Genomic DNA, 115,343 nt, shown 5'->3' on the forward strand with positions numbered 1-115,343 from the left:
AGCCATAAAAAAAGGAAAATACTCTCTTGAGTATGAAGTCTATTATTAGGAAAGAGGAGAAAAGCATAGTGTACGAGCATTCAATTCGGAAATGGAGGCTTGCACCTATGTTCTAAAACATTTTACACCAAAAAAATAACCTAGCTTGACTTTCTTTAGCCAAAAGAACTATCAATAATCCTTATCAAATCAAATACTGAAACAAATCGGGTTCGTCGTTTAAATAGGCACCGAAGAAGTTTTGGGCCTTCATACGTTGGATAAGGGGTTCTAAATCCTCGGGGCGTTTTAGCTCGATACCCACTACGGCTGGGGCATTCTCCTTAGAGTTCTTTTTAGAGTATTCAAAATGGGCGATATCGTCGTCCGGACCTAGGATATCGGTCAAAAATTCGCGTAAAGCCCCAGGTCGTTGCGGAAAACGAATCAAGAAATAATGCTTCAATTTTCCGTACAATAAGGCCCGCTCTTTGATCTCAGCCATACGGGCAATATCATTATTGCTCCCGCTAACGATACACACCACATGTTTACCCTTGATCTGTTCTTTATAATAATCCAAGGCCGCTATAGTAAGGGCCCCGGCGGGTTCCACTACAATGGCATCCCGGTTGTACAGATCCAAAATGGTCTGGCATACCTTACCCTCGGGCACGGTCAGCATTTCATGCAAATTCTGTTGGCAAATGGCATGGGTCAGTTCCCCTACCTTTTGCACGGCCGCCCCATCGATAAATTTATCGATAGATCCCAATTGTACCACTTCTCCCCTACGCAACGACATTTTCATAGAGGGCGCCCCGGCAGGTTCTACCCCAATGATCTTGGTTTCGGGCGAAAGGCTTTTAAATACCGAAGATAATCCGGCTGCCAATCCGCCACCACCTACAGGTACGAATACGAAATCTATGGGTGTCTCGGCCTGTTCCAACAACTCAAGGCCTATAGTCCCTTGCCCTTCGATAGTTTTAGGGTCGTTAAAGGGGTGCACAAAGGTCTTCCCTTCTTTTTCACAGGCCTCATGGGCCGCTTTTGCAGCATCGTCATAGGTATCGCCAATAAGGATGACCTCTACGAATTCGCCCCCGAATAATTGGGTCTGCTCTACCTTTTGCCTAGGTGTTGGGGTAGGCATATAAATCTGCCCTTGGATCTGTAAATGATTACAGGCAAAGGCAACCCCTTGGGCGTGGTTTCCGGCACTGGCGCAAACCACACCCTTAGAAAGTTGCTCCTCGTTTAAAGAGGATATTTTATTGAAGGCCCCTCGAATTTTATAACTACGTACCCGTTGCAAGTCTTCACGCTTTAACCAGACCTGGGCCTCGGTTTCCCGCGATAGTCGCCTACTGAGCCCCAAAGGGGTGGGGTCGGCCACTTCTGCAATGGTCTGGGCTGCTGCTTTTACGGCATCCAAACTGGGTATGTATATTTTCTGGGTATCCTTCATGGGTAATCTTAGACAATAGGTTTCATAGCAGTCATAGACTCGCGTAAACGGGTACCGACTACTTCAACATCATGCTCACGTAGCGCTTTGTTCACGGCGATCAACTTGGCATTATCTACCCCATTGTCGCTATCGGCACCATAGGCTTTCCCGATCACATCGGTATCGACCGTTTTCATAAAATCGGTCAATAAGGGCTTACAGGCATGATCGAACAAATAACAACCGTACTCGGCCGTATCGGAAATCACACGGTTCATTTCGAACAACTTCTTACGGGCAATGGTGTTGGCGATAAGTGGGGTTTCGTGTAAAGACTCATAATAAGCCGATTCCCCTATGATTCCGGATTCGGTCATGGTCTCGTAAGCCAACTCTACCCCGGCACGTACCATGGCTACCATAAGCACCCCGTTGTCGTAATACTCTTGCTCAGAGATTTCTACATCGCCAGCAGGGGTCTTTTCAAAATTGGTCTCCCCTGTCGCGGCACGCCAATCCAATAGGTTTTTATCGCCATTGGCCCAATCTTCCATCATGGTTTTGGAGAACTCCCCTACCATGATATCGTCCATATGTTTTTGGAACAACGGACGCATAATGGTCTTTAATTCTTCGGAAAGCTCAAAAGCCTTGATTTTGGCCGGATTGCTCAAACGGTCCATCATATTGGTGATACCACCATATTTAAGTCCTTCGGTAATGGTCTCCCAACCGTATTGGATCAATTTAGAGGCATAACCGGCATCGATACCTTTTTCTACCATTTTATCGAAACACAAGATAGATCCGGTCTGTAGTAAACCACAAAGAATGGTCTGCTCACCCATAAGGTCCGATTTTACCTCGGCCACGAACGAAGACTCCAATACCCCGGCACGGTGACCGCCCGTACCAGCAGCGTAAGCCTTGGCCTGGGCCAAACCTTTACCTTCGGGATCGTTCTCTGGGTGAACGGCAATTAAGGTAGGCACCCCGAAACCTCGCTTATACTCTTCGCGTACCTCGGAACCCGGACTCTTGGGAGCCACCATAATCACGGTAAGGTCTTTACGTACCTGAAGGCCTTCTTCCACAATATTGAAACCATGGGAATACGATAAGGTAGCCCCTTGCTTCATCAAGGGCATTACGGTACTCACCACATTGGTATGTTGTTTATCTGGGGTAAGGTTGATAACCAAATCGGCCGTTGGAATCAAGTTCTCGTAAGTATCAACGGTAAATCCGTTTTCCGAGGCATTGATAAACGACTGGCGTTTTTCGGTAATGGCACCTTCACGAAGGGCATAAGAGATGTCCAAGCCCGAATCGCGCATATTCAATCCTTGGTTAAGACCTTGGGCCCCACAACCAACGATTACGATTTTTTTACCCTTTAGGGCATCTACGCCATCGGCAAACTCGCTGGCGTCCATAAACCTACATTTTCCCAGCTGATCTAGTTGTTCGCGCAGTGCTAGCGTATTAAAATAATTCCCCATTTTTCTATGTTCTTGATTAATTTATTTCTAGTTATTGATTTCTTCCAGTAAGTGTGAGATTTCCATTTTGGAACGGGTTACCGCAATACGGCCCGATCGTACGAACTGCATAATACCCATGGGCAGCAATTCGCCATACATGGCATCGATCTCGGAGCGCCTTCCGGTTTTGGCGATCACGAAAAAGTCGCGGTTTACCGATACGATATGGCTGTTGTTCTCATAAACGATCCGTTCGATTTTATCTTGATCCAACAAAAGATCGGAATCCATTTTAAAGATGGCCGATTCTTGATAGATGATATCCGAATCCAAGTGATAAAAGGCACGTAATACCTCTACCTGCTTCTCTATTTGGGCCACAATCTTACGGGCCCAATCTTCGGTAGAGAAGATTACGATGGTGAATTTTGAAATGCCTTCCAATTCCGATTTGGATACGTTCAGGCTTTCGATATTGATATGTCTTTTCAGGAAAATTCCCGAAATCCTATTCAATAAGCCTACATTGTTCTCGGAATAAACCGATATGGTGAACCATTTTTTTTCCATGTCTCTATGTATGACGCTTAATCGCGTTAGCCTTTGTCTTAATTATCTTCTTATTTCAATCGTACGTCGGAAACGGATGCCCCGGTAGGTATCATCGGGAATACATTATCTTCTTTTTCCACTTTCACCTCTAGGAAGAAGGCTTCCTTGGAATCGATCATATCCTGTACCGCCTGGGCCAGATCTTCACGTTTTTCCACCAAACGGGTCTCTAAACCGTATCCCTTGGCAATAGTGATGAAATCGGGGTTCGACATGACCGTGGAAGCGTATCTGCGATCAAAGAAGAGTTCTTGCCACTGGCGTACCATACCTAAATGATCATTGTTCAAAACCACGATCTTTACCGGGGTCTTGGTCTGGAAAATGGTACCCAATTCCTGAATGGTCATTTGATAACCGCCATCGCCCATAATAGCGACCACTTCGCGATCCATGGCCCCCATTTTGGCCCCGATCGCGGCCGGAAGCGCAAAGCCCATGGTACCCAAACCACCCGAGGTGATATTACTTTTACTCTGCCTGAACTTACCATAGCGGGAAGCGATCATTTGGTGCTGCCCTACATCGGTAACGAATACGGCCTTTTGATCCGAGGCGATGTTTATCTGCTCGATAACCTCACCCATGGTAAGACCAGGTTTGGTCGGATGGATATCATTTTTGATAATGGTATCCCACTCAATTTGGTATTTCGCCTTAAACTCCTGCATCCAGGCCGAGTGGTCTTTGGCCTCAATCAATGGTAGAATCTGTTCCAAAGAATCTTTACAGTTCCCAAGAACCCCCACATCTGCCTTCACGTTCTTATCGATCTCGGCCGGATCGATTTCAAAATGAACCACCTTGGCCTGTTTGGCATAGGTAGCCAAATTACCGGTTACCCGATCATCGAAGCGCATACCGATAGCGATCAACACATCGCATTCATTCGTAAGCAGGTTTGGTCCATAATTACCGTGCATACCTACCATACCTACATTCATAGGGTGTTCGGTATCCATGGCCGAAAGGCCCAAGAGTGTCCATGCGGCCGGAATGTTGGCTTTTTCTACCAAAGCCTTCAACTGGGCCTCGGCCTGTCCGATAATAACCCCGTGACCAAAAACGATAAAAGGTTTTTTAGCGCTATTAATCAAGGCAGCGGCCTGCTCCAAAGCCGAAACTTCGGGGGTATGCACTGGCTGGTAACTACGGATCCGGGTACAAGGCTCATAAACGAAATCGAGCTCGTCGAACTGGGCGTTTTTGGTGATATCGATCAAAACCGGACCCGGTCTGCCCGAACGGGCAATATAAAAGGCCTTAGCCATGATTTCCGGAATCTCTTCGGCCCGGGTTATTTGGTAGTTCCATTTGGTAACCGGGGTAGAGATACCCACGATATCGGTTTCTTGAAAGGCATCGGAGCCTAATAGGTGTCGGGCTACCTGACCGGTAATACACACCATTGGGGTAGAATCGATCTGGGCATCGGCGATACCGGTAACCAGATTCGTGGCCCCTGGGCCCGATGTGGCCATGGCCACACCAACCTTACCCGTAACCCTGGCATAACCTTGGGCGGCGTGGGTAGCCCCCTGCTCGTGGCGGGTAAGCACATGATGTAATTTATCTTGAAACTTATATAACTCGTCATAAACCGGCATAATGGCCCCACCAGGGTAACCATACAAAACATCGACCCCTTCGGCCAATAGACAATGAATAATGGCCTCTGCCCCGCTTATACGTATCGTTTTCTTTTCTTGGGTCTGCTTCTTAGTGGCGTGTGCGGTCTCCATACTCCAACTATTTTTAATTACAGCTCGTCCGTTACACAACCTTTGGAGGCCGATGAAACGGTTTTTGCGTATTTGTATAAACTTCCTTTTTTCACTTTTAAGGCCGGGGCTTCCCACTGGGCCTTTCTGGCTTCCAATTCAGCTTCGCTCAACTCCACTGATATTTTATTGGAAACAGCATCAATTTCAATCATATCACCATCTTGCAGCAAGGCGATTACCCCGCCATCTTGGGCTTCGGGCGAAACATGGCCCACCACAAAACCGTGGCTACCCCCAGAAAAACGACCATCGGTAATCAAAGCGACATCTTTACCCAGACCAGCACCCATAATAGCTGCGGTTGGTTTTAGCATTTCTGGCATTCCCGGTCCGCCTTTTGGCCCTTCGTATCGAATGACAACGACGTTTCCTTTTTGAACCGCTCCGTTCTTGATACCGTCATTGGCCTCAAATTCGCTATCGAATACTTTGGCAGGTCCTTTAAAACTGAGTCCTTCTTTACCGGTAATCTTGGCAACGGCCCCGTCTTTGGCGAGGTTACCGTATAGAATACGTAAGTGTCCGGTCTTTTTGATCGGATTGCTTACAGGTCTTACCACCTCTTGTCCTTCAGGAAAACCAGGGACATCGGCCAAGTTTTCGGCCAAGGTTTTTCCGGTTACGGTCAAACAATCGCCATGCAACATACCTTCGTCCAACATAAACTTCAGCACGGCAGGTATACCCCCGATACGGTGTACATCTTCCATCAAGAAACGTCCACTAGGCTTAAGATCGGCCAAGAAAGGAGTGGTATCACTTATCTTTTGGAAGTCGTCCAAAGTAAATTCAACATCGGCAGCACGGGCAATGGCCAAGAAATGCAATACCGCATTGGTAGACCCGCCCATAACCGTTACCAAACGAATGGCATTCTCCAAAGATTTTCGGCTAATTATGTCAGAAGGCTTGATATCGTTCTCCAACAGGTAACGCAAGGCTTTACCGGCAGCGATACAACCTTCTTTTTTACCCCCGCCCACAGCAGGGTTAGATGAATTATAAGGTAAGGCCATACCCAAGGCTTCAATGGCAGAGGCCATAGTATTGGCGGTATACATACCACCACAGGCCCCAGCACCTGGGCATGCTTTCGAAATGACACTTTTGTATTCTTTCTCATCTATGGTACCGGCCACTTTTTCGCCCCAAGCTTCAAAGGCCGAAACGATATCAAGTTTCTTGTTGTTATGACAACCAGAGGCAATGGTACCCCCGTAGACCAAAACAGACGGACGATTCAGGCGGATCATGGCCATAAGGGCCCCGGGCATATTCTTATCGCAACCTACCACGGTTACCAAACCATCGTAATTCATGGCCTGCACCACGGTCTCCATAGAGTCGGCGATAATATCGCGTGAAGGCAGCGAATAACGCATACCATAAGTACCCATAGAAATACCGTCGCTAACCCCAATGGTATTAAAGACCAAGCCCACCAAGTCGGTAGCATTGACACCTTCCTTAACATGCTGCGCCAAATCGTTCAGGTGCATATTACAAGGGTTACCTTCATATCCGGTACTACCAATACCGATAAGCGGTTTGGCCAAATCTTCGTCGGTCAATCCTATAGCGTGTAACATGGCCTGTGCGGCCGGTTGGGTTGGGTCTTGGGTTACGTTCTTACTAAACTTATTAAGCTCCATTAGTATATTTCGAGTGTTCTTTACGTTTCGTTACAATTATTTCAAGATTCAAAGATATATGTTCCTATAAGTGCATCATTTTAACAAGGTTCACTTTAATAAGTCCAAAATCCGAATAACACATTCAACCTATTGTTTTTCAACACAATAACAGTTTATTTTATACCATATCCATATCATTTCCATAGAATCTCTTTAAAGAATGGGGCATGGCATTTTGGTCAATGAAAACCATAAAAAACCATGTTAGTTCCCAGTTCCAAAAGGGACCAATAAAAAAAGCCTGTATCATTTTTGAACGATACAGGCTTTTGAACAAGGCATAGCAGTCTGTATCATCCCCCGAGTGGGACAATAATGACTAGAATGACGATGTTCTGTAAAAATTTCATGGGTCAATGTTAGAAATTATATTCGATGTGACCAAAAGAACACACGAAAAATATGTAAATTTGGGAATGGACCAAAACATACCGAACATCCTGTTTACTCAACAGGCTTTTTTTAAAAGTCAGATTACCAAGGATGTAAACTACAGAAAGGAAGCGCTGAAGCGTTTGGAAAAAGAAATATTGGCACAAGAAGATGCGGTTTGCGAAGCCATTCATGCCGACTTTAAAAAACCCTTTTTCGAAACCTTGGCTACCGAGACCCAACTGGTTTTGGCCGAGCTAAGGGCCACCATTAAAAATATTAAAGGATGGGCCAGGCCTAAAAAGGTCAGGGCCACTATGGTTAATTTTCCCTCTAGCGATTTTATCCATTATGAGCCCTACGGAAATGTATTGGTGATGGCTCCTTGGAACTACCCCTTTCAATTGGCGCTTTTACCTTTGATCGGTGCGGTAGCCGCAGGGAATACGGTTGTATTGAAGCCCTCTGAGGTGACCCCGCATACCTCGGCCATAATCCGAAAGATTGTTGAAGCCGTTTTTGCCCCAGAATATGTGGCCGTCGTGGAAGGTGGCATACCTGAATCCCAGGCCCTTTTGGCCGAACGTTGGGATTATATCTTCTTTACCGGAAGCACCCAAGTTGGTAAGATCGTATACCAAGCGGCCGCTAAGCATTTAACCCCGGTAACCTTGGAATTAGGGGGTAAAAATCCTTGTGTGGTAGATGAGACCGCTCCTATGGATTTAACTGCCAAACGTCTGGTTTGGGGTAAATTCTTAAACGGCGGTCAAACCTGTATTGCCCCCGATTATATTTTGGCCCACCCCAGTGTTAAAAACGATTTGGTAAAGGGGATGGCCAAATACATTGAGAAATCCTATGGCTCCGAGGTACAATCTTCACCCGACTTTTGTCGTATGGCGGGCGAAAACCACTACCAACGCCTAAAAGCCATGCTCGAAGGGGAAACCATTTTGTTTGGTGGCCAAACCGATGATACTGAACGTTATATAGCCCCAACCCTTTTAGAGAGTCCGGCCCTTGACAGTAAAGTCATGGCCGGGGAAATATTTGGGCCCATTTTACCCATTTACACCTATTCGGACGAAACGGACATCGAAAAGTTTATTGAACGCTACGAAAAGCCTTTGGCAGCCTATGTCTTTACCAAACGTTCCGGTTTCGCCAAAAAATTCATTGCACGCCATAGTTTTGGGGGTGGTACCATTAACGATACCATAGCCCAAATCACCAACAAACGTATGCCTTTCGGGGGTGTGGGTGCCAGTGGTATTGGCAGCTACCATGGTAAAAAGACCTTTGAGGTCTTTTCGCACCACAAAGCCATGGTAAAACGTGCCAATTGGATGGATTTGCCCATGCGCTATGCCCCTTACGACAAATATTTTAAGCTCGCCAAGACCTTTAAAAAACTGTTTTAAGGCCTTTTATATACAGGATCAACGTAGTAATTTTAAACGGATGCTATCCCCCACCCTTTTCTGGGCCAAAACCGATATGGCCCTTTCTGATAGCTGTAGTACTCTTGGATAGCCTCCGGTAGTTTGGCCATCGCGCATAAGTACGATCAATTTTCCGGAAGGGGTGTATTGTACCGTACCTGGTAAAACCGCCGAGGTTAGTAGGGAATGGTCATGGGTAGTCAAGGGTTCTTGCAATTGGATTCCCATTCGGTCTTGTTCCTTGGCCAAATGAAAGGGTCTAAAAAACAGGCGCTCTAAATCTTTGGAGGCCAATAACTCGAATTCCGGTCCCCTGTACACCTCTAAAATCGATTCCTCCAAATGAGACAAGGAATAGGCCGTTTTCATCGGTATTTCCCTATCGAAGGTTTTGTAACCCACCGTCATGCGTTTACGCAAAAACCCTTTATCAGTAAGCGGAAAGTATTGTGAGCTGCTTTTTAGCACTTTTTTCACCTGAAAACCGCCTTTGACCAGCAAATAGGAGCGGCAGCCTTGTTGCACCGACCCAAAATGCAACTCTTCTCCCATTCGTACCCGGGTCAATTGGCCCATAGGCACGGGCCTACCCTCCAGTTCGGCCTGAATGGGCGCCCCACCGATAATAATTCGGGTGGTGGCCTGAAAACGAAGTTTTGGTCCGAGTAAGGTCATTTCCATAGCGGCCATTTTGGGCGTATTGCCAATAATCTTGTTCAACAAGCCCAAAGACAATTGATCCATGGCCCCAGATACAGGAACCCCAATTTCGCGAAAACCATAACGCCCCATATCTTGCAGACTGGTATACAGTCCAGGATGAATTACTTCCAACATACCAGCTCGCTTTTTAGTTTATAATAGCCTTTACGGTATCTTTTGTAAATGCTGCGGTATAGCTCTAGATCAACCGCCTCAAAAGTCACTTGATCCCCAGGTTTTATAGGCATGGGATCCCGTTTACGCACATTGAACAAGGGAATGGGGCAATTACCCAATATATGCCATCCGCCTGGCGAATCTTGCGGATAGATTCCTGTTTGCCTATCGGCTATGGCCACCGAACCTTCCACCACCTTTAAACGGGGTTGTTCGCGCCGTGGCAGCCAAAGGTTGCGCGATAATCCGCCCAAATAAAGAAATCCCGGTAAAAAACCTAGGCCATAGACGGTGTACTTTGCATGGGCATGCTTATAGATTACCTGATCTACCGATAATCTCAGGCTTTTGGCCACTGCTTCCAAATCTACCCCAAAGCGGGCATCGTAACATACCGGAAGCGACCAAAGCTTCCGTTCAAAAGGTTGGTTAAAATCCAAGGCAACATGCATCTCGAGAATACGTTGACGCATATTTTCAAAATCCAAGGTGTCGGAAAAAACCAAACAAAGCGAATTATAAGAACCGATCATCTCAGCATTTAGGAACTCTTCCTCCTGTTTTAAGGCATTTTTTAAAAGAATGATTTCCTTGAGGATAGACTCCGAGACCGTATCGGGCCAAGTGATCAGTATGGCCCTTTCTCCGTACGGGCTAATTTTCAGTAATTGATCGGACATTAAGCAAGGGTGATATTATGGTTAGCCAAGTGGTCTTTCAAATATTTTATAATAGCGACCGCCTCTGGAGTATCGCCATGTACACAAAAGGTATCGGCACTAAGGGCTTTTAGCTGCCCGTTCAGGGTACGTACCAGCCCCTCCTTGGCCATGGGAACGATATGCGCGAAAACTTTTTCCGGATCCCGGATCAAGGCATCGGGATGGGAACGTGGGCACAAGGTTAAATCATCGGTATAATTGCGATCGGCAAAAACCTCGGAAACCACCTTAAATCCTTTCTCTTTGGCCAATTTAGCAAAGGGAGAACCCGAAAGCACATAAAGCGCAACATCTTCTTTATACCGCGCCACCAATTTTAGAAAGGCATGCATCAATTCGGTATCGAAAGCCAAATCGTTGTATAGCGCCCCATGGGGTTTAATATGATGCCAATGGGCCCCTTCTTGCACAATGGCCTTCTGAAAGTCCCGTAATTGGCTCTCAATACTGGCCATAAGAGTGGAAACCGAACTATTTTCAGGACGTTTTCTACCAAAATTCACCCTATCCGGATAGCCCGGATGCGCCCCGATCTTAAGCTGATGTACGTGGGCTAAGCGGATAATTCGTGTCATCTCTTCCACGCTTCCGGCATGGGCACCACAACAAATATTACAGGAAGAAATATAGGGAAACAAGGCTTTTTCGTTCCCTATACCTTCGGCCACGTCGCCATTGATATCGATTCGTATTACATCCATCCCAGGGCTTTGGCTATACCTTTTATACCTAACAACAACACAATGACGATTATGAGTAACCCAAGGATATTATGCCAAGCTCTATTTTTGGCTTTCCCCATCACCGATTCTTTATTGGCTGCCCATAGCAGGAAAACAGCCACAAAAGGCAACAACACCCCATTGGTTATTTGGGCAAAGGTGATTATTTCCAAAGGTTTAATACCTAAAGTAAGTGAACTAATACCCAAGATCAATACCAAGAACCACACGGCCCTAAACCGTATATCCTTAAGGTGGGCCTGCCAACCAAAACAACTATTGGCCACATAGGCCGCGGCAAGGGGTGCCGTAATGGCCGAGGTAATACCCGCTGCGAACAAGCCAATGCCCATGAGGTATACCGCACTTTTACCATATAAGGGTTCCAAGGCCTTGGCCAAATCTAGTATGCCATTTACCCCATCGCTTTGTACTTTGGCCGCCGCAACCACTATAGCCATGGAAACCAAGCCCCCAAGTAGTACGGAAACAACCGTATCTTTTCTGGCCCATTTTAGGTCGGTTGGCGATTTCCACTTTTCCTTGACCAGTGAGGCATGTAAAAACAGATTGTAAGGTACCACGGTAGTCCCAACCAGTGCTACTACCGTAAAAATAGCTTTCGCATCCGGCAGACTTGGTACGAACATGCCTTTTAATAGCGGGAGGAGTTCGGGGCCCGTCATGATTGCAGTAATAATAAAGGAAAGGCTCATGAGCAACACCAGTGTCACCAGCGTACGTTCCAATACTTTATAATTGCCCAAAAACAGGAATACAAAGGCTATGGCCCCTATCAACCAGGGGTACAGCCCTTGGTAGGCAGTTCCGAACAAGGCCTGCATGCCCAAGGTAGCCCCACCGATATTACCCCCTTCATAAGCGGCATTCCCGATAACTATAGCTCCCAAGATAATAGCCAGGGCCAAAACCCGTAAACCTTTGGAGGGTATACTTCCCTTGATTACTTCGGCCAAGCCTTTTTGGGTTACTATTCCCAAACGGGCCGCCATTTCTTGCAAAACGATAGTAGCGATTACCGACAGCAGCAAGGCCCATAACAAGGCATAACCGAAGCCGACTCCGGCCATGGTACAGGTGGCCACAGTACCCGGCCCAATAAACGCGGCCGCTACCAAGACCCCAGGACCAATATTCTTAAACCAGCCCATTTTAATTTTGGGCGTTTAGAGCGTACAGGGCAAAGGTTCCCAACCAATGGGTACCGCCATAATTGCCATCTACGATTTTGGGGAGGGAATAATTGATATGTTCATGGGCCAAATCGTTTAAGTGTCCCATTTCGGGTAAGGTTTCCGAAATACCGTACAAACACCAGGCCCTACTAAAGTTCAGTCCATCTAAGTGTACCAGTTTGCCATCGGTACGGTCGGCCACTTTTCCAGGTTCCAGACTAAAATCAGCCTGTGTTAATTGGGGTAGGAATTTATGAAGCCACGCTTTGAATTCATCTTGCCCATAAACTTTCCGTACCAAATTGGCCTCCTCTAAACAAGGTGAAAGAAAATCGAAACCAGAGGGTTCCCAACCTAAGGGACAAGCGACATCGTTCTTATAAAAACGGTCCACGGTTTCTTTGATAGCCGTTAAAAGACCCTCATTACCGACCGTCTTAGCGTAGTCCACGGCCATAGAGAGTCCGAATGCCGTATTGGTATGCTCCCCTACCCGGATCGGATACCCCAAACGAGGCAGGAATTCGATATAGGCCTGCACCATATAATCGGTTAAGGGTTGTAGGTTGGCTTCGAGCTCCTTGGCCAAAGGATCGTTCCAAGTATGCAGTTCCTCTGCCAATTTAAGCACCCAGGCCCAGCCATAGGTACGTTCGTAAGAGGCATTGCCCTTCATTTTAAAATAGGCCACTTCGGCATTTATATGCTCTGCCGACATATTCTCGGCCAATTTTTGCCTAATCAGTGCCGCATTTTCCAATTCTGGGAATTTCTTTAATAAAAACACCAAAGACCAATGGCCATGTACCGACGAATGCCAGTCGAAACATCCATAAAAACTGGGATGTAATGTCTTTGGCGACGCCAGATGGGTAGAATCGTTTAAGACCTGGTTTAGTTTGTTCGGATACTCTTCTTGAAGACAATGCAAAGGTAAGCTTGCCAATCGTTGGGCCTGGGCCAAATCCAATTCGGGTTTGGTTGGTTGTTGTTCAGATACTACAGCATTTTGATCTTTGGGAGTATCGTTACAGGCTAAAAATAAAAGTACACAAAACAAAAAGCCAAATCTCTTTATCATATCTCGGAGTTATTGCGCCTAAAGATAAGCTTCCTTTTTTAAGTTCTTAGGATTATTTTTCTGGTAACCCACCTAAAAATTGAAGTCGATTTCTGACCGAGGAAAAACTACATGTAGGATAAAAACTACAGATTTCGACAAACGGTATGCAGTTCGTCTAAAACTTAGGAAAATCGAAGGCTTACACATAATAATCCTAAACAGGCGAGGTTATACTTATCCCAAATCTTATTAAGACTTAACGATACGAATGACGTGTATAGAATGTAAGAAGTCCCTTAGCCGGGAAGAACAAGAGGTATCGGTTCACAGCTATGGTGTCGCCCTATGCAATAGGCATCAAAATCGCTTGCAAAAGCTTAAAGAGCACAACAACACCCCTATGGAGGCCATACAATTGTATTATGGCCTAAAACGGGAAGGCTTGAACCCCATGCTAGAATGGTACGACGGAAAAAGGCATGTAGATATTGCCCTTTCCCGAGTAAAGCTGAATATTGAAATTGATACCGATTATAGGACCATAACCCACGAACAAGCCATGCGTGACTTGGAAGATGCTTCCAATTCCTTTAAAAATGGGTTTACCACCCTGCGTATACCCCATATTCTGGTGCGCTGTTATCTGGAGGATACCATTAAGAATATTATGGATATCGTGGCAGGACTTAAAAAGAACATTAAGGCCATAGGGCATTAAGCTACGTCCAAAGCTCCTATTAATCTACTTTGACGAGATTATTTGATCTTGGCATCTAACAATACGGTATCGCCATAGTAGAACTTAAGTTGACCTACTTGTTTTTTCACTACAAAGTACACATCGATTAAATTGGATTTTACCGGTTGTGTCTTAAAGTAAATGATAGATTTTTCGGGTTCGTCCAGGCTACCCACATTTACTTTATGCTCAACATCGGTATAACCCTCCATAAAATAATCCGAAAAAGTATCCTTAATAGAAGGGTCGTAACCCACCATAGGGTTTTCTACCTCGCTAGGGGCTAAAAAACCAAAGGACAGGTATTCGTGAAGAATATGGTTATAGCGGGCATCGGAAGGGCGAATACGTTTTTTGGCAACCTCATCAACGGCAAAAAACTTATTCGGATCAAAGGTTTCCGGTTTTTCGGTCAATGATTTTACCCGGAGCCTCACCATTACTTTTTTAAAACTGTCTGAGGCATGTAAGTTATAGCTTACAGCCTGCAAAGGTTTAGGATTCACCTTTACCTTTTTCAGTTCCATGATAAAACCATCGATTTTTTTCTCACGCTGGGCCTGCACTTGTGCGAGGCTGACCAACAGGCAAATAGCCAATATAAAATGCTTCATATACGATAGTGTTTAAAACGAAGGTAAGCCTAGGGTCATAAAAACCAATTTTTACACCCAAAATAAAGGTCAAATGAGACTAGCTATCGATAAAATGCAAAATTAGCCCTTGACCAAAACCTTTGGCAACCCGACTAAATATAAGGGAGATCCGACGAACTACCTAGCCAGTTGTGCAGCGATGGCCGTTTCTATGATTGGGGCCATAACCCGATAACCTGCTTGGTTCGGATGTACTTCATCAGGGGAATATTTGGCAGGCAAACCCAATCTATCGTCTACTAAGGCCGTGAAATAATCGACATAACCAATGCCTTTTTCTTCAGCATAGCCCCTAATCATGGTATTTAAATCTACGATCTGTTGGGCAGGCTTAATCTTAGGTCGCCATTTGTATTCATAAGCGGGTAAAACAGAACAAATCAAAACCTTGATATCATTGGCCAAGGCCATTTCGGTCATGGATTTTAAGTTATCCATAATCATGGTCAGGCTCATTGGCCCCGTATTCCCAGCGATATCGTTGGTACCCGCCAAAATCACCACAACAGCAGGTTTTAAGGCAACAACATCTTGCCGAAATCGCAGCAACATCTGTGGCGTGGTCTGCCCACTAATACCCCGGTTTACATAGGGCTTACCTTTAAAAAAATCGGGATCGAGATTACCCCAACCTTCTGTTATGGAGTTACCCATAAACACCACCCTATCCTTTGGTATGGGCATCAATAACAATTGATCATTGGCTTCTTTAAAGCGGTTTAGATTGGGCCAGTCTTGCCCCTGGACCATACTACCGAACAACAATGCTGAAAAGAAACCGAATATTTTCATGGATGATTTTTAAAAAGGAACATATTCTACGATTTCCAAACCATAACCAACCATACCCACCCTTTTTTTCTGGGTTGGGTTATTGGTTAAGATGCGGGCCTTGGAAATATTTAAATCGTGTAAGATCTGGGCCCCTACCCCAAAATCTTTATAATCTATATTGATTCTTGGTGCCTTAACCAAAGTATTTCCGTCTTGATCAATGCGCAGGTCTTGCAACCTATTCAACAAATCCATGCTTTGCATTTGCTGGTTAATGAAGATAATGGCCCCTTTCTCGCTTTCGTTCAACACTTTGAACATATCTTCCAGCTTCTTATCTACATTATTCGTAAGCGTGCCCAAAATATCGTTATTGATCAGGGTTGAGTTGATCCGTGTAAGTATATGCTCATCTTTGTTCCAGCTGCCTTTGGTAAGGGCGATATGAATCTGATTGTTATTGGTCTGGTTATAGGCATGCAACCTAAACGTTCCGAAACGGGTTACCAGTTCAAAGTTCTCCTTTTTTTCTATCAAGCTATCGTGATCCATGCGGTAGGCTACCAAATCTTCAATAGACACGATTTTGAGATCGAACTTTTTGGCTACTTCTTTCAATTGGGGCAAACGGGCCATGGTACCATCTTCGTTCATAATCTCTACGATGACCCCCGCTGGCTTTAATCCGGCCAAACGCGCCAAATCTATGGCCGCCTCGGTATGTCCGGTTCTACGTAATACCCCTCCGTCTTTCGCAATCAAAGGAAAAATATGTCCTGGCCTACCTAAATCTTGGGGTTTGGTATCGCGATCGGTAAGGGCTAAAACGGTTTTATAGCGGTCTTCCGCAGAAATACCGGTGGTTACCCCATTACCTCTCAGGTCTACGGAAACTGTAAAGGCGGTTTCCATAGGATCGGTATTGTTCTGAACCATTCGTGAAAGCCCTAATTCTTTACAACGTTTTTCGGTAAGTGGGGTACAAATCAGCCCCCTACCATGGGTAGCCATAAAATTGATCATTTCGGGCGTTACCAATTCGGCAGCCGCCAAAAAATCGCCTTCATTCTCACGGTTTTCATCGTCTACGACAATTATTACCTTTCCATTTCTGATATCCTCAATCGCTTCGGGAATCGTATTCAACATGCTACCACCAACTTTTAATTACGCTATACTACTGCCCTACTCAGGGCCGATTCTAATTTTCTATAAAAATAAGGCTTACCGTTAACAATCAGTCTTCCTCTTTATTTTTCTTTCTTTTAAACAAATCCCCGATCAACTCCTTAAAGCTAGGTAGTTTCACCATGCCTTTATCGGCCGTGGCCCTGCGGGTAAGGAAAATTCCTAGGGGCATCATTACCAAAGTAGAAAGCCAAGCCCCCATGATTGGGTGTATATTGCCCTCTTTGGAATAATTCTCGGCAAAAACCCCAAGGAAGTAATAAACCAAAAAGAGAATAATGGCAATAACCATGGGCAGGCCGATACCCCCTTTTCGTATTATGGCCCCCAAAGGTGCGCCTACAAAGAATAAAATGATGCAAGAAAAAGCCAAGGCATATTTTTTGTGCATGGCCGAAATATGGAGGTTGTATATTTTTTTGCGGTTTCTTATCTCTTGCCTTTTTCCCTTTACCGAACTCAGAATATTTGACGTAGAGTTTTTGGCCGAATTGATCAATTGCACCTGTTCCCACTCTTTAAACAGCCCTAAAAACCCTTTTCTAGAGGGTAAGCTATCGGCATAGGTAAGGGTATCGTGCACCATGGGTTTTACCGCTACCGTATTGGGTCGCAATTTTACAAAAGCCCCCATACGGTTCGAGATGTTTTTAGAAAAAGCCTGTATCACCTTTAAATTATCGTCGCGTAACGAATCGATATCGTGACGTAACCGTCCCACGTTCTTCATCTTATGGGTAGTAATATTCTGGTCTTTCTCTAAGTCTTGATTATTTACTTCAGATAAATCTATATTAAAGGTATAGACATCGAAATCAGCTTTGGCAAAAGGATACTTTTTCTTCTTTTTCGGACTGGTCGGTGTACTGGCATCGTAATAGTGTCCATCGCGAAGAATAAGCTGTAAAATATCGTTCCCCTCTTCACTGACCAGCTCGCCAGTCTCGGATTGGATAACCGTTTTATTGATACCCCGGGCATCTTTAACATGAATCAGTACATCTTCCAACAGTCGATCTTCGTCTCCATGCTTTCTTTTCACCTTAATATTCATTCCCCCCTCGAAATCGTTAAAAACCCCTTCGGTAATCACCGCCGCAGGCTTTAACTGGGCAATACCCTTTCTAAGATTGTAAATTTTTTGCTGGGATATGGGAATAACATCGTTGGCAAAGTAAAAAGTGAGTCCGCCCAAAAGGGTCACGAACACAATCAAACTTTTCATGGAACGTTGCAAAGATATACCGGAAGCCTTCATGGCTGCAAACTCATAATTCTCGGCAAAGGTCCCAAAGGTTAAAATAGACGAGAGCAAAACCGTTAAGGGCAATACCTTTTCGGTAAGATCGGGCATGAGGTAGAAAAGAAATTTCAAAATGATGAAAAAATCCAAGCCCTTACCCGCCAAATCGTCTATAAAAAGCCAAATGGTCTGAAAGATGAAGATAAACATCAAGATTACGAACGAGCTCGTAAAATTGAAGAGGAACCTATAAAGTATATAGCGATCGAGTATACGCACCTTTAGTTTCTTATGATATAATACCCTTCTTTGGTATACTTGTTCTCATCGAAACGGAACAGCTTTTCGGGCAAGTTGGCATCGGTTTTCAAGGAGGTTACAGTAATTGTAGTCTTTACCCCATCGTTACCCGTATATATTAACTTATAGATATGCTTGGTCTCTACATCTACCCCCAGCAATATGGTTTTGATTTCGGAATTGGAATCGATTGGGGTCAGTTTTACGAACTGTATTTTACGCCCATTCACGTTTTGTTCGATATCCCAAGCATAGCGGTGGCCTTTCTGGTAAAAGGTCATCATTTTCGCCGGTGAAAAAGCCTCTTCCTCATTCGATTTATCCTCAATGGTCACTTCTTCGTTCTCGGGTACAATGGTATACACTTTTTTACCGTCGTACAATTGCTGGCTACCCAAATAATTCAATAAATATTTGTCGCCAGCCAAGGTAACATCGCCGCGGGTTTCTCGCTTTACATTGGCATCCGGATTGTTAAGGGCGAACTTAAAATGCACCTGCATACTCTTATACCCTTGCACTTTAGCCGAAACCTGATCCAACAACTTTTTGGCCTTATCGGCCTGTTGGCCCTGCACGTTAACACTGAACAAAAGGGCAATCAGCCCCATCCACATGATCCTCATGTCATTTATTTTTTTCGTTTTCCAATAATTGCTCCAAGGCCATCATATCGGGTACCAATACCTGACGTGCCTTGCTGCCTTCGAACGGACCAACGATTCCGGCCGCTTCCAATTGATCAATAATCCTACCGGCCCTGTTGTACCCTAGCTTTAGTTTTCGCTGGATCAAAGAAGCCGAACCCTGCTGGGCCATTACGATCACCTCTGCGGCATCGCGGAACATAACATCGCGTTCCGATATCTCATAATCAATACCCGTGCCAGATTCTTCCCCAACATATTCGGGCAGCATATGCGCTTCTGGATACGCCCGTTGCGACCCTATAAACTCGGTTATCCGTTCTACTTCCGGAGTATCTACAAAGGCACACTGCAAACGGGTAACGTCATTACCCTGGGTATAGAGCATATCTCCCCTACCGATCAATTGTTCGGCCCCTTGGGTATCGAGAATGGTTCTGGAATCTATTTTTGAGGTTACCCTAAAAGCGATACGCGCCGGAAAGTTCGCTTTGATAATACCCGTAATCACATTTACAGATGGTCTTTGGGTGGCAATAATCAAATGGATACCGATCGCCCGGGCCAACTGGGCCAGACGGGCTATGGGGGTCTCTACCTCTTTACCGGCGGTCATAATCAAATCGGCAAACTCATCTACCACCAAAACGATATAAGGCAAAAATTTATGTCCGTCGTTCGGATTAAGTTTCCGGGCCTTGAACTTGGTATTGTATTCTTTGATGTTCCGTACCATAGCCTGTTTTAAGAGCTCGTAACGGTTATCCATTTCAATACAAAGGGAGTTCAGGGTATTGATTACCTTGGTATTATCGGTGATGATGGCATCTTCACTATCGGGCAGTTTGGCCAAGTAATGACGCTCTATTTTGTTGAATAAGGTCAGTTCTACCTTTTTCGGATCTACCAACACGAATTTTACTTCGGCCGGATGCTTTTTATACAACAAGGAAGTAAGTATGGCATTTAAACCGACCGACTTACCCTGACCCGTGGCCCCTGCCATAAGCAAGTGTGGCATTTTGGCCAGATCGACCACAAAGGTCTCGTTACTAATGGTTTTACCGAAAACAATGGGCAATTGCATTTCGGCCTGCTGGAACTTGGTGGTCGCGACCACCGAGCGCATAGAAACGATACTGGCATTTTTATTGGGCACCTCGATACCAATGGTACCTTTACCCGGAATCGGAGCAATAATACGGATACCCAATGCCGCCAAGGAAAGTGCGATATCGTCTTCCAGGTTTTTGATCTTGGAAATTCGCACCCCGGCCTCCGGAACGATCTCGTACAAGGTTACGGTAGGCCCAATGGTGGCCTTGATCTGGGCGATGCCTATTTTATAGTTTCGTAGCGTCTCAACGATACGGTTCTTATTGTTCTCGAGTTCTTCTTTATTGATGGTAATATTGCCATCGCCCCCATGATGGTCCAACAAATCGATGGTCGGGAACTGATAGTTGCCCAATTCCAAGGTAGGATCGAATTCCCCGAAATCATCGACCAGTTTGGCAGCCAAGTTGTCGGTTTCTTCGGTCTCACTCTTTACAGGTACCACTTTGATGTCCAAATCGGGATCGTTAATGGTCTCCTCCTTGGGAGCCACGGCCACTTCAAAGCCATCGTCAGGTTCAGGCTCTTTTTTTAAGGTGGGCTCGGGTATATCGGGGGTCAACAAAGGTATTTCTTCCTTATGGGTATAATCGTCTACCAGCACCTGCGGGGTTTCTTTTTCTACAGTCAAAGTATCGAAGGTCTCCTTGGCTTCCGCAGTATTTCCCTGTTGTTTACGCTCGGCAAATTCAGAGGCCAAATCGCTTCGTTTTTGCTTTACGAAATTCACCACCCCTTCCGGCGTAAGTTTGAACAGGCTAACCAATATCACACAAAGAAAGAACAACAGCACCAAAAACACCCCAATGCTGCCCGTATAATCTTTTAGAAAGTCGGTCATTTCAAAACCTACGGTACCCCCCAACAAGGGACTCGAAGGTACAAAGAAGCCCAAGGCCAAAGAAATCCACGCCATGAACAATAGGCCCCAAAACCATTTATTCCATGTTTTTCTAAGGGGTATGCCAAAAAACAGATAGGCACCCGACAGGGTAACCAAGCCTGACAGTATAAGGGATGCGATACCAAAGCCCCGGTAAACAAAGAAATGGCTTACCCAAGCCCCGAATTTATTGAGCAGGTTTTCGGCTTCTTTTGAGCGATCGGTAAAATGGTCTAAAATACTTTGATCGGCCTTCCAGGTATTGTAAAAGGAAATAAAACTAAAGAAGAGGGCTATACCCAACAGCATCACCAGACTACCCAAGATAATCTTTTGTTGTTTGGTAGGTTTTAGGGAACGTTTTTTCTTAGTCGTAGCCTTTGTTCTGGCTTTTTTGACCCGTTTTGCCATGCATGCGTGTTTCTTCTCGGCTAAAATACAAATTTACACCTGTAGAAGTCGTATTTTAAAATATTTTAGGCAGATAGATCATCAGTCCGACGGCAGCGGCCGAAAAGGCCGATACCAATACGGCACCGGCGGCCACATCTTTGAGTACCCCAATCTTGGGTTCGTGCTCGGGCTGTACATAGTCGGCCATTTTCTCAACGGCCGTATTCAGGCCCTCTACAGCGATTACCAAGCCCATGGCCAAAAACTGGTACATCCATTCGGTTTGGGAAATATCAAAATAGAATCCGGCAAGGGTCACCAGTACGGCCACGCCCAATTGTACCTGGACACTGGCTTCTGAGCGCGCCAAAAGCCACACCCCTTTCAGGGCATAGCCAATACTTTTTAATCGACCTATTACAAAAGATTGTTTAGGCATCCAACAAGGCGGTAAGGGCGGCTTTATAATTGGGCTCGTCAACGGTTTCGGCCACTTGTTCGCTATACAGTACCTGTCCGTTTTCATTAAGTACCACTACCGAACGGGAATGCAATCCTTGCAAAGGCCCATCGGCAAAGGTAAGTCCGTACGACTGGCCAAAGCTACCATCCCTAAAGTCGGAAAGCATCACTACATTTTCAATGCCTTCGGCCCCGCAAAAGCGTCCTTGGGCAAAAGGTAGATCCCTAGATACACATATAACGGTGGTATTATCCAATTCGGCGGCCTCTTCATTAAACTGGCGCACCGACTGGGCACAAGTACCTGTATCTATACTGGGAAAAATATTCAAAACCACTTTTTTACCCGAGAAATCGGATAGTGACTTGCTAGAAAGGTCGTTGGCTACCAATGTAAAATCTGCTGCCTGACTGCCATTGGCGGGAAGGTTACCAACAGTATTGAACGGATTGCCTTTAAGGGTTACAGTTGCCATAGGATATAGTGTTTAATGCGTTATTCGCGATGGGTTATTCAACATCCACCGCATTTGAATCGGTGGTAGCTCGAAAATACTAAAAGATTGCGTGATGTAGATCCAGTCCGTACAAAACCATCACAAATTTTTCAACAAATTTCCACGACACGACCTAAGAATAACACCAAAAATCAGGGTTTGTTTGCATTTAGTGTTCCCTAGGTTCTTGGCTCGACCATCTTATCCTAATTATTCTAATGCTATCTTCAAGTACTCGATAAGATACTTGGTAACGACGGATTTCATAACAACGATACGAACCATCATTGTTGAATTTATTAGTATCTAAGGCATACATTTCCGGTTGATCGACCAGAATATCGGTACTATCAAAGATTTCCCGTACCATGCGATTGGCACTAGTAAGTGATTTGCTAATTTCAAGAATAGTCTCGCGCACCTCGGTCAATTGAGCCAATGCCTCGGGCGACCAAATTATTCAATTTCCCATGATTCTATCAGCTTCCGGACTTGATCATGGGTATGGTACTCTCCTCTTTCTATTTGAGCTTCGGAAGTGTCCAATTCTTTGTTGTACTGCTCAATTCGCATCCGATCGGTATCATCTTGATATGTTTCTACCAATACCTTGATCATCTTCAACAGTCTCTCATCTGCCGTTTCTATGTAATCCTGAACGCGTTGTCTTAAATCCAAAGTGGCCATTTCCCTCAAAAATTGGTATACAATAAAGATACAAATTTCGATTAAGACGATTTATTACAACCCAAAATGTACCGCAGAAGTTTCAGTTTTACTCGATGCAAATAGGCCTTTTCTATCCAGCTCTGGCAAACCTCGTTATTTATCAATAGACCCGAGCACCCTTTTCATAAAGCTGTTGAGGGCTTCTTTTTGGGGCACCCCTTCCTTAATGGACTTCTGTACCTCCAAGGCACCGTACATATTGGAAATAAGCTCTCCGATCACGTCCAGTTCTTCATCTTTGAGCGAAGGCACTTCGGTCAAGGCTTCTAAGGTCTCAATGGTTTCGATTACGAAATCTTCGTCATTCTCGGCAATAAAGGCCGTTAAATGCTTAATTACAGGTAGTTTCATGTGTTGACTTTTATGTTATGAAATCAGCTAGTTGAAGCCACAGCCCATTAACTGTTTTCTTCGATAAAACTTTTTAACACATCGTATTTATTGGTCTGTACCTGACCTTTTAATTCACCGTCGGTAAACAAGGCGAAAGTAGGCAGGTTATCTACCTGGGCCAATTTTCTAGACTCCGGGAATTTTTCGGCATCGGCCAAAACGAAGGTAAACTCGTCGCGTAAGCTCGCTTCTTTTTTGAATTTAGGCTTCATAATGCGGCAGTTACCACACCAGCTTGCGGAATATTGAACGACAACGGTTTTATTTTGGGCAACCACCTCAGCGAGGTTGTCCTGATCTAATTCTAACAACATAATTATTCTATTTGGGGCACTTGGCCATTTTAAAGGTATCCCGAAGTAACGGGACTCGAAGAAGTGATTCCGACCTGTAAGAACAGGCAGGAATATAGCTATAAAAGCGGCTAGATCTGGTTAGATAGTCACCCTGAGCGCCGTGACCGGCGACACACAGGCTAATATAGCCCTTCGACTGCCTGCCTGTCGGCAGACATGGCGCTCAGGGTGACAACTATTATTTAGTGGGCAGCCAAATACTCAGCAGTACTCTTGGCATTCGGGTTCATGGCATCTTTACCTTCTTCCCAGTTGGCCGGACAAACCTCACCTTTTTCCTGTACGTGGGTATAGGCGTCTACCAAACGAAGGTACTCCCCTACGTTACGGCCCAATGGCATATGGTTGATGCTTTCGTGGAATACGGTACCTTCCTCATCGATAAGGTAGGTAGCCCTGTACGTTACATTATCGCCTTCTACCTGAACGGTTCCGGTCTCTTCATCGTAAGTCTCGTTTGTAATATCCAAGATACCCAAGATGCTGGAAAGGTTACGGTTGCTATCGGCCAAAAGCGGATAGGTTACCCCTTCGATACCACCATTGTCCTTAGCCGTGTTCAACCATGCGAAGTGAACTTCAGCCGTATCACAAGAAGCACCGATTACTAAGGTGTTTCTCTTTTCGAACTCACCCAAAGCCTCTTGGAAAGCGTGTAATTCGGTAGGACAAACAAAGGTAAAATCCTTTGGGTACCAGAACAACAATACTTTCTTTTTGTTATTTACCGCCTCTTCCAAGACGTTTACAGAAATGGTATCACCCATTTCATTCATTGCATTTACATCTAAATTCGGGAATTTTTTTCCTACAAAAGCCATTTGTTATTTTTTTTGGTTAAAAGCAATACAAATGTACGCCATCACCCGGCTTTTCCTAGACAAGCAAATCTAATTAATTTATGAACATATAAGTTTTGTCAATGGAAGCAAAAGACAACCATAAGGAAGAGCAATACAATCTAAGATTACCCCTGTCGCAACTGCTTAATCCTAATATTCAGACCAGCAAAGATCAAGGTAGTGATCGGACTCATCCAATTGAAGAAGGCATAGACAAAATAATCGACCACGGGCACTCCTAATACCCCACTATGGTAGGCCCCACAGGTATTCCAGGGCACTAACACGGAAGTAACCGTACCTGAATCTTCCAATGTCCTACTCAGGTTTTCAGGCGCCAAACCCCTGTCTTTATAGGCCTTGGCGAACATTTTTCCCGGAACCACCAAAGCCAAATACTGGTCAGAAGCAGTAACATTCAAGGCCAAACAACTGGCAACCGTACTAGCGAACAAACTAAAGGTAGAAGTAGCTAAACTCAAAAGAGCTTCACTGATAACCGAAAGCGCCCCAATGCCATCCATAACCCCACCAAAAGCCATGGCACACATAATAAGCCAGATGGTTGTCATCATACCTTCCATACCTTTCGAAGCAAATAAATCCAGTAAAGCCTCATTTTCAGTTGCCACTTGGGTTTTAACCGTAATCGCTTTCATGATACCCTCATAAGCCGACTCACAGCTTAAATGACTTGCTCCTGTTACGGCATTCAAGACATCGGGTTGAAAAATTATGGCAAAAACCGCTGCCAACAATACCCCTACCAACAAAGCCATTAAGGGTGGAGCCTTCTTTAAAATCAAAGCCACCACCGCAATGGGCACTAAGAATAGCCATCCGCTGATATAAAAAGTATCTTTTATCGAGGCCAATAAGGCTGAAGAATCAGCCACCCCCTGTGTATCTATTCCCAAACCGATGACTACAAATACGATTAGGGTCACCAAAAACGTAGGGACCGTGGTCATGGACATATAGCGGATATGCGAGAAAAGTTCACCACCAGCCATGGCCGGGGCCAAGTTGGTGGTATCACTCAATGGCGACATTTTGTCTCCAAAATAAGCACCAGAAAGAATAGCGCCTGCGGTCATTCCCAATGAAATCCCCAAGGCTTCCCCAATACCCACCAAGGCAATACCCACGGTGGCCGAGGTGGTCCAAGAGCTCCCGGTGGCAATGGAAATTACGGCACAAATTACCACACAAGCCGCTAAAAATATGGTTGGATTCAGAATTTGGAGTCCGTAATAAATCATGGCCGGAATCACCCCACTGATCAACCAAGTACCGGACAAGGCACCGACCATAAGCAGAATCATTAAAGCCCCTGTTGTAGATTTTAGGTTGTTGGCCACTTCGCCCATCATTTGTTTGTAGGGCACCCCTTTTATAGCACCTACGGCAGCAGCAACGGCCGCCCCCATTAACAAAATGAATTGATTGGAACCACTTAAGGCATCATCACCAAAAACATATACATTGTAGGCCAACATAGCCACCAATGCCAATACAGGCACCAATGCCAGCCCCAGGCCAATTCCGTAATTATCTTTTCTTACTTCCTCTCCCGGTGGGGCTTGGTAATCCGATTCCTGCATAGTTTTATTTTTGATTCCGGTAATATTACGACTTTGGAAACGGTTCTGCAAATAGTAAAAACCAATGTCCTCGACTTGTCCCGAAGAAATAACTCAGACAAAAAGAGTATAGAAAATAGAACAAAGACGGCTCCTATTTCAGTAAAAAACAACCAATAAATTTGGAATCCCACCTTGGCAAACCAACTGTCTCCTGTTTTCTAAATTGACTTAAAACCAGTACAATTGGGTTTATAGCAACCCTACTTTCTCCATACATTGTAGCATGATTTGGTAAGTACGTTCGATATCGTTATCCAAACCAATGGAAAAACGTACCAGTCCGTCAGAAAGTCCCATGGCCTCCCGTTCTTCTTCCGGAATCTCAGAAGAGGTAGAACTGCCCGATGCCGAGAAAAGCGTCTTGTAAAAACCAAGGCTAACCGCCAAATATCCCAAGTTATTGCGCTGCATTTCCTCCATAAGGGCATTGGCCGTTTCCAGATTTCCAGCGTCCAAGGTCAAAAGTCCTCCAAAACCGTATTCGGCATTCATTTGTCCTTTCATCAAAGCATGCCCTTTATGACTGGCCAAGCCCGGATATACCGTACGTAAGCCCAATCCTTCGAATTTTTGGGCCAAATACAAGGCATTTTCGGAGTGCTTTTTCATGCGTAGGTGTAAGGTCCGCAGGTTTTTAAGTATGGATGCGGCCCGTAAACTATCCAAGGTACTACCCAACAGCATAGCCGCACCATCGTTTACATCTTTGAGTGACAGACAAAACTCGGTGGTACCACAAACGGCACCGGCCACACAATCGCTACTCCCGTTAATGAATTTGGTTAGGGAATGGATCACCACATCGGCACCTAATTGAGCCGGGGCGATACCCAATGGCGAAAACGTATTATCGACCACCAATGCGATTCCGTGTTTTTTGGCCAAGGCAGACAAAGCTTTTAAATCGGCTACCTCCAACAACGGATTACTGACCGATTCACAATAAATCATTTTGGTATTGGGACCAATCGCGGCCTCCACAGCCTCTAGATCGGTAATATCAACAAAAGAAGTACCGATCCTGAACTTCTTTAAAAAGTTCTTCATCAAGGCATAAGTACCCCCATAAATGGTGCGGCTACTTACGATATGCTCATCGGTGGCACATAACTGAAAAATGACCGAACTAATGGCTCCCATACCACTGGCATAGACATTGGCCGCCTCGGTCCCCTCCATCTGGGCCAAGGCCTCGCCCAAATATAAATTGGATGGTGAAGAATGTCTACTGTACAAATAACAACCCTCGGTATTGCCCTCGAAAGTGTCGAACATGGTCTTGGCCGACAAAAAGGTATAGGTCGAAGAATCGGAAATAGACGGGTTCACCCCACCGAATTCACCAAAATACTGCAGGTCTTGAATGTTATTGAATGGTTTATGAGCCATGATATGTTTTTGCTTCAAAAATCAATAGATATAGCATAAAAATCAACAATAATGAATATATTTAGATTTAATGTCATTAAATAAATAAATAATCAGATATTTTATCCGTTTAACTGATTTATTCCTTGACAATCATAGACATTCTATCAGATGATAAAATTAGACGAAACCGATGTACGCCTGTTGGCACTTTTACAAGAAGATTGCAAAAAAACCACCAAGGCCTATGCCTTGGCTTTGGGTTTGAGTGCCACAGCTGTTTACGAGCGTATTAAACGTCTCGAACGCAGCGGTACCATTACCCACTATGCCGCTTTATTGGATAAGGAGATGGTAGGCAAATCGTTTGTGGCTTTTTGCCATGTAAAATTGGTTCAGCACGCCAAAGACTATGTTCGGCTTTTTGAACGTAAGGTTTTGGAATTGGAAGAGGTGGCCGAATGTTACCATATTAGTGGCGACTACGATTACATCTTAAAGATTTTGGTGGCCGACATGCCCCAATACCGCGATTTTATGGTCACCAAACTAACCGCCATTGACCATATTGGAAGCACACATAGTTCCTTTGTAATCAGTGCTGTAAAGCATACGACGGCCATTCCGGTAGTACCGAATAAATAACTGTACAAACCCGCCCATCGGTTAGCCAAGTTGAAATGGAACATTGGATAATTTCTAATTGATAAATGGTACTTCTATAAAGCAAAATAGTAGTAATTTTGTAGGCAGTTTTAAAATCAAGAATATGGACTCATATGATGTTGTTGTTATCGGCTCGGGCCCGGGAGGCTATGTAGCGGCTATCCGTTGCGCACAATTGGGCATGAAAACAGCTATAATCGAAAAATACCCTACACTTGGGGGCACCTGCTTAAACGTAGGATGTATTCCGTCTAAAGCCTTATTGGATTCTTCGCACCATTATGAAGATGCCGTAAAACATTTCGGCACCCACGGTATTGATATCGATGGGGAGGTAAAGGTGAACATGGAGCAAATGATCGCCCGTAAGGCTCAAGTGGTAGAGCAGAACACCAAGGGTATTGAGTTCTTGATGGACAAAAACAACATTACCGTTTTACAAGGTGTAGGGAGTTTTAAAGATGCCACCCATATCAACGTAACCGATTCTGAAGGAAATGTGACTACGGTCGAAGCCAAAAAGACCATAATCGCTACAGGATCTAAACCAGCGAGTCTGCCATTTATAGAATTGGACAAAGAACGTATCATTACTTCTACCGAGGCCTTGAAACTTTCTGAAGTGCCCAAGCATATGATCGTTATTGGTGGCGGTGTTATCGGGTTGGAACTGGGTCAGGTGTACAAACGCCTAGGCGCCCAAGTGACCGTGGTTGAGTATATGGATACTATTCTTCCTGGAATGGATAAAAGCCTTTCCAAGGAATTGACCAAGGTATTGAAGAAGCAAAAAGTAAAGTTCGCCCTATCGCATAAGGTGAAATCTGTAACCCGTAATGGGGATGAAGTAACCATTTTGGCCGACGATAAAAAAGGCCAGGAAGTAAGCTTTAGCGGAGATTACGTTTTAGTGGCCGTAGGACGCCGCCCGTATACAGACGGACTGAATCTGGAAGCCGCCGGTGTAAAGATGGATGAACGAGGTCGTGTAGAAGTAGACAATCATTTAAAGACCAATGTAGATAATATCTATGCCATTGGCGATGTGGTAAAAGGAGCCATGTTGGCCCATAAAGCTGAAGAAGAAGGGGTAATGGTAGCCGAGTTGATGGCCGGACAAAAACCCCATATCGATTACAATTTGATTCCAGGAGTAGTATATACTTGGCCCGAAGTTGCCGCTGTAGGAAAAACCGAAGAGCAGTTAAAAGAAGCCGGGGTAGCCTATAAAGTGGGACAATTCCCGATGCGCGCCTTGGGTAGATCCAGAGCCAGTATGGATACCGATGGATTCGTTAAAATCTTGGCCGATGAAAAAACCGACGAAGTTTTGGGCGTACATATGGTTGGTGCCCGTGTAGCCGATTTGATCGCCGAAGCTGTAACCGCCATGGAGTTCAGGGCCTCTGCTGAAGATATCTCACGTATGAGCCATGCCCACCCTACCTATGCCGAAGCCGTTAAGGAAGCCGCCTTGGCCGCTACCGATAACAGGCCTATTCATATGTAGTGCATAACTAACAAGGAGCTTATAAAAGCCGTTTCAATCGCGATTGGAACGGCTTTTTAATTTAAAATCAATCAACAACATGTACTCCTGGAGCCACTCTCCTACGAATAATTCGCTCAACTTTTTCAACAAGCGGAACAAGGGATGTATATCTAGCATTTTTAACGTTAAAGACAATTAGGCTCATTTGAAAAGACTCCAAATGTTGTTGACCGCCCATATTCTTATCCAAAGAAATCAGAATTTTGAGGTCATTTTTTCGCATCCGATTTAATAACTCCCCGTTTTTTACCCCCGTCCATCCCATCTCGGGGACCGTATTCACTTCAAAATCGGGACTAAAGCGATATTTTAACTTTCTGGGAACATTTTCGTCAAGCAGCAGTTTCATTATTTGACGGATTTTCGGACAGATAAACACCCAATAACTCTAACACACTTTGGACCGAAGTCTTATCCACGGTAGGGTAGTTCTCCAAAAAGTCTTCAATGGTATCTCCACCCAACAAATAGTCGAATAATATCTTTAAAGGAACCCTAGTACCCTTAAATACTCGAGCACCCCCTAATACCTCCGACGAAGAAGACACATATTTATCTAAAGCAAGTTTTAAATCCATATAACCAATTTGGTTTTAAGTAAACCACTCCATTGCAAGCACACGAGGCATCCAGATGAAATAAGATTTTTATTTCGACGCAAGCCTCGAGGTTTTAAACCCTTTGGCGGTGTCAATAAATATACGAATATGCCGCTAATTAACTTAAGATCAAGAAAGGAATACCATGTGAAATTGCGAGTTATTTCACCGGTCGCAACAAACGATGGATAAAGAAACGTACCCTAACGGAGAGTACTCGTAGCCCGTATAAAGCCAAAGGCAGGTATTTCTGTGCAGTTGTTTTGATAAACACCCAAAAGCCCTTGATTTCGGTTTTGACCCGTACTTTATGGGCCTCATAACGTAAAGACAACCAAACACAACCCCCCATAAATAGTAGGGCGCCCGGAATTACCCATTGGGGCGACAAGCTATGATGTAAATAACGATAAAGCCCCATACCCGTAAAACTACCGTAGAGGATGATAAAGTGAATCACGTAGATTGATAAGGTACTCTGCCCAATTTTCAACACCAAGGGTTGCGCCATCCATTTTCTGAATAACATAAAAATGGCGAATACTAAGAAAACATCGCCCAACCGAATAAATAGATAATTGTTTTGTTGAATGGCCTCAAACAAGGTGATTCCTGTTTGGGTGCTGAGCCATAAAAAGAAATCCGAGGACCAAAATATAAGTCCGCTGCCAACCAATAAACTACTAGTAATGGTTATCGGATAAAAATAAGGGACAGCCTTAAATCGCTTAAAGATCATAGCAAGGGCACCCCCTATTGCCGCATAGCCGAACCACGGGATAATGGTAAACACCGAACCATTGGCCTTGGTCAGGTAATTGGCCAGACCTACGGGTAACCATTCAAACCCCCATGTTTTATACATAGGTTCAAAAACGAACAAGAGTACACCAATTGCCGCCAACACCAAAGGAAACCCCCTCGTTCGCTTGGCCGTAGCCAAATACACCCCCACGATACCCAATAAAGATAGCCCTATGCAATGCAGTACATCTACCAAATAAAAGGAATCGTAGAAACGAAAAGAGAGTAGCCCCCAAAGATTGGTTCGCAATAAATACCCAATAAACAGCAATTCCAATCCGCGTTTCAGGCCCTTTTTCACCCTCGGGTTCTGCCATCCGGTTTGAGGCACACGAATTAGTAAATAGGTAAAGATAAATCCGGATACGGTAAAGAAAACCGGGGCGGTAATACCTCGAAAATACTTCCAAACGGAATACAGTACGACCGAATCGTCACGAAAGGCATTATCCAACAGCCCATCGATAAAATGCCCTTGGAGCATCATTAAAATGGCCCAAGCCCGCATAGCATCGATAAAAAACAACCGATTCGACTTCATTTGTTTGTTAATACCCATATTTTTTAGCCCGTTGACACTCAATACCTTCGCATGGGAACGCTGCAAAATTAGATAAATTACTGGCCTTTAGCTTTTATTTGCCTTAATTTCGTTCAATAACCTACATACTATACGTAGCAAATAAAGGTTTTGGTCTTATTCTTGTAGGACAGGCATTAAAAATCGATTGGTTCATTGAGGACACCCATTACTTTCCCTATTCCCGAAAATAGCCCCATAAAACAGCAATTGTTGCAGTGGGGCCAGCAATTCGTAGATTGCTGCTGGTTGGATAGTAACGAGCACCCAGATCCCTATGGCAATTTTGAAGCTATATTGGCCGTAGGTACCCAAAGTAGGCTAGTAGCCCAGGATCGATTGGGATTCAAAGCCTTCGAAAACTACAGGAACCGAGAAAACGATTGGATTTTTGGTTATCTAAGCTACGACCTAAAAAATGGTCTCGAGAATTTAGAATCCGAGAATAGGGACCATATGGAGTTTCCTGCTCTTTACTTTTTTCGCCCCGAGAAAGTAATCCTTCTGGAGAAAGATAAATTGGTTTTCCAATATCCGGAAGCCATGGCGGCTGAAGCCCAACATGATTATGAAGCTATTTGCGGACTTCAACTATCTACACAGATAAAAAATCATAGCCCAATCGACATAAAGGCCGGCATGTCAAAAGAGGCCTATTTGGCCAAGTGCCAACAGCTTTTGGAACACATTCATCGGGGCGATGTGTATGAAATCAATTTTTGCCAGGAATTCTACGCCAGCAAGACTAAAATCGATCCGCTGGCCCTATTCACCGAAATGAATACCCGCTTACAGCCACCTTTTGCCACCTTTTTAAAAATGGGGGACCGCTATGTACTTTCGGCTTCACCAGAGCGTTTTTTAAATCGTAAAGGCAATACACTCATATCCCAACCTATTAAGGGCACGGCCAAAAGACATTTTGACGATCCTGTACAAGATGAAAGAGCCAAGGTTGAATTGGAGAACAGTGAAAAAGAACGGGCCGAAAACATTATGATCGTTGATTTGGTGCGGAACGACCTCTCCAAAGTCGCTACAAAAGGGAGTGTAAAAGTACCGGAATTGTGCCGGGTATACCCCTACGAACAAGTACACCAAATGGTATCTACGGTAAGTGCTAAAATCCCTAGCCAAAGTTCTCCGATAGCCTTGATCAAGGCTGCTTTTCCGATGGGCAGCATGACCGGAGCCCCAAAAATTTCGGCCATGGAACTCATAGAACGTTATGAAACCCATAAAAGAGGGGTGTATAGCGGGAGTGTAGGTTATATAGACCCCCAGGGCGATTTCGACTTCAATGTAATCATACGCACCCTACTGTACGATAAAAAGTCAAAAAAGGTATCCCTATCGGTGGGTAGTGCCCTCACCGCTTTGGCCCGGCCCGAGGCCGAATACGATGAGTGTTTGCTAAAGGCCCAAGCTTTGATCCAATTGCTAGAGGCTACGGATTGATATCTGCATTTCACAGCCCGCCTGAAAAACCTATATTTGGACATGGACCCATCTTTTACGCACCCTTTCCGCAATTTTTCAATCCACTGTCGTTATTTTCCCACCGAATCGCCCAAGGCCATGGTTGTTTTGGTACACGGTATGGGCGAACATCTCGAACGGTATAGTCGGTCGGTAATTCCAATCCTAAACCAATACGGTGTCTCTGTACTGGCCTATGACAACATAGGACATGGCCAAAGTTCAGGTAAACGCGGGCACTGCCCAAGTTATGCGGCCTTGCAAGACCTTTTGGGCGAAATAATAAGTTTGGCCAAAACGGAAGCCCTCCAATTGCCCTTGTTGTTATATGGCCATAGTATGGGCGGCAACCTGGTATTGAACTATGGATTACGAACCGGAAATATAGATGGCATAATCGCTTCGAGTCCGTATTTGCGTTTGGCCTTTGAACCCCCAAAATGGAAAATGGGACTAGGCAGGTTCTTACTGGGCATTTTACCCGGAATAACCCTTCCTACGGGGCTAGACCCCAATGCCATCAGTCAGCAAGCCACCGAAGTGGCCGCTTACAATAACGACCCTTTAATCCATGATAAGGTGAGTCCGATGTTCTCCTTCCCAATTATGGAAGCCGGGGAATGGGCCATTAATGAAGCCCAAAACCTAAAAACCCCTACCCTATTGATCCACGGTACGGCCGATGCCCTAATCGATTACAAGGCTACGGAAGCCTTTCATGCGAACTGCAACGCTTCTACCCTGCATCTTATAGATAAGGGATACCACGAATTGCATCACGACCTGAACCGGGTACAATTCCTAAAACTTATTGGTGATTGGTTGAAAACAAGGCTTTCTTAACCATTTTTAACAATCGGAAGGCGGCAAAAGCTAGTGAACCCCTTATTTTTGTGAGGTGCTGCCCGAGTTCAAAGAACATATTGAAAGCCATTTTCCAGAAATCCTAAGTCACCCTACCATGGTTGCCATCAGTGGGGGCATGGATAGTGTGGTACTCACCCACTTGTTGATCCAACTCGATATAAAACCCAGCTTGGCCCATTGTAACTTTCAATTACGGGGAGAAGAAAGTGATGCCGATGCTGAATTCGTATCGGAACTGGCCGAAAAATGGAATCTACAGCTATACTCAAAAACATTTGAAACCAAACAAATAAAGGCGGAAAACCGTGGATCTACCCAAATGATAGCCCGTGATCTGCGTTACCACTGGTTTAACGAACTAATCGATCAGGGAAAATCCACATACCTGCTTACGGCCCATCATCTAGACGACAATATCGAGACCTTTTTGATCCATCTAAGCCGTGGTACAGGAATCCAAGGATTACTTGGCATACCCGAACGTAACCACCCTATTTTAAGACCCTTACTCCCTTTTAGCCGCGAAGAAATTTTAAGGTACGCCAAAAACAATCAATTGGCATGGCGCGAAGATTCAAGTAATGCATCCGATGATTACCTACGTAACCGGATCAGGCATCATATTAGTCCGCAATTAAAGGAACTGCACCCTAGTTTCGATCCCAATTTTAACCGGACTATACGGCAACTGACCCAGGAAAAACAACTGGCCCAAATAGAAATTGACCGAGCTCGCGCTAGTTGTTTTACCAGTGATGGCGACGGTTATAAAATCGAAATCGAAAAGCTGCAAGCCTTAACCCCATTGGCGGCCTATCTCTATCATTTCTTTGAGCCCTTCGGATTCAGTCAATTCGGGGCAATAGAAAAAATGCTCAATGGCCTATCGGGAAAGGAAATCCGTTCCCACAGCCATCGGCTAATAAAAGACAGAACCCACTTGCTATTGCATCCACTGGAAACAATCGATAAAACTTGTTATGAAATCGAGGCGGGAACGACACATTTACAACATCCTATTGGCTTGCAATTTGAAAAAGTGGATCAAATGAAGGAAAAACAAGCTGGGGTGTTATATATTGATGCCGATTGCTTGCAATATCCGTTGACCTTACGTAAAAAAAAGGAAGGTGACGTTTTTTATCCGCAAGGTATGCGGGGTAAAAAGAAATTATCGAAGTATTTCAAAGATGAGAAAATGGACACGCTAACCAAAGAAAACCAATGGTTGCTGTGTTCCCAAGATCAAATCGTTTGGGTAGTAGGTAAACGGGGCGATGAACGCTTTAAGATTACCCCAACCACCCAAAATATTATTAAAGTAACGCTGAAAACCTAAACCCGAAAATGGGTGGGTACGGTAAAACCAAGTCAAGCGCTGGCCAAGGCGCACCTTTAGATTAGAATTAGATGAAAAAACAACTGTGTTCCCTGCTTGTATTCCTCTCCTTTTTGGGGTTACAGGCGCAGTTCAACGAGAATCCGGTAAGCTGGAGACATGAGGTAAAGGCCCTATCGGAAGATAGCTTCGAGATTAAAATGATCGCCGATCTAGAGCCCGAATGGCATTTGTATTCGCAACATACGGCCGAAGGGGGTTCATTGCCCATAGAGTTCACCTATGTGAATGTGGGCACCGATTACGAAACCGTGGGCCCTACCGAAGAAAGTGCCACGGAAAAGGCCTATAATGAGGTCTTTGAAGTAGAGGAAACCTTTTTCAGCGGACAGGCCATATTTACCCAAAAGATAAAACGTTTAGACCCCAAGGTCAGGCAATTGAGCGTAGAGCTGTTTTACCAGGTCTGTAAAGAAGTTTGTATTCCGGGCGATGCCGTACTTACCATCAGTCTCGATGGCGGCAAGGCCATAGTGGAAGAAAAAAACATAGACGACCGCTCAAAGGCCATGGCCGCGGCCTTAAAACTCGATATAAAGAACAAAGAAATCTTAAACAGTGGCGATGGGGAATCGGTTAAAACGGCCACAGGGCCTTGGACCATTTTCGGCCTGGGCTTCTTGGGAGGGCTCATCGCTTTATTGACCCCCTGTGTTTTTCCCATGATTCCACTTACGGTTTCCTTTTTTACCAAAGGGGCCCAAAATAGATCCAAAGGCATTTCACGGGCCTTTCTTTACGGCTTCTTTATTGTGCTGATCTATGCCTTGCTTAGTCTACCCTTCCATCTGTTCGATTCGGTAGATTCGCAAATCTTGAACTCCATTGCCACCAATATTTGGCTCAATCTCTTTTTCTTTCTGATTTTCGTGGTGTTCGCATTCTCCTTTTTTGGGTATTTCGAACTCACCCTGCCCAGTAGTTGGGCCAATAAAATGGATTCGGCCTCCTCTAAGGTTGGCGGCATACTCGGTATTTTCTTTATGGCGGTAACCTTGGCCATAGTCAGTTTTTCGTGTACCGGACCTATTTTGGGTGGTTTGTTGGGCAGCACGGCCCTAGCCGAAGGCGATGTGGCCAACAACCTCAGTATCGGTATGATCGGATTCGGGGCGGCTTTGGCCCTACCTTTTGCCCTTTTTGCCATGTTTCCGGCTTGGTTGAATTCTTTACCCAAATCGGGCGGCTGGATGACCACGGTTAAAGTGGTCTTGGGATTTTTAGAACTGGCCCTGGCCCTAAAATTCCTGTCCAATGCCGATTTGGTAGCACACTGGGGACTATTGAAACGTGAGCTATTTATAGGCCTATGGATTTTAATCGGCATTTTGATGACGGCCTATTTGTTCGGATGGATCCGTTTTCCGCACGATGGCCCTAAAAAGAAAATCCGAGGCATTCGTTTGTTTACAGCACTGGCATCCTTGGCATTTACCATATACTTAGGTTTAGGTCTGGCCAAAGTGGTCGACCTAAAACTGCTGAGCGGCTTTCCCCCACCTGACTTTTACAGTGTAGTTGAAACCGAATCCGATTGTCCATTGGGCTTGGATTGCTACAAAGACTACCAAAGCGGCTGGGCCAAAGCCAAGGCAAGCGGCAAACCCATTATGTTCGATTTTACAGGTTGGGCCTGCGTAAACTGCCGTAAAATGGAGGAAAACGTCTGGAGCGACCCCGAGGTATACGAGCTATTGAAAAACGAATATGTGCTGATTTCCTTGTATGTGGATGACCGAAAGGCATTGCCCCCATCGGAGCAATTTGAGTTTAAATTCGATAGTGGTAAGGTAAAATCAATTAAAACCATTGGCGATAAATGGGGTACCTTTCAAACGGCAAATTTCGGATCCATTTCACAACCTTATTATGTATTGATGGATACCGAGGGCCAGTTGTTGGCCCCGGCCATCCAATACACCGATAAAGACACCTATTTGGCTTGGCTAAAGGCTGGGTTAAAGAACCATAACTAAAAGACAGACTAATACAACTTAATTCCAACCCTATGAGAAAGCTATTATTCGCCTTTACCCTAGGCCTTCTGTTCTCGTGTAGTCAGGCCCAGACGGATTACGACCCTAAGGCCCATTACAATAAATCGGAGGTTACCATTAGCATGCGTGATGGTATAAAACTCCACACCACGATTTACAGCCCTAAGGATACTTCAAAAGAATACCCGATACTATTGCACCGTACCCCCTACTCCTGTAGGCCTTATGGTGAAGCCTATCGCAGTAAAATAGGGCCCAACAACACCATGATGAAGGAAGGCAATATCGTGGTGTACCAAGATGTGCGTGGGCGCTGGAACAGTGAAGGGGTCTATGATAATATGCGCGCCTATATCCCTAATAAAAAGCGAAAGGAAGTAGACGAAGCCTCCGATACTTACGATACTATCGACTGGTTAGTAAAGAACATTGCCAATAACAATGGTAAGGTAGGCGTATGGGGTATCTCTTACCCAGGCTTCTACTCCACTTATGCTTTATTAGATGCGCACCCGGCCCTAAAAGCCGTATCGCCCCAAGCCCCTATTGGTGATTTTTATTTTGATGATTTCCACCATAACGGTGCTTATTTGTTAAGTTATTGGCGTGCCACGGCCGTTTTCGGTTATATGAAAGACCAACCCACCACAGAGGCCTGGTATAAATTTCCCGAATTGGGCACCGAAGACCAATACCAGTTTTTTCTTGATGCCGGTCCGCTATCGAATCTCGACCAATATTATAAGGAGGATAATGTATTCTGGACCCAGCTGAAAGAACATCCGGATTATGATGAATTCTGGCAAAAAAGAGGCATTATCCAACATTTGAACGATATTAAACCTGCGGTAATGACCGTAGGCGGATGGTTCGATGCCGAAGACCTTTATGGACCCTTGAATACCTACGGAGCCATTGAAAAAAGCTCAAAAACCTACAATACCTTGGTTATGGGTCCTTGGAGTCATGGGGACTGGGCACGAAACAAAAAGCGTCAGGCCGTGGGTAATGTGTATTTTGGTGACGATCTCTCAAAATTCTTCCAAGAGGATATAGAGACCGAGTTCTTCAACCACTTTCTAAAAGGAAGCGCCGATGGTAATACCGGGCTTCCGGAAGCTTACCTTTTCGATACCGGAACCAAAGACTGGCATCGTTTTGAAAACTGGCCCCCAAGGAACCTGGAAAAACGTTCCTATTTCCTTCAGGCCCATGAGCGTCTATCCCCCATAGCCACGCGGGAATACTCAGCAGCAACATTTGTCAGTGACCCAGCCAAACCAGTACCCTATTCCGAAGACATCAAAATGGTCTTTACGCCAAGAAAGTTCATGACCGACGACCAGCGATTTGCAGCCCGAAGGCCTGATGTTTTGGTTTTTGAGACCCCGGTTCTCGAGGAAGCCGTAACCTTGGCCGGACCACTTTTGGCCAAACTTAAGGTGGCCACCACCGGAACCGATGCCGATTGGGTAGTTAAACTGATCGATGTATACCCGCCAGACCATGAAGATTACGAAGAGACCCAAGACCATTTAAAAATGGGCAATTACCACCAAATGGTCCGTTCGGAGGTTATTAGAGGTCGGTACCGCAACGATTTTGCCAAGCCCGAACCCTTCGAGCCCAACAAAGAAACGGCCGTAGACCTCACTTTGCAAGATGTACTACATACCTTTAAAAAAGGGCATAAAATTCAGGTGCAGATCCAAAGTACTTGGTTTCCGTATATAGATCGGAACCCACAAAATTATGTCGACAATATTTTCTTGGCCAAGGAAAGTGATTTTGGCAAACAGACCCATTCCGTATACAATAGCTCCAAGATTGAGGTAGGTATACTGCCTACCAAAAAATAAGGATATATTCTGAAAATACTAAGTAATGTTACCAAGTTGACACTTACTGTCGATAAAAACTACTAAAATCCATTCAATACTATCAAAAAGCAGGCTTTTATGCCTGCTTTTTTGGGTAAAATGGGGTACATTTAAGGCAATTATGAAGCTATTTAAAAAATTCCTGTGGATACTTATCGGCCTGGTAGGATTGATCAGTATCGCCGTATTACTATTCGTACAACACCTAAAACCAGAATATGAAGGGGAGGTAGAAATGGCCGATCTTTCGGCCAAGGTCGAGGTGTACTACGACACCTATGGTATACCCCATATCTATGCACAAAACACGGCCGATGCCTATAAGGCCTTGGGTTATGTACATGCCCAAGACAGACTTTGGCAAATGGAGTTACTACGCAGGATAGGTACAGGAGGTTTATCCGAGGTTTTCGGTAAGGACCTTTTGGAGACCGATAAGTTCTTCCTGGCTATGGGCATTGAGGAAGCCACGCACAAAACTGTAAAGAACCTAGATCCTAAAAGTGACGAAGTACGATTGGCCCAGGCCTATCTTTCGGGTATCAATCAGTTTATAGCCGATGGCCCTACCCCCATCGAGTTTTACCTGACCGGAATCGATAAGAAGGCCTTCGCCATGGAAGACATTCTCAATGTAATGGGCTATATGTCTTTTAGTTTTGCCATGGCCCATAAAACCGACCCTTGGGTAAGTCGCCTGAACGATAAACTTGGCCCAAAATACTTAAAGGACCTAGGCTTGGATGTAGACCCCAATACCCAGCTCATCCCAAATTTTCCGAATCGGGCCCAACGTGACAGCCTTTCACTACATACCGATTCTATAGCCACCAATGCCATGGCCCAGGTTTTGGAACCCCTGGAAGCCTTATCTATTCCACTGTTCGAAGGTAGTAACAGCTGGGTAATTGGTCCGCAGAAAACAGCCACGGGTAAGGTTATTTTTGCCAACGACCCCCATATCGGATTTGCACAACCATCGGTTTGGTTCGAGGCCCATATCAACACCCCCGATTACGAAATGTATGGCTATCATTTGGCCGGAATGCCATTTCCGCTCTTAGGGCATAACCGTCAAATGGCCTATGGGTTGACCATGTTCGAAAACGACGACATCGATTTTTATTACGAAACCGCCAATGCCGAAGGCACCCAATACAAAACCCCCGATGGCTGGAGGGACTTTTCCACCCACGAAAGGGAAATTATAGTAAAAGACAGTGGTTTGGTCAAATTCAGTTATAAAGAGACCCTACATGGCCCCATTTTAAATGGTATCGCCAATCAGGTTCAGGGCGATAGGCCCATAGCCATGAAATGGATCTATACTCAAGAAGACAACCAATTGTTATCGGCCGTATTTGGTATGACCCAAGCCCAAAACCTAAAAGATTTCAAAACCTCGGTCAGTAAAATACATGCCCCGGGGCTCAATGTAATGTATGGCGATGTCGATAACAATATCGCTTGGACCGCAGCCGGAAAATTATATGAAATGCCCAAAGGGGTACAAACCAAAATGGTCTTGGACGGAAGCTCGGGCGAAGATGAACCATTACGTTTCCTAGACTTTAGCGAGAACCCGCAATCAGTTAACCCACCTTGGGGTTACGTATATTCGGCCAACAATCAACCCGATACCATTTCGGGTATATGGTACCCAGGTTATTATCTGCCTGAAAACAGGGGTAAACGCATTGTACAATTGCTGGAAGCCAAAAACGATTGGGACCGTGAAAATGTAGAGACGATGATCAACGATGTAACCTCTTCCATGACCCCGACCGTTGTAAAGGAAATCTTTAAATGCATCAACATCAAGGAACTTTCCGATGACCATAGTGACAAATTGGATATTCTGGGCCAATGGGATGGAAACTATCAATTAGATCGAATTGAGCCTACCATTTACCATCGCTGGGAGTATTTCTTCCTTAAAAACACTTTTGAAGATGAAATGGGACCGGAAATGTTCAAGGAGTTTTTGGCGACCCATTTGCATAAACGTATCACGGTTCCTATGATATCGGATGAAGGCGGCAAATCGATTTGGTGGGATAATGTAAAGACTACCGACACTATAGAATGGAAATCGACCATAGTTACCCAATCCTTTCAACAAGCCATGGAAGCCTTGGAAAAGGAATTGGGGCAAGATCGTGAACAATGGACCTGGAACCGGGTACACACCTTGGAGCACGGTCACCCCATTGGGCAGGTAGAAAGTTTACGTTCGTTCTTCAACGTAGGCCCCTTTCCTATCGTGGGCACACGGGAAGTAATCAATAATCTGGCCTTTAAATACGATGGCAGCGGCGATTACAAGGTAGGTTCGGGCCCCTCGACACGTAGGGTAATCGATTTTTCCGATATCGAAAATAGCCGCAGTATTTTACCCACGGGCCAATCAGGTAATCCGTTCAGTACCCATTATAAAGACCAGGCCGAATTGTACAATGCTGGCAAATTCCGGAAGATGTTATTGAATACGGAGGAAATCCAATCCAAAACCAGTACCGTACTTCGTTTCTCAAAAGCCGAATAGGGATTTCCGAACAAGGGTTTTTATAATCACTTGGCCTAAATATTGGTAAACCCAACATCCATTTTTTTAAATTATGGAATGCTTACCAAAATATACAGTAGTGCGGTTTTTGGCATTGACGCCTCAACCATCACCGTAGAAGTAAATATAGGCAAAGGTGTGGGGTACCATTTGGTGGGACTACCCGATAATGCCATTCGTGAAAGTAATTTTAGGATATCTGCCGCCTTACAGAACAATGGCTACAAAGTGCCCGGTAAAAAAATTACCATTAATATGGCACCTGCCGATATGCGTAAGGAAGGTTCGGCCTACGACCTTACCTTGGCCATAGGGGTACTCCATGCCTCTGAGCAATTACAGACCGAAAAACTAGACGATTATATTATCATGGGTGAATTGTCTTTGGATGGCAGTTTACAACCCATAAAAGGGGCTTTGCCCATTGCCATTCAGGCCCAAAAAGACGGGTTCAAAGGTTTTATCTTACCCAAGGACAACGCGCAAGAAGCAGCCATAGTTAATGGATTGGAAGTATACGGAATGGATAACCTTTTGGAAGTTATCGGCTTTTTGGAAGGGAAAAACGAAGTTGCACCTTTTCGAGTAGATAGCCAAGCCTATTTTGCGACGGAATCGGCAATGCCCATCCATGATTTTTCAGAGGTAAAAGGCCAAGAAAGTATCAAAAGGGCCATGGAGATTGCTGCCGCCGGAGGTCATAATATTATACTTATCGGTCCGCCCGGGGCCGGAAAAACCATGTTGGCCAAACGCCTGCCTTCCATTTTACCACCCATGAGTTTGGATGAAGCCTTGGAGACCACCAAAATACATTCCGTAGTCGGCAAGGTTCAAAACCAAGGCCTGGTAGCCCAGCGTCCCTTTCGTAACCCGCATCACTCATCGTCGGACATAGCCCTTGTGGGTGGGGGTAGCTACCCCCAACCCGGAGAAATCTCGTTGGCGCATAATGGGGTATTGTTCTTGGATGAATTACCGGAATTTAAACGTGGGGTACTAGAGGTCATGCGGCAACCTTTGGAAGATCGGGAAGTAACCATTTCCCGAGCCCGTTTTACGGTAACCTACCCGTGCAGTTTTATGTTGGTGGCCAGCATGAACCCGAGTCCGAGTGGTTATTTTAACGAACCAGGTGCCCCGGTTACCTCGACCCCGGCCGAAATGCAACGCTATTTAAACCGTATCTCGGGGCCCCTACTCGACCGTATCGATATCCATATCGAGGTGACCCCGGTACCTTTTGAAAAACTATCAGACGACCGTCGGGGCGAACCCAGCGCCCTAATCCGGGAAAGGGTTACACAGGCCAGAGACATACAGACCCAGCGTTTTAAAACCCAAGAAAGCCTGCACTATAATGCCCAAATGGGGCCCAAACAAATCAGTGAATACTGTGCCTTGGACCAAACCGCCAAAAACCTACTGAAAGATGCTATGGAACGTTTGAACCTTTCGGCCCGGGCCTATGATCGTATTTTAAAAGTATCGCGCACCATTGCCGATTTGGAAGCTGTAAAAGACATAAGCCCAAGCCATATTGCCGAAGCCATACAATACCGTAGTCTGGATCGCGATGGTTGGTTGGGATAATTAAAGCCTTTTTAGTATCTCTACCATTTTATTGGCCCTTTCTTGAGTCTCCTCTATACTCCACCCTAATTTGATAAGGCAAGAAATATTGCGCCCCATCCAATGGTCTGATTGTGAGAAATCGGTTTGGGAAAAATCTTGTAGTCCGGCCAAAACCTCTTGAGGTAATTTACCTAGGGATTTCTTATGCTGAAGATGCTCCCATTTTCTATAATAATGCCAATTGTTATCATACCAATAGAAACAGGCATCGATTCCGGCTTCCTTTAGTGCGATACTTGCTTTTTGGGCCAAATCGGTATTGGGCATAAAAAAGCTCAAAAAAGAATAATTCTGACTCCCCTTTTCCGGAATGCTACGCAGCTTTAGTCCATCTACTTCCATTAAAGCATTCTCCAGTATGGCGTAACGTTCTTTTTGAGTAGCTACAAAATTATCTAAACGATCGATTTGGGCCACACCAACAGCCGCATTCAATTCCGAAATCCGATAATTATACCCCAGAAACGGGTGTGACTCGGCCCCACGATCATTCCCAACATGGTCGTGTCCGTGATCCGAAAAATGGTCGGCATGAGTATAATAAGAAGCATTATTGGTGATGACAGCCCCACCTTCGCCGCATGTTATTGTCTTTACAAAATCGAAACTAAAGCAACCTAAATCGCCATAAGCCCCCAAGGGGATGCCATCAAAACTACCGCCAATGGCTTGGCAGGCATCTTCCAACAACAATAGATTATGGGTTTTACAGATAGCCTTCAATCGAGCTAGATCGGCCATGGAACCGCACATATGTACCGGCATTACCACCTTGGTCTTTGGTCCTATGGCCTTTTCAACCGCCTGTGGGCATAGGGTAAGGGTATCGTCTATATCAACCAAAATCGGTACAGCACCCAAAGCCAGAACGGCCTCAAAACTGGCCACAAATGTAAAGGTGGGTAAAATGACCTCATCGCCTGCCCCTACTCCGGCACTGGCCAAGGCCACGGTTATTGCAGCGGTACCACTACTGACCAATTGGGCATGGGATACTTGCATACGCTTGCAAAGTTTGGCTTCCAATTCTTTCGATTTCCATTGGCCGTTACGCATGCCATCGAAACCATAGCGCATTAATACCCCACTGTCCAATACTTGTTGCACTTCCCGCTTTTCTAGTTCTCCGAATTTTTCGAATCCTGGCATTTTTTATACTTATAGGTTAGTTCTAAGCTCTTATTATTGGAAAAACCACAGTTTAATGGCCATGGCGACCACCATTATCACCAAAAAGGTTTTAATGAATCCATCGCCTTTTTTAACCGAAACCCTACTCGCTACCCAGCCCCCAGTACCATTACCCAGTGCCAAGATGCCTCCTATTTTCCAATCCACCTTATCGTTCAACACAAAAACGGCCAAAGCTGACAAGGTATATATCAACACTACGGCAACCTTAGTGGCATTGGCCCGCACCAAGGTCATTTTATTGACATGATGTAGGAACATAATTATGATAAACCCAATTCCTGCATTAATGAATCCGCCATAAATTCCGATGCAGAAAAAAGCCAGAATACCGAGCCAAAGGTATTTTCCGGTAATACGTTCTTGCACCGATTCCAATTTCATTTTCGGGCCAAAAAGTATGATAACCACCACAACTATCATAACGATGGCCAAGATGCGGTTAAAGAGTTCCCCCTTGATATCTACTGCGATTGAAGCACCGATTACGGCACCGATAAGTGCAGCAATACCCAAATAGATATTAAAAGGAAAAGTGGAAACCCCTTTGCTTTTGAATCCGGCCGTAGCCAGACCGGTCTGCACCACTATGGCCACCCTATTGGTACCATTGGCAATGGCAGGCGGAAGACCCAGAAAAATAAGGGTTGGTAGGATTAACAAAGACCCACCTCCGGCCAAGGTATTGATAAAACCTACGGTAAACCCGACCCCGACCAATAAAGGATAATGCCACCATTCTTGCATGCCTACAAATGTAAGCTAACCAAGCGGAATTATGATTTTATCACAAAAAATGTGTTTTCTGACAAATCTCATATGGAATATAGGGTATTTATTAGTAATTTGTAACCATAAACGCACTTCAAATGATTGAAATTCAGCGGTATGTAGACCATACCCTACTAAAACCGACGGCCACAATTAACGAAATACAACAACTTTGTGAGGAAGCCGTTGCCCATAATTTTTATGCGGTCTGTGTAAATGGTTGCCATGTTGCACCTGCCAAAGAGTTTATTCACGATAGTCCGGTTAAGTTGGCTGCCGTAATCGGATTTCCCTTAGGGGCCATGACCACGGAAGCCAAAGTTTGTGAGGCCAGACAATGTGTTTCGCAGGGTGCAGACGAAATCGATATGGTATTGAACTTGGGGCACCTTAAGGCCCAAGATTATATGAAGGTAGAAAGTGACATTAAGGCGGTAAAAGATGCCATTGGTGATGCCTGCCTAAAGGTAATTTTCGAAACTTGTTTTTTAGATGAATTCGAAATTCAGGTAGCGACACGTTTATCTATTTCTGCCGGAGCCGATTATATCAAAACCTCTACCGGATTTGGAACCGGGGGTGCGACCCTAAAAGATGTAGAAACCATGAAACGGGCCGCCGAAGGAAAGGTAAAAATAAAAGCCTCTGGAGGTATACGAGATCAAAAGACCGCTTTAGCCTATATCGAAGCCGGGGTGGACAGAATCGGGACCTCCTCGGGTATTAAAATCGTACAGGGCGTATGAGTGTACATATAGATGCAAAACCAGGTGAAGTGGCCGAGACCATTCTACTACCTGGCGACCCGTTACGGGCACAATGGATCGCAGAAACCTATTTAGAAGATACCATATGCTATAACCAGGTTAGGGGCATGCTGGGCTTTACCGGAACCTACAAAGGAAAAAGGATTTCGGTACAAGGCACGGGTATGGGTATTCCTTCGTGTATGATATACACCCACGAGCTCATAACGGAATACGGGGTTAAAAACCTAATTCGGGTAGGTTCTGCAGGGGCTTACCAAGCGGATCTTAAACTGCACGACATCGTGCTTGCCCTCTCGGCATCTACCACTTCGGGTATTAACCAAGAACGTTTTAAGGGCTATACCTATGCACCAACGGCCCATTTCGAATTAGTGACCCGGGCCATTGAACAGGCCAAGAAAATGGCCATAGATATAAAAGGTGGTAATGTCTTATCTGCCGACACCTTTTACGAAGACCGGTTCGAGTCTTACGAACAATGGGCCAAATTTGGGGTGTTATGTGTAGAAATGGAAACAGCCGGTTTGTACACTTTAGCTGCTAAACACGGGGTAAAAGCCTTATCTATTTTAACGATTTCAGACTCTTTGGTTACGGGCGAAAGAACCACTGCGGCAGAACGCGAAAAAGGCTTTGGTACCATGGCTCAATTGGCCTTGGAAATGGTCTAACAACTGAAAACCAGAGTATTTAGAACCATCTGGGCTTTTTTAACCAAAAAAGCAGCTCAAAAGCAATGATTATTGAAAAAAGTGGTTTATATTTGCAGCCGCTATTGGAGAAGTGGCAGAGTGGTCGAATGCACCGGTCTTGAAAACCGGCGAGGGTCACACCTCCGGGGGTTCGAATCCCTCCTTCTCCGCAAAAGGAAGCCGAGTGTTTACACTTGGCTTTTTTTATACCCGTTGGCCAAAGCTTGCTTTAGGACATAAGGGGATGAAAAAAGACAATGGTTTCTGAAGGAAACTTGGCTTCTATGTTTGCCCGGGAACACCTACCGGGATATCCAATCCCTCCTTCTCCGCAAAAGGAAGCCGAGTGTTTACACTTGGCTTTTTTTATACCCGTTGGCCAAAGCTCGCTTTAGGACATAAGGGGATGAAAAAAGACAATGGTTTCTGCAAGAAATTTGGCTTCCATGCTTGCCCGGGAACACCTACCGGGATATTCAATCTCTCCTTCTCCGCAAAAGGAAGCCGAGTGTTTACACTTGGCTTTTTTTATGCCCGTTGGCCAAAGCTTGCTTTAGGACATAAGGGGATGAAAAAAGACAATGGTTTCTGAAGGAAATTTGGCTTCCATGCTTGCCCGGGAACACCTTCCAGGATATCTAATCCCGCTTTCACCGAAATTCAATTATCCCTTACAAGGAAATTAAGCATTGCTTTCTTAAGCATGTAAACGAATTTATCTTCACAAACCTGAGCATGCCGCAACCATTACAAGCCTTGGATTGTGGTTCGACTTCCACTTACCCTTTTTTGAATCAATCAATCCATTTCCAAAGTCAAGCCACAAGTATTCTAGTCGAATACCCATTTTACAAAACTGATATTCAATATATTAACTCTCCTGTCCGATATCAAATATTTGACTGTCCGAAATGATATATCCCACAAGACATGAAGAAATATAGGTCTATCGTTTATTTGCCGGATTCAATATCGACGCGCACAAAACAATTCCTTAATCTATCAAACTTAACCACTAGCGATTCTTTATAGCTCTTACACAAAACAACAAAACGGCCATAACATAATCAGTGCCATGAGTCCAATTTTAATCTATACAAGTCATGAAAAAAATCTTGATCTCAATTACATTAATCGTTTTAGCATCATGGGTTACGGCCCAAGAAACCAAGCATCAAACCCAAGAACTGGAATCGATTCTTTTTGGCAATTATCTAGCCTATTTAACACAGCAAGATGATTCGGGCAATTATGAAGGAGGTATAGATAATCTGGTCTACAAACTCTTAGATAAACAAGATTACCGAGTACAACCGGGCGAACATAAAGAGGTAATTATGTTGTTCCGGGCAGATGCCGATAAACCCGAAGAGTTCAAAAATGATGAAAAAATGTATTTACCTGACCATCCGGCCTTTCCTATAACCTATATTCAAAAAGTATATGAAGGCAATGAAAAGATGCAGAAAGATATAGGTTATGCCCCACGGATTAATAGTTACGATGACCATAAACGATTGGTTTTCCTTGACGGACGTATATTCATTTTACAAGATTGGGTAGACAAAGACAATTACACTTTAGTAGCAGTCATGGAACACCAAGCCAAGAAAGTTGGCGGACTAAAAAAGATGAAAATGGTAATGAAGTCACCAAAGAAAATGAAAACTATGCAACCCCATACCCAACTTCAAAACTATCTGGATAAAGCCTATAAAAAACAACAGGAAATCTATCCCAAATGGTTAGCGGAAGGGAACAACGGCAGTTTAGAGGAAAACACCGAAAACATAAGAAAACTAATAATCGATGTCATTAACAAACAACGAACCGATTGGATGAACTCCGAGGAGTATAAACGAATCAAGGAACGTAACAGGCATGCCGAACAAAATAGATCAGAAAGTACGGTTACCATTAACAACAGCAGCGGTAAAGACGTATACATTTACGTAGAAGGTTCTAAAAACAGTTCTCGGATATCGACAAATGGGCGGGCTAGTTTTAGCTGTAAAAGCAACCTGTATTATAGTTATGATGCCAATGGATCAGCCAATTCCGCGACCTTAATCGTTTCAGCGAACCAAAACTGTGGCGAGCAAATCCAAATCGATTAAAATCGTTAGATTATTTCACAGCAATTAATCAGGAAACAAATTTTTCAGCTTTTCCATCCTCACACTGAAAAGCAAAGTTGGGGTCAATTCCAAATTCATTCCACTATCAAGCCCCAATCTAAAGGGGCTTGATACATTAACTCTTTCCCAAAACCCCATCCATTACCCAACTGGTATGGAGTGCTGTCTTTCCGGTCGAAGGATGTTTGGCACCGCTATCCACCAAGTGTTTTTTCATGTTTTCTACATGAAATTGCTGTACATGTTGCGGGTTGTCGATAAACACCTCTTCCTGCTCTTGTAAGAATCCCAGACCAAGGCGTCATCTCCCTAAAAACCAAAGCCATTTTTGTAATGGATATACTACTGTTCAAAAAGGTTTTTACACGATGATGAAGGATAAATATTTCTTGTCGATAATACTTAATTTTAAGCTGTAAGCCAACCAAATACACTTTTAGGACTCCTTACCTAAAGATGCCGATTCAGTACCTATGTTGAAGAAAGGTATTTCCCTATAAGTCTCGGTGGGCGCATCTACATATCAACGAAAACATACTATTACCGCATGTCTAAATGATAGAACACATATCTAATCTAAAACCAACCTTTATGAAACAATTCACCATTTCAGTATTCGTATTACTAAGCTGCTTGGCCTACGGTCAAGAAAAGCCCAATATACTCGTCATCTTCGGGGACGATATCGGTTATTGGAACCTCAGCTATAACAACAGGGGCATGATGGGCTATATGACCCCTAATATAGACCGGATCGCCCATGAGGGTATGATCTTTACCGATTATTATGCCGAACAATCCTGTACGGCCGGAAGGGCTGCCTTTATTACCGGTCAACATCCGTTTCGCACCGGCCTGACCAAAGTGGGTATGCCAGGCGCACCACAGGGCATTCAAAAAGAAGACCCCACTTTGGCCGAATTATTAAAACCACATGGTTATGTGACCGGCCAATTCGGTAAAAATCATTTGGGGGATCGGGACGAACATCTGCCAACCGCCCATGGTTTTGACGAGTTCTTCGGCAACCTGTATCATTTAAATGCCGAAGAAGAACCTGAAAATGTCGATTACCCCAAAGACCCACAATTCGCCAAAAAATGGGGCCCCAGAGGGGTAATAAAATCCACCGCCGATGGACCCGTAAAAGACACCGGCCCCTTGACCAAAAAAAGAATGGAGACCATTGATGGTGAATTTACCGATGCCGCTATCGATTTTATAAAGAAATCACATAGAGGCAAGCAACCATTTTTTGTTTGGCTAAACACCTCTAGAATGCATTATTTCACCCATATAAGTGACAAGAACAAGGGTATATCGGGAGAAGGAGGAAACTTTTATTCCGATGGTATGGTAGAGCACGACAACCATGTGGGCAAGGTTTTGGATGCCTTGGAAGACCTAAAGATCGACGATAACACCATCGTTATTTACTCTACCGATAATGGGCCCCATTTCAATGAATGGCCCGATGGCGGTATAACTCCGTTCCGTGGTGAGAAAAACACCAATTGGGAAGGCGGGTTCCGTGTACCCACCGCCATTCGATGGCCCGGTAAGATTAAGCCCAATTCGGTTACCAATGAAATCGTATCGCATCAAGATTGGGTTCCTACCTTAATGGCCGCCATTGGGGAACCCAATATCAAGCAGAAATTACTTAACGGACACAAAATCGGTAATACCACTTACAATGTACACCTCGACGGCCATAATATTCTTGATCTTATAACCGGAAAATCGGATAAGAGTCCGAGGGACCATTTTTTCTATGTCAGTGACGATGGCAAGCTATTGGCCATACGTACCGGACCATGGAAAGCGGTATTCGCAGAACAACGGGCAAAGCGATTCGATGTTTGGCGAGATCCTTTTGTAGATCTTCGGGCCCCAAAATTATTCCACCTGCGACGGGATCCTTTTGAAAGGGCCGATACCGATTCTAACCAATACAACCATTGGTGGGGCAAGCGAGCCGGTTTTATCGCGATTCCCCTGCAGGAAAAGGTTGGAGAAGTACTGGAAACACTAAAAGCCTACCCTCCTAGGCAAAAACCGGGATCGTTCAATTTAGATCAAATCATGGAAGGCCTACAAGAGGGGCAGTAAGCCAAAAGTTGCATGCTATAGTTCCTCAAAATGGAAAGTAAAGTTAGGTTTACCAATCTTCAATAAAATTATAAGAGTAAGCCGAGTTAACGCTCGGCTTTTCTTCAATTCTTCTTTATCATTTTTCAAAAACCAACAATAGCACCACTAAAGTCGAAAAAATATGGAGTCATTAAAAAACACATGGAAACAGCTACAATCGGTACAAGATCCCATATGTATTACCATAAGTATGCCTACCCATAGGGTTTTTCCGGATACCGATACGGACAAGATCAATTTCAAGAACCTGATCAAGGAAGCCCAGGAAAAATTGATCGATCGGTACGGGAAAAGAGAGGTGTCGGATGTCTTAAAATCCCTAAACACCTTAACAGAGGCCTATGACGAAAGAACCCAGTTGGACAGTGTGCATCTTTTTGCCTCGGCCACTACGGCCGAATTGGTAAAACTCCCCCTAACCATCCAAAACAATGAAGTGATCATCAACAATGCATTCGACACCCATTACATAGAAGATGTCTATGAAAACAAAAAGGAATTTTTCATCCTCCTACTCTCCCAAAGGGGGGCTAGGTTGTTCGATGCCCTGAACAATGAGATTTTGTCAGAGATCGAGAATGATGATTTCCCAATCGGGGAAAACCCTTTTACGATTACCGACCCTACTGAAGCTAGTAATGCCAAACGAATGGATGATACGGCCAAAGCATATTTTAATATCGTAGACAAGGCCGTGCAACGAAGCTCCCGTATCACCGGCTTACAAGTATTAGTAATCAGTACCCGTAGGAATTTCGATTATTTGATAGAGGTAAGTAAATCCCCTGTCATATACCTAGGTAATAGTCTCAAAGACTATAACAACAAGAGTACCCCTGATTTGGCCAAACAAGCTTGGAACCATATAAACGGGTGAACATATTTAAGGTTTCCCGCGGCTATTTAAAGCCGCTATGGCATCCTAAATAAAAATCTAAATCGCCCCTAAGATCTTATCCATTACCCAACTGGTATGTAGGGCCGATTTTCCGGTCGAGGGATGATCTATTGTCCCGTCCACCAAGTGTTTTTTCATGTTTTCGACATGAAATTGCTGCACATGTTGCGGGTTGTCGATAAACACCTCTTCCCTACCTCTATCCGATTCCATGAGCAGGGCCTCCTCTCCAAAAACGGAAAAGGTAATTTTGCCACGGCTCCCATAGATCGTAACCACATCTTCGTATCGATCGCAACCAAAATGCCAGCTTCCGGCCCCTGTTGTTCCATTGGCATGTAACCAAGCAGCGGTCATGGCGTCTTTTGCAGTGTATAAGCCTTGTTGATTGAGGGCAACACCCGATACCTCGACAAAATCGCCCAACAAAAAAGCGAAAAGATCCAGACCATGACTGGCCAAGTCATCAAAATACCCGCCTGGGGCCACTTCGACATCCGTCCGCCAGTTAATTCCTCCAGAAATATCAATGTCCTTAGGCGGGCGTACCAATCGCCAATGGATATGTCGTATTTCCCCAATTGACCCACTATCCAACCAAGTTTTTATTTTCAAAAAACGGGGCAACGACCTACGGTAATAGGCCACAAAAACCGGAACTTCTGCCTTTGCAAAGGCGTTAACGATGGCTAGACTATCTTGGTAATTCGGTGCCAGGGGCTTTTCAATACAACAAGGTTTTCCGGCTTGGGCTATCTGTAAAGCATATTCTTTATGGCTATCGGGGGGTGTGGCGATATAGACCGCATCGACCTCTGGGTCTTGAATTAGATCCTGGACATTGGTATACACCTTGGGTACCTGATGTCTTTGGGCATAATCATTTACCTTTTCAAGATTCCGACCCATTACGGCCCTTAGCTCGAATCCGGGTGTTATCTGATAGGCTGGTGCACTTTTTAACTCGGTCACACTGCCACAGCCAATCATACCCCAACGTAAAACGGATTGCTTATCCATAAAAAAGTTACAATTTCATTTTGCATCTAAAGATACAATGGATACAGGTATACCATTATAAACCACCCCTGAAAAGGTGACAACCATTTTTCCTTGAGCAGTCCAAACAAAATAGGTAATTTCGGCCGGTAGATACACCCGAACCCATTCAATCAAATGCGCCGTAGTATTTTCTTTTTTTTCGTTGTTCTAGGAGGTTTAATGCATGCCCAAAAGAACATAGCCCAACCCCTTCAATTTAGTTCCGATTTGGAACGGTTTGAATCCCTAACCCCTTTAAAAGAAGTCCTAAAAGACGTAGATATTGTTGCCCTTGGCGAAAACACCCACGGTTTGGGCAAGGTGTTCCAAACCAAGGTAGAACTCGTAAAATTCCTGCATGCCGAACTGGGTTTTGATTTGGTTCTGTTCGAATCGGGTTATGGCGATGCCGCTTTGGCTTGGGCAAACTGGGAGAACATGTCTACCGAGGAATTCACCCAAAATTTCAGCTCAAATTTCTATTATCGTTCCAAAGAAATCATGGATTTGGTCAACTATGCCAAAAGCCGAAATGGGAAACTAAAATTACAGGGTTTCGATTGTCAGCCCCAGCAGCAGTATTTGATAAAACGTATGCAAGAGGTGATCGCGCCAATTGACCCCGATTTCGCTACGACAGTGCCCCAAGCCATGGTAGATTTCAATAGGCTCTATCAACATGAGAAAAATGGTGACAGCCTGACCTTTTACGCCCAACGCGATAGTTTTGCTTCCTTTTTGAAAAAATACGATCAACTTCTGGATGGGATTTCCGGTACAGGAAAAGGTAATCAGCCTTCCCAAAAGGAAATCGAGATTATACAACAATCCAATCGAATATTCCTCGACACCTATGGAAGCATGCCTTTCGGAAAATTAATGTTATGGCCCCAGGCAGCCAACCATAGGGATGCCGCTATGTTAAAAATCGTAGAGAAGTATAAAGAGACACATCCGGGTGCCAAAATTATTATTTGGGCGCAGAACAGTCATATAGAGAACCATGGCAAACCCCATAACCCCGTGATTTGGATGGGACATGGCTTAAAGAAAAAATATGGGGCTTCCTATTATTCGATAGGAACGGTTGTCTATAGTGGTACCAACCAAAATTATAATGGTTCCTTCAGTTTTGAACATAAAGACCCCGAATATTTGGCCTACCACCTCAACAAAGTAGGTAATAGCAATTTTATACTCGATTTACGAGACTATCCAAAAACAGATTTTACGGCTAAACTACACTTGGGAATGGAAAACAATGGCAGCAAGGCCTATTTTATAGCCCAAGATCGCTTTGACGGAATTTTGTTTCTGTCCCATAGCGGCCCACCCCACGCACTGAACGAAAACAACTAAAGCACTCCCTAAAGTTTTTACAAATTCGAGTTTAGTTTTTGTTTTATTTGATATATCAAATATATTTGTATCAAATTTTATCATCTATGATTGCTCCATCGCCGGACTCGACCTTGTTTTATACTATGGAATCTGCCATTAAGGGCTACCGGAAGTTTTCCCAAAAACGACTATCGGCGGTAGTGACCGACATGACTATAGACCAAGGTAATATCTTGGGTTTTTTGGCCAAGTATCCAGAGAAGACCCAACAAGAAATCGCGGCCATGGCGCTTAAAGACAATGCCTCTATGACCCGTATGTTGGATCTTATGGAAAGAAAGGGGTATTTAACACGCAGCATTAACAAAGCAAACCGAAGACGATTTATAATAAAGATTACGCCTAAGGGATATGAAACCTTAGAACTCATGAAACCCATTATTTTAGAAAATCGCGGCCATGCTTTACAGGGCCTGTCTACCGAAGAGTTAACCCAACTTCAGTATTTATTGGCCAAAATCAATACCAATTGTATTTCTAAGCCCACTGTAGAAGTTTAATATCAGGGCCCTCATCAAGCCTAGATTCCGTATACCAAAGGAGTTTATTCATCAAATTCAAATATCGATCACATGAACCGAGTTTATTCATCAATTTTAGTTTTGGGCTGTTTGCTCTTAGGCACATTATCCAGTAAGGCACAAGAGCAAGCACCCTCAATAACCCCTAAACAGACCCAAAAAGTCATCGATTCGGTCGAATCGATCCTAAAGGCACGCTACGTTTTCCCAGAAATGGCCCAAAAAATGGGCGACCTCATTCAATCCAACAAGAAAAAAGGTACTTATGAGGGGTTAACCGATCCACAGTTATTGGCGGCCCAGCTCACCGAAGACCTCCAAAGTATTAGCAAAGACAAGCACTTACGGGTAATGTACAACCCACGTAGGGCGGCCGCACAAGGGCGCCAGGTTACGCCAGAAGACAGTATTCGCCATACCGAAAGCCGAATGGCTCGAATGAAATTCGAAAATTTCGGTTTCAAAGAGGTAAAAATACTGGAAGGTAACATAGGCTATTTAGACCTCAGGGCCTTTATGGACACCGAATTTGCCAGTGAAACGGCCGTTGCCGCCATGAACCTCTTGGCCAATACCGATGTCATTATTATCGACCTTAGACAAAATGGCGGGGGATCGCCCAGTATGATCCAACTGATTAGCAGTTACCTCTACTCACCCGAGCGGGTACATCTGAACAATTTTTATTGGAGGCCCACCGATAGCCATACCCAAACCTGGACACTACCCCACGTACCGGGTAAACGCAACCCGGATGCCAAGGTATATGTACTTACCAGCAGCAGCACCTTTTCGGCCGCAGAGGAATTCTCTTATAATCTGAAAAATCTGGAACGTGCGACCTTGATCGGGGAAACCACAGGCGGTGGTGCACACCCCGGTGGAACGGTTAATGCCTCGGAAGGCTTTTTATTGTGGACCCCAGCTGGCCGGGCCATAAATCCTATTACCGAAACCAACTGGGAGGGTACCGGGGTTAGTCCCCATATCGAAGTACCGGCCGACCAAGCCTTGGAGGTGGCCCAGACCCAAGCCTTGGAATATTTGGCAAACAAAACTACCGATCCGCACTTACAGTTCCGATACAACTGGGTACTCAGTGGCAAAAAGGCCAAAACAGATCCCGTTCAGCTGTCAAAATCGACCCTTAAACAATACGTTGGCCAATACGATGTTCGAAAAATCAGTATGGAAAACGGAACCCTTTTCTATCAACGCGAAGGTAGACCCAAACATGCCTTAACCCCTTTGAATGAAACCGAGTTCTTGGTGGGCGACATGGACGATTTTCGGGTACGTTTCGATCAAAAAGGTGGACAAGTAAACGCCATTGTGGGCATGTATGCCAATGGCCGTACGGATAAAAACCCTAAAACGGACTAAGCGCATTTAAGATATTCCGCTGTCAAATGTTAGGCCGAAACCGGATGATTTTTCTATTGGTTTCGGCCTTTTTTTATAACCGCGCTGAAATGATTTGAACTACCCGTGTAAAAATTTTTTGCGTCTTGTCATATTTTTATAATTCTTGTCACTAATATATTGGAACCCCTAGTGCGAACAGATGCAAGAACAAATCGAATCACAATTAAAACGCCTGTTAAACGATCACAAACAAAGCCTATACCGCATTTGTAAGGTATATGCGGTAAACCCCATGGAACCCAAGGATCTTTTTCAAGAGGTAATCATAGAAATTTGGCGCGCCCTACCCCGTTATAAGGAAGACGCGAAACTACACACCTGGGCCTATACGATCGCGTTACGTGTTTGTAGTCGAAAAAAAGCACAGTACGACAAAAAGGACAATCTGCGCCTAAATGCCCTCACCGTAATCCCGGTTTCGCTACCCCAAGAAGATGAAGTACAAGAAAGAACCAAAGCCCTATATCAGTGTATAGGCCACCTTGCCGAAAAAGAAAGGCAATTGATCATTCTGCATCTCGAAGGTTTGGCCTATCGTGATATGGCCTCCGTAAGCGGAATAACCGAAAACCATGTAGCAGTTAAAATGAAACGCATACGTAAAAAACTACTGGCTTGTTTAACCCCTAAATCAAAGTAAGATGGAAAAAAATGATCAACTATGGAATACGATACAACATGTTTGGAACGAGTCGGCCAACGACGTTACCCTAGAGCTCCAAATCGATGAATTGATCCAAGAACTGAAAAGCAAGGTAAGTCCTTGGGAAAAAAAATGGGTAAAATCAGATCTGGCCCAAATAAAGGAGGCCATTCATAGCGACAAGGAACGGTTAAGTTCCCGCGAAAAACGCTGGCTGGCCCAAGATCTACAATGGATCAAAAAGCTCTTCGAAAAACTCTTTTCAAAGCGGAATAAACCCCAAGGTTAGTCAAAAAAAACACACGCGCCAATCAATTATATAACAGCTACGTACGAACTGTTTTAAATAAAATCGTGATTTTCCGGTTTTCATAGATTCTAATGCCTAACCGACCCATATGAAGAAAAAAATACATGAAAACAAGCTTGGGCAAGCCAACCGTAGTACGGTTCAAAATAAGGTGTCCCATCAGGTATTCCCGTATATTAATACTACCTTAACCCCATTAATCGTACTTCCTGTAAATTAGGAAAAAAACCTATGAACGACTTTATCATCCATTGGGATCTCGATCCAGTAATCGTCTGGATAACCGATGGGGTTCCTCTTAAATATTATGGTCTATTCTTTATCTCCGGATTATTCTGGGCCCTAGGTCTGGAGCGCCGCATTTACAAAATGGAGCACGTCCCTGTAGAACGGCTCGATCAATTGTTTATCTATGTGGTATTTGGCATCGTTATAGGTGCCCGCTTGGGGCATTGCTTATTTTATGAAGCCGAATATTATTTGGCCCACCCTTTGGAGATGCTGCTTCCCATTAAAAAAATGGGCGATGGCTATGTCTTTATCGGTTACCAAGGTTTGGCCAGTCATGGCGGTACCTTGGGGGTTTTGATTGCCCTAGGCCTATTTTGCAAAAATTATAAAATGCACTACCTGTGGGTATTGGATCGCATCGCCTTGGTCGCCCCCATTGTAGGGGCAGGCATCCGTTTGGGCAATTTTATGAATTCCGAGATTTATGGTAAGCCAACGAACGGAAACTGGGGCGTGGTATTCGAAAGGGACGATCTTATTCCCCGCCACCCTACCCAGCTGTATGAGGCCTTGGCCTATCTTTTGATTTTTATGGTACTACGTTATTTGTATACCCATAAAGGTTTAGGAAAAAATTTAGGAGCCACCCTCGGTTTGGCGCTGGCCCTCGTATTTACGGCCCGCTTTTTCTTGGAGTTCTTTAAAGAGAACCAAGTTGGGTTTGAAGCAGAAATGGTCTTGAACATGGGGCAGTGGCTCAGTCTCCCTTTTGTTGTAATCGGTTTACTTCTATTCTTTTTTGGAAAAAGATTATCAGATCGCAAATAGTTTGTAAAATCATTTTCATCGGCAGACTGGTTTAAAACGTTTTTATCCATTACATTAGACCTTACAAAACCACAAATTCGCATAACCAAAAACCAACCCGATGAAAACCATTCGAAAAAGTGGGCTTTTTCTGCTCCTGTACTTTGTTGTACTTAGCTGCCAATCTAAAAAATCGAACTCTGTCGGATCTATTGAGGATTCTAAGGAAACGAACTATACCGCTGACCATACCTTTGACACCGTTATCTTAGGCGGAAGGGTTATTGACCCGGAAACGGAATTGGATGCCATTAGAAACCTAGGTTTGGTAAATGGTAAGGTCGCTTTGATAACTGAAGAAAAAATCCAAGGAAAACAGAGTATCGATGCTACCGGTCTGGTAGTTAGTCCTGGCTTTATAGACCTTCATGCACATGGCCAGAATATTTCGGCTTATCGCATGCAGGCCGTACAAGGGGTTACCACAGCCTTAGAGCTGGAGTCGGGGCTATTGCCCATAAGCGATTGGTACGAAACCCAAGCTACCAAAAAGCTTCCTATCCATTACGGAGCCGCCGTAGGTTGGACCTATGCCCGGATTGCAACTTTTCAAAACAATAGCCCGGAGGCTACAGCGGCCTATTTTCAAAAGGCCCAATCCGACAATAGTTGGAAAGACGAAATTGCCAGCCCCGAACAGCTCTCTAAAATCATGAAATTGGTAGAAGAAGGCTTGGAACAAGGCGGTTTGGGCATTGGAATAAACGGTGGTTATGCCCCAGGCTATGGAAGAAAGGAGTATTTCGAATTGGCCAAATTGGCTAAAAAGCACGAGGTAAGCACCTATACCCACGTAAGGTACTCTTCGATCCCGGAGCCGCAGTCAACTTTCGAGGCTTTTGAAGAGCTTTTGGCTCTGGCCGCTTTAACCCAGGCCAGAATGCATATCTGCCATATTAACAGTAACTCCTTAAAGGATATAGATGCCTGTCTCGAATTGTACGAAATGGCTAAAAAGAATGGCTTACCCGTAACTTGTGGGGCCTACCCTTGGGGTGCGGCCAGTACCGTTATAGGTGCGGCCATGTTCGATGGGGCCGATTGGAAAGAACGCATGGGCTATGACGAAACCGCCTTTCAGGTCGGTGAAAAACGTTTAGATGCCGATTCGTTTAAAAAGATTCGAACCGAGGCGCCAGGTACCTTTGTTTCCTACCACCAGTTAGATGAAACCAAAGCGGAAGAACTCGCCATGCTTGACAAGTCGATTACCCACCCCGATATTTTGGTCGAATCGGACGCTATGCCTTGGTATACCCAAGAAGGGCAAGCTTATGAAGGTAACGCCTGGCCGATTCCAAATAATTTAGTAGCACACCCAAGATCTTCAGGTACTTTTGCGAAGATCCTCGGTTCATATGTCCGGGATAGAAAACTACTTACCATGTCGGACGCCATTCGTAAAATGAGCTTGATGCCGGCCCAAACTTTGGAGGATTTTGTTCCCCAAATGAAAAACAAGGGCAGGATACAAGCCGGAATGGATGCCGATATCGTCATTTTCGACCCCAAAACTATTGCGGCCGTGGGCACTTATGCCGAACCCTATCATCCGGCCATTGGGGTAAAGCATCTATTGGTAATGGGCCAAACCGTTGTATCTAATGGTGAGCTACAATTGGACGCCGCCCCAGGAAAACCAATCAGAAGATAAGCATTCGGAGTTACGCTAAATCTTAAGTACCTTTTACAGCATCAATTATCCTTTGAAGATGTAAACATGGAATACCATACCTTCCCACCCCATCCGGATATAGAAGCCTTGGTCAATTGCTATTGGAGCCTCGAGATACCGGCCAGACCACAGCCTGAAAGACAGCGTATCTTGGCCGATGGTACTTTGGAAATGGTATTCATTCTTGGTGATGATATCAAACGTTATACATCTGAAGAAGAATTCATATTACAACCTAGGGCCATGGTCCTGGGCCATACCTTAGAACCCTTTTATGTAGAACCTACGGGCAGGGTGCAAAGTTTTGCAGTGCGGTTTTACCCCTATGGTTTTATCAACCTAATCCCCGCTACCCTAGGTGAATTGGCCAACAAGGAAACCCCTTTGGCCTACTTAATCGGGAAAGAAACGGCCGAGGCCCTGGAAACACAGATTATTGCCGCGGCAGATACTCAAGAAAGGATTGCCATTATTGAGCGTTTTCTAATGGATAAACTCCAAAGTGCCGACACAGTCGATCAAATCGTAAGCTCAACTGTGACCAGTTTACTACAAACACAAGGTGCTACCGCCATTGCAGAAATTCTAAAAGAAAATGGTATTAGCAGAAGACAGCTGGAAAGAAAATTTGCCGCGAATATCGGATTAAGCCCTAAGCAAATGGCCAAATTGATCCGGTTACAAGCCGCCCTTAAACTGGTCTTGAACGAAGACGATACAAAACTGACACAGATTGCCTACGACAGTGCCTATTATGACCAAGCCCATTTTATAAAGGATTTTAAAGAATTTACCGGACTGAACCCCAAAGCTTTTTTGGGACATGCCAGTATGGAATTATCCTCGGTTTTTTATAAATAGATTACCTAGCATCCATCTTCTCAATTTTCGTGGCGCCATTGTCGCATTCTTACAATTTTTTCCGGTTTATAAGCCAGAATTTTGATTCCGCATCAAAAAACTAGAAATCCATGCGGAAGACAGCCACCCTCAGAGTCCTAATCCTTGTTTTTGGAATAATGGCCTTGTATAGTTACAACGCTAAAAATCAAACTATAAACACCTTAAACCAAGAACCCATGAACAATTATATCGCCATAGTTGAAATCCCTGTTACCGATACAGATAGGGCCCGCGAATTTTACGAAAAGGTTATGGGCCTTACCCTGGAACAACATAAGATGCCCGGAATGGAAATGGCACTTTTCCCTTATGAAAATCAGCAAGTCGCCATCGTATTGCTAAAAAGTGAAGGTTACCGCCCCACGGCAGAGGGTACCACGATCTATCTGAATACGGGTAAGGACCTGCAGCCCATTTTGGATAGGGCAAGCAAGCTAGGAGGTCAAATCTTAACGCCTAAAACGGCCCATGCCGATGGCAGCGGTTTCTTTGCCTTGTTCCTCGATTCGGAAGGGAACCGTATAGGGCTGCATGCCACTCATTGATCGAATGTATGGCCAGTGGTCCGGAAATTACCATAAAGTGTTTTGCTAGCATTCCCCAATGGGATGGGTAAAAGCTTGATTCCGTTCGAAAATCACTACCTTGTAGCACCTATCTATCAAGAAAGTAAGTAGACTTTAAATAAATTCAATTATGAAAAACTGGGTGTATTTGGCCACGATCGGCTTTATCTTTTTGTCCTGTCAAAACGCGGAAAAATCGAAAAAAAACCAAACAGAGCAAGGGTCACAGGATCAAACGGTTGTGGAAACACCCAAGAAAAACCCAAAGCTACTACCCATTGACACCGACGAGGCCTTGGTCGCCACCGCACTTATGGCAGCACCTGCCGAAAGTAGGGCCGGCTGTACCGTTATAGGCTACAATATGGCCGGGGAATTCGTAACCTTTAAGGAAGGGAATAATGAATTCATCTGTCTTACGGACGACCCAAAGAAACCTGGCTTTAATGCCGCTTGTTACCATAAAGATCTTGATCCGTTTATGGCCCGGGGCAGGGAGCTCAAAAAAGAGGGTAAAAGCAGTAAGGAAATTTTCGATATTCGGGAAGCCGAGGTAAAATCGGGCCAATTATCGATGGGGCAAGCCGGCCTAACCTTGCATATCTATCATGGGAAAGAGAGCCAATACGACCCAGAAACCCATGAAGTGGCCGGGGCCAAGTACCGTTATGTAGTCTATATGCCATGGGCCACGGCTGAATCGACCGGATTACCCGAAGTGCCTTTGGAATCGAACCACCCCTGGATCATGAACCCAGGTACCCATAGGGCCCATATCATGATTACCCCTTTGAACGAAACCAAATAATGGGTAGCACCTTCTAGGCATCTAGCGAGGCCATCCATTTTTTTAATAAACCTGAAAGTTGTAGCTGCTCTTCCTCGCTTAAACCCGTAACGGAGGCGTTCGCTTCTTCAAAGCGAACCTCAATGGCTTTGTCGATCAAGGCAATACCTTTGGTGCTTAGGGTGGCACGTTTAATCCTACCGTCAGATGGATCGGGCTCCCGAATGATCAGGCCTAATTTGGTCAAACGATCCAACAAGGCGGTCATAGCCCCCGAAGTGATCAAAACCGAGGCCATTAGTGCTTTTGGTGATAAGGAATATGGGGCTCCGGACCTTCTTAAAGTGGCCAACACATCGAGGTCGGTATAATGGATTTCAAAGTTGTTAAGGGCCACACTCGCCCGCTTTTCCAATCTTTTTCCCAAACTTAAAGCTCGCCCTACCAACTGCATGGCATCTACATCCAACTCAGGACGTTGGGTTTTCCATTCTGCCACCAAACGGTCTATAATATCATCTTTCCCAAAATCTTCCATAAATTAAAGATACTTATTTATCTCAACATAAAGATAAATGGTATATTTGCCACATATCTTTACGTCAAGATAAAACAAAAAACAACCTTATGCCACCAAAAGCCATTTTTTTCCTGTTCTGTATTATCTGTGTTAGTTGCCAAGATCCTAAACCGAAACCTTACGATAGCTCCAAGGCAAATACCCCGCAGGCCACTAATTACTTCCCTAACGATACCACGGCCCTTTGGGTAACCGACGGGCAAAAAGAGAGTGATACCGTACTTATCATCTGTCAAGGGGGGCCATCCGATAGCTTGGGTATTATCGCTAAAGGCAAGACACCTTACCGCTATATTCCGAATTATAACAGCTATAACATTGCCTACCTACATCAGGCCCAGACCTATGATCCGGCAATTTTCAGCAAAGATTTCACCCTTCGGGAAGCGGAAAAAGCGATTGAACATACCGCCGAAAAGCTCCATAGGGCTACCGTATATTTTAAAAATCGGGACAAGACCGTGGTCGTCATAGGTAATTCGTTCGGGGCCTATATCATACCCAAAACCTTGACCGATTTTCCGGCTTTGGCCGATCGTTATGTGGTCTTGGCTGGTAGATTGACCGACCCGGACCCCATCGTAAAGCAGCATGTAAAAGGTTATAATGGCGAGTACCTCGAGGACGGGCTTACCTATGTGCCCGAAGATGAACATGCGGATCTATCGGAATACAGTGCCTCCGAAATACAAGCCTATAGGGCAAAACAACTGCTAAAAGCCGCCATTGGCCAAGTCGATTATACCCAAACCTTATCGGACAAAGATCTTTCTAAATGGACCTATTTCTACGCCACCAACGATACCCATGTGGGCCGTTTGACTGAAGCCGAAATAGCATTTTTAGAATCCCATGGCGCCCGGGTATACCCTACCTCCGACGGACATTATGAGGTTTTGTACCGCTTTATCGATCGCCTAGACGACGGAAGTATAAGGCTACTGCCCTAATTGTATTGGATAAGTATGTATATTTAACGGAACCAGTCCTATACCCTTTGGCATGACCCGGGATTTTATCCATATCAATGATTTCGTGATTTTGGTAGAGGCCGCAAATTCTGAAAAACCGATTCTAGATAGCTGTCGTTTTGAAGAACCCTTGGTCGCCGTGGCTTTTTACGGCTCTGGAAATGTAGATCTTAATGTCGCCTATGGGCAAGAACAAATCCCCTATTCCTATACCAAAGGGCTTACCCTTTCTTTCTTTGCCGATGAAAAGGTCAGTTTTGAACATACCGTTAGGCCCGATAGCCCTTTGCAATGTATCGTAATCGCCACCGCTTTACGCAATCTGGAACAGCTGCCCCACAATGAGGGGGAACTGTTTTACGAGTTGCTTTCCGAATTGGTAAAACCCAAGGCCCCCTATGTAGAAGGCCCCCGTTTTTATATGACACCGGAGATGGAACGCATCGTAGAATCCATTTTTGGGAACCATTATACGGGTAAAACGAAAATGATGTTCTTCCGGAGTCAGGTTACCGCCTTGCTCTCCCATTTTTTTGGACAGCTGGCACTGGCCCAAGAATCGAAGGCCATCTCAAAGTATAGCACCCAATTGCAGCGGGCCAAGGAGATTTTGGTGGCCAATCTGGAAAATCCACCCTCCTTAAACCAATTGGCCCAAGAGATAGGGCTGAATACCACCAAACTGAAAAAGGAGTTCAAAGACGTTTTCGGGGTACCCGTTTTTAAATTTCTGCAAAACGAACGTCTGGATACGGCCCATACCCTCATTCAAAACCATGGTATGAGCATACAAGAAGCCGCTTGGCAAGTGGGGTACGATAGTTTGGGATCATTTTCCAATGCCTTTTCAAAAAAATTTGGGTATCGACCCAGCAAGTTGATAAACTCTTAAACCGAACTTCAACAATCCGCGGTAAGGTAAACCTACCTAACCCCCTCCTTTTCGAACAAATCAAATTGCTTTTGGGATAAACCTTTTTAGGACAATGGGCGCAATTTTGCCGAAAACAATCAATAACAAACGATTATGACAGTCCTGATTAAAGTGTTGATCCTTATCATATTCAGCATGATTTCCTCGCTCTTGAGGTCTTAACTGGTATGACCCCATCTTGAAACGGACTGTTTCATTTAAAATCACATTAAAATGAAAACACCGAAAGTATTGGTACTTGGTGGTACCGGAAAAACAGGAAAACGTATTGTGGCCCAATTGCAACTAAAGGGAATAAAAACCCGAATAGGATCGCGAAACCACAGCCCAGCCTTCGATTGGAACGAACCCGATAGATGGGGAACCGTGCTGAACGGCATAGATCGGGTCTACATTAATTACCACCCCGATCTCGCCGTACCCGGAGCCTATGAATCCATCGCAAAATTATTGACGGCATGTAAATCCGCCCAAATTGAAAAAGTAGTGTTATTGTCCGGTAAAGGGGAAAGCGAAGCCGAACGCTGCGAAAACTTAGTGGCCAGCTCTGGTATAAATTACACCATTGTAAGGGCCAGTTGGTTCAACCAAAATTTTAGCGAAAGCTTTCTGATGGACCCTATTTTAGATGGCTTTGTTGCCCTGCCCCAGGCCGAGGTAAAGATCCCCTTTGTAGATGCCAACGATATTGCCGCTGTGGTGGTAGAAGCACTTTTAAACAATAACCATAATGGAAAAACCTATCAGTTAACCGGGGAGCGCGGCTTGACCTTTAAAGAAGCCATTGCTATCATCGCCAAAAGTAGTAACCGGCCAATCACCTTTGTCCCTATCAGTATCCCAGAATATGTTGAAGGCATGAAAAAGGCCGGAATTCCAGCCGATTTTGTTTGGTTGATCGAATACCTATTCACCGAGGTATTAGGCAATCCGAACAACGCAGAAATTACTTCGGACATTGAAAAAGTACTGGGTAGGACACCCATTCCGTTTGAAAGTTATGCCCAAACCATGGCAGCTTCCGGTTTTTGGCATACCCAATCGAAAACCGCTTCTTAAATTTTGAGGGGAATCCCATTATGCGGATTCCCCTTTTAATCGATATCTTGTCATCCATACTTAATAAACTGTTTACCAGAATATTTTTGCAACATTCCAAAACCAAACCTATGTACCTAAAGCCGCTTTTAATCTGTACCCTGTTGATTACCTCATTTACCCAGGCCCAAAAAAAGAAAAGCTTAGTAGGCAGGGTCGGTGGCTACGAAATGGGCATGGTTGAATGTCATAAAACGCCCGAAGGTTACACCTTTACTTACGAAAATGACAATGAGATAGCGGTTAATGACTATGCTTCTTTCAGCATACCAAATACTGAAAATAGTTTAGAACAATTGTATAAAACCATACAGAAAGGCTTGACCGAAAATCCGAAAAAGGATGTCCGTATTGAAACCAACAGTGATTTCGTTTGGCTAGAATTCACCCGATTTCTAGGGAAAACCGTATACCGCTTTAAACAATCGACCAAAGAGAAAGCCCTGGGCCACGATTATTCGGCCTGGATTACCAAAAAAGAGACGGAACGCCTATTCGGGAAAAAATAAGGCGGATTGCCGCAGGGCCTATACCCTATTTTTTATCCGCCGCTACCGGTTGAAGCTCCATACGCCCCAAATCACGTAACATTTTAAAATGCTGGATAACGGCCGACACCAAAGATCCGTTGCTATGATAGGGCAACCCAAATTCTTCGGCGGTTCGTTTAACGATTGGCGCGATCTTCCGATAATGTACATGTGAGATATTCGGGAACAAATGGTGTTCTACCTGATGGGTAAGCCCGCCGACCAACCAAGACAAAACGGCACTTTTCGGGGCAAAGTTACAGGTAGTCTGCAATTGGTGGGCAAAACGCTCCGATTCCATTTGGCCTTCTTCATTCGGTAACGGAAAATCGGCATTGGGCACTACGTGGGCCGTTTGAAAAATCAGGGTAATGGTGAGTCCGGTCACGAAATGCATGGCCACAAAGGCCAATAGGATCAGCCAAGGTGAAAAATCGCTCAACACCATGGGCAACACCAAGGCAAAAGAAAAGTAGACCACTTTCCAAAGTATCATTTTCAACACCCCATCGGTATAGGTCTTTCGATCTTGAATCAGGCCCATATTAAAATAGCGCTTGTAACGCACAAAATCCTTCACGGTAATCCAAGACAAGGTAGAGAGCCCGTAAAAGAACCAAGCGTAATAATGTTGGAACCTATGCAGGAAATTCTTTTTGGCATGGGGCGAGAACCTCAGAAAAAATGGGGCATTGATATCGTCGTCATGCTCTTCGATATTGGTATAGGTATGGTGGAGTACGTTATGCTGTAGGCGCCATACCTTATCGTTGGCCCCCAACAGGTTAATGGTATAGCCCATAAGCTTATTCACCCATTGTTTTTTGGAGTAGGATCCGTGGTTGGCATCGTGCATAATGCCCATACCGATACCAGCCATGCCCAAGCCACTGATTATAAACAGTAAAAACAACAGCCACACACTGTCGAAAGGCACGAACAGAATGATCAATAACGGAGCCAAATAAAGCAACAGCATGGCGACACTCTTAAAAATCATGGAGCCATTGCCATACCTACTTTTACCAGTTGTTTTAAAATATTCGGACACACGACGTTTCAAAATTTTGGAAAAATCGGGTGGCACGGGCCGAGGGAAAGTTATTCTTTTGATAATCTGCGATTTGGTTAATCTTCCATTTTCTCTTTTGGAAAGCGGTCGCTAAAACCTAGTTTTCTAGGCGACCTAAATGTGCATTTCCGTATCACAAAAGCTTGACAGCCATTGTACTTGACAAATTTAGGGTTTTATTCGATTTAAAATGATTCTAAGTTATCAAGATTTCTTAACCAAGCTTTTTTCCTAGGCAAATATTATTCACCTTTTTAACCCGGATGTACCATCGTTGTAATGCTCACCTTTTACAGATCGAATTCCATTTCAGCCAAAAAAAGTCCGGATCCGGGTGCAATAAAATGTTGTTCCCCAGCCTTTTCGTTGCGAAGCATGGTTTCCAATTCTTCTTGCGATAGCTCTCCCTTACCCAGAAGTACCAGAGCCCCCATCATCATTCGTATTTGATACCGTAAAAATCCTTTTCCCCTCACTAGAAACAAAAAACTCTCTTTCGGAAAGTAGTTTGCGCTATATTCAGTATTGGGGACAATATGCGCATCCAAGACCGTTCGGGTACAATCTTTATGTACCGCATCGCGTACGGTAAAAGCCGAAAAATCGTGGGTACCTACAAATACACAAGCCGCGTCTTGCATGGCCTTTACATTCAAAGGATAGGGAAAGTTGGCCATAATCGGGGCACAAAAGGGATGTTGTTTCTCTTGGAACGAAAACAAATAGCGGTACTCTTTTACGGCCACATCCTGAATGATATTAAAGTCTTCCGGAGCATTTTCGATAGCGGTTATACGTATATCAGCCGGAAGGTTTCGATTCATATCTCCAATGAAGGTGGGAAAATCAGGTATCTCAAAATTCTCGGTAATCAGCAAAAAGGCTCCTGCCAAAGACGATACCCGGGCATCGGTACGGTTGGCCCCTACCACCTTAAATGTCGTCTCTGGCCAAATAAATCGAAGGGTTTTATCCAACATGCCAGCGATGGTTTTTTGCTTGGGTTGTTTTTGCCAACCGGCATAGCGAAATCCCAAATACTGTATGTTAACCAAATATTGAAATCGGGTACGGAACATAGGTTTGTAAAAATAGGGATTGAAGTCCATTACCAACCAAAATGGAACCCCTATTCCTTAAAAAAGGAAAATATTTTCAATCTTACTTATTGTTTTTATGCAGTGACGTTAAATCAATGCGTACCGCAGTTTTCCGTAGAAACGAAATGAAAATAAGGCACAAATCACAATGGTTTTTATACGCAACAGATACGAAAATGAATAAATAGCCCGTTTTATAGTTGTGTCCGGCACCAATATCGGAATCCTATGCCTTATTATGTGCCTGCACCAAACAAATTGGATTTTATGGAAATCTTTCAGCACAACCTCACCGACAAGGTCGGCTTAGGGGATATGGACATCCCCTTTGATCCCGACATTTTCTTTTTATTCGTTTCGCCCAAGTTCCAAGCCTGCGAAAATACCATTAGCGCCTTGCGTGAACGTTATCCGCAATCAGAATTGGTAGGCTGCTCCACGGCCGGCGAAATTTCGGGCTATCATGTAAACGACGAAAGCCTTTCACTGACCGCGGTAAAATTCGACAAGACCAAAATAAAGGTCATTACCGCCTCTTTGACCGATAAGGGTAAAAACTCTTATGATATTGGGTTAGACGTCTCTAAACAATTACAAAACAATGATCTGCGCCATATTCTATTTTTGAGCGACGGACTTCATGTAAACGGCGGAGAGCTGGTGCGTGGACTGCGTGAATTGAACCAACCCAATACTGCGGTAACCGGGGCCCTGGCCGCCGACGGCACCGATTTTGGGAATACCTTCGTAATCACTTCTGATGGATGCCAGAGTAAAATGCTGGTGGCCATAGGTTTCTATGGTGCCGATCTTAAGGTAGGCTACGGCTCACATTCCGGTTGGGACAGTTTTGGCATTGAACGCCATGTTACCAAATCGGAAGACAACGTGCTGTACGAACTCGATGGCCAGCCTGCCCTATCGTTGTATAAATCGTTTTTGGGAAAACAGGCCAAAGACCTTCCGGGTTCCGCCCTACTCTTCCCATTAAGTATGCGCGACGAAGAAAACAAACGTCCGGTTATACGAACCATTTTAGGTATCGATGAAGACGACCAAAGCCTCACTTTCGCAGGCAATATTCCCCAAGGTTCGTATGTACGCTTAATGAAGGCCAATATAGACCGCCTGATTGAAGGTGCCGCCGAATCGGCCCGTATTACCCAGGAAACCAGCGATGAAGAACCTCAACTGGCCTTTTTGTTCAGTTGCGTGGGCCGTAAGGTAATCATGAAACAATTGGTGGAAGAAGAAGTAGAGGCCGTAAGGGAGGTTTTCGACGACGGAATTTATACGACCGGGTTTTACTCTTATGGCGAAATAGGGCCCTTTGATAAAGACTCGCCCTGCGATCTGCACAACCAGACCATGAGCATTACCTCATTTGCCGAATAACCACAACATTCATTTTCAGTAGAACTACCAATCCGAAAAAAAACCTAACCCAAGGATTTGGTACGATAGATAAACTTCAGGGTGCCTTTTTTTGCATCTTTAGGCGCCCTGCGAGTTTATAGTTCTCTAAAATATTATTCTTCTACCCAACACGAATTACAATAAAAGTCCTTAGCTGTTTCCACAAAATATGCACAGATTACTCAAAAGACAATTGAAAAAGGCTGCACTATCTGAATCCTTATTGACGGAAATCGCTCCGTTTTTGGATCAGATCAATGCCGCCTATACGGCTTTTGAAGATGATCTTTCGCATATTGAGACCATCTTGGAGCAAAGTTCTACCGAACTCTTCCATACAAATAAGCAACTACAACAGCATATGGAAGCCATTAGTAGTCAGTTAGAGCGGGTTGCCGGAAATATCAAAGAAGTTATTTTTGAAATCGACCTCAACGGATGCTGGTCATATTTGAATCCGGCTTGGGAGTCTTTAACGGGTCTTAAAGTATCCGATTGCATTGGCCAACGTTATACCGAACATTTGATATGTCCGGATGGCCAGCCCATAATTGACCTTTCGGGACCCCAGGCCAAGGCTTTTACCAGTCTGAACAATAAAACGGCCTGCATCGGCTCGCATGAAGCCAAAAAATGGTGCGACTTTTCGGTAAAGGCCATGTATGGCGACGGTGGTGAGGTAGAAGGCTTTATCGGTACCATTGTCGATATTACCAATCTAAAGCAGACCGAACTGGCCTTGATCGAGGCCAAGGAGCAGGAGACCCAGGCCAACAAGGCCAAAGACGAGTTCCTCTCTACCATGTCGCATGAAATACGTACGCCATTGCACGGAGTCATAGGTCTCAGCCATATTTTATTGGCCGAAGACCCCAAACCCGAACAAATGGAGAATTTAGAGGCACTAAAATACTCTTCAGAACATTTGTTGAGTTTGGTCACCGACATACTCGATTTCAATAAAATAAGCTCGGGTAACCTTAAACTGGAACATGCCGAATTCAATCTTAGGGGCGTGCTCAAAGGATTACAAGGTATTTTTAAGAATAGGGCCAGGGAAAAAGACCTCGATTTTGTGATCAAAACCGATCCGCGATTACCCCCACGTATTATGGGCGATCCCACACGGCTCTCTCAAATATTGACCAATTTAGTAGGGAATGCCATTAAATTTACCCAAAAGGGACATGTAATGATTGAGGTTGAGACGGTAGCCCATCAAGGTAAAGGCATTCCTTTACGTTTTAAGGTAAGCGATACCGGAATCGGTATCCCCAAAGAAAAAAGGCATACCATTTTCCAATCGTTCGAACAAGCCAGTTTAGATACTACCCGAAAATATGGCGGTACCGGTCTGGGATTGGCCATTTGTACGCGACTTTTAGAGCTTATGGGTAGCCAACTTCGTGTTGATAGTGAAATGGGGCAAGGTTCTACCTTCTCTTTCGATCTTATCTTAGGATTGCCCGAGTACCAACCAACAACCAACACCCGAATTTCCGCTGGGAACGAAAATGAGGAAGACTTGGCCAGTTTGGCCCATTGTAAAATACTTTTGGCCGAAGACAATAAGGTCAACATCCTCATCATCAAAAAATTGATGCAAAAGTGGCAGGTAGATTTCGAAATCGTGGAAAATGGACTGCTAGCCTTGGAGAGTGCCATGACCAAGACCTACGATCTTATTCTAATGGATCTTCAAATGCCCGTCATGAACGGTTACGATGCCAGTAAGGCCATACGCGAGAACGTTCAAGGAAAAAACAAGGACATCCCCATTTATGCCCTATCCGCTTCCAATGGGTCTGATATCCAAGAAAAACTATTAGAATATGGTCTAGATGGACTCATCGGAAAACCCTTCGACCCTGATGAACTCTTTATCACCTTGGTCGGTATTATGAAAAACTGTAAAGTGGGTACGGATTAGGTGCCTATAAAAACCACCGACCACCAAATTTCTAAACACTTTCTTTTTCACAGTAGATCGGAACCTTCTATTTTTGCAAGGTACCAACACGTTGAATTGTGGAAGAAAAAAACACTAGCCTACCCGAACCCATACAGTACACCATCGAAAAAATCGGTGGCAATTGGAAAATGCGCATCCTTTGGTTCTTGCGCCAGAACCCCAAACGTTTTGGCGAATTGAAAAAAGGGATACCCCCTATAGCCGATAAAATGTTGAGTGCCCAACTCAAGTCTTTATTGGCCGATGGATATATTTCCCGCGAAGCTTTTGGCGAAGTACCCCCTCGGGTAGAATATGCCATAACCGAAAAAGGAAAAAAATTCATTCCCCTAATCAAACAAATCGAGCAATTCGGTCAAAAGTTGTTAAAGGAAGATGGCCTGATTGAACCCGAGAAAAAGAAAACAGCAAAAAAGAAAGTGGTCGACGAAAGCCAGACCAGCCTTTTTTAAAACCAATCCTTGTCCTTGTCTACTGCTTTGGCAATCAACCAATTTATTGCCCTTGGAGGTCATGGTATGGTATTGGGCCTTTAGCGGGTCATTTTGGTAGAAATTATTACCGTTTGGTTGTTTAACTGCCTATTTTTTGGGTGCTGTTAAACCTTGGGCGTGTATTCGAGTCAATACATTGCCAAAGAGAACCGACCCAAAATGAACATTAAACTTCCGTTTACACTCCTCCTTATTTGCCTTTTCGGATGGGGTGCTTATAGCCAATCGCCCAAAAATGTTCTGATGATTGCCATAGACGATCTGAACGATTTCGTTTCGTGTATGGACGGCAGTATCCAAATACCGACGCCGAACATCGACCGTTTGGCGGCACAGGGTGTACTCTTTACCAATGCGCATTGCCAAGCCCCCATTTGCGGTCCCTCACGTGCCAGTATCATGACCGGATTGTATCCGTCTACCACAGGCAATTACCTGCAATTGCAAGATCGTGATATCAAAAAATCGAACCCCGCTGCCCGAACGGCCGAATTTATACCCGATTATTTCGAAAAACACGGTTATCAAAGTTTTGGGGTAGGGAAAATTTTCCACCAAGGCGACAATGCCCAGGTCTTTGACACCTATGGGGGTAAAAATGGGTTTTATGGTCCCCGGGTTTCACCACGGTTCCATTACGACCCGGCCCTATTGGCCCATAAAAAGGGAAACACCATGACCGATTGGGGCGCCTATCCGGAACACGATAGCCTTATGCCCGATTATAAAAGTACCCAATGGGCCCTGGCCAAACTCCAAGAAATCAAAGACCAACCTTTTTTTATGGCCGTGGGCTATATACGACCGCATGTGCCCTGGTACGTACCCCAAAAATGGTTCGATCGCTTTCCGTTGGACAGTATCGTTTTACCGCCTTACCTCGCGAATGATTATGACGATATTCCGGCATTCGCCAAAAGGGTGACCGAGGCCCCACAGATGCCTACTACCGAAGAGATGCAAGCCCAAAACCAATGGAAGAAGATCATACAGGCCTATAGTGCCTGTGTCGCTTTCGTTGACCATGAAATCGGTAAATTATTAAATGGTTTGGAGGCATCGGAACATGCCGAAAATACCATTGTAGCCTTATGGTCAGATCATGGCTATCATTTGGGCGAAAAGAACCGTTTTGCCAAACAGGCCCTTTGGGAACGCGATACCCGTACGGTATTAATCGTAAAAGACGGTACACATACCCATAAAACCGTTACCGCCCCCGTACAATTGGTAGACCTTTACCCCACCCTTTTGGAATTGACGGGCCTGCCCAAGAAAACGGATTTAGACGGGCGTTCGCTGGCTCCATTGATAAAGCGGCCCAATACCATCTGGCCCTTTCCGGCCCTTTCTTTCTATGGCCATGGAAATTTGGCCATTAGAGATCACAGGTTCCGCTTGATCCGTTATGCCGATGGATCCAGGGAATTATACGATATGAAGACCGATCCGAATGAATGGCGCAACTTGGCCCAAGACAGCAACTATTTGGAAACCATTAACGTATTGGAGGAAGCCCTACCAGAACATTGGGCCGATCTATCCCCTTTTTCGAAGTACAATTTCAATGCGTATTTCCGTGCCCTAACCGAATAACCAAAAACCATTAGTAGATGCCTGTAAGATTCCACCTAAGTTTACTATACCTAGTCCTTGGTTCCCTCTTTGCGGAAGCTCAGACAGTTCCAAGCGAAAAACCGAATATCATTGTCATTTACCTCGATGACTTGGGTTATGGCGATGTGGGTGCCTATGGGGCCACCGAGATCAAGACCCCGAATTTCGATGCCTTGGCCCAGGGCGGCATCCGCTTTACCAATGGATATGCCTCGTCAGCCACCTGTACCCCGAGCAGATACGCCCTGCTGACCGGAGAATATCCGTGGCGTAACCAAAATGCCCGAATCTTAAAGGGCAGTGCCCCATTGATTATCGATACGACACAGGCGACACTTCCTAAAATGCTAAAAACAAAGGGGTACCATACCGGCATCGTGGGCAAATGGCATTTGGGTCTTGGCCAAGGCCCGGTCGACTGGAATCAAAAGGTAGGTCCGGGGCCAAACGAAGTCGGCTTCGACTATGCCTATATTATGGCCGCCACCCAAGATCGGGTACCTACGGTTTATTTAGAAAATGGGTACGTGCAGGGTCTTGACCCCGGCGACCCTTTGTATGTCGATAACTTTAAAAACTTTGAAGGGCAACCCACCGGCAAGGACAATCCGGAACTTTTGACCATGAAATGGCATCATGGCCATAATCAAAGCATTATAAACGGTATTGGTCGCATCGGCTACTCCAAAGGCGGTAAATCTGCCCATTGGAAAGATGTCGATATGGCCGACCATTTTCTGGAAAAGGCCCAAACCTACGTCCGCACCCATAAAGACCGGCCTTTCTTTTTATACTATGCATTACAGCAACCCCATGTACCCCGTACGCCCCATCCGCGTTTTGTGGGCAGTTCGGGTATGGGTCCGCGTGGTGATGTTATCGTTGAGGCCGATTGGTGTGTGGGCCAATTTATGGATACCTTAAAGGAAGTAGGACTGTTAGAGAACACCCTAATCATTTTTTCGAGTGACAATGGCCCGGTATTGAACGATGGCTATTACGATCAGGCCGTAGAAATGTTGGGTGCCCATGCCCCGGCCGGGCCTTTACGTGGCGGTAAGTACAGTCTTTTTGAGGCCGGGGCGCGCGTACCATTCATTACCTACTGGAAAGGTAAAATCCAACCCGGTGTATCGGAGGAATTGGTCTGTCAGCTAGATCTTTTGAATTCCCTGGCCCATTTGGTGGGAGGCGAAACTAGCGACACCGACAGTGCCAATATGAGCCATGCTTTTTTGAATGCGAATGGCCAAGGCAGGGCCTCTTTGGTCGTGGAAGCCCAAAAACGTACGGCCTTACGCCAAGGAGATTGGGTAATGATTCCGCCCTACGACGGTTGGGCCCTGAACAAAAACGTAAACATAGAAACCGGGGTCTCAACGGAATTTCAGCTCTATAATTTAAAAACCGACCTAGGGCAACAAACTAACTTGGCCAAAGAACATCCCGAAAAGCTTCAGGAATTGATTTCTGAATTCGTAAAAATCCGTGGTGCCGTTTACCATAACAACAGAAAGATATCCCAAAAAGAGGACCGCTATGTTTCCGAAAAAACCAAGTAACCGCCAAAAAACAAAAAACTTGACCCGATTCGTCTTGCTTCTTGGCCTATGGCTACCGATTACACTCTGGGCCCAAAAGGCCCCTCCGAAACAGCCCAATATTCTATTGATCACGGCGGACGATATGAATTTTAATTCCGTGGGCGTTTACGGGGCGCCCATAGGCGGTTTAACACCAAATATAGACCGCTTGGCCTCCCAAGGGTTACGTTTCGAAAATGCCCACGTAACCATAGCCGTATGTGCCCCATCGCGGGCCACCTTGGCCACGGGTATGTATCCGCACCATTCAGGTGTTGAAGGATTCTACAAGACCAAAAAAGAGGTAACCTCTATTATTGAAATTTTAAAAGAAGCTGGTTATATCACCGGTGTCTTCGGTAAGGAAAACCATTCATCCCCCGAACCCCATACCCCTTGGGATGTGGTTAAAACACGTGTTGAGCATTTGGGTTACGGACGGGACCCCTCCAAGTATTATTCTGAGGTCAGTGATTTTATCCAGCGATCTAAGCAATCGGACAAACCTTTTTACCTTATGGCCAATGCCATAGACCCACACCGACCTTTTTCGGGTAGCGATCAAGAAAAAAAAGCCTGGCCCGGTATTGAAATCCACCCACCCTCCCGTACCTTTTTACCTAGTGAGATCGAGGTGCCCGCCTTTTTACCCGACATACCCAAAGTAAGGCAAGAAATTGCTGAGTATTATTCTTCGGTCCGTCGTGCCGATGATGTCGTGGGGGCCATCTTAAAAGCCCTAGAAGAAAGTGGGGAGGCCGACAATACTTTGGTCATGTTCCTATCGGATCATGGTATGGCCCTACCCTTTGCCAAGACCAATTGTTATTTGAATAGTACCAAAACCCCATGGATGGTGCGGTGGCCAGGGGTTATTTCCCCCAACATGGTAGATAGGGAACATTTTATATCCGGAATCGATTTTATGCCCACCCTTTTGGATATCCTAAATATCGATGGTCCGACGGAAATGGATGGGAAAAGTTTTAAAAAGCTTCTTTTGGGTAAAAAACAAAGCGGGCGGGAATATGTTTTCACCCAATTCCATGAGACCTCCGCTCGAAAAAGGTATCCCATGCGTGCCGTTCAAAACGGGAAATACCTGTATATTTTCAGTCCATGGGCCGATGGTAAAAAAGTATTCAAAAACGAATCGCAGCACGGGCGCAGCTTTAAGGCCATGCAAGAGGCAGCGAAGACGGACCCCTATATTAATGCACGGGTAGATTTGTTCGTACACCGGGTTACCGAGGAGTTTTACGATTTGGAAAAAGATCCCAATGCCCTGAACAACCTAATAGACCGACCGGAGTATAAAAAAGAGGTGCACCGCTTCTCCAAAAAGCTCGAAAAATGGATGAAAAAATACAACGACCCTGCCCTAGCGGCATTCGAACACCGTGATTCCCCAGAATACTTGGCAGCCTATATGCTCAAGGACAAGGAAATCGCCGACAAAAACCGATTAATGAACAACAAACTGATACATTGAAAAAGATACGGACCATACCACCGGAAAGGTTTCGGAATATATCCGTGCTGCTATGTTTCTTGGCATTCGGATACACCTTTACCCTACATGCCCAAACGGAAAAACCCAACATCATCCTTTTCTTGGTAGACGATATGGGCTCTATGGATCCCGGTTATATGGGAAATCCGTTTTACGAGACCCCAAATCTTGACCGGATGGCCCAAGAAGGCATGCGTTTTACCAATGCCTATGCCAATGCGCCCAATTGTGCCCCAACCCGGGCCAGCATCATGACCGGCTTGTACACCCCACGACATGGTATGTATACCGTAAATTCATCGGCAAGGGGAAAATCAGAAAACAGAAAACTGATCCCCATAGAAAACACCACCAGCTTGGCCCCTACCTTTACCACTATGGCCGAGGCCTTAAAAGCGCAAGGTTATGCCACCCATCATATCGGAAAATGGCATTTGGGGGGTACACCAACCACACTACCCCAAGGACAAGGCTTTGACAATAATATTGCCGGCACCCATAAAGGACACCCCAATACCTATTTTAGTCCGTATCAAAATCCGGAACTCACTGATGGGCCCGAAGGGGAATACCTTACCGATAGGTTAACCGATGAAGCCCTACGGATTATGGAAAGCAATGATGCACAACCTTTTTTCCTATATTTTTCGCATTACGCGGTTCATACCCCTATTCAAGGTAAACCGGACTTGGTCTCGAAATACGGACAAAAGAAAGGCCATTCGGAATGGCATAGCGAATATGCCGCCATGGTAGAAAGTATGGACACCAGTTTAGGCCGTCTGCTACAATACTTGAGGGATACCGAACAAGATCGGAATACCTTGGTTCTATTCTTTTCGGACAATGGCGGGCATGGCGCCTATACCAAACACAAACCTTTACGCGGTTATAAAGGATCGATGTTCGAAGGCGGCTTTAGGGAGCCCATGGTCGCATGGATGCCCGGAACCATTCCGCCCCAAAGTGCTTCAGACGAAGTGGTCATGGGGCTCGATTTCTTCCCTACGTTCATAAAAATGGCGGGAGGCAATCCCAATACATACCAACTCGATGGTCACGACCTGAGCGATCTATTTAAAAACCCCAATACCCGTTTGGATCGGGAAGCGGTGTTTTGGCATTTTCCGGCCTATTTAGAAGCCTATAGGGGATCGGTTCGCCCCGAAGATTTAGTACGGGGCTGGCGTGCGGTACCCTCGGCAGCCATTCGTAAAGGGCAATGGAAACTCATTTATGATTACGAAACCGCCAGTGCCCAATTGTACGATTTGGATAAAGATTTGGGCGAAAGTCAAGACTTGGCCCAACGGCATCCGGAAATAGTAAAGGAGCTAAAAAAGGCCCTACGCCAATGGCAAAAGCAGGTGAATGCCCCGATTCCGAGTCAATTAAACCCAGAATATAAACTCCACTGAACATGTTTAAATTATATTGGTTGGCCCTACTGCTTCCACTAATGGCCCTAGGTTATCAGCAGCAGCTAAAAAACAGTAAACCCAATATCATCTATATTTTGGCCGATGACCTAGGTTATGGCGACCTAGGTTCCTATGGCCAAAAGAAGTTCAGCACCCCGGGGCTTGATCAACTCGCGGCCAATGGTCTTCGTTTTACCCAGCACTATGCCGGTTCAGCGGTTTGTGCCCCCTCACGATGCAGCCTATTGACCGGAATGGATCAGGGCCATGCCGATGTTCGGGGAAACAAATCTATAGGAAGGGGAAAAGGCCAATACCCCCTAAAGGACGAAACAGAAACCCTAGCCGAATTATTACAAAGGGCCGGTTATGTAACCGGGATCATTGGCAAATGGGGCTTGGGCGGGCCCGGGACCTCAAGTACCCCCTATGCCAAAGGTTTTGATTTCTTTTATGGCTACAATGATCAAGGTAATGCCCATCATTATTATCCCCATTTTTTGTGGCGCAATACAAAAAAAGAATTAATCCCGGAGAATCAAGGAGGGAAAAGAGGCCTGTTCTCACACGATCTTTTTACCCAAGAAGCCAAGGCCTTTATCAAAGAGAACCAATCTAGACCTTTTTTTTTGTACCTCCCTTATACCATCCCCCATGCCGATATAGATGTACCGGAAAACGATAGACAGACTTACTTAGGGCAATTTCCGGAAACGCCTTATAAAGGTGGGCATTACTACAAACAACCCACCCCAAAAGCCGCTTTTGCCGGCATGATCCAGCGCATGGATCGCGATATTCAATCCATAAACGATCTTTTGCAACAGTTAGGTTTGACTGAGAATACCCTGGTAATTTTCAGCAGCGACAACGGTCCGCACAATGTTGGTGGGGGCGACCCTAAATTCTTTAACAGTTCCGGGGGGTTACGCGGTATAAAACGTGATCCCTATGAAGGCGGTATTCGGGTTCCCATGATAGCAAAATGGCCGGGCACAATAGCAGCAGGTCAAGAAACGGATCATATTAGCACCTTTTATGATGTAATGCCCACCCTTGCCGAATTGGTAGGTGAAAAACCAAAAAGCAGACTGAACGGTTCCTCTTTTTTATCCATTCTTAAAAACCCGTCTAAAAGTAGCAAGAAAACATACAAATATTGGGAATTTCACGACCGCAAACGCAAATGGCAGGCCGTTCGTTGGGGCGATTGGAAAGGTATACGCATATGCGACAAGGATGGAAAAGAACAAAGATTTGAACTTTTCAATCTTAAAACCGACCCCGCTGAACAAAACGATATTGCATCACAAAACCCGAAGGTAGAAAAGAAAATCAGAAAATTTATGACCAAGCGTGTCCCATCTCCAGTTGCAGATTGGAGCTTCTAATTTGATGATAATCTCCACAAAAAAAGCTTTCCTGAAAACTAAAAGACGCTAAATTTCTTGTCATTTGCATCAAAATTTCATCGTTTTTCTTTTTTTTTCGCTAAAAACAAGAGCCAAAACCAATTGGAAAAAGCCAAAAAAATCGATTTGGTTTTCATTCCCAAAATTAGATAGTTTTCATGGATAATGTTACGCCTAATACCAGCAAGAATAATAGCTGGCAAGACTAGCTCATAAAGGCCAAATTACCGACTACTGGGTATAAAATCCATACGAATACGTACTATTTTTCGTTAATTTTATGGAGAATCGTATTCTTTGGACAAGATATTCCTATGCTATGTTCTAGTATCGATTCAGATGGATTAAATGCAGTATATGGAAATCTATCAGCACAACCTGACCCAACAACAAGACATCGACGATATTAAGATCGGATTTCGACCAGATGTTTGCTTTTTATTTGTTTCCCCCGATTTTCAGGGGTACAATAAACTTCATGAAAAATTAACGGATAAGTTTCCCGGGGCCGAATTCATCGGCTGCTCTACCGCCGGCGAAATATTGGACAACCAAGTACATGATACCAGTATTGCCTTAACTGCCGTTCGTTTTAACCGTACCCGTTTAAAAATCATTACCGAATCTTTAGAGGCTTACGAGGGTGATTCCTTTAAAATAGGGCAACAAGTTACCGACAGGTTAAAACGCCCCGACTTAAAGCATATTCTTTTGTTCAGTGACGGCCTTAACATCAATGGGGGTGAACTGGTACGCGGCCTACGGGCCCAAGCACCACCTTTGACAACGGTTACCGGTGCCCTAGCTGCAGATGGTACCCGCTTTAACAATACCTTCGTAATTACCAAGGCTGGGGCCCAATTTAAGACCTTGGTGGCCCTTGGACTTTATAGTAATCATTTAAATGTAGGTTTTGGTTCCCACTCGGGCTGGGACAGTTTTGGCATCGAACGTTTGGTTACCCGATCCGAAACCAACAAATTATACGAGTTAGATGGCAAACCTGCTTTGGCACTCTATAAATCATTTTTAGGGGAGCAGGCCAAAAATCTACCTGGGTCGGCACTCCTATTTCCGTTAAGCATGCGGGACGAGGCGGGTAAACGCCCGGTTATACGTACTATATTGGGAATTAATGAAGAAGAACAGAGTTTGACCTTTGCTGGTAACATTCCTCAAAGATCCTATGTACGTCTTATGAAAGCCAATACCGATAGATTGATCCAGGGTGCGGCAAAATCGGCCGAAGTGGCCAAAGAAAACGGTCATTCAGAGCCACAGCTGGCTTTTTTGTTCAGTTGTGTTGGCCGTAAAATGGTCATGGATCAATTGGTTGAAGAAGAGGTGGAAGCCGTAAAGGAAGTATTTGGAAATGTAGCGAAAACCACAGGGTTTTATTCGTATGGTGAAATCGCCCCCTTTGACAAAGAATCGCCTTGTGACCTACACAACCAAACCATGAGTATTACAACTATTTCAGAAGATTGAGGACTATGCACAGATTATTGAAGCGACAAATACTTAAGGCCAAGCTTTCCGAATCTACCTTGAAAGAGATCGGGCCATTTTTAGATCATATCGATTCGGCATACCGATCCTTTGAAAGCGATATATACCATATTGAGACCATTCTAGAGAAAAGTTCTAAAGAATTGTTCCAGACCAATAAACTATTAAAGCATAATATGCAGGCCATCAGTAGTCAACTGGAACGTGTTGCCGGCAATATCAAAGAGGTAATTTTTGAAATCGACCTCAATGGCTATTGGTCGTACCTAAACCCGGCATGGGAACAACTCACAGGATGTAGTGTTGCCGATTGTTTGGGACAACCTTGTACCCAACACCTAACCGATGGTTCAGGAAATCCCATTATTGACCTAATGGCCATTCAATTGGCCGGGCCAAAAACCTACAATTTAAAAACAGCCTGCAAGCCTTCTTGTGGTCCGGAAAAATGGTGCGATTTTTCAGTAAAGGCCATTTATGACGAAACCGGTAGAATCGAAGGTTATATCGGCACTATCGTAGACATAACCAATTTAAAGGAAACCGAATTCGCTCTAATCCGTGCCAAAGAGAAAGAAACCCTGGCCAACAGGGCCAAAGACCAGTTTTTAAGTACCATGTCGCACGAAATCCGTACCCCATTACACGGAGTCATTGGGTTAAGCCACCTCTTGTTGGCAGAAAACCCTAAACCGGAACAGATGGAAAACCTTACCGCCTTAAAGTATTCATCTGAGCACTTATTGAGCTTGGTTACCGACATACTCGATTATAATAAAATTACCTCGGGCAACCTGAATTTAGAAGAAGCTGAATTTAGTCTAGACTGCATTCTAACAGGTATGAAAAGCATCTTTCAGCATAGGGCACAACAAAAGAATATTGCTTTTAATATACGTACAGACCACGATCTACCTGACTTATTTTTAGGCGATGCCACTCGAATCTCCCAAATCCTGACTAACTTAATAGGCAATGCCATAAAATTCACGGAACATGGCTCGGTTCTGGTAGAGGTAGAAACTATTAAACATCAAGGGCAAGGGCAACCTTTGCGCTTTAAGGTCTCGGATACCGGAATAGGCATCTCAAACCAAAAGATCGAAAAGATATTCCACTCCTTTGTCCAGGCCAATTTAGATACCACCCGAAAATATGGGGGCACCGGACTCGGTTTAGCCATTTGTAAAGAACTCTTAGAACTCATGGGCAGCCAATTAGGTGTAGAAAGTAATTTGGGTAAAGGTTCGGTTTTTTCTTTCGATATTATTCTGAACCTACCGGAATCACAAGATCATCTACGAAATATTGAGGTACATGAAGATTACCCAATGATCAAGACCACAATGGAAAACTGCCGTATTCTTATCGCGGAAGATAATAGGGTAAATACATTGATCATAAAAAAGTTGATGAAAAACTGGGGGGTATCCTTCGATATTGTTGAGAATGGCCTACTCGCCTTAGAAAAGGCCATGACCCAGAACTACGACCTAATTTTAATGGACCTTCAAATGCCAGTAATGAACGGCTACGACGCAACCAGGGCCATACGACAGAGTCTGAACTCTAAGAACAATAGTATTCCCATTTACGCCTTATCGGCTTCTTGTGGTATGGATATAAACCACAAGCTTAATGAATATGGGCTTAATGGTTTAATTCGGAAACCTTTTGACCCAAGTGAACTTAAAAAGAATTTACTGAATATTGTAAACAGGAATACGGTGGCGACCGATAAGGTAAGGCACCTATAACCAATAGGTCATTTTTAAGACTAACGAACGGTTTTTTATACCGAAGCCGTTGGTATCGTGGTTTTCGTTATAGATCAGAAAAATATCCGACATGGGCCTATAACGCCATTGCAAGCGAGAGAATGCACTAAAATTCTCGGATTGCGAATTGTATTGTACCACATTCTTCCAGGATAGTTTATTGGAAAAACCGATATCGGCATTAAAGCGTACCAAATGCAATTTATTGGCACCATAACCCTCGGCCAGTTTTATATCATTGTAGTTATAGGTGATACCAAACCTACCCCAAGGCTGAAATCGGATATTTCCTTCTAACATGGCATTTAACCTGGTTCCATTGTAAAAACTACCATACCCCATATTAGTGCTCCATACGAATTGTTTCCGAGTATCGGCACTATACATAAGATCAAATCGGGCAAACTCATAATCGCCCAGGGGCAAGGGTTCGAAATCGTCACCGATCAAAGCGGTGGGAAACATTAGATTTACCTTCCTATAGCGCGATATTAAGCTTAAACTAGCGGTATTCCTAAACTCGAAATCATAGGCCAAATTGTTCATGGTTTCGTTAAATGTGCCATCGGAATTCAGGTATAACATATGCCAAGTACGCCACCCGTGGTAATTAATCTTGCTGTTATCGTCTTTTGAAAAGGTCAAATAGCGAAACCAAGGATTGATCAAGGTATAACCCAATCGGACCGTTTCTTCGGTTTCGGCATTATAATTTTCAAGGCGGGGATTTACTCCTACTTCGGTAATATAGTTTTCGCCAACTACATCTATTTGCCAGCCGGAACGGAAACGTTTGGTCGTATAATTGCCGGCAAAGCCGTAATAATGGTTATTCGTAAAACCTTGGGGCATAAACGACAAGTGATATTTTACGTTATTATTAAAGCGGCCGTCTTCGGACATATAGGTAAACTCCAACCCGGCATTTCTTGAGTACTTTTCATCATCTGGGCTGGTGGCCGTAGCCTGCCTATTGATAAAAATCCCCTTAAAAACCGAACGCTTTAGCAAGGTTTGCTGAAAAGCAGCTACGGCATAGTTTTGGGGTATGAAATCGCCTTCCCGTTGGGTTTGCACGTCCATTACCCCAATACGGAGGTTTTTAGTAAGGTTTCCGGTTAATCTGGCCCCAAAATCAATGGGTATGGCCTCCCCATCCATAATTCCGATTCTACGCGAAAAAAACGGTTTTAGGTCGTAACTACCGAAATTCGAAAAGATATCGCTATTCTCCAGAAAAAAATTACGCTGTTCCGGAAGAAAGATATTGAAACGGGTAATATTGGTTATCTCCTGGTCTACATCGGCATTCGAAAAATCGGGTAAAAAGGTCAGATCAAGGTTTAAACTACTCGATAGGGCCACTTTTATATCGCCCCCGATATTGATCTGGGTATCAGGTGAATTTTGATTGTCATCTTCATAATCGCGTTGTGAAGATAGGGTACTGTATGGGTTAAAGATAAACATGCCTGCCGCTTTTTTAGGCGGGGCATCCCATACCAATGTACCCATATAATTCATGCTGATCCCATTGAAATTTATGGGAAATTGGGTCCAGGTGGTATAGGCATTGTTCTGTTTATCGCCCCGGATAAAGTTAACGCCCCATTCGGTCGCATTGGCATCGTAGCGCAGGGTTTTAAAGGGTATGGCCATTTCTACTAACCAATACCCCTCATATTCCTTTACCTTCGACGCCCATCTATTATCCCAATTCTCGGAAAGCGACGTATTGCCCTCTTCAATGGCCAAGGTCGCTTCCATCTCGGCACCCCCGGCGGTAACCCCGAAAAAGAAGCCGTTTTGCTTAGAACCTATGGGGTCGAACACCAAACTAAAGTTATCACTGCCCCAATAATTATCGTTGTTGTCACGTACCAACGACTGTACAATACGCGATTCGGTATCGTAACATTTGGCCAAGAGATACACATGGGTATCGTCGTAGGTCATTTTTACCTCGGTCTGGTTTTTAGCTTGCCCTAAATCTGTGGGCCAATGGTTGAAGAAATTGCTAACGGCCTTATGACTCTCCCATTCTTTGGGCCCTACCTCACCATCCAGTGTCATGGTCTGCGTCGTTTTTTTGATAGGGTACCGAAATCGGCTTTTGGTGTCATTCGTAAAGTTCTGGGAAAACAGTACGATGGGCAGGCCCAAAAAAAGCCATGGGAGGTACTTCATAAGACTGTCCGTTTTTTGATGATACCCCAAAGTAATACCGCCAAACCTGCCTAAACAAGTGATTTTCTATTTCGACATACTTTACTGGGTAAAAAGCATTTAAGGGCGCTTTAATGTCGAAACCGGGAAGAATAGGTCGTTAACCTCTATTTTAAGGATTGCTTAACAAGGCTTTGACCGGTATTTGGAAAAGCTTAAGAAACTTGGCCGGTAAACCCCGTATTATATAAGCCACTGTCTAAGCTACAAACAAAACTTTAAAAAAGAAGTATTCCAATTCCACAGAAGGTAATCCCTAAAAAAAATCAATGATTTCAATGCGCCCGAAGCAATTCCAAGGCATGGCTACGGTAATTGCGGCCAATGGGCAACTCCCTACCATCTACCTCAACCATAATGTTGTTGTAGGCATTTACCTTATCCAAGGCCACGATAAAAGAGCGGTGGATACGTACAAAGCGGGGTTTGGGTAATTTTTCCTCCAAATAACTGATCCGCTGATTGGTACTGACTTCACGGCCCTGTACATGAACAAGTACTTTATCGTTTAGGCTTTCTAGATAATATATCTGGGTCAGATCCAGTTTAACCACCTTACGATCCGATTTAATGTAGATCGTGGCCTTATCTTGTGGTTCTTCTTCTGTAGGTGGGTCTGCCAGCGGTTCAAAAGCTGGGTGGGTTTGTCCACATAAAAACCGATGGGCCTTGGCTACGGTCTTCAAAAATCGGGTGAGGGATATGGGCTTTAAAAGATAATCGATCGCATCGAGCTCAAAGGCCTGAATGGCATATTCCCTATAAGCCGTGGTAAAAACCACCAAGGGCGGATTTTTAAGGGATTGCAATAGCTCCAAACCATTTAACTTCGGCATTTTGATATCGAGAAAAACCAAATCGATACCGCCTTCTTGAATATGTTTAAAGGCCTCTAAAGCATTACCACAACTAGCCACTACCTCCAATTGATCCATTTCTTGGGCATATTGCTCCAAGACATCGCGGGCCAAAGGCTCATCGTCTACGATAATGCATTTTATCTTAGTTTGTTTTCCCATCGATCCAAGTTTCCGGAAGTTTTCCCAGGTCAATTTCCAGTTTTACCAAAAAACTCTCCGCTTCTTCCAATATACGGAGATTGTGCCTATCGGGATAAAACAGCTGTAATCTGCGTTTCACATTTTTAAGTCCAATATTCTTGTCCGTATCCAAATCTTTCTTTCCTTCTAACTTGGGGGTACGGCTATTTTCGACCAAAAAATTGAGCTGATATTGTTGTAGTGAGAGATTAATATGTATCCAAGAATCGTCCAACTCCGAATCAACCCCATGTTTAAAGGCGTTTTCTACAAAGGGTAACAATAGCAGGGCCGGAATGAGGGCATCGGGACGGTCGATCGTTTTGTTGGTGTTTATAGTCAACGAATCGCTATACCGCAGCCTTTCCAACTCTACCAAATTCATCAATTGTTCCCACTCGCGACCAATACTTATAAAACGATCATTGCATTCGTACAGCATATAGTCCATAAACTTGGAGAGGCCCAAAACAGCCTTGGGCGTTTTATCTGATTTGGAAAGCGATAACGAATAAATGCTATTCAGGGTATTGAATAAAAAATGGGGATGTATCTGCGATTTTAAAAATTTGAGTTCGGTGGCCACCTTTTCCTTTTCCAATTCTTTGTTACGTTTATCCTTGGCATAATAAAACAGTTGAAGTTTTATAGCCATGGCCACGAAAATGGGATAGTACACCTGTATCAGGGAGTGCATTACCTTGGGCAGGTACCATACCGGGGTTTTCCAATATTCGTTTTCCGGATTGAACCAATGGTATAAAAAAGCCCAGTTCAAATAACGGTATATCAATGCCATGACAACCGTCAACACCAGTGACCATAGGATAAACAATCCCGTTTTTTTCCGATAAAGAAAACGAGGCATTAGGTAATACAAGGTTATATAGGTGGGAACGATCTGGGTGGGTAATAAGAATAGTATTTGCTGGCACTCTTCCCAATAATTATCATCGTAACCACCCCACATAACGGTATATAGGGCTACATATACCACCCAAAAAATTAGGTGATACCCTAATCTGTATTTACCGTCAATAATCCGCTCTAGCATATATTCGCCTTAATACCAAAGTGAAAGTACGAATTCGCTTAAAAGTTTACCAATTAAAACCGGATACGTCAGTATTCGGTCGGGAAACAACCATTAACAAAAGGTTTTGGTAAAAAAGGCTTGGTAAAAGGGGGAAAGCTACCTCAATCAATACATCAACGTCTACCTCTGGATCGGCCTTGATTTCTGTTTTTATTGGTGTTCGGGGCTCCGCCTTCCCGTTTTTTCTTCCTGTTGGCGAAAAACTCTTGCTTTCTTCTTTGTTTTTCTTTGTTCCATTCCTTTTTCTCGGCTTCGGTCATGGGTTTATCGGTCTGCGGAAAAGGATGGTCGTTCACCACATCGATTCGCTTCTTGCTCAAACGCTCGATTTTTTTGATGTGTGCATTCTCTTCGGGTTCTGACATAGAGATGGCTACCCCGGCTTCCCCGGCCCTACCCGACCTTCCGATACGGTGAATATAAGTTTCGGGCACATCGGGCACATCAAAATTGATAACATATTGCAGCTTGTCGATATCGATTCCCCTAGCGGCAATATCGGTAGCCACCAACACCCTGAGCTGGCCTTCCTTAAAGGCCTTTAAGGCACGTTGGCGCTGATTTTGGGCCTTATCGCCATGTATAGCGGCCGCATCTATGCGTTTCTTCTTTAAATCCCTTGCGATACGGTCGGCCCCATGTTTGGTACGGCTGAACAATAATACCTGCTGAATATTGCGGGACTCTAAAATATGCAGTAACAACTGCTTTTTTAGCGATTTATTGGTGAAGTATACATATTGTTGGATCGTCTCGGCTGTACTCGATACCGGGGTTACTTCAACCTTTTTCGGGTGATGTAATATCTGGTTCGAAAGGGCCTTGATATTATCGGGCATGGTCGCTGAAAAGAAGAGCGATTGCCGTTTTTTGGGGATTACCTTCAACAGTCTTTTGATATCGTGGATAAAGCCCATATCCAACATACGATCGGCCTCATCCAAAACAAAAATCTTGATATCGTCTAAACTAATATAACCCTGATCCATAAGATCTAACAAACGACCTGGGGTCGCCACCAATATATGAACCCCTCGTTTTAGTTGTTCCACTTGCCTCCCTTGCTTAACCCCACCAAAAATAACAGCATGTTTAAAGGGTAAATGCTTACTATAAGCTGCTATGTTCTCATCGATCTGTATGGCCAACTCCCGGGTTGGGGTAACGATCAAGGTAGAAATCTTTGCCGGGCCAATACCCAACCGCATATCATACATACGCTGTAGGATGGGTAAGGAAAAAGCAGCGGTTTTGCCCGTGCCGGTCTGGGCCACACCTAAAATATCGTGGCCTTTTAATACCAAGGGGATCGCTTGGGCCTGGATCGGTGTTGGTTCTACATAGCCTTTTTCTTCTAAGGCCTTAAGTATTTGTGATTTTAAATCGAAGGAAGTAAATTTCATAAAGGATGGTTCTAACCCCTTTCCTCAATACTAGGAAAGTCGGGGAAATACAGTAAGACACATATCCATTGTCAAATATTACCTCAAGCGTATCAAACCAAAATCTAATCGCAATTCGCCTGAAATAGCTGCATTTTCCCTTTATATAGGTCACATTTGCTGGGGCAAAGCTAACCTTATTAATCGGTCTTATTCGGCTAAAACCAGAATAATTATGGTTATAAACCAAAATTGAAGCTCAAAATAACCCTGTATTTCAACGGAAATATCCTACTTTTAAGTACGAAATCCAGTCTGGATACGTTAGAACAAAAACCATAAGCCAAACCTTATTACTATGCAAGATTTAATGAACCTTGAAGGCGCAACCACCGAAGAAAAGGCGCTCTTTTACAGAAAAACCTATGGTCATGTAGCCGGAGGTGTTTTGGTATTCATTTTGGTTGAATACCTTTTTCTTCAATCACAAACCATTGTAAACTTTGCCCTAAGTCTTTTAGATGGGTATCTCTGGCTGATTACCTTGGGGGGCTTTATGTTGGTAACACATTATGCCGAATCGGTCGTTGCCAAAAGTCATGACCGAAACGTACAGTATTTGGGCTATCTATTGTATATCATTGCCGAGGCTTTCATATTTGTACCCCTAATTTATATTGCCATTGCTTATGCTAATGGTCCGGTACTACAACAAGCGGCCATACTAACCCTAAGTCTTTTTACGGGTCTCTCGGCCGTGGTATTGTTGACCAAAAAAGACTTTTCATTTTTACGATCTATTATTACCATAGCCTCATTTATTGCCTTGGGACTAATTGTAGCCGGAATTCTTTTCGGTTTTGAACTCGGGCTTTGGTTTTCAGTGGGCATGGTGGCCCTAGCGGCCGGGGCTATTCTATATCAAACCTCAAACCTGGTACACAAATACCAAAGTGACCAATATGTGGTTGCCGCGTTAGGCCTGTTCTCGGCCCTAATGTTGTTGTTTTGGTACATATTACGCATATTCCTTTCAAGGGATTAATCGTAACTTATACCATTTCAATTTTGAGATTCAACCAATAAAAAAACAGGAATTTTTTCTTTGGGCGAAAAAGAAATCGAAGATTCACGAACTCCTAGGAAACAGACAAGATTGTGAGCTAAAATCTAAGCATAGCCAAAGCTACGGTTCTATTTTATTTTGATGACCAAAGGTAAAAAGAACCATTTTTTAGATGGTATTTCAATGTTGAAATGGTATTACATAACTTTCCCTTCGTTTGAAATGGAATATAAGCCCGAACACAGCTTCGGGGTTTATTTTTTACCCCTGACACAAACCTGTCACTTGGCACGATTACTTTTGAAGTATTAAAAAAGTTTATTCATCATGTCAAACAAATCATTACAGGTAGAATGGGCCCCATTCACCATAAAAAAGGAAGATTTCGATTCCATGCTCAAAGCTTCGGACCGTATGCAAAAAGAATTTTTGAGCCAGCAAGTCGGATTCGTAGGTCGCCAGTTGCTACGTAAGTCCGATACCGAATTTACGGATCTAGTTCTCTGGGAAACGGCCGAACATGCCCAAAAAGCCATGCAAGCGGCCCAACAAAGCGAAAGTTGTGGTTCTTATTTTTCATTAATGCAAGTAGATGCTAGCCAAATCTCACATCTCGACCTAGTAAAGGAATACCACTAATGGAACCCTTTAAAAATCTGTACAACCCAACATTCGTAAACCGCTTGGCCCAATACGGGCAGGCGGTTTATCCTGCTTTCGACCCTCGGGCATTCACAGCTTCTATTTTTACTTCCGATTGGGAAGCTTTAGAACTTAAACAACGAATGCGCCGGTTATCGGAAGCCTTACACGAACAATTCCCGAAAGATTTTGCTGAAAGTGGCCCCTTACTTTTGGTTTTGGTAGATCACATCAATTCCCAGGGGGATAAAGAAGGCTCCATTGAATATATGTTCCTGCCTGATTTTGTGGAACAATACGGTCGTAACCAGCCCGAATTGGCCTTTGACATCATGGAAGAACTTACACAATTTACCAGTTGCGAGTTTGCCGTGAGACTGTATCTCATCGATCGGCCCGAAGTGGGCATGAAACGCATGCGAAAATGGAGTACTCACCCAAATTTGCATGTGCGCCGCCTGGCTTCTGAAGGCTGTAGGCCCCGTTTACCTTGGGCCATGGCTTTACCCTTTTTAAAAAAGGACCCTAGCCCTATTTTGCCCATCTTGGAACGGTTAAAATCCGATGCCTCGGAATATGTACGCCGATCGGTCGCCAACAACCTCAACGACATTTCGAAAGACCATCCGGAACTGGCCTTGGAAATCGCTACCCAATGGAAGGGCTTGGACAATGAAACCGATTGGGTCGCCAAGCATGGGAGCCGGACCCTACTAAAACAAGGGAACCCCAAAGCTATGGCCCTGTTCGGGTTAGGACATCCGGAAGGTATAGAAATTAGTGGGTTTACAATCCATACCCCCAAAATTGAAATCGGCGATTATCTGGAGTTTAGCCTACATCTTAGCAACACAACCCATAAGACCCGCAAACTACGTTTGGAATACGGTTTATATTATCTAAAGGCCAATGGCACACATTCGCGAAAGGTATTTAAGATCAGTGAAAAAGAGTACGCAGGCCAGACGACTGTCAATATCCAAAGAAGACAATCGTTTAAACCCATAACTACACGGGTATTCCATAAAGGGCATCATAAACTGAGCCCCATAATCAATGGTGTGGAATTCGAACCGATTTTGGAGTTCGAATTGCTCTAAATTATGCGAGGGGGCCCAAAACTTGGGTCCCTTGGGCCAAATCGCCCAAAGTAATGGTTTCGATCTGACTTAAAAACCCCCCTTTAACCTGGGCATAATACTTGTGCAACGCACAAGGGTTCGTGGCATTACAATGGTCAAGATCAAGTATGCAATTTTTAAAACGATCTTCGCCATCTATCAAGTAGACTACGCTATCTATATGCTTGCTTTTATTCTCCGGGCTCAGGTAAAACCCACCATGAGGCCCTTTTAACGAGCTAATTACCCCTTCCCTGCTCAGCTTCTGTAGTAACTTACCTAAATATGGTGCAGGTACCTGGGTCTTTTCCGCTAGTTCTTTAATTCCATATTTCCGGTTCACACTAGAATGACCTGCCAAATAAGAAATGGCTTTAAGCGAGTATTTTAAGGAGTTTGAGAACATGTGGTTAGTTTGTTACAAATTTATAAAAGACCATTTAATCTTTTAACTGATTTTTGTCATGTTTTTTTTTAGGCCTTCGCTTTAGTTTTGCTGCATAAAATTAGATATTCTATGAGAACAATCACTAAAATTTGTGCTTTGCTCTTTGTTTTTAGCCTTGTTGCCTGTGGTGGGGGTGAAAAAAAAGAGAAGGAATCTTTTGCCATAAAGAAAGCTAAAACCGAAACCACTAAGGTAGAAAAGAAGGAAAATTCCAGTGTTCCTGCCTCCAAAAAAGTGGATTTGGAATCAAAAGGCGTCGGTCCCATTACGTCTATTACACTTAATGCCAAAATCGATAAAGCTATGGCGGCAAAAGGGGAAGAAACCTTTAAAAAAATGTGTACGGCCTGTCACCGTATTGGCAAAAAATTCATCGGTCCCGCCCCAGATGGTATAATGGAGCGTCGTACCCCGGAATGGGTTATGAACATGATCCTCAACCCCACCGAAATGGTACAAAAAGACGCCTTGGCCAAAGAACTTTTGATGGAATTCAATGGTTCGCCAATGTCTAACCAGAACCTTTCAGAAGAAGAAGCCAGGGCCGTTGTCGAGTATTTCAGAACCCTATAATATAGTTTATACGGAACATCCTATTGCTGTTCACGGTACTCCTTAATAGTAATAGCGCATGTGCTTCGCCCTAAAACCAGTAAATATTACATACATGAAATCAACCTCCCTTTTTCTATTAAGTGCTTTCGCCATCTTAGTGGCGGTTAGCTGTAAACAGGAAACCAAAACTGCCCCTGCGGAAAGCAGTTCTGAGTCTACCGAAGTTACCAAACCCCAAGGCCAAGCTTTTTTAAAGGATGATGAGGCCCAACCCAATGTACTCGATATAGCCATTGGCTCTAAAGACCACACCACCCTGGTAGCAGCCGTACAGGCCGCTCAACTTGAAAATGCTTTGGTTAACGCCGGTCCCTTAATGGTATTCGCCCCTACCAATGCCGCTTTCGATGCCCTACCGGAAGGAACCGTGGAAACCTTGTTAAAGCCTGAGAACAAAGCCAAACTGGCCTACATACTCAAACATCACGTTACCCCTGGCAACTACTCAAAAGACTTTATAAAAAAGTTCAAAAAATTAGGGCAGGCCAGTAACGAGAATATCCCGGTAGAGGTAAAAGGTGACGATGTTTACGTAGGTGGTGCCAAGATCATTGGCAGTGTCAAGGCCGGTAATGGTATCGTACACGTGGTAGACAAGGTTATTTTACCTGCAAATTAAGAGACTGTTTTGAAATATGTCAATTGTTTTTTTATGCTTCTTTTTGCGCCCTATTTCGTTAGAATTTTGAACCGTAGCCCAGCTATGCTTAAAAATTTTGCCTTATAAAGCATCAAAAACAACCTGTAAAAATTCCAATCACACATTTCAAAAAAGTCTCTAAATCTCAATTCCAATACAACCAATGCCCTATGGCATTGGATAGAAACTAGTAGTATCAGAGCTGGGTTTTCAATGTTCCCGGTTCATAAAATCGAAATACATGAAAAGATTATCAAAATTAGTATTGTTATCGGCCTTGGGTGCCCTGACCTTAATCGGTTGTAACCCTGCCGGTAAAAAATCGGATAAAGGTGGTGCCCTTAGCTCATCTGCGGCCGAAAAAGTATATGTGGCCCCGGGAGAGCACGATGAGTTCTACGCCTTCGTTTCCGGTGGTTTCAGTGGCCAGTTGGCCGTATACGGACTGCCATCGGGCCGTTTGTTCAAGGTTATTCCCGTTTTCTCTCAAGATGCCGAGAAAGCATGGGGGTATAACGAAGAGACCAAGCCCATGTTGAACACCTCTTATGGTTTTGTACCCTGGGACGATTCGCACCACCCCGACATTTCCCAAACGGCTGGGGAATTAGATGGGCGTTATGTGTTCATCAATGCGAACAACACCCCCAGGATTGCCAAGATCGACCTGACTACCTTCGAAACCACAGAGATCATCGAAGTACCCAACAGTGCGGGTAACCACAGTTCTTCTTTTGTTACCGAAAACACCGAATATGTTGTAGCCGGTACCCGTTTCTCGGTTCCGGTTCCCCAACGTGATATGCCTATTAGCGAATACAAAGGAAACTTTAAAGGTGCCCTTTCATTCATTAGCGTTAATCCGGAAGATGGCGGAATGGATGTGAAATTCCAGTTGCTAATGCCTGGTTTCAACTACGATTTGTCACACCCTGGCCGTGGTAAATCACACGGATGGTTCTTCTTTACTACCTATAACACCGAAGAGGCCTCTACCCTACTCGAGGTAAACGCCTCGCAAAACGACAAGGATTTTATCGCTGCGGTTAACTGGAAAAAAATTGAAGAGTATGTAAATAATGGTGGTGGTAAAATGATGCCGGCCAATTATGCCCATAATGTATACGACGAGCACACCCATACCGCTACCTCAACCATGAAAAAAGAGGTATTGGTCGTAGATCCCTCCGAGGTACCTGGTGCCGTTTACTTATTACCTACCCCAAAATCGCCTCACGGTTGTGACGTAGATCCTTCTGGTGAGTACATTGTAGGTAATGGTAAGCTATCTGCCAACCTAACCGTTCACTCCTTTACTAAAATGTTGGATGCCATTGAGAACAAGAAATTCGACGGGGACGCCTATGGCATTCCAATCTTAAATTTCGATTCGGTTTTGGCCGGTACTGTTGAGCAGCCTGGTTTAGGCCCCCTTCATACCGAGTTCGATGGTAAAGGAAATGCCTATACCACCTTCTTTATTTCTTCTGAGGTAGTAAAATGGAAGTTAGGCACTTGGGATGTAGTCGATAGAAAATCGACTTATTATTCCGTAGGTCACTTGATGATTCCGGGGGGTAACTCCCAAAAACCCTTCGGCAAGTATGTACTAGCCATGAACAAGATTACCAAAGACCGGTATTTACCAACAGGTCCTGAGGTAACCCAATCGGCCCAGTTATACGATATTACCGGAGAAAAAATGGAATTGTTACTCGATTTCCCAACCGTAGGTGAACCTCACTATGCAGCCGGTATTCCTGCGGATATCATCAAGCCAAATTCCAAGAAAATATTCAAACTCGAAGAGAACAAGCATAAGTATGCTGCGCTTTCGGAAGCAGATACCAAGGTGGTTCGCAATGGTAAGGAAGTTCATGTGTATATGACCATGATCCGTTCGCACTTCTCCCCAGATAATATCGAGGGAATCAAAGTCGGCGATAAGGTATATTTCCATATTACCAACCTAGAACAAGATTACGATGTGCCACACGGGGTTAGTATGATCGGTGCCAATACTTCAGAGCTATTGATTATGCCCGGACAGACCGAGTCTTTTGTTTGGGAACCCAAACAGCCAGGTGTTTGGCCATTCTATTGTACCGATTTCTGTTCGGCACTGCACCAAGAAATGCAAGGTTATGTTAGGGTTTCGCCAGCGAATTCGAACATAGAATTGTCTTGGTCTCTAGGGGAGTAATATAAACCATTCGGAACTTGACGTTCCACTCCAACCCAGTACCTGTTTAAGTCATATAGCGGGTGATGCCTTGGTATCGCCCGCTTTTTAAAACCGAAAATGATGAAAAAATCCAAACTATTAATGCTGTTGGGATCGGTACTGATTCTCGGTCTCTTTATTTTTCCTTTGTGGAATATTACTTTAGAGGCCCCCCAATACCCTACTCCACTGGGCATGGACATCTATATCAACGATTTTGCCGATGCCAATCCGCACGATATTAAGAACATTAACCTCATGAACCACTATGTGGGCATGAAATATATTCCGGAAAGTATCCCAGAATTCAAGATTTTCCCGGCGGTTATTATCGGTATGTCCATCTTAGGCTTATTGTTCGGTTTCCTGGGAAGGCATAAATTATACTTGGCTTGGTTCATATTAATGTCGTTATTGGCCCTCGCCGGTATTTACGATTTTTACCTATGGGAGTACGATTACGGCCATAACCTAGACCCTAAGGCCATAATGAAATTTACAAACCCCGATGGTTCGATTATGGGCTTTCAACCCCCATTGTTCGGTACCAAGGATATTTTGAACTTTACGGCCCACTCCTACCCTCAATTGGGTGCCTACTTTTTGGCAGCCGGTATGGCCTGTACCTTCATTGCTTTTTTCGTAGGTAAAAAAGAATCGAAGTAAGCCTACTTCCGGAAGTAACGGACCCTTTGCACCGGAAGTTAACCTAATCTCGATTTTTCGAGTTAAACAATTAAGTCATGGAACCAAAGATTTTTTCCCGAATACTGTGCATTGCCCTAGTTTTGGTACTCAGCGCATGTACACCATCGCCCAAGGCCATAGACTATGGCAACGATGCCTGCCATTTCTGTAAAATGACCGTGGTGGACAAAATTCATGGGGCAGAATTGGTTACGGCCAAAGGCAAGGTATTTACCTTCGATGCGGTAGAGTGTATGGTAAACTTCCTGAGAAACAACGATCAAGAAATCGCCCTCTATCTCATTAACCATTATGGCACGCCCGAGGAATTGATTGATGCCACCCAAGCCTATTACCTCATATCCAAAGAGCTGCCCAGCCCTATGGGAGCTTACCTAACCGCTTTTAAGAGCAAGGCCGAAGCCGAAAAGGTACAGGCCGAAAAAAGCGGGGATATCTATGACTGGGAAGGCTTGTTAACCCATATGAACCCTTAATATGTACCAAATAGTTAATACAATAAACACCGTTCCCTTTCAGGATGTTAAAGCGCAGAAACTGCTTAAACTGAATGCCAAAGAATGTCTATTTATTAGCCTGGAAGCGGGCGGTGTTTTAAAAAAACATAGCTCACCCACCGATGCGTGGTTATTGGTTCTGGAAGGTCAGATTACCTTTCACATCAACAACAACGAATACGTTTTGGAAAAACACCAACTTTTCGATTTTCCAAAAGAAGAAGTACATTGGGTAACGGCCCAAAGTAACGCCAAATTCATAGTTATCCGTTAGAAACCATGTTAAAGACGGTAATTTTCATCCATATCCTATGCGCCTGCATCTGGACCGGGGGCCATTTGGTCTTATGTTTAGCTGTATTGCCCAAGGCTCTAAAAAAGAAGGATTTCGATATTATCCATAATTTCGAAACCCATTACGAGCGGGTCGGCATTCCGGCCTTGTTAGGTTTGGTTACTACCGGCATTGTAATGGCGACCCAATATGCACCCGCATTTTTCGATTTCGATATACAGGACCATTATACCCGTCATATCCTGATCAAATTCGTATTATTGTTCTGTACCCTGGCCTTGGCCATACATGCACGTTTTTTTCTGATCCCAAATAAAAGGTTGGTGCCCTTGGCCTATCATATCATTGGGGTAACCAGCCTATCGGTATTATTTACCCTAGTGGGGTTCAGTGTACGTGCGGGGGGTATCTTGTAGAGATCGATGTCGGGAGGCTCTCATATATGTGAATGCAAAGTATTGGAATCTTTAAATTAGATCCTGTGATAAAAACGATTTTACATACTATAATTTTTCTGTCGGTTTGGAGTGGTTTGTGGGCCAAAACCATTACCGTTTGTCCAGATTGCACCCACAAAACCCTGAAACAGGGCATTGCAGCGGCCCAGGCCGGTGACACGGTATTGGTACGCAAAGGCACCTATAAAGAGCACGATATCGTAATTGACAAACCCTTGACCTTGGTTGGCGAAAACTACCCCGTTATCGATGGGGAATTAAAAGGGGAGATCATTACCATAACCTCGGATCATGTAACGGTCGATGGGCTTTTCATTATAAATGTTGGCACTAGTTATACCACTGATTATGCTGCAGTTCGGGTGAAACGAAGCAATCATTTCGTAATCAAAAACTTGGTATTGGAAAAGCTTTTTTTCGGTATTTATCTCGAAAAGGCCCGAGACGGTTTGGTATACCATAATAAGATTATTGGCGATGCGGTAGAGGAATACAATTCGGGCAATGGCATTCAATTATGGTACAGCCATAATGTTCGAATCGAAAAAAACATAGTTCAGCACGTTCGCGACGGCATATACCTCGAATTCTCGGACGACTGTAGTATCACCGAAAATGTAAGTACCGAAAATGTACGTTACGGTCTTCATTTTATGTTCTCGAACCGTGACATTTATGAAAACAATACTTTTGAAAAGAACGGGGCCGGGGTGGCCGTAATGTTCTCCAAAGAAATCAAAATGTACAACAACCATTTTAGGGAGAACTGGGGTTCGGCCTCTTATGGCATGTTGCTCAAAGAAATAAACGATGCCGAGATCAAGGGCAATACCTTTGCCGAAAATACCATTGGCATCAATATAGAAGGATCGAACCGCGTGGTATACCACAACAACGATTTTTTGAACAATGGTTGGGCCATAAAAGTACGTGGGGCCTGTTATACCAACAGCTTTACCGAAAACAACTTTATGCACAACTCCTTCGATATTTCGTACAACAGCAAGGTAAACGACAATGTTTTCGACCGCAATTATTGGAGCAACTATACGGGCTACGACCTCAATAAAGACGGTGTGGGCGATGTGCCCTATCGCCCGGTAAAATTATTTTCCTATGTGGTAAACCGTACACCGGAAACCATAATCTTATTGCGTAGTCTGTTTATAGATATTCTCGATTTTTCCGAAAAAGTATCTCCGGTATTTACCCCCGATAATTTGGTAGACGAAAACCCCATGACAAAACGAATACTATGGTAAACATTATAGATTTACATAAATCCTTTGGTAAGAACGTGGTGTTGAGTGGTGTAGACCTCAATACCGACCAAGGCGGTATTTACGCCATTTTAGGTCCGAATGGATCAGGCAAAACCACCTTGATAAAGAGTATTTTGGGCATGGTCTTACCCAAAAAAGGGACAATAGAGGTGTTAGGCGAGAATATTAAAATTGATTCCGCCTACCGCAACCATATCGATTATTTGCCACAGATCGCCAATTTTCCGAACAACATTAAGGTCAAAGAACTGATCCGAATGATCAAAGACCTCCGCGGGGCCAAAAACACCAATGAAGAGAATCTTATTAGACGCTTTCAATTGGAGCCCTTTTTAAATAAAAAACTGGGCAACCTTTCGGGAGGTACCAAGCAAAAGGTAAACATCGTGCTCACCTTTATGTTCGACCGACCCTTAATCATACTGGACGAACCCACCACTGGGTTGGATCCCATAGCTCTGATTCAGTTGAAAGAACTGATCCGGATCGAAAAAGACAAAGGAAAGACCATTTTGATTACCTCCCACATTATGTCTTTTGTAGAGGAAATATCCGATGAAATCGTCTTTTTGCTTGAGGGCACTATCTATTTTAAAGGGACCATTGCCGCCTTAAAGGAAAAAACGGAACAGCCCAATTTCGAACACGCCATTGCCTCCATTTTATCTAAACACCATGCTTAAGATACTCAAATACAGTTTTTTCGACCTTATGCGCAGCCGTTGGAGTTACGTATACCTTTTGTTCTACTTACTTCTGGGTATTGTGCTCTTGTTTTTGAACAACGACCTCTCCAAGGCCATTATCACCTTAATGAACGTTATTATCGTTTTGATACCCTTAATTGGCACCGTTTTCGGAATCATGTACCACTACAATTCCACCGAATTTACCCAATTGTTATTGGCCCAACCCTTAAAACGCAGTACCATTTTCTTAGGGCAATATTTAGGTGTGGCTTTGTCCTTATCGCTGAGTTTGGTCATAGGCTTGGGCATCCCTTTTGCCTTTTACGGCCTTTTTTATTCCGATGCCATTTGGGACTTTTCCCTGCTTTTGGTCACCGGGGCTTTTTTGACCTTGATTTTTGTGGCCCTGGCCTTTAATATCGCCTTGTCGAACGAAAATAAGATCAAAGGCTTTGGCTATGCCATTCTTATGTGGTTGTTTTTGGCCGTTATCTACGACGGACTGTTTTTGATGAGCTTGGTTTTCTTTGAAGATTACCCTTTGGACAAGGCCTCATTGATCGGTAGCATGCTCAACCCTATTGACCTCTCTAGGATTCTAATCTTGCTTAAACTGGATATTTCGGCCCTTTTAGGGTATACCGGTGCCGTTTTCAAAAGCTTTTTCGGTACCAATCTGGGTCTCTTCCTTTCCTTGGGTTGTTTGGTCCTCTGGGTTATATTACCCGTATGGCGTTTGATCTATGTATCGAAACGGAAGGATTTTTAAACATAAAAAAGGCCACCCCTCCGGGTGGCCTTCGTTGTATAACTCAAATTAACCACACCTTAAACCAGCGCGGTTAGCTTTCTGTCAGATCACCTGGAATCCGTGGGCGTACGGATCATCTTCGGGATCAATGACGATATTGTTATAGCCATATACCTTGGCCCAGCCTTGTATACTGGGAATTATGGCTTTTTTCCCGTCTAAGGTGGTAGCTTCTTCTACCCTACCTACAAACTTACTGCCAATAAAGCTTTCGTGCACGAAATTTTCGCCCACGGCCAGTTTTCCTTTGGCATACAACTGCGCCATACGTGCCGATGTACCCGTACCACAAGGCGAACGGTCGATGGCCTTATCGCCATAGAATACGGCATTACGGCCCGAAGATGTTGGGTCTATAGGGTCGCCCGTCCATAACATATGGCTTACATCGCGAATGGTATCGTTCTCCGGGTGAATGAACATATCCGGGTACTTTTCATTGATACGTTTCCGAACTTCTTGTGAATATTGGATAATCTTGGAAGCCGTAAAATTATGTACCCCGGAAAAATTCTGTTGTGGATCTACAATGGCATAATAGTTACCACCATAAGCCACATCGAAGTTTAGGGTACCCAGTTCCGGGCAATCGATGGTGAGGCCTTCGGCAGCCAAATAACTTTTAACATTGGTCAAGCGCACCCAATCTACCTTCTTACCGGTCTGTTGGTATTCGATCTCGACCAAGCCGGCCGGGGCCTCCATACGTATCTTACCCGGTACCTTTGGGGTTACCAAACCTTCTTCGATGGCAATGGTTATGGTTCCTATGGTTCCATGCCCGCACATAGGCAAACAACCCGAGGTTTCGATAAACAAAATCGCAAAATCATTGGCGGGATCATGGGGTGGGAACAAGATACTCCCACTCATCATATCGTGTCCGCGGGGCTCGAACATAAGCCCTTTACGGATCCAATCGTACTCTTTAAGAAAATGCTGGCGTTTATCACTCATAGTGGCCCCCTCTAAATTGGGCCCGCCACCGGCCACCACCCGAACCGGATTTCCGCAGGTATGGGCATCTACACAAAAAAAGGTCTTTCTGGCCATTAGATTGCTGCTTTGGTATGTTCCCCGTTCACTACCCTACTGATTCCCAATGGATTTTCATCCTTTAAGGCATTGGGCAATAGATTTTGCGGCCAATTTTGATAGGCAACTGGTCGGGCCCAACGTTTTATGGCATCGGTACCCACCGAAGTGGTCCTACTATCAGAAGAAGCCGGGAACGGCCCACCATGCTGCATGGCCGGACAAACTTCTACCCCGGTAGGCACACCATTAAAAATCAAACGGCCCACTTTTTTACCTAAGTTGGAAACCACATCGGTCCTTGAGCTCAATTCTGTCTCCGAAGCTAAAATAGTTCCGGTAAGCTGCCCTTCTAAATGTTGTATTACGGTATTCAGCTCGGCCATATGGGCACATTCCACCACCAAAGAAAAGGGTCCGAATACTTCGGTATGTAATTTTGGGTTGGCAATAAATTCAGCTCCGGTAACGGAGGCTACCATGGGGTTGGCCTGTGTACCCGTAGCACTATTTACCTGGGCCAAAACCGCAACTCCATTTTGCCCACTAACTTCATTCTTATTGGCTTCGTACCCCTTTAGGATATTGGGGTGCAACATAGACGAGGGTGCGATTTCGGAAATGGCCCCGGCCAAGATTTGCTTAAAGTCTTCCATCTCGGCACTGGCCAGTCCAATTATCAATCCGGGGTTGGTACAGAACTGTCCGCTACCCAAGGTAATGGAACCCGCATAAGTCTTAGCCCAATCGTTTCCTTTTTCTACCAAGGCCGATGGTAAAACCACTACGGGGTTAATACTGCCCATTTCGGCATAAACGGGAATGGGCTCAGGTCTTTCAGCAGCCAAACGGTATAAGGCGGTACCACCGGCAATACTTCCGGTAAAACCTACCCCTTTCACCAAAGGATGCTGTACCAATTGGGTGCCCACTTCAATGCCGCTACTGTTCATATGTGAAAATACACCATTGGGCATACCCGTACGTTCGGCGGCCTTTAAGATAGCCTTGGTAACCCATTCACTGGTGCCCGCATGCATAGGGTGCCCTTTAACGATAACCGGGCAGCCAGCGGCCAAAGCCGAGGCCGTATCCCCACCGGCCGTAGAAAAAGCCAAAGGGAAATTACTGGCTCCAAAGACCACAACAGGCCCTATGGGCTCCTGCATTTTACGAATATCTACTTTGGGTAAGGGTTGGCGATCAGGTTGTGCCGTATCGATCACCGCTTCTACCCAAGAACCTTCTTGTAGCAAATTGGCAAAGGCACGTAACTGTCCCATGGTACGACCACGCTCACCCTGGGCACGACCCATGGGCAGACCAGATTCGGTCACATAGGTTTCGAGAAGCGCATCGCCAAGCGCTTCGATCTCTTCGGCAATGGCCACCAAGAAAGCAGCTTTTTGTTCTGGGGTCGTTGCCGCATATTCATTAAAGGCGGTTTGGGCCAATTGAACGGCAGCGTCAATTTCTTGGGAAGTGGCTTCGTAAAAAGAAGTCGCATTCAGTTCTAGGCTTACCGGATTATAGGTCTGAAAAGTTTTGCTCCCTTTTCCCGAAGGCGAATTGCCAATATAGTTTTGTCCTGTTAAGTTCATCTTTTAGTGGTTTTAAAACGAAAAAGCCCGTACAAGATACGGGCATATAAGTATATTATAAAAGGGTGATCCCCCTCATTTTGGGTACTATTTGAACACAACTAAAAACCATTAGTCGTTAATGCCTTTATAGGCGGGCAAAGTAGGTCTTGCAGCCACACCTTCGTCAATGATCTTTTGAACTCGCTTGCGCTCGTCTCCAATCAATGGTAATCTAGGTGCACGCACGTGTTCGGTGCCGATTCCGGTAGCGACTTCGGCCATTTTAATGTTTTGTACCAATTGCGGATTGATATCCAACTCCAACAAAGGCATAAACCAGCGATAGATGGCTATAGCCTCATCCATACGGCCCGCCTTACACAATTCATAAATAGCTACGGTTTCGGCAGGGAAAGCACAAACCAAACCGGCTACCCAACCATCAGCTCCAATAGCCATGGTTTCTAAAGCCAAGGTATCTACCCCGCAAAAAACGGCGTAACGATCCCCAAAACGGGCCTTTAAACGGGTAATGTTGGTGGTATCGCGCGTAGATTCCTTAATCGCTTGAATGTTCTTGCATTCGGCCAATTCGGCAAACATATCCAAGGTAACCTCAATACCATAATCCACCGGATTATTATAGATCATAATGGGTAGTTCGGTACTATTGGCCACTTCTTTAAAATAAGTTACGGTTTCATAATCGTTGGCCTTATAGCGCATAGGAGGCAACATCATAAGGCCACTGGCACCGTATTCGGCAGCTTTTTGGGCCAAATCAATGGCCCCTTTCGTAGTTTGTTCGGCTATGTTTAAGATTACGGGAATCTTTCCATCTACGATTTCCACGGTCTTCTCTACCAATGTTTTTTTCTCAGCATCGGTAAGGGTACTGGCCTCACCCAAGGTACCTCCAAGGATAATACCATGTACACCGGCTTCTACCTGAGCCCTTATATTTATCTCGAACATCTCAAGATCTAAGGCGTCATTTTCTGTGAATTTCGTGGTAACAGCGGGCATTACACCCTTCCAACATACTTGCATAGTAGTGAATTATTGTGGTTTTGGGCAAAAGTACAGCCCCAATACGGTTAGAAATGAATAGATCTTAGCTAAGGTTGTGCGTATTTTATCATTAATACATTATCGATTACACTATTTATGCAAACATTCGCATATATTAGCAATAAAATTACCTTAACCAACGAATAAAGGGATAAATAATCACTATTAAGTTGATGCCGGGCATGAAAAAAGTCTATCCATTTAAAATACCCAAATCGTTACATGAGAGTTTGATCGTACAAATCGATCGGGCCACCGTTCTATACGATAAGCTACACCAACATGAAGAGGTCCAGATTACCTATGTGGTTTCTGGCAATGGTAAACTTTTTGTGGCGGATAGTATCCACAATTTTGGTCCGGGTGATTTATTTGTAATACCCAGTAACTCGCCCCATCTGTTTCAAAACAATATAGAAGAAGGTATAGAAGCCCATATGATTTCCTTATTTTTCTCAGGAAACACCGTGGTTAAGGCTTTTGCCCATTTTCCCGAATTGGGTAATATCCGAAGTTTTCTTCACGAATTGGGGGCCGGTATGAAATTGAGTCCTTGTCCCGAAAACTTGGCCGAACAAATGCAAGAATTTCCCAGTCTGGTGCCCTTTCGCAAGTTTACACGTTTTCTTTCTTTGCTTGATCGTTTGACCCGGGTTTCAAAAGTACCCCTCACCGGATTCGTATACCCGAAGGAAATCTCCCATAATGAAGGGCAACGTATGCGGGCTATTTTTGAATATGTAACCAACAATTTCCAAAAAGAGATCAGCTTAAACGATATCGCCGACTTGGCCTATATGACCCCCAATGCCTTTTGTCGGTTCTTTAAACAGCGTACCAACAAAACCTTTTTCCAATTCTTGATAGAACTGCGTATAGAGCATGCCTGCCAGTTATTGGCTCAAGGACACGATGTACCCATTGGGGAAATAGCCTATAAATCGGGCTTTAGATCTATTTCGAACTTTAATCGGAAGTTTAAGGAGCTCAAAGGAATGGCCCCTAGTAAATACTACCGTAGTATGGAGGTGGGCACCTTCTAATATCTTTATCTAGATTTCGTTACATTTGGCACACAACTTTTAAAACACGACCTATGAAGCAGTTGTCATGGCTTTGTATGGGCCTACTATGGGCCTGTAATCCTTCCCAAAAAACCATTAGTGAGGCTACCAAACCGGTAACACAACATGCCGACCCCAAAGTATGGGCCCAAACGATTACCGAGGCCGAACTAAAGACCCATTTATATGTATACGCCTCTGATGAATTCGAAGGTAGGGAAACCGGGCAACCTGGACAAAAGAAGGCGGTCGATTATATTGTAGAAGCCTATAAAAAAATAGGAATTCAACCCCTACAGCCCAATAACTACATTCAAAAAGTACCTCTTGAGGAAGCCTATCTACCCCAAGGAAAAATTACCTTTTCGGGAAAAACCTTCGACATAGGCAATGGATTTGTTGGTTTTGATGCCTTGCAAGCTAGCTTTGACCAATTGGTTTATGTAGGCTATGGAATCGATGACGACCAATACACCAACTACGAAGAATTGGACGTGGCCGGAAAGATCGTTTTAATAAAAGCTGGGGAACCTCAAGACGAACAGGGTAATTACATTCTTAGTGGGACCAAGGAAAAAACCAAATGGAGTAACCCTTCCGAATCTATTGGCATGCGAGTTGAAAATGCCGCTAAACATGGGGCTAAGGCCGTATTTTTGGTAGATGGTAAAAATTACCCCAGGTTTAAAAACCGCTTCGATTATTACAAAAGAAAAGGCGGCGGTCAAATGGATTTGAAATCGGCCGGAAATGACGGACCGGCAACCTTTTACATCAGTGCCGAAATGGCCAAAGCGTTGTATGTCGATTATGAGCAATCAGATGCCTCTAAAATTCTAAATCAAAACATAGAATTCGATGTAAAAAGCAGCAATAAGGATATTGACTCTGAGAATGTGGCTGCGCTAATCAAAGGCAGCGAAAAACCTAATGAGTATATTATAATCTCTTCGCATTTAGACCATATTGGTAAAACAGCCGACGGACAGATCAACAATGGTGCCGACGACGATGGCTCGGGTACCGTAGCCTTATTAGAGATAGCCGAGGCCTTTAAAAAAGCAAAAGATCAAGGCCAAGGCCCAAAACGTTCTATTATCTTTCTGCATGTTACCGGAGAGGAAAAGGGATTATTAGGGTCTAGGTATTATACAGACGTAGAACCTTTGGTACCGTTATCTGAAACTGTTGCCAATTTAAATATTGACATGATCGGTAGGATCGACCCTAAATATAAAGGCGATCGAAACTACCTGTATTTGATCGGATCCGACAAGTTGAGTACCGAGCTACATGAGCTGTCTGAGGCGGTGAACAAAGAGTTTTGCCAGATTGAATTCGATTATACCTATAACGACGAGAACGACCCCAATCGTTTTTATTACCGATCGGATCATTACAACTTTGCCAAGAACAATATTCCGATCATCTTTTATTTTAACGGTACCCATGCCGATTACCATGCCCCATCTGACACTGCTGATAAGATCAATTATGATCTTTTGGAAAATAGAACACGCCTAATTTTTCATACGGCTTGGGAAATTGCGGAGCGTGAGAACCGATTGGTAGTAGATAAGGCCTCTAAATAAGAACGAATGGATCCTAACTAAAAAAGCCTCCGAAATTTCGGAGGCTTTTTTTATGGGTGAAAGACCGGGTTCGAACCGGCGACCTCTGGAACCACAATCCAGCGCTCTAACCAGCTGAGCTACAATCACCATTTGTAAGCGGATGCAAATGTAATCGTTTTTCTTGAATCCTTCAAATATTTAAAGCCCCTTATCCACAAAAAAAATCTAGGTCTTAATAATCAAATAATTATAGGGTACAAAAGCCTGTGCTATTACCTCTAAATACACATCATAAAAATATGTATTTTCAGTTTTTCGACGAAAAGTAAGTTTTTTCTTATTGTTTTTATACTAATTAGTCTGTTATTGTGTTATGAAAAATATAGCGCCATTCTATACGGCGTATAATATCATAGCATGCATCAATTTAAAAAAAGAAGTATTGTTTCCATAGCCTGGGTAATCCTATTCGTAAATGTGGGATTTACCCAGCCACCCCATTTCGAACATGTAATGGACAGTCTGCGGACCGCTATTCATAAGTTTCAATCGCAACCCGATTTTATTCCGGTTGACACCACATATATCAATCTAATAAACGAAATAGCATATCAATACAGATTTACACAACCCGATAGTATGCTATATTTTGCCAAAAGGGCCTTAGGGTATAGCCAAAGGGCTCGATTCAAAAAGGGCGAGGCTTTCGCTATTGGATCAATAGCGGAATATAAGGCCAGAAGGGGAATGCAAGAAGCGGCAAGCGACTTTAGACGTTCTATGGCACTTTATAAGGAACTAGGCGATGAATTTTCGTATTGGGCAGTGGCCAACCTATCCGCCTTACATTATTCAAATATTGGAGAACCATCCAAGGCATTGGACATATATCTCTCATATTTAGATTATGCCAATAAAACCGAAGACTACCTAGGCCAGTCTATCGCCTTATCCAATATTTCCCTTTTATATGGAGGTATTGAAGAGCATGCAACGGCACTAGAATACATTAATCGCTCTTTAAAAGCTAGTGAAAAACTTAATGATCCCATTAGCGAGGCCATCGTTTCAACAAATAAGGTAAGGTATTTAACGGGCTTAAAGCAATACAACGAAGCCCTTAAATTAATAAATCTGTCCATTGCCGTTTTTGAGAAAGAACGTTTTACCGAATGGCTTTCTGAGAGTTACGGAGCCAAGGCAACCATTTACCTCGAAAAAGAAAAATATAAATGGGCGATTCACTGGTTTCATCAAGCCGCGGCCTTATATGATGATAAGCCAGGGGATGTACAAGGCCTTTCATTAATCCATTTAGGGCTAGCCAAGGCTTATATACAACTTAATTCATTTGAAAAGGCCAATGAATCTGCTTTAAAAGCACATGAATTGGTTTCCAAATCCAATTTAACGCAAATGAAAATTTCATTGGCGAAAATAATGCATACCATACATAAACGTAATGAAAACTATGAACAAGCCCTAGCTTCACATGAACTTATGGCCAATCTTCAAGATTCGATAAGCTCAGATGAAAACAGGAATAGCCTTTTAATGCAGCAGACCAAATTAGACTACGAAAAACAAAAAGAATTGGCATTGGCCCAAAAAGAAAAAGATTTGGCCAAGCAGCGTTACATCAATTACGCTACGATCGGTTTAGGTTTAGTCTTACTAATTGTCTTATTGGTATATCGCCGAGGTACCAACATTCAAGAAAAATTAATAGAAGAATTAAGTGCCAAAACGGTAAGGCTACAAGAAAACGAAGCCGAATTGCGCCATACCAACCAAACTAAGGATAAACTATTTTCAATAATAGGGCATGATCTACGAAGCCCTATTGCCGCATTACAAGATCTTTTAAAGCTTTTTAAAGAAGGGGATATAGAACAAGGGGAACTCATGAACTTTATCCCAAAACTCAGAAAAGATGTAGACCATATCTGGTTTACCTTAAACAACCTGCTCAGTTGGAGCCGATCCCAAATGAAAGGCTACAGGGCAAACCCCAAAGAAATCAATTTGAACGAGATAGCTACCGAAAATATCAATTTCCTATCTGAAGTAGCCGAAAACAAAAAAATACACTTAATCAATCAAATTCCTGAGTCTACTCATGCCTGGGCTGATGAAAACCAAATCAGTGTCGTTTTTAGGAACCTTTTGAGCAATGCCCTAAAATTCACCAACGAGAAGGGCAGTATAATTATTGGAATTGAAGATGTTAGCGATGCCTGGCAAATTCGTGTAAAAGATACCGGAATTGGTATGGATGAAGATACCCAAGAGAAAATATTCAATAAAGATAGTACCATAACCACCTACGGTACCAACAATGAAAAAGGTACAGGGCTTGGGCTTTCCCTATGTCAAGAAATGGTAACGAAAAACCATGGCGCTATATGGGTAAACAGTAGCCCCGGACAGGGAAGCACCTTCTATTTTACACTGCCAAAAGACGAGCATATTCTTAAGAAAGCAAGCTGATTTAGAAACTGAATTTACTAGTTAAGCCCCTACAAGCTAATGGTTTTCATGCTAGGGGTTATAATAATTGAGTCAAAAATAAGTTATATAAGGGTAACCTATGCCTACAACCCTTGAGTCCCAAAATTGAAACCTACATTCCAAAGGTCATTTTCTATAGCATCCTTTGCTTGTTAAGCTTAGGGTTCGGAAACCAACTTTTGGCCCAAGATCTTTCTAAAATAGATAGTCTTAGGCAACAGTTGGCCCATATGGAGAAACATACAGGTTTTTCCGCAAATGACACCACCTATCTACTGACCCTGAACCGATTGGCCGGAAGCCTACGTTATTTTGACCATGAAGAGTTTCGACTGGTAATTGATAAAAGTATACAGCTAAACGAAAAGCACAACTATACCAAGGGCCTAATGTACGCTTTTACTCATTTGGCCGATTACTATGCCGATGAGGGCGATCCTCGGGCCATGGGCAATTATATGCGCGCCGCAGAGCTTTGCCAAAATGAACGTGATACGGAACACCTTATTGACATCCAAAACCTTATGGCCACTGAGTATAGCAACAAAGGCCAATACGACAAGGCCATGGATTACTACTTAAAAAACCAAGAACTCTGCATTAATTCCGATGACATAGGCAGACAATCGATCAACCAAGGTAATATGGCCTTGGTTTACTGCGACCTTAAAGATTACAAAAGGGGTATTGATCTGCTCACTAAGGCCATTGCATTGAGCAGTGGTAACAAAGACCCCTACGGAGAAGCGGTTTACTTGGCCAACCGTGCTTGGGCCTATGCCGAAATCGATACCTTTAAAAAAGCCCTTTTAGACATTAACCTGGCGCTGGAATATTTCGAACAACGGAAACTCATGGATTGGGTGGCTTATGCCTATGCCGTAAAAGGCCAGATTTATGTGGGCATGGAAAAACACAGTTGGGCCTTGCATTGGCTTAAACAGTCAGAGGCCCAATACGCCAAAATTAACGATAAACGCGCCGAACTTGGGGCGTATAATACCATGGCCCAAGCCTATTTGGGATTGGGCGAATTGGATATGGCCAATACCTATGGCGACCGATCGTATCAAATGGCCCTTAATCTTGACTATGCCTCAGGTATTCTCCAGGCCTCAAAGACCATGGCCAAAATTAAAAGGGAAACTGGCGATTTTGAATCAGCTTTAGACTATCATTTATTGATGACCAAGATTTCTGATTCACTTTCCAATTTTGAGAACCGTAATATGTTATTGGTCGAGAAAACCAAAATGAACCGGGATCGGGAAAAGGAAGAGGCCCTTTTGGAAAAAGAGCATGCCTTGGCCCGACAAAAATACATCAACTATGCCATTTTAGCCCTAGGTCTGGTGCTTTTGGTTATTCTTTGGATGTATCGCAAAGGGGTAAGTGACCAAGGTAAGTTGATAAAAAAACTCAATAAAAAAACCCGGGAACTTAAACGGAATGAAGAAGAGTTAATGACCATTAACAGCACTAAGGATAAATTATTCTCCATAATCGGTCACGATTTAAGAAGTCCGATCGCGGCACTACAAGATTTACTGAAATTGTTTAAAGAAGGTGATATCCCTGAAAAAGATCTATTGGACTATATCCCCAAACTACATAAAGATGTAGACCACATCTGGTTTACCTTAAACAACCTATTATCTTGGAGCCGTAGCCAAATGAACGGGGCCACTACCAGTCCAAAAGAAATTGATTTGGGTGAATTAGCCTCTGAAAATATCAATTTCTTATCGGAAATAGCCGAAAACAAGGAGATTGGTTTTGTGAATCAGCTCCCCAAAGATACCATGGCCTGGGCCGATGCCGATCATATTAATGTCGTATTCAGAAACCTTTTTAGCAATGCCCTTAAGTTTACCAAGGCTGGAGGTACGATAACGGCAGGTATCGAGTCTTTTGAAAACTATTGGAAGATTTCGGTTGCCGATACCGGTGTGGGCATGGATGAAGCTACCCAAGAAAAAATCTTCCAGAAAGAACATACCTATACGACCTATGGTACCAACAATGAAAAAGGTACCGGTTTAGGGCTCTCATTGTGTAAAGACATGATCCAGAAAAACAAGGGTTCTATTTGGGTAGAAAGTGAAATTGGTGTGGGTAGTACCTTCTATTTTATGGTCCCAAAAAGTAGGATGCAACTTCAAAAAGCCATCTAAGGGCTGTTTTAACCCCTACTTACAATTAGCTACCGGATATTCCCACCCAAAGTTTCTAGGGTGCACAGTTTTTTTTATCTTGCAGCCGTTCCTCCGTACCAAAAGCCGAAAATGGCTTTGTAAACGATTTACGCCATAGCGCAAGGCCAAATACCAGTTAGGCTAATGCGCCATTATTAAGGAACCTTGCATGATCCGAACCCAATTCCTTTTACATACCTTCAAAACCGACAACTATCCCAAGATTTGGGTAGGGCTGGTTTTTGTGTTTATGGTATGGGCCGTACAGGGACAAGATCTACCGGGCCAAGAAAGATTACGTAAGCGTTTACATGCGTGGGAGCGTAAACAAGATTTTAACCCAACCGATACCACGTATATAAACCTGCTGAACAACCTGGCCTACGAACTACGCTATTACGATCTCGACAGCTTACACCTTTTGTCTCAAAAAGCGCTGAATTATAGCCAGGTTAGCAACTACCATTATGGTGAAGGCCGGGCCACGCATAACCTAGGCACCTATTATTCCGATAAAGGCGACTACCGGGCCATTGCCCATTTCAAGGAAGCCCTAGAAATATTCCAAAACATAGACGAGCATTTATTCTTGAATGAGACCGGGGTTGAACTGGCAGATGAATATAGTAAGCGAGGTAATTTTGCCCTGGCCTTAGACCAACACCTACAGAACATTGAGCTGGCCAAAATAAGCCAAGATTCCCTGTGGATATCGATAAACAACAGCAATATCGGAATCTTGTATTGTGACCTCAAGGATTTCGATGAGGGAGTAGAATACCTAAGGGAATCTTTAAAGATCAGCTTACTTACCAACGACCACGATGGTTCTGCCATTTACCGTTGTAGTCTGGCCTGGGCCCTATCTGAACTTAAAGACTATACCGAAGCCCTCTTGGAAATCAATAAGGCCATTTCCCATTTAGAGAAAAATCGAATAAAAGACTGGTTGGCCTATGCCTATAGTATTAAAGGTGGTATCTATATCGGCTTGGGCAAATACAAATGGGCTGCGCATTGGCTTAACCAAGCCAACGCCCTACATGAAGAATTAGACGACGATAGATCCATGTTGAACCTCTATTCGAACATGGTAAAGGCACATATAGGATTAGGCGATATGGCCACGGCCGAAACCTTTGCCGATAAGGCCTATGTTTTAGCTCAAAAAATCAATTTCCCAGATGGCATTCGTACCGCAGCGGAAGCCATGTACCAAATCAAGAAGGAACAAGGCAATGATAGCCGTGCCTTGCATTATTTGGAGATCATGAGGCAGATTTCCGATTCGCTTTACCGAGACGAAAACCGGAATAGCTTGTTGGTTCAAAAATCGCGTCTCGATTTTGAAAAACAAAAAGAAGAGGCCCTCATTACCAAAGAGCAAGACCTAAAACGGCAGCGCTATATAAACTATGGGATTATACTTTTAGGGCTTGTTTTGGTAGCATCATTGGTGTTTTATCGAAAAGGCGCCTTAAAGCAACGTAAACTCATTGAAGAGTTGCGGCACAATACCCTTGCGCTGCAAAAAAAGGAAGGTGAGTTACAGGAGATAAACAACACCAAAGACAAGTTGTTTTCTATAATCGGACATGATCTTCGAAGCCCTATAGCCGCCCTACAAGATCTTTTACGTCTTTTTGGCGAAGGTGATCTAGAAAAGGAACAGTTAGGCGATTATATTCCTAAGCTACGTAAAGATGTAGACCATATCTGGTTTACGCTGAACAATCTGTTGTCTTGGAGCCGGAGTCAGATGCGGGGTGAGAATTCGAAACCTAAAAAAATCGTCTTGGAAGCATTATTGGAAGAAAACATCAATTTTCTTTCGGAATTGGCAGCTAATAAAAATATATTGATCCAAAACAACCTTCCGGGCAAGACCACGGCTTGGGCCGATGCCGACCAGATTAACGTAGTATTCCGTAACCTGTTGAGTAATGCCTTAAAATTCACCAAAAAGAACGGTTTAGTGGTAGTCGATATCGAAGACCGCGATTCCCTTTGGGAGCTACAAGTACAAGACACCGGAATCGGAATAGCCCCGGAAACCTTGGAGCATTTGTTCGATAAAAACCGAAACCAATCTACTTACGGAACCAACAATGAAAAAGGAACCGGAATTGGTTTAGGTCTCTGCCGCGAAATGGTCGAAAAAAATGGAGGCACCGTTTGGGCGACCAGTGCTCAAGACCTGGGAAGCACCTTTTACTTTACCATTCCAAAGAAAAAAAGCAAAACCAAGAAAACGACCTCAGCCTAAATTAGGTCATCCAAAGCATTTACGGCTACAAAACGTTCGGTGGTAAAGCCCTCGGCAAATTCTACCCCGACCATACGCCCCAAATCACGGGCACGGTATAGTACGCTGTCGGTAAAATTCTTACTACTTATGGGCGTTTCGGGCTCATCGCTGTTAGGATCGAAAAACTGGGACGAATACGCCAAGATGGCCTCATTTTTCTTTTGTTCGTAACCCGTGATATCCACTACGAAGTCGGGGGTCAGGTTTTTCCATTGAATATAATGGTACACTACCTTAGGCCGCCAAGGGGCTTGGGCCTCCCCTGCCCCATCTTGGGTAGGTATTTTTACCAAGCCGCTTAAAAAACAGGCATCACTGACCAACTTACTACCCTTCCCGTGATCTATATGACGATCGTCTATGGCATTACACAAAACGATGTCGGGTTGGTATTGGCGTATTTTTTTAATGATCTCGATCTGATGTGCCTTGTCGTTGGTAAAAAAGCCATCGGCAAAACCTAGATTCTCCCGTACGCTTACCCCAAGAATGGTTGCCGCGTTGGCGGCTTCTTGATCACGGATTTCGGCCGTACCCCGGGTTCCCAATTCACCCCGGGTCAAATCGATAATACCCACTTTTTTACCCAAGGCCACCTCTTTGGCTATGGTTCCGGCCGCACCCAGTTCCGCGTCGTCGGGGTGGGCCCCAAATACCAATATATCTAATTTCACAAACTTAGTTTTTGGGTAAAGCACAACATAATTGCCTATGCCCTACCTATATTAACAAAGCCCACTAGGTGGGTTAAATGGTCACAATATTATCGGCCATGGTTTTTTTCATGGCTTGTTGTATATCTTGCTGTAAATCTTCGACTTCTTCAATACCCACCGAAAAACGGATCAGGTTCTCGGCAATACCCTGTCTTTTCCGTTCGGCCTCACCCAATAAAAAATGTGAGGTTTGGGCCGGCATCAATACGGTACTCTCTACCCCGGCCAAACTCATAGACGCCTTGATCAGGTTTAAATGCCCTACAAAGGCCGAAGCATTTAAATGGGGCTCCAGTTCAAAGGACAACATGCCCCCGAAACCTTTCATTTGTTTTTTCGCAATGTCATGGCCCGGGTGCGATTCCAAGCCCGGATAATACACTTGGCCTATACCCTCTAG

Annotated in this window: 103 protein-coding genes and 2 tRNA genes (1 of these 105 running past the window's edge); 60 read left to right on the top strand and 45 right to left on the bottom strand. The window is 44.2% G+C overall.

Features of this window, described 5'->3' with window-relative positions; translation table 11 throughout:
* Nucleotides 1-184 precede the first annotated feature (184 nt).
* The 5 genes from ilvA to ilvD are packed head-to-tail and all read right to left on the bottom strand — an operon-like array spanning nt 185 to nt 6,964.
* Nucleotides 185-1,450, bottom strand: a complete 1,266-nt coding sequence (gene ilvA / locus B7P33_RS14590) for a threonine ammonia-lyase IlvA (RefSeq protein WP_097442741.1) — start codon at nt 1,448-1,450, stop codon at nt 185-187.
* Between the two features lie 8 nt (nt 1,451-1,458).
* The gene (gene ilvC, locus B7P33_RS14595) at nt 1,459-2,934 is read right to left on the bottom strand and encodes a ketol-acid reductoisomerase (protein ID WP_097442742.1); all 1,476 of its coding nucleotides are present in this window, start codon (nt 2,932-2,934) and stop codon (nt 1,459-1,461) included.
* Between the two features lie 27 nt (nt 2,935-2,961).
* Nucleotides 2,962-3,486, bottom strand: coding sequence for an acetolactate synthase small subunit (gene ilvN, locus B7P33_RS14600; protein ID WP_097442743.1), 525 nt, complete (start codon nt 3,484-3,486; stop codon nt 2,962-2,964).
* A gap of 50 nt (nt 3,487-3,536) precedes the next feature.
* Complete coding sequence (gene ilvB, locus B7P33_RS14605) at nt 3,537-5,270, bottom strand: biosynthetic-type acetolactate synthase large subunit (RefSeq protein WP_097442744.1); 1,734 nt, start codon at nt 5,268-5,270, stop codon at nt 3,537-3,539.
* A 17-nt stretch (nt 5,271-5,287) separates the two neighbouring features.
* A complete protein-coding gene (gene ilvD / locus B7P33_RS14610; protein WP_097442745.1) occupies nt 5,288-6,964 on the bottom strand; it encodes a dihydroxy-acid dehydratase in 1,677 nt (558 codons plus the stop codon).
* Nucleotides 6,965-7,422: 458 nt separating this feature from the next.
* On the opposite strand from ilvD, the gene B7P33_RS14620 reads away from it, so the two are divergent.
* Entirely contained in the window at nt 7,423-8,802 is a 1,380-nt protein-coding gene (locus tag B7P33_RS14620; protein WP_097443027.1) for an aldehyde dehydrogenase, read from the top strand.
* An 18-nt stretch (nt 8,803-8,820) separates the two neighbouring features.
* Here B7P33_RS14620 and B7P33_RS14625 read toward each other — a convergent pair whose 3' ends face one another.
* From B7P33_RS14625 to B7P33_RS14645, 5 genes are read right to left on the bottom strand one after another with little or no spacing between them, the layout of a single operon-like run.
* Nucleotides 8,821-9,660: a 5-oxoprolinase subunit C family protein gene (locus B7P33_RS14625; RefSeq protein ID WP_097442747.1), complete on the bottom strand. Its 840-nt coding sequence runs from the start codon at nt 9,658-9,660 to the stop codon at nt 8,821-8,823.
* A complete protein-coding gene (gene pxpB / locus B7P33_RS14630) occupies nt 9,648-10,382 on the bottom strand; it encodes a 5-oxoprolinase subunit PxpB (RefSeq protein ID WP_097442748.1) in 735 nt (244 codons plus the stop codon). The genes B7P33_RS14625 and pxpB overlap by 13 nt, the downstream gene beginning before the upstream one ends.
* A complete protein-coding gene (gene pxpA, locus B7P33_RS14635) occupies nt 10,382-11,125 on the bottom strand; it encodes a 5-oxoprolinase subunit PxpA (RefSeq protein WP_097442749.1) in 744 nt (247 codons plus the stop codon). The genes pxpB and pxpA overlap by 1 nt, the downstream gene beginning before the upstream one ends.
* A complete protein-coding gene (locus tag B7P33_RS14640; RefSeq protein WP_097442750.1) occupies nt 11,116-12,318 on the bottom strand; it encodes an Nramp family divalent metal transporter in 1,203 nt (400 codons plus the stop codon). Before B7P33_RS14640 ends, pxpA begins: the two co-directional genes overlap by 10 nt.
* 1 nt (nt 12,319) lies before the next feature.
* Nucleotides 12,320-13,423, bottom strand: coding sequence for a DUF2891 domain-containing protein (locus tag B7P33_RS14645; RefSeq protein WP_097442751.1), 1,104 nt, complete (start codon nt 13,421-13,423; stop codon nt 12,320-12,322).
* A gap of 250 nt (nt 13,424-13,673) precedes the next feature.
* Here B7P33_RS14645 and B7P33_RS14650 point away from each other — a divergent pair, with 250 nt between their 5' ends.
* Nucleotides 13,674-14,123, top strand: coding sequence for a hypothetical protein (locus B7P33_RS14650; protein WP_097442752.1), 450 nt, complete (start codon nt 13,674-13,676; stop codon nt 14,121-14,123).
* Nucleotides 14,124-14,161: 38 nt separating this feature from the next.
* Here the strand turns inward: B7P33_RS14650 and B7P33_RS14655 are convergent, their stop codons facing one another.
* The 15 genes from B7P33_RS14655 to B7P33_RS14725 all read right to left on the bottom strand — a co-directional run bounded on the left by B7P33_RS14655 (nt 14,162) and on the right by B7P33_RS14725 (nt 27,658).
* Nucleotides 14,162-14,758 (bottom strand): hypothetical protein, encoded by a 597-nt coding sequence (locus tag B7P33_RS14655; protein ID WP_097442753.1) that lies wholly within the window; start codon nt 14,756-14,758, stop codon nt 14,162-14,164.
* 159 nt (nt 14,759-14,917) lie between these two features.
* Nucleotides 14,918-15,592 (bottom strand): SGNH/GDSL hydrolase family protein, encoded by a 675-nt coding sequence (locus B7P33_RS14660; RefSeq protein WP_097442754.1) that lies wholly within the window; start codon nt 15,590-15,592, stop codon nt 14,918-14,920.
* 9 nt (nt 15,593-15,601) lie between these two features.
* A complete protein-coding gene (gene ribB / locus B7P33_RS14665; protein WP_097442755.1) occupies nt 15,602-16,723 on the bottom strand; it encodes a 3,4-dihydroxy-2-butanone-4-phosphate synthase in 1,122 nt (373 codons plus the stop codon).
* Nucleotides 16,724-16,811: 88 nt separating this feature from the next.
* The gene (locus tag B7P33_RS14670; protein ID WP_097442756.1) at nt 16,812-18,284 is read right to left on the bottom strand and encodes an LptF/LptG family permease; all 1,473 of its coding nucleotides are present in this window, start codon (nt 18,282-18,284) and stop codon (nt 16,812-16,814) included.
* Nucleotides 18,285-18,286: 2 nt separating this feature from the next.
* Nucleotides 18,287-18,931, bottom strand: coding sequence for an outer membrane lipoprotein periplasmic chaperone LolA1 (locus B7P33_RS14675; RefSeq protein ID WP_097442757.1), 645 nt, complete (start codon nt 18,929-18,931; stop codon nt 18,287-18,289).
* Between the two features lies 1 nt (nt 18,932).
* Complete coding sequence (locus B7P33_RS14680) at nt 18,933-21,362, bottom strand: DNA translocase FtsK (protein ID WP_097442758.1); 2,430 nt, start codon at nt 21,360-21,362, stop codon at nt 18,933-18,935.
* Between the two features lie 55 nt (nt 21,363-21,417).
* Nucleotides 21,418-21,783 carry a diacylglycerol kinase family protein gene (locus B7P33_RS14685; RefSeq protein ID WP_097442759.1) on the bottom strand — a complete coding sequence of 122 codons (366 nt, stop codon included), beginning with the start codon at nt 21,781-21,783 and terminating at the stop codon, nt 21,418-21,420.
* A complete protein-coding gene (tpx, locus tag B7P33_RS14690) occupies nt 21,776-22,282 on the bottom strand; it encodes a thiol peroxidase (RefSeq protein ID WP_097442760.1) in 507 nt (168 codons plus the stop codon). The genes B7P33_RS14685 and tpx overlap by 8 nt, the downstream gene beginning before the upstream one ends.
* Nucleotides 22,283-22,472: 190 nt before the next feature.
* Nucleotides 22,473-22,724, bottom strand: coding sequence for a type II toxin-antitoxin system RelE/ParE family toxin (locus B7P33_RS14695; RefSeq protein WP_245871804.1), 252 nt, complete (start codon nt 22,722-22,724; stop codon nt 22,473-22,475).
* A gap of 35 nt (nt 22,725-22,759) precedes the next feature.
* A complete protein-coding gene (locus tag B7P33_RS19405; protein ID WP_097442761.1) occupies nt 22,760-22,990 on the bottom strand; it encodes a hypothetical protein in 231 nt (76 codons plus the stop codon).
* Nucleotides 22,991-23,125: 135 nt separating this feature from the next.
* Complete coding sequence (locus B7P33_RS14705) at nt 23,126-23,383, bottom strand: DUF6952 family protein (RefSeq protein WP_097442762.1); 258 nt, start codon at nt 23,381-23,383, stop codon at nt 23,126-23,128.
* A 47-nt stretch (nt 23,384-23,430) separates the two neighbouring features.
* Nucleotides 23,431-23,739: a thioredoxin family protein gene (locus B7P33_RS14710; protein WP_097442763.1), complete on the bottom strand. Its 309-nt coding sequence runs from the start codon at nt 23,737-23,739 to the stop codon at nt 23,431-23,433.
* 224 nt (nt 23,740-23,963) lie between these two features.
* On the bottom strand, nt 23,964-24,602 hold the full coding sequence (locus B7P33_RS14715) for a peroxiredoxin (RefSeq protein ID WP_097442764.1): 639 nt from the start codon (nt 24,600-24,602) through the stop codon (nt 23,964-23,966).
* Between the two features lie 146 nt (nt 24,603-24,748).
* Entirely contained in the window at nt 24,749-26,227 is a 1,479-nt protein-coding gene (gene nhaC / locus B7P33_RS14720) for a Na+/H+ antiporter NhaC (protein WP_097443029.1), read from the bottom strand.
* Between the two features lie 231 nt (nt 26,228-26,458).
* A complete protein-coding gene (locus tag B7P33_RS14725) occupies nt 26,459-27,658 on the bottom strand; it encodes an aminotransferase class I/II-fold pyridoxal phosphate-dependent enzyme (RefSeq protein ID WP_097442765.1) in 1,200 nt (399 codons plus the stop codon).
* Nucleotides 27,659-27,808: 150 nt separating this feature from the next.
* On the opposite strand from B7P33_RS14725, the gene B7P33_RS14730 reads away from it, so the two are divergent.
* Together B7P33_RS14730 and lpdA are read left to right on the top strand one after the other, a co-directional pair.
* Complete coding sequence (locus B7P33_RS14730) at nt 27,809-28,282, top strand: Lrp/AsnC family transcriptional regulator (protein ID WP_097442766.1); 474 nt, start codon at nt 27,809-27,811, stop codon at nt 28,280-28,282.
* A 124-nt stretch (nt 28,283-28,406) separates the two neighbouring features.
* Entirely contained in the window at nt 28,407-29,813 is a 1,407-nt protein-coding gene (lpdA, locus tag B7P33_RS14735) for a dihydrolipoyl dehydrogenase (protein ID WP_097443031.1), read from the top strand.
* Nucleotides 29,814-29,880: 67 nt separating this feature from the next.
* On the opposite strand, the gene B7P33_RS14740 is transcribed toward lpdA, so the two are convergent.
* From B7P33_RS14740 to B7P33_RS14750, 3 genes are all read right to left on the bottom strand, one after another.
* A complete protein-coding gene (locus B7P33_RS14740; protein WP_097442767.1) occupies nt 29,881-30,204 on the bottom strand; it encodes a DUF5615 family PIN-like protein in 324 nt (107 codons plus the stop codon).
* A complete protein-coding gene (locus tag B7P33_RS14745; protein WP_097442768.1) occupies nt 30,188-30,433 on the bottom strand; it encodes a DUF433 domain-containing protein in 246 nt (81 codons plus the stop codon). Before B7P33_RS14745 ends, B7P33_RS14740 begins: the two co-directional genes overlap by 17 nt.
* A 181-nt stretch (nt 30,434-30,614) precedes the next feature.
* On the bottom strand, nt 30,615-31,799 hold the full coding sequence (locus B7P33_RS14750) for an acyltransferase family protein (protein ID WP_097443033.1): 1,185 nt from the start codon (nt 31,797-31,799) through the stop codon (nt 30,615-30,617).
* A gap of 195 nt (nt 31,800-31,994) precedes the next feature.
* On the opposite strand from B7P33_RS14750, the gene pabB reads away from it, so the two are divergent.
* From pabB to B7P33_RS14785, 7 genes are all read left to right on the top strand, one after another.
* On the top strand, nt 31,995-33,296 hold the full coding sequence (pabB, locus tag B7P33_RS14755) for an aminodeoxychorismate synthase component I (protein ID WP_097442769.1): 1,302 nt from the start codon (nt 31,995-31,997) through the stop codon (nt 33,294-33,296).
* A gap of 42 nt (nt 33,297-33,338) precedes the next feature.
* Complete coding sequence (locus tag B7P33_RS14760) at nt 33,339-34,160, top strand: alpha/beta hydrolase (protein ID WP_097442770.1); 822 nt, start codon at nt 33,339-33,341, stop codon at nt 34,158-34,160.
* A gap of 118 nt (nt 34,161-34,278) precedes the next feature.
* Nucleotides 34,279-35,523 (top strand): tRNA lysidine(34) synthetase TilS, encoded by a 1,245-nt coding sequence (gene tilS / locus B7P33_RS14765; RefSeq protein WP_245871805.1) that lies wholly within the window; start codon nt 34,279-34,281, stop codon nt 35,521-35,523.
* Between the two features lie 71 nt (nt 35,524-35,594).
* Complete coding sequence (locus B7P33_RS14770; RefSeq protein ID WP_097442772.1) at nt 35,595-37,559, top strand: protein-disulfide reductase DsbD family protein; 1,965 nt, start codon at nt 35,595-35,597, stop codon at nt 37,557-37,559.
* Between the two features lie 32 nt (nt 37,560-37,591).
* Nucleotides 37,592-39,439, top strand: coding sequence for a CocE/NonD family hydrolase (locus tag B7P33_RS14775; RefSeq protein WP_097442773.1), 1,848 nt, complete (start codon nt 37,592-37,594; stop codon nt 39,437-39,439).
* Between the two features lie 142 nt (nt 39,440-39,581).
* The gene (locus B7P33_RS14780) at nt 39,582-42,005 is read left to right on the top strand and encodes a penicillin acylase family protein (protein WP_097442774.1); all 2,424 of its coding nucleotides are present in this window, start codon (nt 39,582-39,584) and stop codon (nt 42,003-42,005) included.
* Nucleotides 42,006-42,083: 78 nt separating this feature from the next.
* Nucleotides 42,084-43,619, top strand: coding sequence for a YifB family Mg chelatase-like AAA ATPase (locus tag B7P33_RS14785; protein WP_097442775.1), 1,536 nt, complete (start codon nt 42,084-42,086; stop codon nt 43,617-43,619).
* On the opposite strand, the gene B7P33_RS14790 is transcribed toward B7P33_RS14785, so the two are convergent.
* Together B7P33_RS14790 and B7P33_RS14795 are read right to left on the bottom strand one after the other, a co-directional pair.
* Nucleotides 43,620-44,810 carry a DegT/DnrJ/EryC1/StrS family aminotransferase gene (locus tag B7P33_RS14790; RefSeq protein WP_097442776.1) on the bottom strand — a complete coding sequence of 397 codons (1,191 nt, stop codon included), beginning with the start codon at nt 44,808-44,810 and terminating at the stop codon, nt 43,620-43,622.
* A 33-nt stretch (nt 44,811-44,843) separates the two neighbouring features.
* Complete coding sequence (locus tag B7P33_RS14795) at nt 44,844-45,599, bottom strand: sulfite exporter TauE/SafE family protein (protein ID WP_097442777.1); 756 nt, start codon at nt 45,597-45,599, stop codon at nt 44,844-44,846.
* A gap of 122 nt (nt 45,600-45,721) precedes the next feature.
* Between B7P33_RS14795 and deoC the strand changes: the two genes are divergently transcribed.
* From deoC to B7P33_RS14830, 6 genes are all read left to right on the top strand, one after another.
* Nucleotides 45,722-46,369 (top strand): deoxyribose-phosphate aldolase, encoded by a 648-nt coding sequence (gene deoC / locus B7P33_RS14800; protein WP_317042831.1) that lies wholly within the window; start codon nt 45,722-45,724, stop codon nt 46,367-46,369.
* Nucleotides 46,366-47,064, top strand: a complete 699-nt coding sequence (gene deoD, locus B7P33_RS14805) for a purine-nucleoside phosphorylase (RefSeq protein WP_097442778.1) — start codon at nt 46,366-46,368, stop codon at nt 47,062-47,064. Before deoC ends, deoD begins: the two co-directional genes overlap by 4 nt.
* 106 nt (nt 47,065-47,170) lie before the next feature.
* Nucleotides 47,171-47,255 (top strand) — tRNA-Ser (locus B7P33_RS14810).
* Nucleotides 47,256-48,188: 933 nt separating this feature from the next.
* Nucleotides 48,189-49,202: a hypothetical protein gene (locus tag B7P33_RS14820; protein ID WP_097442780.1), complete on the top strand. Its 1,014-nt coding sequence runs from the start codon at nt 48,189-48,191 to the stop codon at nt 49,200-49,202.
* A gap of 612 nt (nt 49,203-49,814) precedes the next feature.
* The gene (locus B7P33_RS14825) at nt 49,815-51,335 is read left to right on the top strand and encodes an arylsulfatase (protein WP_097443036.1); all 1,521 of its coding nucleotides are present in this window, start codon (nt 49,815-49,817) and stop codon (nt 51,333-51,335) included.
* 163 nt (nt 51,336-51,498) lie between these two features.
* On the top strand, nt 51,499-52,254 hold the full coding sequence (locus B7P33_RS14830; protein ID WP_097442781.1) for a baeRF3 domain-containing protein: 756 nt from the start codon (nt 51,499-51,501) through the stop codon (nt 52,252-52,254).
* Nucleotides 52,255-52,311: 57 nt separating this feature from the next.
* Here B7P33_RS14830 and B7P33_RS14835 read toward each other — a convergent pair whose 3' ends face one another.
* A complete protein-coding gene (locus B7P33_RS14835; RefSeq protein ID WP_097442783.1) occupies nt 52,312-53,295 on the bottom strand; it encodes a Gfo/Idh/MocA family protein in 984 nt (327 codons plus the stop codon).
* 156 nt (nt 53,296-53,451) lie between these two features.
* On the opposite strand from B7P33_RS14835, the gene B7P33_RS14840 reads away from it, so the two are divergent.
* From B7P33_RS14840 to B7P33_RS14885, 11 genes are all read left to right on the top strand, one after another.
* Nucleotides 53,452-54,675 carry an erythromycin esterase family protein gene (locus B7P33_RS14840; RefSeq protein ID WP_097442785.1) on the top strand — a complete coding sequence of 408 codons (1,224 nt, stop codon included), beginning with the start codon at nt 53,452-53,454 and terminating at the stop codon, nt 54,673-54,675.
* A gap of 86 nt (nt 54,676-54,761) precedes the next feature.
* A complete protein-coding gene (locus tag B7P33_RS14845) occupies nt 54,762-55,217 on the top strand; it encodes a MarR family winged helix-turn-helix transcriptional regulator (protein ID WP_097442787.1) in 456 nt (151 codons plus the stop codon).
* Nucleotides 55,218-55,289: 72 nt separating this feature from the next.
* Complete coding sequence (locus B7P33_RS14850) at nt 55,290-56,621, top strand: S41 family peptidase (RefSeq protein ID WP_097442790.1); 1,332 nt, start codon at nt 55,290-55,292, stop codon at nt 56,619-56,621.
* A 181-nt stretch (nt 56,622-56,802) separates the two neighbouring features.
* Nucleotides 56,803-57,303, top strand: coding sequence for an RNA polymerase sigma factor (locus tag B7P33_RS14855; RefSeq protein WP_097442791.1), 501 nt, complete (start codon nt 56,803-56,805; stop codon nt 57,301-57,303).
* 1 nt (nt 57,304) lies between these two features.
* Nucleotides 57,305-57,595: a hypothetical protein gene (locus tag B7P33_RS14860; protein WP_097442793.1), complete on the top strand. Its 291-nt coding sequence runs from the start codon at nt 57,305-57,307 to the stop codon at nt 57,593-57,595.
* A 109-nt stretch (nt 57,596-57,704) separates the two neighbouring features.
* Nucleotides 57,705-57,836: a hypothetical protein gene (locus B7P33_RS19750; RefSeq protein ID WP_262508037.1), complete on the top strand. Its 132-nt coding sequence runs from the start codon at nt 57,705-57,707 to the stop codon at nt 57,834-57,836.
* Between the two features lie 11 nt (nt 57,837-57,847).
* A complete protein-coding gene (gene lgt, locus B7P33_RS14865) occupies nt 57,848-58,675 on the top strand; it encodes a prolipoprotein diacylglyceryl transferase (RefSeq protein ID WP_097442796.1) in 828 nt (275 codons plus the stop codon).
* Between the two features lie 100 nt (nt 58,676-58,775).
* Nucleotides 58,776-60,368, top strand: a complete 1,593-nt coding sequence (locus B7P33_RS14870; protein WP_097442798.1) for an amidohydrolase family protein — start codon at nt 58,776-58,778, stop codon at nt 60,366-60,368.
* A gap of 66 nt (nt 60,369-60,434) precedes the next feature.
* The gene (locus B7P33_RS14875) at nt 60,435-61,250 is read left to right on the top strand and encodes an AraC family transcriptional regulator (RefSeq protein ID WP_097442800.1); all 816 of its coding nucleotides are present in this window, start codon (nt 60,435-60,437) and stop codon (nt 61,248-61,250) included.
* 110 nt (nt 61,251-61,360) lie between these two features.
* Nucleotides 61,361-61,837, top strand: a complete 477-nt coding sequence (locus B7P33_RS14880; RefSeq protein ID WP_216359391.1) for a VOC family protein — start codon at nt 61,361-61,363, stop codon at nt 61,835-61,837.
* A gap of 151 nt (nt 61,838-61,988) precedes the next feature.
* Nucleotides 61,989-62,666, top strand: a complete 678-nt coding sequence (locus B7P33_RS14885) for a hypothetical protein (protein WP_097442802.1) — start codon at nt 61,989-61,991, stop codon at nt 62,664-62,666.
* Nucleotides 62,667-62,679: 13 nt separating this feature from the next.
* Here the strand turns inward: B7P33_RS14885 and B7P33_RS14890 are convergent, their stop codons facing one another.
* Nucleotides 62,680-63,183: a MarR family winged helix-turn-helix transcriptional regulator gene (locus B7P33_RS14890; RefSeq protein WP_097442804.1), complete on the bottom strand. Its 504-nt coding sequence runs from the start codon at nt 63,181-63,183 to the stop codon at nt 62,680-62,682.
* A gap of 89 nt (nt 63,184-63,272) precedes the next feature.
* Between B7P33_RS14890 and B7P33_RS14895 the strand changes: the two genes are divergently transcribed.
* The 4 genes from B7P33_RS14895 to B7P33_RS14910 all read left to right on the top strand — a co-directional run bounded on the left by B7P33_RS14895 (nt 63,273) and on the right by B7P33_RS14910 (nt 66,737).
* Nucleotides 63,273-64,175 carry a hypothetical protein gene (locus B7P33_RS14895; protein WP_097442806.1) on the top strand — a complete coding sequence of 301 codons (903 nt, stop codon included), beginning with the start codon at nt 63,273-63,275 and terminating at the stop codon, nt 64,173-64,175.
* A gap of 52 nt (nt 64,176-64,227) precedes the next feature.
* On the top strand, nt 64,228-65,088 hold the full coding sequence (locus tag B7P33_RS14900) for a helix-turn-helix transcriptional regulator (protein WP_097442810.1): 861 nt from the start codon (nt 64,228-64,230) through the stop codon (nt 65,086-65,088).
* Nucleotides 65,089-65,343: 255 nt separating this feature from the next.
* Complete coding sequence (locus B7P33_RS14905; RefSeq protein ID WP_097442812.1) at nt 65,344-66,189, top strand: NmrA family NAD(P)-binding protein; 846 nt, start codon at nt 65,344-65,346, stop codon at nt 66,187-66,189.
* A gap of 110 nt (nt 66,190-66,299) precedes the next feature.
* On the top strand, nt 66,300-66,737 hold the full coding sequence (locus B7P33_RS14910) for a hypothetical protein (protein ID WP_141402494.1): 438 nt from the start codon (nt 66,300-66,302) through the stop codon (nt 66,735-66,737).
* Nucleotides 66,738-66,762: 25 nt separating this feature from the next.
* Here B7P33_RS14910 and B7P33_RS14915 read toward each other — a convergent pair whose 3' ends face one another.
* Both B7P33_RS14915 and B7P33_RS14920 read right to left on the bottom strand, forming a co-directional pair.
* Nucleotides 66,763-67,821, bottom strand: a complete 1,059-nt coding sequence (locus tag B7P33_RS14915; RefSeq protein ID WP_245871806.1) for a fatty acid desaturase family protein — start codon at nt 67,819-67,821, stop codon at nt 66,763-66,765.
* Between the two features lie 299 nt (nt 67,822-68,120).
* Nucleotides 68,121-68,909, bottom strand: a complete 789-nt coding sequence (locus tag B7P33_RS14920; protein WP_097443042.1) for a tRNA pseudouridine synthase A — start codon at nt 68,907-68,909, stop codon at nt 68,121-68,123.
* A gap of 288 nt (nt 68,910-69,197) precedes the next feature.
* On the opposite strand from B7P33_RS14920, the gene B7P33_RS14925 reads away from it, so the two are divergent.
* From B7P33_RS14925 to B7P33_RS14970, 10 genes are all read left to right on the top strand, one after another.
* Entirely contained in the window at nt 69,198-70,325 is a 1,128-nt protein-coding gene (locus tag B7P33_RS14925; RefSeq protein ID WP_097443044.1) for an FIST signal transduction protein, read from the top strand.
* A 190-nt stretch (nt 70,326-70,515) separates the two neighbouring features.
* Nucleotides 70,516-72,276, top strand: coding sequence for a PAS domain-containing hybrid sensor histidine kinase/response regulator (locus B7P33_RS14930; RefSeq protein ID WP_097442816.1), 1,761 nt, complete (start codon nt 70,516-70,518; stop codon nt 72,274-72,276).
* A 98-nt stretch (nt 72,277-72,374) separates the two neighbouring features.
* Nucleotides 72,375-72,770, top strand: coding sequence for a winged helix-turn-helix transcriptional regulator (locus B7P33_RS14935; protein WP_245871807.1), 396 nt, complete (start codon nt 72,375-72,377; stop codon nt 72,768-72,770).
* Nucleotides 72,771-72,929: 159 nt separating this feature from the next.
* Nucleotides 72,930-74,408, top strand: coding sequence for a sulfatase (locus B7P33_RS14940; RefSeq protein ID WP_216359392.1), 1,479 nt, complete (start codon nt 72,930-72,932; stop codon nt 74,406-74,408).
* 17 nt (nt 74,409-74,425) lie between these two features.
* Entirely contained in the window at nt 74,426-75,991 is a 1,566-nt protein-coding gene (locus B7P33_RS14945; protein WP_097442818.1) for a sulfatase family protein, read from the top strand.
* Nucleotides 75,992-76,010: 19 nt separating this feature from the next.
* Complete coding sequence (locus B7P33_RS14950; RefSeq protein WP_172435961.1) at nt 76,011-77,504, top strand: sulfatase family protein; 1,494 nt, start codon at nt 76,011-76,013, stop codon at nt 77,502-77,504.
* A complete protein-coding gene (locus B7P33_RS14955) occupies nt 77,501-78,943 on the top strand; it encodes a sulfatase (RefSeq protein ID WP_141402495.1) in 1,443 nt (480 codons plus the stop codon). The genes B7P33_RS14950 and B7P33_RS14955 overlap by 4 nt, the downstream gene beginning before the upstream one ends.
* A gap of 2 nt (nt 78,944-78,945) precedes the next feature.
* Nucleotides 78,946-80,337, top strand: a complete 1,392-nt coding sequence (locus tag B7P33_RS14960; protein ID WP_097442823.1) for an arylsulfatase — start codon at nt 78,946-78,948, stop codon at nt 80,335-80,337.
* A gap of 378 nt (nt 80,338-80,715) precedes the next feature.
* Nucleotides 80,716-81,846, top strand: coding sequence for an FIST signal transduction protein (locus B7P33_RS14965; RefSeq protein ID WP_172435962.1), 1,131 nt, complete (start codon nt 80,716-80,718; stop codon nt 81,844-81,846).
* A 5-nt stretch (nt 81,847-81,851) separates the two neighbouring features.
* A complete protein-coding gene (locus B7P33_RS14970; RefSeq protein WP_097442826.1) occupies nt 81,852-83,624 on the top strand; it encodes a PAS domain-containing hybrid sensor histidine kinase/response regulator in 1,773 nt (590 codons plus the stop codon).
* On the opposite strand, the gene B7P33_RS14975 is transcribed toward B7P33_RS14970, so the two are convergent.
* The 4 genes from B7P33_RS14975 to B7P33_RS14990 form a co-directional block, all read right to left on the bottom strand.
* The gene (locus B7P33_RS14975; RefSeq protein ID WP_097442828.1) at nt 83,619-85,832 is read right to left on the bottom strand and encodes a carbohydrate binding family 9 domain-containing protein; all 2,214 of its coding nucleotides are present in this window, start codon (nt 85,830-85,832) and stop codon (nt 83,619-83,621) included. The genes B7P33_RS14970 and B7P33_RS14975 overlap by 6 nt on opposite strands.
* A gap of 314 nt (nt 85,833-86,146) precedes the next feature.
* The gene (locus B7P33_RS14980) at nt 86,147-86,890 is read right to left on the bottom strand and encodes a LytR/AlgR family response regulator transcription factor (RefSeq protein WP_097442830.1); all 744 of its coding nucleotides are present in this window, start codon (nt 86,888-86,890) and stop codon (nt 86,147-86,149) included.
* The gene (locus B7P33_RS14985) at nt 86,874-87,965 is read right to left on the bottom strand and encodes a sensor histidine kinase (RefSeq protein WP_097442832.1); all 1,092 of its coding nucleotides are present in this window, start codon (nt 87,963-87,965) and stop codon (nt 86,874-86,876) included. The genes B7P33_RS14980 and B7P33_RS14985 overlap by 17 nt, the downstream gene beginning before the upstream one ends.
* 155 nt (nt 87,966-88,120) lie before the next feature.
* Complete coding sequence (locus B7P33_RS14990) at nt 88,121-89,410, bottom strand: DEAD/DEAH box helicase (protein WP_097442833.1); 1,290 nt, start codon at nt 89,408-89,410, stop codon at nt 88,121-88,123.
* 337 nt (nt 89,411-89,747) lie between these two features.
* Between B7P33_RS14990 and B7P33_RS14995 the strand changes: the two genes are divergently transcribed.
* From B7P33_RS14995 to B7P33_RS15005, 3 genes are all read left to right on the top strand, one after another.
* The gene (locus B7P33_RS14995) at nt 89,748-90,434 is read left to right on the top strand and encodes a Bax inhibitor-1/YccA family protein (RefSeq protein ID WP_097442835.1); all 687 of its coding nucleotides are present in this window, start codon (nt 89,748-89,750) and stop codon (nt 90,432-90,434) included.
* 348 nt (nt 90,435-90,782) lie between these two features.
* Nucleotides 90,783-91,094 (top strand): hypothetical protein, encoded by a 312-nt coding sequence (locus tag B7P33_RS15000; protein ID WP_097442837.1) that lies wholly within the window; start codon nt 90,783-90,785, stop codon nt 91,092-91,094.
* On the top strand, nt 91,094-92,197 hold the full coding sequence (locus B7P33_RS15005) for a DNA alkylation repair protein (RefSeq protein WP_097442838.1): 1,104 nt from the start codon (nt 91,094-91,096) through the stop codon (nt 92,195-92,197). The genes B7P33_RS15000 and B7P33_RS15005 overlap by 1 nt, the downstream gene beginning before the upstream one ends.
* A 1-nt stretch (nt 92,198) precedes the next feature.
* Here B7P33_RS15005 and B7P33_RS15010 read toward each other — a convergent pair whose 3' ends face one another.
* Nucleotides 92,199-92,624, bottom strand: a complete 426-nt coding sequence (locus B7P33_RS15010) for an RrF2 family transcriptional regulator (RefSeq protein ID WP_097442840.1) — start codon at nt 92,622-92,624, stop codon at nt 92,199-92,201.
* A 111-nt stretch (nt 92,625-92,735) separates the two neighbouring features.
* On the opposite strand from B7P33_RS15010, the gene B7P33_RS15015 reads away from it, so the two are divergent.
* The 10 genes from B7P33_RS15015 to B7P33_RS15060 all read left to right on the top strand — a co-directional run bounded on the left by B7P33_RS15015 (nt 92,736) and on the right by B7P33_RS15060 (nt 100,844).
* Nucleotides 92,736-93,239 (top strand): c-type cytochrome, encoded by a 504-nt coding sequence (locus B7P33_RS15015; RefSeq protein ID WP_097442842.1) that lies wholly within the window; start codon nt 92,736-92,738, stop codon nt 93,237-93,239.
* A gap of 94 nt (nt 93,240-93,333) precedes the next feature.
* Nucleotides 93,334-93,900, top strand: coding sequence for a fasciclin domain-containing protein (locus B7P33_RS15020; protein WP_097442843.1), 567 nt, complete (start codon nt 93,334-93,336; stop codon nt 93,898-93,900).
* A 262-nt stretch (nt 93,901-94,162) separates the two neighbouring features.
* Nucleotides 94,163-96,124, top strand: a complete 1,962-nt coding sequence (gene nosZ / locus B7P33_RS15025) for a Sec-dependent nitrous-oxide reductase (RefSeq protein WP_097442846.1) — start codon at nt 94,163-94,165, stop codon at nt 96,122-96,124.
* 102 nt (nt 96,125-96,226) lie between these two features.
* The gene (locus tag B7P33_RS15030; protein WP_097442848.1) at nt 96,227-96,811 is read left to right on the top strand and encodes a hypothetical protein; all 585 of its coding nucleotides are present in this window, start codon (nt 96,227-96,229) and stop codon (nt 96,809-96,811) included.
* Between the two features lie 77 nt (nt 96,812-96,888).
* On the top strand, nt 96,889-97,329 hold the full coding sequence (locus B7P33_RS15035; protein ID WP_097442850.1) for a nitrous oxide reductase accessory protein NosL: 441 nt from the start codon (nt 96,889-96,891) through the stop codon (nt 97,327-97,329).
* A gap of 1 nt (nt 97,330) precedes the next feature.
* Nucleotides 97,331-97,624, top strand: a complete 294-nt coding sequence (locus tag B7P33_RS15040) for a cupin domain-containing protein (protein WP_097442852.1) — start codon at nt 97,331-97,333, stop codon at nt 97,622-97,624.
* 5 nt (nt 97,625-97,629) lie between these two features.
* Entirely contained in the window at nt 97,630-98,061 is a 432-nt protein-coding gene (locus B7P33_RS15045) for a CopD family protein (protein ID WP_097442854.1), read from the top strand.
* A gap of 65 nt (nt 98,062-98,126) precedes the next feature.
* A complete protein-coding gene (locus tag B7P33_RS15050) occupies nt 98,127-99,365 on the top strand; it encodes a nitrous oxide reductase family maturation protein NosD (RefSeq protein WP_245871808.1) in 1,239 nt (412 codons plus the stop codon).
* Nucleotides 99,359-100,069, top strand: a complete 711-nt coding sequence (locus B7P33_RS15055) for an ABC transporter ATP-binding protein (protein ID WP_097442858.1) — start codon at nt 99,359-99,361, stop codon at nt 100,067-100,069. The genes B7P33_RS15050 and B7P33_RS15055 overlap by 7 nt, the downstream gene beginning before the upstream one ends.
* Nucleotides 100,062-100,844 (top strand): ABC transporter permease, encoded by a 783-nt coding sequence (locus tag B7P33_RS15060; RefSeq protein ID WP_097442859.1) that lies wholly within the window; start codon nt 100,062-100,064, stop codon nt 100,842-100,844. Before B7P33_RS15055 ends, B7P33_RS15060 begins: the two co-directional genes overlap by 8 nt.
* Before the next feature lie 84 nt (nt 100,845-100,928).
* On the opposite strand, the gene B7P33_RS15065 is transcribed toward B7P33_RS15060, so the two are convergent.
* The 3 genes from B7P33_RS15065 to B7P33_RS15075 all read right to left on the bottom strand — a co-directional run bounded on the left by B7P33_RS15065 (nt 100,929) and on the right by B7P33_RS15075 (nt 104,554).
* Entirely contained in the window at nt 100,929-101,939 is a 1,011-nt protein-coding gene (locus B7P33_RS15065) for a 4-hydroxyproline epimerase (RefSeq protein ID WP_097442861.1), read from the bottom strand.
* Complete coding sequence (locus B7P33_RS15070; protein WP_097442863.1) at nt 101,939-103,522, bottom strand: aldehyde dehydrogenase (NADP(+)); 1,584 nt, start codon at nt 103,520-103,522, stop codon at nt 101,939-101,941. Before B7P33_RS15070 ends, B7P33_RS15065 begins: the two co-directional genes overlap by 1 nt.
* A 111-nt stretch (nt 103,523-103,633) precedes the next feature.
* Complete coding sequence (locus tag B7P33_RS15075; protein WP_097442865.1) at nt 103,634-104,554, bottom strand: dihydrodipicolinate synthase family protein; 921 nt, start codon at nt 104,552-104,554, stop codon at nt 103,634-103,636.
* 203 nt (nt 104,555-104,757) lie between these two features.
* Here B7P33_RS15075 and B7P33_RS15080 point away from each other — a divergent pair, with 203 nt between their 5' ends.
* Complete coding sequence (locus B7P33_RS15080; RefSeq protein ID WP_097443049.1) at nt 104,758-105,618, top strand: AraC family transcriptional regulator; 861 nt, start codon at nt 104,758-104,760, stop codon at nt 105,616-105,618.
* 53 nt (nt 105,619-105,671) lie between these two features.
* Complete coding sequence (locus B7P33_RS15085) at nt 105,672-107,231, top strand: M28 family peptidase (protein ID WP_097442867.1); 1,560 nt, start codon at nt 105,672-105,674, stop codon at nt 107,229-107,231.
* 54 nt (nt 107,232-107,285) lie between these two features.
* On the opposite strand, the gene B7P33_RS15090 is transcribed toward B7P33_RS15085, so the two are convergent.
* Nucleotides 107,286-107,361 (bottom strand) — tRNA-His (locus tag B7P33_RS15090).
* Between the two features lie 269 nt (nt 107,362-107,630).
* On the opposite strand from B7P33_RS15090, the gene B7P33_RS15095 reads away from it, so the two are divergent.
* From B7P33_RS15095 to B7P33_RS15105, 3 genes are all read left to right on the top strand, one after another.
* Nucleotides 107,631-109,703: a tetratricopeptide repeat-containing sensor histidine kinase gene (locus tag B7P33_RS15095; RefSeq protein ID WP_097442869.1), complete on the top strand. Its 2,073-nt coding sequence runs from the start codon at nt 107,631-107,633 to the stop codon at nt 109,701-109,703.
* A gap of 113 nt (nt 109,704-109,816) precedes the next feature.
* Entirely contained in the window at nt 109,817-111,898 is a 2,082-nt protein-coding gene (locus tag B7P33_RS15100) for a tetratricopeptide repeat-containing sensor histidine kinase (RefSeq protein WP_141402496.1), read from the top strand.
* A 190-nt stretch (nt 111,899-112,088) separates the two neighbouring features.
* A complete protein-coding gene (locus B7P33_RS15105) occupies nt 112,089-114,185 on the top strand; it encodes a tetratricopeptide repeat-containing sensor histidine kinase (protein WP_097442875.1) in 2,097 nt (698 codons plus the stop codon).
* Here B7P33_RS15105 and bshB1 read toward each other — a convergent pair.
* Nucleotides 114,182-114,901 (bottom strand): bacillithiol biosynthesis deacetylase BshB1, encoded by a 720-nt coding sequence (gene bshB1 / locus B7P33_RS15110; protein WP_097442876.1) that lies wholly within the window; start codon nt 114,899-114,901, stop codon nt 114,182-114,184. The two genes, B7P33_RS15105 and bshB1, sit on opposite strands and share 4 nt — an antisense overlap.
* 73 nt (nt 114,902-114,974) lie before the next feature.
* A protein-coding gene (locus tag B7P33_RS15115) for a trans-sulfuration enzyme family protein (RefSeq protein ID WP_097442878.1) crosses the window boundary here: on the bottom strand, nt 114,975-115,343 show its end. Its footprint extends 810 nt past the window's final position; 369 of the gene's 1,179 nt are visible here — the last part of the coding sequence; the start codon falls outside the window, past its right edge — the gene reads right to left on this strand; its stop codon occupies nt 114,975-114,977.

It is taken from the genome of Sediminicola luteus (genome assembly GCF_002514735.1).
GTDB lineage: Bacteria > Bacteroidota > Bacteroidia > Flavobacteriales > Flavobacteriaceae > HQA918.

What these genes read in the sequence shown, in the direction of transcription:
- B7P33_RS14645 (WP_097442751.1), bottom strand. Translation starts at nt 13,423, where the DNA reads ATGATAAAGAGATTTGGCTTTTTGTTTTGTGTACTTTTATTTTTAGCC.
- B7P33_RS14780 (WP_097442774.1), top strand. Translation starts at nt 39,582, where the DNA reads ATGAAGCTATTTAAAAAATTCCTGTGGATACTTATCGGCCTGGTAGGA.
- B7P33_RS14945 (WP_097442818.1), top strand. Translation starts at nt 74,426, where the DNA reads ATGCCTGTAAGATTCCACCTAAGTTTACTATACCTAGTCCTTGGTTCC.
- B7P33_RS14860 (WP_097442793.1), top strand. Translation starts at nt 57,305, where the DNA reads ATGGAAAAAAATGATCAACTATGGAATACGATACAACATGTTTGGAAC.
- B7P33_RS14770 (WP_097442772.1), top strand. Translation starts at nt 35,595, where the DNA reads ATGAAAAAACAACTGTGTTCCCTGCTTGTATTCCTCTCCTTTTTGGGG.
- B7P33_RS15010 (WP_097442840.1), bottom strand. Translation starts at nt 92,624, where the DNA reads ATGTTCTCAAACTCCTTAAAATACTCGCTTAAAGCCATTTCTTATTTG.
- B7P33_RS14790 (WP_097442776.1), bottom strand. Translation starts at nt 44,810, where the DNA reads ATGCCAGGATTCGAAAAATTCGGAGAACTAGAAAAGCGGGAAGTGCAA.
- B7P33_RS19405 (WP_097442761.1), bottom strand. Translation starts at nt 22,990, where the DNA reads ATGGCCACTTTGGATTTAAGACAACGCGTTCAGGATTACATAGAAACG.
- ilvD (WP_097442745.1), bottom strand. Translation starts at nt 6,964, where the DNA reads ATGGAGCTTAATAAGTTTAGTAAGAACGTAACCCAAGACCCAACCCAA.
- B7P33_RS14920 (WP_097443042.1), bottom strand. Translation starts at nt 68,909, where the DNA reads ATGTTCCGTACCCGATTTCAATATTTGGTTAACATACAGTATTTGGGA.
- B7P33_RS14620 (WP_097443027.1), top strand. Translation starts at nt 7,423, where the DNA reads ATGGACCAAAACATACCGAACATCCTGTTTACTCAACAGGCTTTTTTT.
- B7P33_RS14745 (WP_097442768.1), bottom strand. Translation starts at nt 30,433, where the DNA reads ATGGATTTAAAACTTGCTTTAGATAAATATGTGTCTTCTTCGTCGGAG.
- B7P33_RS14995 (WP_097442835.1), top strand. Translation starts at nt 89,748, where the DNA reads ATGCAAGATTTAATGAACCTTGAAGGCGCAACCACCGAAGAAAAGGCG.
- ilvA (WP_097442741.1), bottom strand. Translation starts at nt 1,450, where the DNA reads ATGAAGGATACCCAGAAAATATACATACCCAGTTTGGATGCCGTAAAA.
- B7P33_RS14820 (WP_097442780.1), top strand. Translation starts at nt 48,189, where the DNA reads ATGAAAAAAATCTTGATCTCAATTACATTAATCGTTTTAGCATCATGG.
- B7P33_RS15040 (WP_097442852.1), top strand. Translation starts at nt 97,331, where the DNA reads ATGTACCAAATAGTTAATACAATAAACACCGTTCCCTTTCAGGATGTT.
- B7P33_RS15095 (WP_097442869.1), top strand. Translation starts at nt 107,631, where the DNA reads ATGCATCAATTTAAAAAAAGAAGTATTGTTTCCATAGCCTGGGTAATC.
- B7P33_RS14875 (WP_097442800.1), top strand. Translation starts at nt 60,435, where the DNA reads ATGGAATACCATACCTTCCCACCCCATCCGGATATAGAAGCCTTGGTC.
- ilvN (WP_097442743.1), bottom strand. Translation starts at nt 3,486, where the DNA reads ATGGAAAAAAAATGGTTCACCATATCGGTTTATTCCGAGAACAATGTA.
- B7P33_RS15020 (WP_097442843.1), top strand. Translation starts at nt 93,334, where the DNA reads ATGAAATCAACCTCCCTTTTTCTATTAAGTGCTTTCGCCATCTTAGTG.
- B7P33_RS14710 (WP_097442763.1), bottom strand. Translation starts at nt 23,739, where the DNA reads ATGTTGTTAGAATTAGATCAGGACAACCTCGCTGAGGTGGTTGCCCAA.
- B7P33_RS14895 (WP_097442806.1), top strand. Translation starts at nt 63,273, where the DNA reads ATGCCACCAAAAGCCATTTTTTTCCTGTTCTGTATTATCTGTGTTAGT.
- pxpB (WP_097442748.1), bottom strand. Translation starts at nt 10,382, where the DNA reads ATGTCCGATCAATTACTGAAAATTAGCCCGTACGGAGAAAGGGCCATA.
- B7P33_RS14825 (WP_097443036.1), top strand. Translation starts at nt 49,815, where the DNA reads ATGAAACAATTCACCATTTCAGTATTCGTATTACTAAGCTGCTTGGCC.
- B7P33_RS14640 (WP_097442750.1), bottom strand. Translation starts at nt 12,318, where the DNA reads ATGGGCTGGTTTAAGAATATTGGTCCTGGGGTCTTGGTAGCGGCCGCG.
- B7P33_RS14715 (WP_097442764.1), bottom strand. Translation starts at nt 24,602, where the DNA reads ATGGCTTTTGTAGGAAAAAAATTCCCGAATTTAGATGTAAATGCAATG.
- ribB (WP_097442755.1), bottom strand. Translation starts at nt 16,723, where the DNA reads ATGTTGAATACGATTCCCGAAGCGATTGAGGATATCAGAAATGGAAAG.
- B7P33_RS14650 (WP_097442752.1), top strand. Translation starts at nt 13,674, where the DNA reads ATGACGTGTATAGAATGTAAGAAGTCCCTTAGCCGGGAAGAACAAGAG.
- B7P33_RS15030 (WP_097442848.1), top strand. Translation starts at nt 96,227, where the DNA reads ATGAAAAAATCCAAACTATTAATGCTGTTGGGATCGGTACTGATTCTC.
- deoD (WP_097442778.1), top strand. Translation starts at nt 46,366, where the DNA reads ATGAGTGTACATATAGATGCAAAACCAGGTGAAGTGGCCGAGACCATT.
- B7P33_RS15060 (WP_097442859.1), top strand. Translation starts at nt 100,062, where the DNA reads ATGCTTAAGATACTCAAATACAGTTTTTTCGACCTTATGCGCAGCCGT.
- B7P33_RS14880 (WP_216359391.1), top strand. Translation starts at nt 61,361, where the DNA reads ATGCGGAAGACAGCCACCCTCAGAGTCCTAATCCTTGTTTTTGGAATA.
- B7P33_RS14885 (WP_097442802.1), top strand. Translation starts at nt 61,989, where the DNA reads ATGAAAAACTGGGTGTATTTGGCCACGATCGGCTTTATCTTTTTGTCC.
- B7P33_RS15080 (WP_097443049.1), top strand. Translation starts at nt 104,758, where the DNA reads ATGAAAAAAGTCTATCCATTTAAAATACCCAAATCGTTACATGAGAGT.
- B7P33_RS14960 (WP_097442823.1), top strand. Translation starts at nt 78,946, where the DNA reads ATGTTTAAATTATATTGGTTGGCCCTACTGCTTCCACTAATGGCCCTA.
- B7P33_RS14985 (WP_097442832.1), bottom strand. Translation starts at nt 87,965, where the DNA reads ATGCTAGAGCGGATTATTGACGGTAAATACAGATTAGGGTATCACCTA.
- B7P33_RS15065 (WP_097442861.1), bottom strand. Translation starts at nt 101,939, where the DNA reads ATGGCCAGAAAGACCTTTTTTTGTGTAGATGCCCATACCTGCGGAAAT.
- B7P33_RS15075 (WP_097442865.1), bottom strand. Translation starts at nt 104,554, where the DNA reads ATGCAAGTATGTTGGAAGGGTGTAATGCCCGCTGTTACCACGAAATTC.
- B7P33_RS14850 (WP_097442790.1), top strand. Translation starts at nt 55,290, where the DNA reads ATGAACCGAGTTTATTCATCAATTTTAGTTTTGGGCTGTTTGCTCTTA.
- B7P33_RS14675 (WP_097442757.1), bottom strand. Translation starts at nt 18,931, where the DNA reads ATGAGGATCATGTGGATGGGGCTGATTGCCCTTTTGTTCAGTGTTAAC.
- B7P33_RS14655 (WP_097442753.1), bottom strand. Translation starts at nt 14,758, where the DNA reads ATGAAGCATTTTATATTGGCTATTTGCCTGTTGGTCAGCCTCGCACAA.
- B7P33_RS14795 (WP_097442777.1), bottom strand. Translation starts at nt 45,599, where the DNA reads ATGCAAGAATGGTGGCATTATCCTTTATTGGTCGGGGTCGGGTTTACC.
- B7P33_RS14685 (WP_097442759.1), bottom strand. Translation starts at nt 21,783, where the DNA reads ATGCCTAAACAATCTTTTGTAATAGGTCGATTAAAAAGTATTGGCTAT.
- B7P33_RS15045 (WP_097442854.1), top strand. Translation starts at nt 97,630, where the DNA reads ATGTTAAAGACGGTAATTTTCATCCATATCCTATGCGCCTGCATCTGG.
- B7P33_RS14680 (WP_097442758.1), bottom strand. Translation starts at nt 21,362, where the DNA reads ATGGCAAAACGGGTCAAAAAAGCCAGAACAAAGGCTACGACTAAGAAA.
- B7P33_RS14910 (WP_141402494.1), top strand. Translation starts at nt 66,300, where the DNA reads ATGTACCTAAAGCCGCTTTTAATCTGTACCCTGTTGATTACCTCATTT.
- B7P33_RS15105 (WP_097442875.1), top strand. Translation starts at nt 112,089, where the DNA reads ATGATCCGAACCCAATTCCTTTTACATACCTTCAAAACCGACAACTAT.
- B7P33_RS15000 (WP_097442837.1), top strand. Translation starts at nt 90,783, where the DNA reads ATGTCAAACAAATCATTACAGGTAGAATGGGCCCCATTCACCATAAAA.
- B7P33_RS14925 (WP_097443044.1), top strand. Translation starts at nt 69,198, where the DNA reads ATGGAAATCTTTCAGCACAACCTCACCGACAAGGTCGGCTTAGGGGAT.
- B7P33_RS14625 (WP_097442747.1), bottom strand. Translation starts at nt 9,660, where the DNA reads ATGTTGGAAGTAATTCATCCTGGACTGTATACCAGTCTGCAAGATATG.
- B7P33_RS14930 (WP_097442816.1), top strand. Translation starts at nt 70,516, where the DNA reads ATGCACAGATTACTCAAAAGACAATTGAAAAAGGCTGCACTATCTGAA.
- B7P33_RS14990 (WP_097442833.1), bottom strand. Translation starts at nt 89,410, where the DNA reads ATGAAATTTACTTCCTTCGATTTAAAATCACAAATACTTAAGGCCTTA.
- B7P33_RS14730 (WP_097442766.1), top strand. Translation starts at nt 27,809, where the DNA reads ATGATAAAATTAGACGAAACCGATGTACGCCTGTTGGCACTTTTACAA.
- B7P33_RS14905 (WP_097442812.1), top strand. Translation starts at nt 65,344, where the DNA reads ATGAAAACACCGAAAGTATTGGTACTTGGTGGTACCGGAAAAACAGGA.
- B7P33_RS19750 (WP_262508037.1), top strand. Translation starts at nt 57,705, where the DNA reads ATGAAGAAAAAAATACATGAAAACAAGCTTGGGCAAGCCAACCGTAGT.
- B7P33_RS14760 (WP_097442770.1), top strand. Translation starts at nt 33,339, where the DNA reads ATGGACCCATCTTTTACGCACCCTTTCCGCAATTTTTCAATCCACTGT.
- lgt (WP_097442796.1), top strand. Translation starts at nt 57,848, where the DNA reads ATGAACGACTTTATCATCCATTGGGATCTCGATCCAGTAATCGTCTGG.
- B7P33_RS14855 (WP_097442791.1), top strand. Translation starts at nt 56,803, where the DNA reads ATGCAAGAACAAATCGAATCACAATTAAAACGCCTGTTAAACGATCAC.
- deoC (WP_317042831.1), top strand. Translation starts at nt 45,722, where the DNA reads ATGATTGAAATTCAGCGGTATGTAGACCATACCCTACTAAAACCGACG.
- B7P33_RS14835 (WP_097442783.1), bottom strand. Translation starts at nt 53,295, where the DNA reads ATGGATAAGCAATCCGTTTTACGTTGGGGTATGATTGGCTGTGGCAGT.
- nosZ (WP_097442846.1), top strand. Translation starts at nt 94,163, where the DNA reads ATGAAAAGATTATCAAAATTAGTATTGTTATCGGCCTTGGGTGCCCTG.
- B7P33_RS15070 (WP_097442863.1), bottom strand. Translation starts at nt 103,522, where the DNA reads ATGAACTTAACAGGACAAAACTATATTGGCAATTCGCCTTCGGGAAAA.
- B7P33_RS15015 (WP_097442842.1), top strand. Translation starts at nt 92,736, where the DNA reads ATGAGAACAATCACTAAAATTTGTGCTTTGCTCTTTGTTTTTAGCCTT.
- B7P33_RS14870 (WP_097442798.1), top strand. Translation starts at nt 58,776, where the DNA reads ATGAAAACCATTCGAAAAAGTGGGCTTTTTCTGCTCCTGTACTTTGTT.
- B7P33_RS14975 (WP_097442828.1), bottom strand. Translation starts at nt 85,832, where the DNA reads ATGAAGTACCTCCCATGGCTTTTTTTGGGCCTGCCCATCGTACTGTTT.
- pxpA (WP_097442749.1), bottom strand. Translation starts at nt 11,125, where the DNA reads ATGGATGTAATACGAATCGATATCAATGGCGACGTGGCCGAAGGTATA.
- B7P33_RS15055 (WP_097442858.1), top strand. Translation starts at nt 99,359, where the DNA reads ATGGTAAACATTATAGATTTACATAAATCCTTTGGTAAGAACGTGGTG.
- B7P33_RS14750 (WP_097443033.1), bottom strand. Translation starts at nt 31,799, where the DNA reads ATGAAGTCGAATCGGTTGTTTTTTATCGATGCTATGCGGGCTTGGGCC.
- B7P33_RS15035 (WP_097442850.1), top strand. Translation starts at nt 96,889, where the DNA reads ATGGAACCAAAGATTTTTTCCCGAATACTGTGCATTGCCCTAGTTTTG.
- B7P33_RS14775 (WP_097442773.1), top strand. Translation starts at nt 37,592, where the DNA reads ATGAGAAAGCTATTATTCGCCTTTACCCTAGGCCTTCTGTTCTCGTGT.
- B7P33_RS14970 (WP_097442826.1), top strand. Translation starts at nt 81,852, where the DNA reads ATGCACAGATTATTGAAGCGACAAATACTTAAGGCCAAGCTTTCCGAA.
- B7P33_RS14845 (WP_097442787.1), top strand. Translation starts at nt 54,762, where the DNA reads ATGATTGCTCCATCGCCGGACTCGACCTTGTTTTATACTATGGAATCT.
- B7P33_RS14660 (WP_097442754.1), bottom strand. Translation starts at nt 15,592, where the DNA reads ATGAAAATATTCGGTTTCTTTTCAGCATTGTTGTTCGGTAGTATGGTC.
- B7P33_RS14725 (WP_097442765.1), bottom strand. Translation starts at nt 27,658, where the DNA reads ATGGCTCATAAACCATTCAATAACATTCAAGACCTGCAGTATTTTGGT.
- B7P33_RS14830 (WP_097442781.1), top strand. Translation starts at nt 51,499, where the DNA reads ATGGAGTCATTAAAAAACACATGGAAACAGCTACAATCGGTACAAGAT.
- lpdA (WP_097443031.1), top strand. Translation starts at nt 28,407, where the DNA reads ATGGACTCATATGATGTTGTTGTTATCGGCTCGGGCCCGGGAGGCTAT.
- ilvC (WP_097442742.1), bottom strand. Translation starts at nt 2,934, where the DNA reads ATGGGGAATTATTTTAATACGCTAGCACTGCGCGAACAACTAGATCAG.
- B7P33_RS14785 (WP_097442775.1), top strand. Translation starts at nt 42,084, where the DNA reads ATGCTTACCAAAATATACAGTAGTGCGGTTTTTGGCATTGACGCCTCA.
- B7P33_RS14705 (WP_097442762.1), bottom strand. Translation starts at nt 23,383, where the DNA reads ATGAAACTACCTGTAATTAAGCATTTAACGGCCTTTATTGCCGAGAAT.
- B7P33_RS14840 (WP_097442785.1), top strand. Translation starts at nt 53,452, where the DNA reads ATGCGCCGTAGTATTTTCTTTTTTTTCGTTGTTCTAGGAGGTTTAATG.
- tilS (WP_245871805.1), top strand. Translation starts at nt 34,279, where the DNA reads ATGGTTGCCATCAGTGGGGGCATGGATAGTGTGGTACTCACCCACTTG.
- nhaC (WP_097443029.1), bottom strand. Translation starts at nt 26,227, where the DNA reads ATGCAGGAATCGGATTACCAAGCCCCACCGGGAGAGGAAGTAAGAAAA.
- B7P33_RS14980 (WP_097442830.1), bottom strand. Translation starts at nt 86,890, where the DNA reads ATGGGAAAACAAACTAAGATAAAATGCATTATCGTAGACGATGAGCCT.
- ilvB (WP_097442744.1), bottom strand. Translation starts at nt 5,270, where the DNA reads ATGGAGACCGCACACGCCACTAAGAAGCAGACCCAAGAAAAGAAAACG.
- B7P33_RS14965 (WP_172435962.1), top strand. Translation starts at nt 80,716, where the DNA reads ATGGAAATCTATCAGCACAACCTGACCCAACAACAAGACATCGACGAT.
- tpx (WP_097442760.1), bottom strand. Translation starts at nt 22,282, where the DNA reads ATGGCAACTGTAACCCTTAAAGGCAATCCGTTCAATACTGTTGGTAAC.
- B7P33_RS14900 (WP_097442810.1), top strand. Translation starts at nt 64,228, where the DNA reads ATGACCCGGGATTTTATCCATATCAATGATTTCGTGATTTTGGTAGAG.
- B7P33_RS15005 (WP_097442838.1), top strand. Translation starts at nt 91,094, where the DNA reads ATGGAACCCTTTAAAAATCTGTACAACCCAACATTCGTAAACCGCTTG.
- B7P33_RS14740 (WP_097442767.1), bottom strand. Translation starts at nt 30,204, where the DNA reads ATGAAACTGCTGCTTGACGAAAATGTTCCCAGAAAGTTAAAATATCGC.
- B7P33_RS15085 (WP_097442867.1), top strand. Translation starts at nt 105,672, where the DNA reads ATGAAGCAGTTGTCATGGCTTTGTATGGGCCTACTATGGGCCTGTAAT.
- B7P33_RS14890 (WP_097442804.1), bottom strand. Translation starts at nt 63,183, where the DNA reads ATGGAAGATTTTGGGAAAGATGATATTATAGACCGTTTGGTGGCAGAA.